This is a genomic window from Chitinophaga sp. G7 BAM 1005, assembly GCF_057126945.1.
Genome location: NZ_CP181478.1, coordinates 4,266,881 through 4,382,223 on the forward strand (window position 1 = coordinate 4,266,881; position 115,343 = coordinate 4,382,223).

Consider the following 115,343-nt stretch of genomic DNA (forward strand, 5'->3'; position numbering starts at 1 on the left):
TCCGTAAGGAATCCATCAATGCCATTAATGAAATCAACAAACAGGAATATACCACCTTCGGCGACCCCGAAACCTTATCACGTATTTCACAGTACGAGCTTGCCTATAAAATGCAGATCTCCGTACCCGAAGTAATGAACATCAATAAGGAACCGGATTATATTCATGAAATGTACGGCACACAACCAGGTAAAGAATCATTTGCCAACAACTGCCTGCTGGCCCGCAAGCTGGTAGAGAAAGGCGTACGGTTTGTGCAGCTGTACGACTGGGGCTGGGATAGTCATGGCACAGACGAAAACCTCGCTATCGATTACGGCTTCCGTAATAAATGCCGGGAAATTGACCGTCCTATTACCGCCCTGCTGCAAGACCTGAAACAACGCGGCCTGCTCGATGAAACCCTGGTAGTATGGGGTGGCGAATTTGGCAGAACCCCCATGCAGGAAAACAGGGACGGCAAAGACATGCCTTTCCTGGGTCGTGATCATCACGTAGAAGCCTTCACCATGTGGATGGCCGGCGCTGGTATCAAAAAAGGATTTTCCTACGGAGAAACCGACGAAATAGGCTATGCCGCCGTGAAAGGAAAAGTAGCAATCAACGATATTCACGCCACCATCCTGCAACAACTGGGCTTTGATCATGAAAAACTCACGTACCAGTTCCAGGGCCGGCCATTCCGCCTTACAGACACCGGCGGAAAAGTAATTACACCCATACTAAGCTAAACCGTACATGAACAATAACAGGAGAAATTTTATCAAACAATCGGCCATACTGGGTTCCGCATTATGTATCCCTTCCCTGCCGGCATTTGCCACAGCCACACCCGCTACCGCAAAAGACGGATACCGCCTTATTGTACTGGCCACCAACTGGGGCTACACCGGCAGCATCAACGAATTTTGCGCACAGGCCAAAAAGGCCGGATACGACGGACTCGAAATCTGGTGGCCCAATGAAACCGCCGCTCAGCAGGAATTATTTGCCGCACTGGAACAACACGGACTGGAAGTGGGCTATTTATGCGCAGGTTACGACAGCGACTATACGAAACATGCGCAGCAATTTGAAACCATGCTGAAAGCAGCCACCGGCAACAATAAGATCAAACCGCTGTATATTAACTGCCACTCCGGAAGGGACTACTTTTCCTTTGAACAAAACAGTGCGTTAATAGATATGACCAACCGGATCTCCAAACAAACAGGCATACCGGTATATCATGAAACCCATCGTTCGCGGATGTTGTTTGCCGCACACATCGCCGGCAAATTCATCGACGCAAAACCCGACCTCCGGCTTACGCTCGACATTTCGCACTGGTGCAACGTACACGAAACCTTACTGCAGGATCAGCAGGCCACTGTAGCCAAAGCATTGGCACGGGCAGGCCATATACACGCCCGCATCGGGCACCCGGAAGGACCGCAGGTGAATGATCCCCGCGCGCCGGAATGGGCCGCTGCCGTGAAAGCGCATTTTAGCTGGTGGGATCAGGTTGTGCAACGGCACCAGGCCGCCGGCAAACCGCTCACGTTCCTTACGGAGTTCGGTCCGGCCGACTACCTCCCTACCCTGCCTTATACCCGGCTGCCGGTGGCCGATCAATGGGATATCAACGTATTTATGATGAACCAGCTAAAACAACGTTACAGCAAACCATGAGATTACTGATCAGTAGCGGCAGCTGGAGTATGTTTATAGGACGTTCACATCCTTTACTGGTACACCTGCCTATCGGCATTTTAATTATCGCATTTATATTAACACTCCTGGCGCGCAGGGAAAAGTGGCGGCATGTACAAACAGCGCTGCCGGCGGTATTACTGGCGGCTGCCGTATCGGCTATACTCAGCTGCATCACCGGCTACCTCCTTTCACTTGATGGAGGTTATGAAGAAAAATTACTGCAAACGCATAAATATCTCGGTATAGGCGTGGCCGTTATCAGCACGGCGTTATACCTGCTGGAAAGAAACAAACACCGCTTTCCCCGCCTGCAACTACCCGCCGCACTGCTGATGGTATTATTGCTGGGCGCCGCAGGGCATTACGGCGGTAGTCTTACCCACGGCGACGACTACCTCACGCAGGCAATGCCCGCTCCTTTACAGCGGATCACCGGCATGAACAAAGCGGTGGCTAACGCTGCCACCTATACGAATATTGGCGACGCCCGGTTGTATGAAGACCTGGTGCGCCCGGTACTCACTAACCGCTGCTATGGCTGCCACAATGAACAGAAGCTGAAAGGCGGCCTGCGGCTGGAATCCATTGCTCTTATCCGTAAAGGCGGAGAGCACGGACCGGTGCTGAAGGACAGCCTGCCAGAAGAAAGCGAATTATTCAAACGGCTGATACTCCCCGAAGAAGACGAACACCGGATGCCGCCCAAAGGCAAGCCATCCGTAACACCGCAGGAACTGGAGCTGTTGCACTGGTGGATAGCAGCAGGCGCACCTGCGAACAAAACAGTAAAAGAGCTGGAAAAAACGCCACGGATTATGGCGGTGCTGGAAGGAATGCAACCCGCTACCCCGCTTGATAAGCAGGAATTTGTTCCGGAAGAAAGTACCGGCGCGCCCAGCGAACAGAAGATGGCCGCACTGGAAGCCCTGAAAGTAAAAGTAATGCCGGTGGGCACAGGAAGCAATTACCTCACGGTAAACGCTATCAACGCCGCCGGCTTCAGCGACCGTGATATGCAATTGTTACTGGGATTAAAAGAGCAGCTGATCTGGCTGGATCTTTCCGGTACGGCCATTACCGACAGCGCGTTTGTTGTATTGGGGCAGCTGAAGAAGCTCACCCGTCTTGATCTGAGGAATACCGCGGTCAAGGGCAATAGCATAAAAGCGCTGGGCAACTGCAGGGAACTGCGCTACCTCAATCTCGCCGGAACGGCGGTAAATGCCGAAGGACTATTATCGCTGCAGCAAAATAAAAAGCTGCAACAGCTATATGTATACCAGGCTGGCTTTACACCGGCAGCGCTCCGGCAGTTACAACAATCTTTGCCAAAACTGAAACTGGATACCGGCGGTTACCGTTTACAACAGCTGGCTTCCGATACGGTGATCTATCATAAAGTAAACGGGTAACAAATACGTGCAGGCGTACCCGTTATTCGTACTCCTGCGCCGCCTGTGCCAGCCGCAATGCAATTTTTTTAGCCAGGGATTTGGGGGACAATACTTTCATATGTTCCCCGGATCCCAGGATTTCCCGCTCCAGTTCAAAGTTCAGCACCACGTCGATACTCACAATAGTGGCCTGTTCATCTTCCTTTAATACTTCCTGCGAATGATGCAGTGGCTTTGTCAACACATAAGGGGCATGCTTATGATCAATTTGCAGCACTACTTTACGCACAGGATCTTTTTCTGTTTTGGTAACGCCTATGAGGTTATCATAATACTCGTCAAAAGGGATGCCTTCCCAGGCAATAAACTTTTCTTCAGGTAGTTCCTGCAGGCTGATGATCCTGTCCAGCGCCAGGGTGAGCAGTTGCGGGGTACGTTTGTTCCGGGTGATCAGGAACCAGCGGTTGCGGTATTCTTTCAACAGGTAAGGATAACAGATAAACTCCTGTGCCTTGCTGGCTTTAAAAGATTTATATTCTACCAGGAGGGTTTTTTTGCGCAAGGTAGCCTGGTACGGCCACTATTTCTTTCATTTTATCCACATCCGCGTTATTAATGGGCGCGTTATAACCCAGCTTATCGCTGCGCATCAACTGGATATCCGCCTGGATGGTGCGTTTACTCACGCCACTGCTGACGCCCAGCAATTGCAGCCCGCCCCTGAAGCACATGCCGGTGAAGTGTATAACATGCAATGGGCGCTCAATACCGCCGCCGTGACACAATTGCTCATCGATTAATTTGTTTACCCCTGTAAAAAACAACAGCAGCCGGGCCAACCCGCACTGCTGTTCGTTTTATGATTTAACACACTTTTTGCATACCGCTTCATCAGTTTTCTGAAAATCGTCCTATATTCATTGTATTGTCATACATGGATAGAAAGATTTTACTACTACTGCTACTGGTTGCACCTGCTGTAGGGTATGCCCAGCAGGAAGACCGGGCAGACTCAACAGCCACATTTTCAGCGCCTAAAGGATTTTTTGATAACATTAAGTATTATCTCAAAAATACCAATGTAGAAAAGAAAAAGAAAAAGGTAGACCTCAGCTTCATCGGCGGCCCCGTATACACACCCGAAACCAGCTTCGGCATCGCCGTAATGATGGCCGCACAATACAAAACAGATAAAACAGATTCCCTGCTGCCCGTTTCCAACGCCGCTGTGTACGCCTCCGGCGCCCTCACCGGGTTTTATGGAATCGGCATCAGCAATACTACCATATTCCCGCACGACAGGTTCCGGCTGGCATTGAAAGCCTCTTTCAGCTCCCGCCCCAATAAATACTGGGGCATCGGCTACGAAGCCGGCAGCCGTAAAGATGACTACACCGAATACGTGCAACTCACTGAAAAACTCCAGGCCGACTTCAGCATCAACCTGAACGGGAACCTGTTCATGGGCCTCTGTACACAAATCCAGAATGTACAAGTCCAAAAACTGGACACCGCAGGCGGCAAGCCGCTCATGACGCCGGGAAACGTGCTGGGCATCGGCGCCGGCCCGTTTATTGTATACGATACCCGCGATTTTATCCCCAATGCCTATAAAGGCATGTACATACGACTGGGCTATCGCTTTTTCCCCTCGTTCCTGGGCAATAAAACCGTATTTTCACAACTGGATCTGCAGTTCGACTGGTACAAACAACTCTGGAAAGGCGCCGTACTGGCTACCGACCTCTACGCAGAAGAACGCAGCGGCGATGTGCCCTGGAGCCTGCTCGGAGAAGCCGGCGGCTCCAACCGCCTCCGGGGCTACTACGAAGGCCGCTTCCGCGACAAGAACTATGTGGCCGCCCAGGTGGAACTACGCCAGAAGATCTATAACCGCAGCGGCATAGTCGCCTGGATAGGAGGTGGCAACGTGTTCCCCCGCTTTAATGAGTTTGAATTCCGCCAGTCGCTGGTCAGCTATGGCATCGGCTACCGCTGGGAGTTCAAAAAACGGATCAATATCCGCCTGGATTATGGCAGGGGTAAGGATCAATCGGGTTTTTACTTTGGTATTAACGAGGTTTTTTAGGGAGATCCGCCGGTACAGAACCCCGGCCTTCAATTTGGCTCAAAACCCTTTACAGCAGACCGTTTCCAGATCAAGTCCACATCACCTCCACGTCACCTCCACGTCACCTCCATGAATAGCGCAGGTACTAAGTATGTGCTAAGCATGTCTGAAGCAGGCACTAAGCGGGTTCGCAGCTATTGCTCCACGGATCAGGTGATCAGGTCCGCCCCAAAAACACCTTACTTCTCTCCCCCCTTCGTCCCCTCCATTTGCTTGATAATATTATTCACCTCCGTTTCTGTAGCGCGTAATGTCTGTTGACAAAATTCAATAAGAACAGCCGCCCGTTTTACCTTTTCTGCCAGCAGATCTACCGAAACAGCTTCATTCTCTATTTCTTCCGCAATCAGTTGCAATTCATTATAAGCAGCTTCATATGTCAGTTCCTGGCTCATGTATGATATTTTTTTCAGTAATAGTGGCTTCAAGTGATGCATCCTGCAGCACCACCCTGATATGGCTTCCGGGCTGGAGAGAAGACGCATCGGGAAGAATGTGCCCGTCCTGGTACACAATGGCAAAGCCACGTTTCAGGATACTGGCAGGACTCATCAGTTTGAACAGGGAGTCGTAATGCGCTACCTGCCCCCTTTTGCTTTGAATAAATAACCTGCTGAAAGAACGGAGACGACCCGTTATATTGCTGAGGTCATTCAGCCGGTTGGAAACAATGATCCGGGGTTTTGATAACACGGCGTTGGATACGGTCATCAGCTCCCGGTGCCGGTTCAGCAATATCGATTTCGAGGTATGCAGCACCACGTTGTTGCGGGCATGCAATGCTTCTTTATGATTGGCCAGCAGCGTGCGCGACTGGTTAATAATGGCGCTGTTGAGATAAGACAATGCCTGGAAGTGCCCGGAAAACAGCTGCTGCGAACGGATCACAATATTCTGCTGCATATTGATCACCGCTTCTTCAAACAACCGGTTATGCGCAATAATCAGCTCCGCTGCTTTGGTAGGCGTTTTGGTGGCCGTATGCGCCATCATATCCGTGATGGTTTCATTTTTCTGATGCCCTATTCCGGTGATCACCGGGATCGGGAATTTTGCCACCGCCCTGCCCAGGATAAAAGTATCGAAGATCAGGAAGTCGGTTTGCGCACCGCCCCCGCGGATAATTACCACCGCATCATAAGGTACCCGGCGCTGGTAGATATCTATCAGCCGCTGTTGCACCAGCTCCGCTTTGGTTTCGCCCTGCACTACCGTGAAGTAGTTATCGATTTTAAACGTGTACCCGAAATGATTATGCTCCAGGGTATGCCGGAAGTCCTGGTAGCCGGCGGAGTTCCCGGAAGTGATCACCGCCAGCCGCTGGATCACTGCCGGCAGCGGCAACTGGTTGTTACGGGTTATGTACCGGTCGCCCGACTTACGGATAAAATCCCCGCATTCTGTAGTAAGCCGTAACAAGGTTTGTTGCTTCTGCTGTTCCAGCAATCCCACTGTAAAACTGGTATCTATATCCAGCAGCGTGATCTGCAACCCATGCACCTGGTGGTACCCTACCGATACTTTCACCAATACATGAATATCGTTTTTAAACTGCTGCCCCGTAACAATTTCAAATTCCCTGATCCGGATGGCGCCATTTCCCCACGCAACCGCCGAAACTTTGGCCACAATTCCACCCGCATGTTCCTCTTTTTCCACCAGGTCGAAATAATGATACCCCTTTTGCTGGTAATAAGAATGATTGGTGATATCTGCCACTACCCAATAGGTTTGCTCCGCAAACACCTGTTGAAGCGCCTGCTGGATTTTCCCGGTAAGAACGGATAGTTTTATGGACGGAGAATCGGTCATGGTAGTGGGTAAAGATAAGTAAAACGTTTATTATGAACACGCTCATGGAATACCGGGGGAAATGTATATATTGCCACACATTGAATAATGAAAAGATTGCCAGGTCGACCAAAACCGTAACAAACACTTAATAACAGACTTATTCCGATTTATATATTTTTGTGCCATGAGAGAAAATGAGCAGATAAAGGGGCTTTTTGAAAGGGTCTGCTATGATAACAGTATTCAGGCGTACAATGAATTATACATAGCATTATGTGCCCGGCTGATACATTTTTCTGCATCCATTGTTTCCTCATTTCACCTGGCAGAAGAAATTGTGTCAGATGTATTTCTATCATTGTGGCAAAAACGGAATGATTTATCACATATACAAAACCCGGTGGTATATCTTTATGTAAGCACCAAAAATCTCTCCCTGAACACCCTGCGCCAACAGAAAAGACACCAGCATCATTCGCTGGATACGCTGAATACAGACCTGCTGGCCGTTGCCCCCGATGCAGAAAACGGCATGGTATCCGCCGAAGTATCGCAAAAAATAGAAAGGGCTATCCGCAGCCTGCCCGCCCGCTGCCAGCTCATCTTCCGCTTAATAAAACAAGACCGCCTCAGCTACCGCGAAGTAGCGGAACTCCTCAATATTTCCACAAAAACGGTAGATGCACAACTCACTATCGCCGTTAAAAAAATATCCCGGGCCATCCGCTTCGACCTGTCAGACGAAACCGCTCAAACCTACCTCCGGCTGGACTCATAATTTTTTTTTGATTTCCTTTAGGGAACTTTTACTGTTTAGTTTGTCCTTCTTACAGATGCAGGAGCAAAATGGCGGCTTAAATAAAAACAGGCGTCTTTTTGTTCTTCACTGACACTATGGATCAGGAAAAACTCTATGCGTTGCTGGCCCGCGAAATGGCCGGCGAACTAACTGAAAAAGAAGCCGCAGCATTGGAACAATTGCTGCGGCAACACCCCGATGCCAGCTACATCCGGGAAGTGTTTGCGCAAAACTGGGCCCCGGCGGGTAAAGCATACTCCCTTTCGCAGGTGGAACAACTGCTGGAAAAACACCAGCAGCGTATGCAAAACATACCAGATGCTACGCTTTATGAAGAAGCGCCCCAAAAAGGACGCAGATGGCTGCTGTACAGCGGCATCGCAGCGGGATTCCTCCTGCTCTTCGCCCTCGGCGGATACTGGCGGTATACGCAACCCGCCAAAACAACGCCGGTGTTATCGCAGCTGGTAACCGATAAACGCATGCGCTCACAGGTGCTGCTTCCGGATGGTACCAGGGTATGGCTCAATGCCGGCAGTAAACTGGACTATCCCCAACAATTTGCAGCACATCAGCCCCGGGAAGTAACCCTCGAGGGAGAAGCCTTTTTTGTGGTAACCGCCGACGCTGAACGTCCCTTCCGCGTTCATACCAAAGCCTTTAATGTAAGGGTGCTGGGCACCTCCTTCAATGTAAGGGCTTATCCGCTGGAAGACAGCGCCGTAGCATCTCTTGTGCAGGGATCCGTGGAAGTAGTGCTGAATGATGCTTCCAGCCAGGTAGTATCGCTGAAGCCCAACGAAAAACTAACCGTACCCGTGCATCCGCAAACAGCAGCAACAACAGCAAACACCACAACATTAAATACACCCGTGGTAGTATATAAAACGAAACTCACCACGTTAAGAGATAGTATTATCCCGGAAACGGCCTGGGTACAAAATAAACTGGCCTTTAAACACCTGCAGCTCGACAAAGTAGTAACGATGCTGGAACAATGGTATGGGGTGGAAATCAACTTCAGTGACAATCGTAAAAAACAACTCTACTTTACCGGTGTTTTCGAATCAGAAAGCCTGGAAGAAGTATTGAATGCGCTGGAAACAACCTTATCGTTTTCCTGGCATAAAGATGCAGAAGGCAAAATATGGATTAACTAACATTTCTTTCACCTGAAAAAAATCTAACGGACAGTCTGAACAACAAGTAACTACTGAATTTATTAGCTAAGCTTAAACCGAAAAAAAAACGGGAAATGTTCGCACCATTCCCCGTGTAAATATCGGTTAACAGCATTGTATTGGGTAAACTTTCCATCAACAAATTAATTAACCAACAAAACAAATGTATGAAAAAAAGTACAGTGGACAATTGGCTTCCGCCCGGCCGGAGGTTGTATAAACTGTTAATTTTTATGAAGCTTTCTATGCTGCTTGTCACCCTTGCCTGTTTACACGTAAGCGCAAAGGTACATTCTCAATCCACCATAACAGTGAAGCTCTCGCAGGTGCAATTGGATAAAGCCCTCTCCCTGCTGGAGAAAAACAGCCATTACAGGTTTGTTTATAACGATGATAATCTTCCGTTAAACCATAAAATATCTATCGATGCAAAAGATTGGTCTATCGACAAAGTATTGAACGAAATTCTCAATAATACCTCCCTTCACTTCCGGAAAATGTCCGACAAACTGATCGTGATCGCCCCGGCGGCTGTGGTGAGTAAAGACAACCTGGTAAAAGGCCATGTGGTAAATCCCGCAGGCGAAGTATTGCCAGGGGTAAGCGTAAGGCTCAAAAACACTTCCATAGGCACGGTTACGGATGTTAAAGGCGACTTTGAATTAAAGGTACCCGAAAATGCCATCCTGGTACTTACCTATGTGGGCTTTGATCAGCAGGAGGTTTCACTCAACGGCCGGGAAACCCTGACCATCACCCTCGAACCTTCTAAAAATTCTATGGAAGAAGTGATCGTGGTAGGTTATGGTACACAGAAAAAACTAAACGTAACCGGCGCTATCGACCAGATCTCCGGTAAACAGCTGGCTGCACGCCCCATTGCCAATGTGATGCAGGGCTTACAGGGCCTCAGCCCCGGGCTCAATATCAGCTACCCCGGCGGCCGCCCCGGGCAAACACCCACTATCAACATCAGGGGTGTAGCCAGTATCGCCAGCTCCAACGGCATTGTGTCTCCCCTCATCGTGATTGATGGTATTGCTTCAGTAATGGACGACCTGTTACGCATCAATCCCTTAGATATCGCGTCTATCTCCGTTCTACGCGATGCCGCCTCTGCAGCCATTTACGGCGCACGCGCCGCCTACGGCGTTATTCTCATCACCACCAAACAAGGCGCCAGCGGTGGTAAACAAACCGTAAGCTATAGTAACTACTTTGCCATGTCGCGCCCCACTGTGTTGCCGGACGCGATCACCGATCCCTATATTTACTCGCGCGTATTGGAAACATCTACCGACAATACGCCGTGGGACTATGTAAACTATTCCGACGAGTATTATAAATGGGCAAAGGAAAGATCCGAAAACCCTTCCCTTCCCGATACCCGTATTGATCCAAGCGATCCTACCAAATGGGCGTACATGGGCAGCAACAACTGGAATGATTACTTCTTCAGTAAAAGTAACTTCTCGCAGTACCACGCTATCTCCCTTAGCGGAAGTGCGGAAACAGCCAAGAAATTACCCATCAGCTATCTCCTTTCTGCTGACTATACCAAAGAAAACGGTTTGAATAAACTGGCAAAAGACGACTGGGGACGCTACGGATTACGCGGAAAGATCAGCCTTAAACCCATCAAATGGCTACAGATAGATAATAACATGAACATCTACCAGACAAAGGCCGATGCACCAGCCAATAATATCACGGACGTGTATTACCTGCAACCCACCCAGGTAGCAGTAAATCCGGACGGCACCTGGGCCAACACCGCCGCAGGACGACTGGCAGCCAAACTGGTAGACGGAGGACGCAATACGCAAACCCGCTTTGGATTCCAGGACATCATCCGCGGTGTGGCTTCTTTCCTCAACAACGACCTCACCATCACCGGTGACGCCAGCATCAAAAGAGAACTCTGGAAATACCACATCGACCAGAAAAAATATAAGATAGGCTACGGCCCTGACGATATCCGCCAGGAAGGCGGTAACGGCTCCGTTACGGAAAATAACGGAACGATCAGTCACGATGTAATAGACCTCTTCGCCAATTACCACAAAACCCTCGGTAAAGTACACAACATCACTTTACTCGCCGGCTACAACCAGGAGAGCTACGAATGGCAGCTGATCAATGCTTCCAAACAAAACCTGATCTCTTCTTCCCTCCCCTACATCGCGCTCACCAGCGGCGATCCTGCGGTAGGTACGGAATATTACTCGTATGCTATCCGGAGTTTTTTCGGGAGAATTAATTACACTTTTAAAGACCGCTATATCATAGAAGCTAATGGACGGTACGACGGATCTTCCCGCTTCCCTTCCAGTAGCCGCTGGGGCCTGTTCCCTTCCGTATCTGCCGCCTGGATCGCCAGCGAGGAAAGCTTTATAAGGAATACGGTACCGGTTATTTCCACGCTCAAATTCAGGGGATCTTACGGTAGTTTGGGTAACCAGAGCGTAGCCTATTTTGGCTACCTGCAAACCCTGAAAACCAAAAAATCAGAGTACCTGCCAGGTGGCAACGCCGGCCAGACAATTATCGATGGCGCACCTTCCCTGCAGGTAGATCCCGCCAACTATACCTGGGAAAAAGTAACGACCACCAACGTGGGTACCGACATGGGCTTTGTACAAAATAAATTCCAGGCCAGCTTCGACTACTTTATCCGTAACACTACCGGCATGCTGGCACAAGGCCAGGAATTACCAGCCGTATTGGGTACCAACGCTCCCAACCAAAACGTGGCCGATCTGTCTACCCGCGGATGGGAACTGAGCCTCGGTTACCGCAACGACTTTAACGTAGCCTCCAAACCACTCGGCTTCGGCATAAAAGTTATTTTGTCAGATGACAAAACAAAAATCACCCGCTTCAAAAACGATCAGCAACTGTTTGGCTCCAGCTATTGGGAAGGACAAACCTATGGCGAAATATGGGGACTCACCAACGACGGCTATTTCAAAAATAAAGATGAGATCAACAAACTGGATCAATCTGCCATCATCCCCTGGGGCGCCCTGGAAATTGTAGAAGGATGGCCTAAGTACAAAGACCTGGATGGTAACGGCAAAATTGAACGGGGTATTTCTGCCAAAGATCCCAAAGACCTGAAAGTAATCGGTAATACCAGCCCGCATTACCGCTTTGGCGTAAACCTGGATATGAACTGGAATGGCATCGATCTCTCCGTTTTCCTCCAGGGCATCGGGAAAATGGACTACTACCCGCATCACTATTTATTCTGGGGTCCATACCAACAGCCTTACGCCAGTATTTACCCCTGGAACCTCGACTACTACCGCGCTACAGCCGACAACGAAGCTACCCGCGCGCAGCATAGCGAGTCCTACATCAAAGCCGGACTGGCAGATGCCAATACCAATTCTTATTTCCCGGTATTACAATCCTGGCTCGCAGATAACAACGACAAAAAAGGACTGGATATCCCGCAATCCAAATACATGCTGAATGCGGCTTACCTGCGTATCAAAAATGTAACCCTGGGTTACACCCTGCCCGCATCACTGACCAGGCGCTATCATATCAATCGTTTACGCATCTACGTAACCGGTGAAAATATCTTTGAATTCTCTTCCATCAAAAAGTACCTGGATCCGGAATCCATTATTGATGGCTATGGATGGGCATATCCTTATCAACGCAAATATGCAGTAGGATTAAATCTTGATCTGTAAAACCGGAACGCTAAACATTGCAACATGAAAAAATTTACGAGCTATATAATTATCGGGGTGATGGTGATCAGTGCTTCCTGTAAAAAGGACTTCCTCGATCGCTATCCACAGGACGCTATTTCTCCCGAACTGTTCTTTAAAACCGAGGAAGACCTGGCCCTGTATGTGAATGGTTTACTTAACCTGGCCGGTACCACCGAATACCTCGGGGACCAGAACAGCGACAATGCCGCCACTACTGCCGCAGTGGAAATAAAAAATATCATGATCGGCTCTCCCAGCTCTCAAACCATTAACAATGGCTGGGTATGGGACAGGCTCCGTGACGTGAACTACTTCCTCGACAATTACAACACGGCCGCCGTTACCCAGGACATCAAAGATCATTATGCCGGACTGGCCAGGTATTACCGGGCCGAATTTTACTTTGATAAAATTATCCGCTATTCAGATGTTCCCTGGTATGGCAGGGCATTGAATCCCGGCGACCCCGACCTGTTCAAAGGCCGCGATCCCCGTGCAATGGTGGTAGACAGTATGATGGCCGATCTTGTATTTGCCACCACACACATCCGCGCCAGCGTACCCAGTGGCACACCAGGCTTATGGGCCGCTAAAATGCTCTACGCCCGCATTGCGCTGTTTGAAGGCACCTACCGTAAATATCACCCGGAACTGAACCTCACCGGCACCGCAACACGCTTCCTTGACAGTGCGCGCGTGCAGGCACAGGACATTATCAACTCCGGCAACTTCACCATATACAACACCGGTAAACCCGACCAGGATTATGCTGCCCTGTTCTCCAGCCAGGATCTCCTGCTGAACAAGGAAGTGATCCTCGCCGATCCTTATGATATGAATAAAGGCCGCAGCGGCAGTATCAACGGTAACGTATTCGGGGATTACGAACAATCCGTTTCCCGCGACCTGGTGCAAACCTACCTGATGAAAGATGGTAAACGCTTTACCGATATCGCCGGTTATGACAAGCTGCCTTTTGTGGCAGAATTTCAGAACAGGGATCCACGTATGCGCCAAACCCTGGCAGGACCAGGCTTCACCCGTGCCGGCGACGCCAGGCCGTATATCCAGCGTCTTAACAAAAACTTCACCGGCTACCACCAACTGAAAGGATATATTAACAGCACCGACCAGATCATTGCCAACAGCGTGGACTTCCCCGTATACCGCTATGCAGAAGCCCTGCTTACCTTTGCAGAAGCCAAAGCAGAACTGAATACGCTCACGCAAACCGACCTGGATCAATCCGTAAACCTGCTGCGCACCCGCGCCGGAATCCCTGATCTGAACCTCGCCGCCAGCAATGCCGGCCCTGACCCCGTGCAGGCCGCAAAATACCCGGATGTTACCGGCGCCATGAAAGGCGTGCTGCTGGAAATACGCCGCGAAAGAAGGATCGAATTTGCAATGGAAGGCTACCGCTATAATGACCTCATGAGATGGCATGCAGGCAAACTGCTGGAGAAGATCCCCGAAGGCATGTACTTTCCCGGATTAGGTAAATACGACCTTACCGGCGATGGCGTGGAAGATATTATCCTGATAGATAAAAACACCGATATTCCTGCGGAAGATAAAAAAGAAAAGAACTCCCTCGGTATCACACTGGTTTATTATAAAGCCGGCAGCATCGGGGAAAGCGTAACGGTATACCTGAAAAATGGTACCGCAGGCGGCACACTGGTAACGGAAACAAACCTACGTAAGTTTACAGAACCCAAGTATTACTACCGCCCGGTACCCTACACACAGGTAGCACTGAATCCTGCACTGAAACAGATTTTCGACTGGCAATAAATTCTTTTATGAATAGAAGAGATATCCTAAAACACACAGGGCTCATGGCAGCCGGCACCCTACTGGGGCCGGCCGCCGTGAAAGCCGCTGTAAGCGGCAAACGTACCCCGGTGCTAACCGTGGCGCATATAACGGATGTGCATATACGTGAAGACCTCAACGCACCGGCAAGATTTAAAAAATGCCTGGAGGAAATCAAAACAAAAAAAGTGGACTTCTTCCTCAATGGCGGCGACGCTATCTTCGACGCCTCCTACGATACCGTAAAAAGGGAAAGGGTTACACAGCTCTGGCAGATCTGGGATGAATGCATCAGCAGCCTGAAATCATATGATATCTATAGCTGCATCGGTAATCATGACACGTGGTGGAAGGCGCCCACCAAAGACGACAGCATGTATGGAAAAGACTATGTAGTAAAGCGGCTGAACATTCCGCACCGGTATTACAGCTTCACCCGCAAAGGATGGCACTTCATCATCCTGGATGGCAATAATGAAAAGATCGCACTGGATGAAGAACAATACCAGTGGCTGGAACAGGACCTCCAAAAGCTGCCCGCAGGAACGCCCACCCTGCTGATGTCGCACTACCCGATCCTGGGAATCACCCCCATCCTCGTAGGCGGCGGCCACTCGGATCATCAGCGGTTGAAAGCCCTCTTTTTTAAACACCGCGACAAAGTAAAGGTATGCCTCAGCGGGCATAATCATCTTTCCGATAACGCAGTTTACAACGGCGTACGTTATTGCTGCAATGGCGCTATGAGCGGATTCTGGTGGGGCGCAGGCGACAAGGAATCTGCCGGCGAAGGTTATTACCTGGAAACGCCTCCGGGCTACGCCATCCTGAAATTATATGCAGATGGCGAAGTAGAAAACGAATATATTGCACATACCTGATTAATTTTCCATAAAATTATTTTCTGAGCGCCGGCGTCAGTATTCTCTGGATAGTGGGTGTTTTTAATTCTTTTCCTATAAATACCAGTGTGGAAGATGGCGTAGCACTGCCCCACTCTCCTGCGGGTTGTATGTGCAGGTACTTCCCGGTAGATTGTACCAGCATTCTTTCAGGCGTGTCTTTTACCCGGATATATCCTTTGATGCGGTATAGCTGATCCGGGTAAGCATTGAAATGAAAATCCAGCACAAATACCAGCATGTTCAGATCAAAGGCATCCGGCGATTCAAACAACACCGTATTCACTTTATGCGGATGTTTCACCGGTGCAACGGGTACCCCAACGGCGCCGGGTATCTTTTCCGGGAACTGCAATTCCTTCAGCGGAACGGTTCCATCTTCTGAAGTGGTGATGAATGCCAGCGGGTTCATTTGTTCCAGCTGTTGGGAAAGATAGACCAGTTGCGGTACGGCGAGCTGGTTTATTTTATTGATGATAATCACGTCTGCACAGGAAAGTTGTTTACCTGCTTCCGGCACCTGCTGCAATCTTTCAAAAATATTTTCCGCATCTGCCACACAAATAGTGCTCACCAGTTCGTAATGCCGCTGTACATCGGGCATATGGAACATCCCGATGATGTTGCCTACATCTGCAATACCGGTTGTTTCAATAAACACATGGTCCGGGCGTTCTTCTTTTTGCAGGATGCTTCCTAACACCTCCAGCAGATCATTGTCCAGTGAGCAGCAGATACAGCCGCTGGTGAGTTCATACAGCTGGTCAATTTTTTCGGTGATGAGGCCGGCGTCGATATTTACCTTTCCAAATTCATTTTCGATCACAATATTATTATGTTCCCTGAACTGCCGCAACAGGCTGTTCAGCACAGTGGTTTTACCCGCCCCGAGGAACCCGGTCAGAATATAAACCTTTATACGTTCATCCCTGTTCATATCTCTTCTTATAGAAAATTAAAAAATAAATACCCAATACAATCAACGGGATGCTCAGCAGCTGTCCCATATCCAGCAGGCGCCCGGTTTCAAAAGCCACCTGGTTTTCTTTCACAAATTCAATCCCGAAGCGGGCGCTGAATACGGTTGTCAGCAGCCAGCCAAATAGTTTACCCGGCTCCGGGCGCATCCGGTACAGAAACCACAGCCATCCAAAGATGAGGAGATATGCCAATGCTTCATACAGCTGGGCCGGATGACGCGGTATATCATCTACACTTGTAAATACCACTGCCCAGGGCAGTGTGGCCGGTGTACCGATAATTTCGGAATTAAAGAAATTGCCAATCCTGATAAACGCGCCTGCCAGCGGTACCACCAGCGCCAGGTGATCCAGCAGCCACATAAGCGGCACCCGGAAGCGGTAACTGAAAAGTACGGAAGCCAGTACAATACCAATGGCAGCGCCATGACTCGCCAACCCCTGGTAGCCCGTGAAAGTAAACTGACCACCCGAAAAGGTAAACGGCAGGATCATCTCCCAAAGATGTTCCTTGTAATACGCCCAGTCGTAGAACAAACAATGCCCGAGGCGCGCACCGATCAACGTACCGGCTATAATATACACCAGCAGGCGGTTCAGCATCTCGTGCGACTGCCGCTCCCGCCGGAATACATACAGCAATATCATATACGAGACCACAAAAGCCAGCATAAAGCCCAAGCTGTAGTACCGCAGCGCAAAACCACCGATACGGAAAATTTCAGGGGAAACGCCCCAGTGTAAAAAGAGCATCAGGACCAGGTTCGTTATATCCTGCAAACATAATGAAACAAACATAACAAATAAAATAATTTGCAACATCGTTGCATATCAAAATACCTGTCTCTGCAAATCTCAACTTGAAAATTTACCTTTGTCCACATGTCGCTATTTATTACATCATTGAATTCGGGAAGCAACGGAAACTGTTATTACATTGGCAATGACAGTGAAGCCGTGCTGGTAGACGCAGGGATTTCGTGCAGGGAAACCGAAAAAAGGATGACCCGCCTGGGCCTCACTATGAACAAGGTAAAAGCGATATTTATTTCACATGAGCACATTGATCATATCCGGGGTGTAACCGTGCTGGCAAAAAAATACCGCCTGCCGGTGTATATTACTAATATGACAATGGTACACGGCGGTCTCACCCTGGAAGAACAGCTGGTGATGTCGTTTACCCCCTACGAACCGGTACAGATTGGCGCCCTGTCGGTAACTGCCTTCCCAAAACATCACGATGCATCAGAGCCGCATAGTTTTATTGTGTCCGGCAATGCGGTGACCATCGGGATCTTCACAGATATCGGCACACCCTGTGAGCATGTGATCCGTCATTTTCAGCAATGTCATGCGGCTTTCCTGGAAGCGAACTACGACGAAGAGATGCTGGACAAGGGCAGATACCCTTACTACCTGAAAAAGCGTATCCGGGGCGGAAAAGGACACTTATCCAATAAGCAGGCGCTGGAAATATTTACCACCTACCGTCCGCCGTTTATGAGCCACCTCCTGCTGGCCCATCTTTCCCGTGATAATAACAGCCCCGCGCTGGTACAGGAACTTTTTGACCAGCACGCTAACGGCACACAGATCGTAGTGGCTTCCCGTTTTGAGGAAACAGCGGTATACCAGGTTTCGGTCCGCAATGCCTGCGAAGTTCTGCCACAGAATGATTAAACGCTTCTACACTTCAACCCGTCTTTTAATACCTGCTTATAGCTACGCCCTTGTCAGTGCTACTCCATCCGGTACTGGTATGCTTTATGGTGGATACCCGGTACATCTAAACAAAAATATCATGGAAACTATCACACCAACTGCCACTAACGAAGTATTGAACGACCTGATCGCCATCAACAACGATCGTATTGCAGGTTATGAAAAAGCGCTGAAGGAACTGGAAGCAGGTAATAGCGACCTGAAACCGCTCTTTACCGGTATGATTGCTGAAAGTCACCAGCTCAGAAATGCACTCGGTAATGAGGTACAGGCAAACGGCGGAACAATGGATTCCGGCACCACTGCCACCGGTAAAGTTTATCGCGCCTGGATGGATGTAAAAGCCGTTTTTACCGGCCATGACCGTAAAACCATCCTCTCTAACTGCGAAGCCGGAGAAGACGCTGCACAGAGAGCCTATAAAGATGCCATAGAACATGAAACGCTGCCGGCTTACATCAAAGAATTACTGACCCGGCAAAAAGCAGAGCTGAGGCGCTCACATGACCAGATAAAAGCATTACGGGACCAGGCTAAGTAAAACAAAGCGTATATCATTATGAGCTAAAATATTAGCGTTGTTTCCCGCAGAGATTTAACGCTTACGTAATAATAATTTCCGGTAAGCCAGCCAGCCCAATGCGCCTGCCAGCAGGAAAGGCCATAACCGGATAAAGAAAAGGAGAATATTGCGGAAAATTTCAGCGCCGTTACGCAGGGCCACCAGCAGCTCTGTACCAAAGCCGGCGCGGGTTACGCGGTCGGGGTTGATAATCACCTGTTCATCCGTTACCTGCGGCTGGAACAACTGTACCGTGAAAGTGGAATACGCTACATCGTCGAGGATCTGGAGGTTATTCATCTGCCGGTCGATAGCGATATCTGCTTTCTGATCTTTGTACTCCACCACATCAAGCGTAGTGCCTTTCTTTGCAGGGGTCACCTTACTCAGCTGTGCTTCCTGTTTTTCCTGGTGTTCATTCTTTATAGCATTGGCCAGGTATTTCAGGGTCATGTCCTGATCTTTTACCACGCGATGATCAATAAACACGGCGGTGGCAGTGAGGGAATACACCACTGAATCAAGGTGTTCTACCGGTACTTTCAGGGTGAGGTTCGCGGTGGGTGTGTACAGCTGAACATCCTTCACTGAGTCGGCGGAATAAGGCACGCTGAAGTGTTGTACGGATTCGTTCTGCAGATTACTTTCCACTACAATTCCACCGAGGCGTGTTACCAGCTGCTCCATACGGGAGGTAGCCTGAAACACGTTACTGACGCGGCATCGCACGTCGGCGGATTTTACTCTTTTGCGGGAAGCGGAATTAAGTTTTGTGATGTCGTTGGAGAAAGACGTGGAGTCAGCAGTGGCTGCATAGTCTCTCATTTCTTTGTTCATACCACCCTGGCAGGCACACAGAGCCAGCAGGGGTATACCCAGGTAATAGAGTGAAAGGCGCATAACAGGAGAATTTAGCCTTTATACAGATCACGCAGAAAAGGTAACCTTTCAGAAATGTTAAAGTGGTTTTAACGGGTTACATGATAACACAGGCTGCAGCATGCGGCTGCCTCAGAGGTAGCGTTGCAGGTAGATGGGCTTTAGAAAGTAATAATTATTCAGGGGTTTGTTATCGAACAGGTCGCCGTCATCAAAATAAAAACCGTTGGTAAACTCTGTTTTGGAGTTAAGTTGTATTTTACCGGTGCTGTGTTCTACAATAAAATACACGGGGATGATCACATGATACTTACCACTTTTCCCGGTAAATTTATTCCATTTAATATCCAGTTCCTCCAGCCTGAAGAGGCGTGGTTTCAGGTTACCGGCCAGGTTGGTGGAGCAATCCAGCTTGGTGATTACGCCGTGATCGATTTCTGCCTTTATAGAGAAAGCAAGACTGGTGGCGCCGCCCTTCATGGGAACGAGGGCAGAATCCATAAACCGGCTTAGCTGTTGATAAGTATCGTTGAAAGAAGGGGTTTGGGCTATTGAGCTGATACCGGAAAAAAGAATGCCTATGCTGAGGAAAATGATATAGAAACAGTTAAATCTCATAATATCAGTTTTTCATCTGGAATAACGTTCACGCCTATCCTGTTTTACTGTGTAGTTAAGTTACGATTTCTTCCGGCTAAAAAGATCGCAGGCGTAGAAAAAATTCAATATAATTGAAAGGCATGAGGTTGCATATGGCAGGTAAATATTATTTAAGAGCGGTTGTCTTTCTCCCGGCGGAGTTGAAAGGAGAAAGACAATCGCTGTGTTTACACACCTGCCGGCGGCTGGCATACAGGTTAACAGCAAAAGGGGCGTATCAGCCATTGATACACCCCTGTTTTTTATCAGAACCTAACGGCTTTGCCCGTACGAACAGATTCGCGGGCAGCAGCCAGGATACGCACTACTATTACGTTGTTGGCCGGTGCGTACAACCCATCTGCCGGCATGGTTACTTTGCCATTCAGCACGTCAATCAGGTAGTTGAACGGATCTTCATATACCGGTATATCCGTTGCCGTTATACGGCGTGTAATGGCGGGCGACCGTTCGTTGTTACGCTGAATAAGGGTATTCTTATCGGCGGCAATGAGATAGCCTTTGTCGCCATACACTTCCATATCCTTCCGGCTGAAGCTCCAGTTCCACGAAGCCTGGATAGTACATTGCGTATCGCCGTAATCTACCAGGATGGTGGCATCGTCTTCCACTTTGGGATATACCTGTGGTTTAAAGTGACGGGCTACAGCGGTAACTGATACGGGCAAACGATTTTTCATGAGATGCGTCATGAGATTGGCGCCATAACAGCCAAAGTCCACGAGTGCGCCGCCACCATTCAGCACCGGATCGGTGAGCCAGTTGAGGAATTCCGGGCCGCAGCCAATCTCTTTAGGGCCCTGGTGGCCATCATTCACCGTTACCTTTCTTACTTTCCCGGCGTAGCTGCTGTCTTCCAGCAGCTGGAATGTTTTGGCTACGGAAGGATACCAGCTGGTTTCATAATCGGTAAGCAACTGTACTTTGTACCGGCGGGCCAGCGAGTCCATGTACACGGCATCGGCCACCGTAGTAGCCAGTGGCTTTTCCACCATGATATGAATATGCCGGGGCGCGGCGGCCTCCACTACCTCCCGGTGGGCTTTTATGGAGCCAAATGCCAGCACTGCATTGGGTTTCACCGCATCCAGCATTTTACCGAGATCGGTATAAAAGATATTTTCAGGAAGATGATATTGCCTGGCCCTCAATTTAGCTACTGCCATATCAGGCTCGTAGATGCCAACAATCTGAATGTCCCCTTTGTTTGGGCGACCGAGAATAAAAGCCGCATGACCGTGCGATACACCGGCAATGGCTACACGCAGTGGCTGAGCCATGATGCAACTAAATACATGCATCAGCAGGAAAGTAAAAATAACAGAACGCATCCCTAAATCTAGGGAATATGTTCCGCTTTTAACAGCTAAATCGATGAGTGGTATTTAGCCAGCTTTTACCGTGGTGTTGGCAGTAAATGCGGGGAATAATATATTATAAGTTTACAGCTATTTTAATAACTACCTTTTTTACCGGCATAGGCGTGCTTACCTTGATGTTGGGCATGTGCAGATCGGTAGGGAAGAAAATGGCAAACATACCTTTTTCCAACCGGGAGAAAAACATCGGATGTTCTGCAAACAGCTGGTAGTCGGCTGTTTCATCATATGCTTTGGAAGGCGCCTGTTCCCGCAGAAAGTCGTGACCTATCAATTCAGAGCCAGACACCATATACTGGATATCGATGTACTTCTTATGCGCTTCCATCTGCTCAGTGGAAGTATCTACGGTATCATATTCGTTGACGATAGCGAAGATATTACTTCCGTCTATTTCGTACTTCCCTTTTTCCAGCCCGGCCAGGTCTGTTTGTGCCAGGTACTCAAAAGCCTTGATAAATTTAACTCCCAGGCGGTAGTAAAGATGGGCGTTCTGCAGTGTATCCAGTATCATGTTTTGTAAAAAGGTATTAATAAGGCGGCAAGATACTTTTTTTTCTATTTACTTCTTTAACAGGCGGGGCCGGATAACTTTCTCCCAGATAGCGTATCCCTTCTTATTCATATGCAGCATATCATCGAGAAACAGTTCTTCGCGTGACTTACCCGTTTTACCAAGCATCAGCGAAAAGATATCTACATAAACTATATTTTTCTCTTTGGAGATATAGTCTTTGATCAGTGCATTCGACTGCTTCGCTTTCTCAAAGAATTTCGCCCTGGAAGGACTGGGTTTCATAGAGATATAGACCAGCGGTATTTCCGGCAGCTTGCTTCTTATGGTTGTATACAGCACTTTAAATCTTTGCAGCAGGGTATCTGCGGTGGCTTTGTCCTCCACTAAATCATTTTCCCCTACGTAGATTACTATCTGGCGTGGGTGATAGGGGAAGATAATATCGTTGGCAAAATAGGTGATATCGGTTGTAATAGCGCCGCCTACTCCCCTGTTCAGCACTACATAGCTGCTGAAGTTCCGTTCCAGGTCGTCCCATTTCCTGATAGATGAGCTGCCCACAAACAGGATAGGATGCTCCGGAGGTGCATACATCTTATCAAACGCTTTGATGGTGTTAACATCCTTTGCAAAACGCAGCGGTGATTGCTGAGCAAACAGGGAACCGGTTACGTGGAGTAATGCAAAACCTGCCAGGAATAAATATCTTCTCATAACTATCTAATTTTTCAGCGAGCTTTAAGATAAACGAAAAATATTTAATTTAGAACAAACTATTACATGAATACCCATCCTGTCAACTTAACGGGGGACAGGGCCTGGGTGATGCTGCAAAACAAACCCTGCAACGGGTTTGCGGGCAAGAAAATTATGGGAATAAAGCCTTAGAAATACCAAACGGTTTCAGACGCTACGCTTACATTCACCGCTGCGCCTTTTTTCAAACGGGTATCCGTGGTTTTGATGGTAACTACTTCATCTCCGAGCGCCACTTCGGCTTCAAGGAAACTGCCGTAATAGGCAATATCACGCACCTTGCCGGGCACGGCATCTTTTTTTGCACGAACAATTTTGAAATCTTCCGGGCGGATGAAGATACTTTTGCCATTCAGCGTAATGCCTGGTAATCCTTCCAGCACAGCGGCTTTTCCCGGTGCGAGGAGATTATATTTTCCAAATAACCCGGCTACATATTCATTCACCGGCTGATTATAGATCTGTTGAGGAGATCCCTGCTGTACTATTTCCCCGTCTTTCATCACCAGTATTTCATCTGCCCAGGGCAGGATATCCATCGGATCGTGGGAAATCAGCATGACGGTGATACCCAGCTTATCGCCCATATCACTGATCACTTTTTTCAGGATGCTTTTATGGATCATGTCCAGGTTGGAGTAGGGCTCATCCAGCAAAAACAACCTGGGAGAAGAGATGAGCAGTCTTGCCATAGCAATGCGCTGCTTTTCACCTCCCGACAACTGATCCGTTTTTCTTTTGAGCAGCTGTGAAATCCGGCAGATGTCATAGATCTCTGCTGCTGCTTCATCAGTGAGTTTATTGGCATAGGACAGGATTTCTTCTACCCGGTAGTTATTTCTCAGTTCAAAATGCTGGGAAAGATAGGCGGTGCCGGGATGCCCCGGAATCAATACTTCCAGTGCGCCTTTCACACGATTGCCTTCAAACATAACGGCGCCGGCATCTGCCTGGGCCATACCGCCAACAATTTTCATCAGGGTGCTTTTACCGGAGCCGGTTTCGCCTGCGATCACTATTTTCTGAAATGCTTGTTGTGTAAAGCTGACATTCTTTAAAATATACGCGCCGTGCAGTTCCTTGCTGATGTTTGAGACTTCGAGAAAATTCATTCGTGCAAATTAATAAAAATCGCGGATTAAAGCGAGGGGGATCGCCTTCGGCGATTGTGCGGGTTTTGTCTTGGAGCAGGATTAACCTGATTATACTGATTTTATGGATTGATCTTTTGTGATTTTATAAATGATTAGGGGAGATATAAGCGAATAGATCCGCATATATCTCCCCTAATCATTAAAATCAACACACTATCCAATCCATAAAATCAGTATAATCAGGTTAATCCTGAAAAAGACAACATCCGCGCCTTTTAATCGCGCCACGCGTTCCGCAGGAAACGCAGCCAGTTGCCGTGCATCACATTGTCGATATCTTCAGCGCTGTAGCCTCTTTTAGTAAGGAGGGCCGGCAGTTGCTGCATGTCGGCGATCGTTTCCAGGTCGTAAGGGCATTGCTCTTTGCCGAAGGCTCCGTCGAGGTCGGTGCCAATGCCTACGTGCAGCGAGTTACCGGCGATCTGGCAGATATGATCCATATGGTCGATCATTTTTTCCAGGTTGCAGCCCATGCTTTCCGGTGTGGATTTTCCACGAACCCAGCCGGGTACCATCATCCAGGCGTCAAGTGCGCCACCGATAACGGCGCCTTTCTGGATGAGTGTTTTAATCATATCATCGCTGAACTGGCGGTTATGGTTCACCAGGGCGCGGCAGTTATTATGACTGGCCCATACGGCTCCGTTGAACAGGTCCATCGCATCCCAGAAGGCATCATCGCAGAGATGCGTGGCATCGAGGATCATATTGAGTTGTTCCATTTCCCGGATCAGCTGTTTACCTTGTTCATTGAGGCCGCCGGTGGCATCGGTACCGTTGGCATAACGCCCGGGGCCGTAGTGGGCGGGACCTATGGCGCGCAATCCTTTATTGTACGCGCGTTCGAGGTATTTTAAATTTACGATAGAGTCGGCCCCTTCCAGGCTGAGGATGTAGCCAACCGGCTTTTTATCGTTGGGGGTACCATCGTTCCACAGCAGGAGGTGTTGTTCCAGGCTTTGTTTGTCTTTGATCATCACCATTTCACCGGCGTCTTCCATCGCTTTATACCAGGCCAGCTGTCCCTGGGTTTGCGCCCATGCCTGTTCCGGTGAATGCCATCCGGGCAACGGGTTATCCGGGGCTACATAGCGGCCTATCTGGGTGGCTACTACCAGCCCGATATTGCCTTTCCGTAATTCGGGGAATGCCACCACGCCTTTGGCCCGGTCGGGTTTATCATTCATACCGGCTTCTCTCGCACGGATAGCGGTTACCGGTTGTTGGAGATCCCTGTTCCATTCCAGCGCGTTCATGCTGAGATCCAGGTGCGCATCTATTATAAACATAGTTTTATTCTTATTTAGCGTATAATTCTTCCGGACAAGCCGTTTTTCATCTGTTCTTCTATTTCTTCGCGGCTCACAATGGCCCAGTCGCATAAATATCCCAATATTTAATATAGTTCAAACAACGCCTCTATTTCCACGGGGATGTTATCCGGTAAAGAGCCAAAACCCACGGCACTCCTTACTCCCACGCCATTTTCTTCTCCCCATACAGCGGCAAACAATTCGCTGCAGCCATTGATGACATAGGGATGCCGCTCAAAGTCGGATGTACAGTTCACCATACCCAGCACTTTGATCACCCTTTTCACTTTATTTAAACTACCCACATGTGTTTTAATAGTAGAAAGCATGGTTAATCCTACTTGTCTTGCTGCCAGTTTGCCCTGCTCCATGTCCAGCGCATCACCTATCCGTCCTATGATCAGTGATTTATCATGCTGCACAGGACCATGACCGGAGAGATACAGGTATTTGCCATCGATGAGGAAAGGCTTGTAAACACCCAATGGCGACGGGGCCGGTGGCAGTTCCAGTCCCAGGGCCGCTAATTTCTCTTCTGCATGATTGTTTTCCATAGTTGCTGTTTTAATGTGCTTATAAATGCGATTTGGTTATACAATTTTATAGATGCCCGGTGAAAATGTTGCCACCAGCACTGCAAACAACATCACAATCTGCGCATTGCCGGCAAACAATACCCAGGCTTGGCTTCCTTCATTAAAAAAAATGCGACAGCAAGATAGTTAATATGAGCAGAAAAACGGGTAGGAACGCCGTGATAAAACTATTGCCTTTTCCGGGGAGTGGCATGTTGTTCACGAACTACCCGCCGGCAGCCCGGAACTACAGGCATATAAAGCTAAAAATCTTACGATATTATAAAAGCCGTCTTAAAACAGACGGCTTCTCTTAATCTTCCATTACCTGACACTGGAATCCATTTTCATTTACCAGCATCATTATTTTTCCCGGATGAAAATTTTCGCCTTCCACCCTTAGTACTTTGTCACAATCCTCAAGATCGAAATTGATTTTACTATCCGGAAAATTACGGAGTAACAGCGCTACTATTTCCTTCGCGGCTGCTACCCGTTTTACATTCGTTATGAATACTTCTACCATTGTAATAATTTTGATTACATGTATTTCATCGGCTCGTATTTCAACAGCCGCCTCCACAAGGCAATTTGCCCGATACAATTGGCCTCCCGGTAAATATTAAAAGTCAGCAGATCCCAGAGCGACATTTTCATGCCGGGGAATTCCAATATATGATCCAGTTGTTCATCTGTTACATTTATCAATGCTGTTCTTAACAACGGGGAAATTTCCTGCCAGTCTTTTTTAAAAATTCCGAGAGATGGATACTGCTGTGAGTCTTTTATTCCCTGGAAATCTTTGAAAAGATCATTTGCTGAAGATGTGGCTTCCACTTTCAGCAAACCGGCCAGCTCAAACCGTTGCTGTACCAGGCTGCCGGTGAGCCAGGCGATGTGATTGGCAGGAGTATCCAATCTTTTATGCGCATCTTCATCCGTAATTCCATCCAGTACCTTTGGAAAAAAACCGGTGTGGAGATCAAACAGTGGAAGGATGCCCTGCATCCGTGTGCTTACAGTTTCCATATAATAATATTTTTTTGGTTCTCAAACTAACGGTAAGATACCCTATAATTTTTGTCCGGATGGATGCTGATAGAGTCAATATTAGGGGGTATTTGCGACAAATTCATTATGTTTGAGCAGACAACTAAAAACTGAAAGCCATATGCTACAAATTGGGATCCTGCTTATCCGCCACTACAAGCTTTTAAGCCTGGCTGCCATAACAGATGTGCTGGACACCGTCAATAAGATTTACTATAAGAACAGCCAGCCAACACCCTTCAGGATAACATTGGTACATACTTCTGAAACGGAACGCCTGGCAGCAGCTTTTCCGGATTATGCGGCGCAACATACAGATGCGGCGGGCACTTTTAACCTGGTGCTGGTACCCTCTTTTACTACAGATGATATCCGCCAGTCGATTGCAGAAAACCGGGCTTATCTTCCCTGGCTGCAACAGCAATATAAAAGCGGCGCTGAAATCGCCAGCTTCTGTACAGGCGCTTTTTTACTGGGCGCTTCCGGTTTGCTGGATGGTAAAATAGCCACCACCCATGTAGATGCCTGCAGGGAATTTTCCGTTTCTTTCCCGGCAGTGAACCTGTTATCGGATAAAACGGTTACCCACGATTCCGGCATTTATACGAGTGGTGGCGCCACTTCTACCTTCCACCTGCTGCTTCATCTGCTGGAAGTTCATTGCGGCATTGAAATAGCGATAAGGACCGCTAAAATTTTTGCAGTGGATATGGGCCGCGACAAACAATCCTATTTCAGCACGTTCCAGCCTGCCCGTAATCATCACGACGATCTCGTGGCTTCCGCGCAACAGCGTATTGAAACCAGCTACCAGGACATAGGTACCATCGAAGAAATGATCAGGGACATCCCTTCCAGCAGGAGAAATATTGTGAGAAGATTTAAACAGGTAACCGGCGTAACCCCTATTGAATACCTGCAATTCACCCGGATTGAGGCCGCCAAAAAGCTACTCGAACAAACCGGGCAGCAAATGGCAGAAGTGATCTACAACTCCGGCTATAACGATCCCAAAGCATTCAGAAAGGTATTCCGCAAAACGGTGGGAATGACCCCTTCTGAATACCGGGAAAAGTTTAACGCCGCCAGATCATAAATTCTGATCCCTGTCCCAGAAGGCAGGAGGCTCTATACCAAGCGCGCGGAGATATACATACCCCTGTCCGCGGTGGTGAATTTCATTGTCGAAAATGTAGAACAGGATGCTAACCGATTTACCTTCATACTGTCCAAATGCGGTGATTTCCTTTTGAAATGCTTCCACGGGGATTTTAGGCCACCATTCGTTGAGTTTTTCTGTGATAACATCCCAGAGCTGCAACAGTTCCGCTTTGGTGGAAGGGGTAACTACCGCGCCGGTATCTTTCAGCAATACATCAATTCCCAGCCATTCGTCGGTGATAACGCCATATACGGAAGGGAAAGCCATTCCGCAGAATTCCATCACCAAAGCAGAAAATGGTCGCATACCGCCCACGCTGAAGGTGAACAGCTGATCTTCCGGAAATGCTTCAATCATCCGGCGTGTCAATGCGCGGTGGCCCTGCCAGTGTTTCAGTAACTGACCAGGCGTGATAACAGTGGTAGTAGTTGCGGCAGATAAGGTGTTGTTTTCCATAAAGTCTGTATTTTTTTTGTTTTACAATACAAAGAAAACAAGGGGTTGTGACAACCCTATGTCAGTAGACTCAAAAAAAAGTTGATGTTGCTTCAAAAAAGTAATTTCTTCTGCAAACATCGCCTTTTCCCTGCAGCCAAAATACAGCCTGGGTTAAATCACCAGCCAAAATACGATTTGGCGTTGCCGTAACAGATGTCCTGTATCATTTTTCCTACTGCCTCTATGTCGTCCGGGATTTCGCCGCGCTCTATCTCTTCACCGAAGAGGTCGCAGAGCAGGCGGCGGAAGTATTCATGGCGCGGGTATGAAAGGAAGCTGCGTGAATCCGTGAGCATGCCCACAAACCGGGATATCAGCCTCATGTTGGAGAGCGCATTCATTTGCCGGGTCATACCGTCTTTCTGATCCAGGAACCACCAGGCAGCGCCAAACTGTACTTTACCGGCCACGGAACCATCGTTGAAGTTGCCTGTCATGGTAGCCATGAGTTCATTATCGGCGGGATTCAGGTTATAGATGATTGTTTTTGCCAGTTTATCCTGGCTATCCAGTTTATCAAGAAACCTGGCAAGCGCGCGGGCCTGGGGAAAATCACCGATAGAGTCCCAGCCGGTATCCGGTCCGAGTTGCCGCAGCATGCGGGAATTATTATTCCGCAATGCGCCAAGATGGTACTGCTGCACCCACCCTGCTTTCCAGTCCATGAGCGCCAGTTCCAGCAGCAGCGCCGATTTAAACTGCCGGGTTTCGGCGTACGTAAGCGTCTGACCGCCGCGTATCTTTAAAAAGATCTGCCGGATATCTTTCTCCAGAAAATCATCCGCATATATTTCTTCAATACCATGATCCGATACTTTACAACCGTGGGACGCAAATAGATCATGCCTGCTTTTCAGGGTTTGCAGCAGATCATCATAGGTATTGATGTTGCAGTTGGCGGCCTGTTCCAGTTTTTCCAGGTACCTGTTATATACTTCCGGCACGTCCACATTCATGGCCTGGTCGGGGCGGAAGGCAGGTACTACCCGTATTTCAAAGCCATCCTGCTTCAGCTGCCGGTGATATTGCAGGTTATCGGCCGGATCATCGGTAGTACAGATGAGCGATACATTCCTGCTGCGCAGCAGGTTTTGTACACTGTATTCCGGTGTTTGCAGCAGCTGGTTGCAGCTATCATAAATTTGCTTTGCAGACGCAGGATTCAGTATATCGCTGATGCCAAAATAGCGTTGCAGTTCCAGGTGTGTCCAGTGGTGTAAAGGGTTGCGCAGTGTATACGGCACGGTGGCGGCCCATTTTTCAAACTTCTCCCAATCCGTATTATTACCGGTACAGTAACTTTCCGGTACCCCATTGGTGCGCATGGCGCGCCATTTATAATGATCTCCGTATAGCCATGCCTGTGTGATATTCTCAAACCTTGTATCCGCGGCTATCTGCGCCGGTGGCAGGTGACAATGATAATCGATGATGGGCATATCCTTTGCATAGTCGTGGTAGAGCCTTTCTGCCGCATCACTATTCAGGAGGAAATTTTCATCCATGAATTTTTTTCTCATCCGTAAAATATTAAAGTATTACAATGATACCCCTCTTTTCCAGGGAATAAAATCATCCTGGCCGTTGAGGACAGATTTTGCCGTAATGGCGCCGCTGGCCACCTGTATAACGTAGTCGAGTATACGTTCTCCTGCTTCAGCAATGGTTTCTTCACCGTCTATAATAGTACCGGTATTAATATCGATGATATCATGCATACGCTGGTACAGCTTTGTATTGCTGGAGAGTTTGATCACCGGCGCAATAGGGTTGCCGGTAGGCGTTCCCAGCCCGGTGGTGAACAGCACCACATTGGCGCCACTGCCCACTTCCGCGGTAGTGGATTCCACATCATTACCCGGTGTGCAAAGCAGGTTAAGTCCCGGCTGCTGCACCATTTCGGGGTAATCCAATACAGCGGCTACAGGTGAAGTGCCTCCCTTTTTTGCTGCCCCGGCCGATTTGATAGCGTCGGTGATCAGCCCGTCTTTTATATTTCCGGGAGATGGATTCATATCAAATCCCGACCCTGCTTCTTCTGCACGCTGCTGATAGGTACGCATCAGTTGGATAAACCGGGTGGCATCGTCCACACTGCGGCACCGGTCACTCATTTCCTGCTCAACCCCGCAGAGTTCAGGGAATTCAGCGAGGATAACGGAGCCGCCCAGGGCCGTCAGCAGATCGGAAGTATAGCCAATAGCAGGATTGGCAGAGATGCCGGAGAAACCATCCGAGCCGCCGCATTCCAGCCCGATGCATAATTTACTCAACGGCGCGGGCTGGCGGGTACATTGATTAGCAATCATCAGCCCCGCAAAAGTTTGACGGATAGCATCCGTGATCAACTGACTCTCCGCACCTGTTTGCTGCTGATCCAGTATGTACAGCGGCTTTGAAAACCCGGGGTCGCGTTTATTGATTTCTTCCTGTAACATACTGATCTGCGCATTCTGGCAACCCAGGCTCAGCACCGTAGCACCGGCCACGTTAGCATGGGTAATATATCCTGCCAGCAGGCCGCACAATGTTTGTGCATCCTGGCGGATACCACCGCAACCACCGTCATGCGTGAGGAATTTGATACCGTCCACGTTTTCAAATATGCGGCTGTTTTGTGTTCCGGCTGTCTCTTCTGTATACACTGTTTCGAGGATCTGAAGGGAACCTGCGCCGGCCTGCTGCTTTGCTGCCAGCGAGCGTGTGAAGGCGGCGTACTTACCCGGACGGGCATATCCCAGTTCCGGCAGCAGCGCTTCTTTCAACACTTCCACATTCCTGTTTTCACAAAACACCAGCGGAATCACCAGCCAGTAATTAGCGGTACCTACACTACCGTTGGCACGGTGATAACCCATAAAAGTCTGTTGTTGCCAGCGGGAAACATCCGGTGGCTGCCAGGTGGTTTTCCGCTGTGCAGCCAGCTCATAGCCATTGGCGGCGTGGTGTACATTTTCCACGGCAATCCTGCTGCCGGCACCGATGGTGTGCTGTGCGCGTCCCACCAGCACGCCATACATGTAAATGGCATCTCCTTCTTTCATAGACGCCACCGCAAACTTGTGTTTGGCAGGAATCTTTTCCTGCATCGTATATACGGCGCCGTTATATTCCACCGTTTCTTCCTTTTCCAGGTCCTGCAGCGCTACCAGCACGTTATCGTGCGGATGCACCTTTAATACTTTTTGCTTCATTTATCTATCCTTAAAATTTTACGATACCGTTATTTCAGCTGCTGTTTTTTCGAGATACACAGCTACGCCCTGTTCCATTAACGCCTTCAGCATCGTGGTTACCAACTGTGCGAAGCCGGGAATGGCATTCAGGTTATATCCCCATATGGCCTCATTGCCAAAGGAATTTTTTATGACATCTTCCGGCGTATGCTGCTGCCACTGCGCCGCATACCAGGCGGCATGTTCATCCGTGATGGTGTAGTTACTGCCACCCCGCATAAACAACGCATGCGCCGCAAAGCCCAGCGCCATCAGCGCCGGCACATGCGCTGTACGCCGGTGATATTCCAACAGTACCGGCAATACCCGCATCCTCAACTTCGCCGTATACTGGCTGCAAATGCTTAACCACCTGTGCTCAATAGCGGGATTGCGGAAGCGGTCCAGCACGGCGCCGGCGAAACGGATAGCGGCGTCATTACGTATATGGATGTCTGTTATAGCGGGGATAATTTCATGCATCATCAGTCCTTCCATATAAGCGGCCATTGCATCATCATTCATGGCGGCCTTCACGGTTTCATAACCGGCCAGGAAGGCCAACCCGCAGCTGAGGGTGTGCGTGCCGTTGAGTAAACGAAGCTTCAGCTCACGGAATACATTAATGTCGGGCGACAGCACCACGCCCGCATCTGCTTCGCTGAAGGACAATATCTTCTTTACAGGTTCACTGTTGGTTTCAATGGCCCACAACCGGTATACTTCTGTCATGACCAGGAGTTCATCCTCATAACCTAATGCGATGTTGGCTGCGCCGGGCACAATGCAATCTACCAGTGAGTTACAACAGTAGTTGCTATTGGTGAGCCAGTGTATAAAGCCTTCTTCCAGCTGATTAAACGTGCTCAATTGCAACAGGACTTCCCGGAGCCTGCTGCCGTTATCCGGTATCAGTTCCGCAGGGATGATCACCATTCCTTTGGTAACATCTCCCTTAAAATGCTGATAGCGGCGATACAGGAAGGCCAGCAGTTTACCCGGAAGGGATGCCGGCGGTGTTGCATGAATGCTTTCTTCCACATACACAATACCTACTTCGGTGGTATTGGATATTACTACCTGCATATGCGGACTGGCAGCGCAATCCATGATATTGTTCCATTGGGTAGCGGCTGTCAGTACCCTGCTGATACCAGCGTTAATGATATTTTCCGATACAGGCTTGCCGCCGTCAATACCCCGGATACACTGTGTATAAAGGTTATCCTGTTCATTGAAAGCAGCGGTACTGCCTTTGTCCGTTGATTTTACGACCACTATCCGGCCATTAAACAATCCCTGTTTATTGGCTTTGTCTATGAAAAAGCCGGGCAGTCCTCTCAGCAATACGCCTGTTCCAAATTGCAGTACTTTTTCCGGCAGCGTAAAGCACGCTTCTGCCGGAACCTGCAGCGTATCATTTTCGTGCAGCCGTGCCAGTAATTCTTTTGAAAGTTTCATATCCGCATTATTTAGTCATTATTTCCAATTTCCATTTCATTAGCGGCCAATATGCCGCCATGCGCGTGGTATACCGCGGAGTTTTGTATCACCACATTTTCTGTGGGCTTGCCTTTTTTACGTCCCTGTTCATTCCGTCCGGATTTGATGCAAATGCCATCGTCGCCTACATCAAAGGTACAGTCGAGTATCTGGGGCCCGCTGCATGACCCGAGGTCTACCCAACTGCTGAAACCCAACATCAGTAAGCAAATGAAGTAAATCCTTTTCATACAAGTCTACAGAACTATTTGTTACTGGTGAAGTTTATTTACGCAATCGTTCCCGGAAAAATCAGTACTTTCACTATAACAAGAATACCGGAAAACATAGTCCGGAAGCCGTTATGAGGTATAGAGCAGCAACCATCAAAGATATTGCGCAGGCGCTTGGCCTGTCCACTTCCACCGTGTCGCGCGCGTTACGTGACAGCCACGAAATCAGTGCCGCTACCAAGCAGCTGGTGCTGGAACATGCAGCAAGTCTGAACTATCATCCCAACCCGATTGCATTGAGTTTAAAAGAAAAGAAAAGCAGATCGATTGGTGTGATTGTATCAGAAATTGCCAACAGTTTTTTTTCACAAACGATCAATGGTATTGAATCGGTAGCTAACGAGAAGGGCTATACGGTAATTATTTCGCAGAGTCATGAGTCCTTTGAGAAAGAAGTAAGAACCTTGCAATACCTGGCTTCCCGGTCGATAGATGGGTTGCTGATTTCCGTATCCAGCGCCACGAAAGACCTCACCCATCTCAAATCGCTGCATCAGTATGGATTCCCGATCGTGTTTTTCGACAGGATTATAGAAGACATCGCCACGCATAAAGTGATGGTGGATAATTTCCAGGGCGCTTATAACGCTACCATGCACCTGCTTCAGCAGGGATACCGGCGTATTGCCTGTATTACCAATTCCGCGCATCTTTCCATTACGCGGGAACGGGTGGCAGGATATATAGCTGCGCTGGAGAAACATGGTATTCAGCCACTACCGGCGTTGATTAAGTATTGTTTTCACGGCGGCATGTTACTTCCTGAAGTAACCGATGCGGTGAACCAGCTGATTAAATTAAAGACTAAGCCGGATGCTATTTTTGCCACATCAGACAAGCTCACCACAGGTTGCATGCGTGCCCTGAAAAAGGCGCAGGTGGCTATTCCTGAAGGAATGGCTCTCACGGGTTTTTCCAATTCAGACCTGATAGCGTTGCTGCATGCGCCTATCACCGTAGTACGGCAACCCGCTTTTGAAATGGGCCAGGTAGCCACCGAATTATTGCTGCAACTGATAGAGAGCAAACGGCCCGTGAAAGAATTTGAAACAAGGATACTGCATTCCGAGTTGTTGATACCGCCAAAGTAACCGGGGCTTATTCTACCCTGAAAAATATTGCCGCAGAACGTCCTTTTGATCCAACTTTAAAAGAAGGCATTATACATTACTACGATATAGCAGCCATGATCACTGCTTCGCTATAAAGGCTTATGAGAAGACCAGCTTTAGCAAACACATGCTGAAAATGCGGCTCCCCATTTGAGTTCCGGGGATTTCCTGGAAAAATGGCACAATTTTCGACAGGAGGCGGGGGTAAAGAACTTAAAAATCATGAAACAGATACTCGTAGCCTTAGCAGCAGCAGTCGTTTTCTTTTCCTGCAAAAGTAACGCTGACAATGCCGCCGCTATTGAAAGTGCAAAGAAAGCCACCATTGATTCAATGAATAATGTGAGTGCCATCAAACAGCAGGTAGTGGATTCCATGAATGCGTTGAAAAGCAACCGTTCACACAGTCGTGAAAACGTAGCCGGTACCCAATATAACAATGAAACTGCTCCGGCAGTAGCCAATACAGAAGCTCCGGCGCCCGCTCCTGCAAAGAAAAAGGGCTGGAAATCGTGGAGCCATACTGCTAAAGGCGCTGTAGTAGGCGCCGGGGCAGGTGCTGTAACCGGTGCTATCGTAAACAAAGACCGCCTGAAAGGCGCTGCAATCGGTACCCTGATTGGTGCTGGTGTGGGCGCCGGTACCGGTGCTATTGTTGATCATAAGAAGAAACAATCCGCACAATAGTAACAGATAATGATGAAGAAACGGCGTATCCTCACGGGTACGCCGTTTTTTTTAAGATGCTGCCAGCTTCTTTCCCTTTTCTGTGAGATAGGGATAAAATAAATCCTCCAGGAGGCGGACATAATAATTAACTGCCTTTTTCCCTTTCAATCCCGTAGTTAGTTCGTTCGCCGGGATCCGGAAATTACCATAGAAGATAACGGTAACGCCACTACGCTATCGCTGTAGCCGGTTGTCGCGGTGCTGATGCCCCCACTCGTTCAGCTGATCCCATACAGGAATGAGACGTGCAGCAATTTCCGTGAGCCGGTACTCCACTTTCGGTGGTACTTCGGCGTATACGGTCCGGGTAACGAGTCCATCGGCTTCCAGCTCCTGCAGGTGCAGGGTAAGCATACGATCGGTGATATTGGGAATATGTTCTTTTAATTCACTGAAGCGCAGCGTTCTGTTCACCAGCTTATACAGGATATATAATTTCCACCTCCCTGCAAGAATATCAATGGCATAGGCCACTCCGCACACATCTGAGATCTGTTCGCGGTTCAAATGATTGGTAGATGTTTCCTTGCGCTTTGCCATTACTTACATTTTTGTGTGTTGCATACAATAGGCTACAAAAATACAAATGTAACGTTCGTGGAATAATTTTGTCGGCAGTTATTTAAAAAACAACTTTTATGAAGATATTAATAGTTTATGCGCATCCGGAACCAAAGAGTATGAACGGGGCTATGTTCAACGCCGCAGTAACTACATTACTGGAAGCAGGCCATGAAGTGCAAACCTCCGACCTGTATGCCATGCAGTTTAACCCAACTTCCGACCGCACCAATTTCACCAGTGTGTACAACGATGCTTTTTTTAAACAACAACTGGAAGAACAGCACGCCTCCCGCGTACATGGCTTTGCAGCCGATGTTGCAGCCGAACAGGAAAAAATAGCGTGGTGCGATGTAATGATCTGGCAGTTTCCTTTGTGGTGGTTCAGCATCCCCGCTATCCTCAAAGGTTGGGTAGACCGCGTATTTGCAATGGGTACCTCTTATGGGAATGGCCACATTTACGAAACCGGTATTTACACCGGCAAGAAAGCGATGCTTTCGCTCACCATCGGCGGACCGGAAGATGCGTATATTAGCGGCGGACTTCACGGCGACCTGGAAAACATACTGAAACCTATCCACCGCGGCATCTTCCAATTCACGGGCTTTTCCGTGCTGGAGCCACAGGTAATACACGGCCCCGCAAGAATATCACCGGAAGAACGCGCACTGGCATTAGAAGAATGGACCACCAGGTTAACACAGATAGCGGAAGAAGCCGCCATTGAGTTAACCGCTTATTAATATTAATAATGATGGCGGCCCTTTCAGCTCACCTCCATGACCCTATTTTCTAATGATAAATTAATGACAACGGATATATAACGGCATCATGTTTGAGGCAAGGCGCGCATGTGGAATCAACTTATAGAAAATGCGGACCACCTGCCTAATTTCCTATGGAACCTTATACTGGCGGGCATTGCAATCATCACCGGATGGCTGATCAAATACTTGTTATCGATCTTCTTACGCCAATCTGTACGAACACAGCAGGACTTCTCTCTAATACACACCATCCTTTTCCGCCTGGGAAAAGCGTTTAATTACTTCCTGCCGTTGTTGCTGCTCAATATGGCCATCCCATTGATGCGGGTACACGAGCGGTATGTGCCAATGCTGAGTAAAGTGGCGGAAATAGCGCTGACGCTCTCTTTTGCGGCGTTAGTGATCGGCGCTATCAAGGTGCTGGAAGACTATGTATATCATACCTACGACCTGAAGAAGACCAATAACCTGAGGGAGCGTAAAATACGTACCCAGCTGCAGTTTATCCGCAAGGTGTCTATTGCGCTGATATTGATCATCACGGTCTGTATTATTTTACTGAGCTTCGACAACATGCGCAAACTCGGTGCAGGGCTCCTCACCGGTGTGGGTGTGGGCGGCATCATCATCGGTTTTGCCGCACAAAAATCATTGGGCAACCTGCTGGCCGGCTTCCAGCTGGCATTTACACAGCCTATCCGGATAGATGATGTATTGGTAGTGGAAGGTGAATGGGGACGTGTGGAAGAAATTACCCTTACCTATGTGGTGTTGAACATCTGGGATCAGCGTAAGCTGATTTTGCCGATTAATTATTTTATAGAGAAGCCTTTCCAGAACTGGACCCGCACCGGCTCGGAAATACTGGGCACCGCCTTCTTTTACCTGGACTATACCGTGCCGGTGGACCAGGTGAGGGCCGAGTTTGAAAGACTCCTGGATACATCGCCGCTGTGGGACAAACGCGCGAAAGCCCTGCAGGTAACCAATACCAGCGAACGCACCATTGAAGTAAGGGCGCTGATGAGTTCCTCCAGTTCAGGCGATGCGTTTGACCTCCGGTGTTATATCCGAGAAAACCTCGTTAAATATATCAGGGAGCATCACCCGGACAGTTTGCCTAAAACCAGGGCCTATATTGAAAATAAGGGCGACCAGCCTTTATCAGCATAGCGACTTTTCCAGCACAATCATATGCCGGCATTGAATACCATTTTCATAAATGGGTTCGGGGTAGTGCGTGGTAAAATAGTTTTTCCTGATGGCTGTTATTTCAAAACCCTGCCGCTGGTACAGGTACAACTGGGCAATGCTGGAGTTGCCCGTACCAATACAAAGCTTTTTAGATCCGCCTGCCCTGGCGCGTTGTGCGGCATCCTGCAGCAGCATCTTTCCCAGGCCCTTTCCCTGGTAAGCGGGGTTTACGGCGATGTTCTTAATTTCCAGTTCATCATTATCTTTCAAAAGTACATAGGCAGCAATTACCTGTTTCCTTTTTTCCAGCACATATACGTCGCTGAAAGGGAGGTAACTGTTGATCATCGTTACAGATGGATCGGCCAGCAGCAACAGATCATAGGGCATCTTCTCATTGGTGGCTAATTTCCGGATAGTTGTTTCTTCCTGCAGGGAGGTCATCGATGAATAGTTTTGTTGCTATAAATTGGAATAAATAGGTATTTGCTTACAAACCGGGTCCCGGGCAACAGCTACAAACAGGTTCAGGGAACAGATTAACAAAATGAATATACAAAAAAAACAGGCATCTGTGTAAACAGATGCCTGCAATATGTTTGATTATTGAATAGCGATGTACTGCCGCTTTACATTATTACCATAAATTTCTATCAGCGCATCCTTGCTGGTGGCGGTAGCGCCACCGCTGATGCTGATTATTTTCTGTTCGCCGGGTAATACAGAAATATAATTATCGCTGTAAAATACCGGTAAGATCCTTTTCTTGTTCTGTGCATTTACCAGCGACACGCGGTTGAAAAATGCCACAGGGCCTCCTGCCGGGTTGCTGATGGTAACATGGATACTGTCGGCTCCCGCTTTCACTGCCGCTACCTTCACTCCTGCTGCCGGCATTTGTGCCAGCCCGGAATAATTTCCTTTGGCATCCGGCAACCAGTACAGGTTTTCATCTACCACCTGCTGATTAGCATTCAGCAAGCGTAAAGAGAAGAACAGCCCCTGCTGCGCTTTTAGTTTATCCAGGAGCGATTTCATATTCATAAACTTTTGCACGGTGGTGGGCCCTACCTCTACAAACACTTGTGTGAGCAGGCTATCATGGCCCTGCATGTCGTATGTTTTTAGTTCCAGCATCAGGTCGCGGGCGTATTGAAAGGTGTTGTTCACGGCCATCACCATTCCATCTTCCGGATCATACATCACATGTAGCGGGGTGGCTCCTTTGCGGGTACCATACAAGCACGCGTTGGGATCGAGGTAGTAATCATACATCTGTCCGCGCAGGGCAGTCCAGGGGTTTTGCGTTTTCCAGATGATTACGCCGGTGTACCAATCCCACATGTGCGAGCTGAAGCCTTCCATTAAAGCGCGGTACTGGTCGTAGTTCACCAGCTGTGCTTTGTTGGCCCATTCTCTCAGGTCATTTGTTTTCCCATAGGGATCCACGGCTTTGTTATAAGCGATGTACTTATGGTAGTCCCATACCGCATCGGTTTTGCCGGTTTGCTGATCGGGTGGTACCAGGTTTTCTGCAGGTAAAAACCTTTCCAGCGATTCATAGTCGCCTGTACCTACCGAACCCACTTCGGAGTTAAACGGAAAGGTGCGGGTGCTCCAGAAGGTAGACAGCGGCTGAATACCGTAAGGACCGTCGCCATTGCCGCCAAGCGTGTTGTGCGACATACTGTCGGAGTTGGAGTAGTCGAAGAAATACCGGGTACCGTCCAGTGCCGGAATAATAGAATCCTTCATGGCGGCGAACAAATCCGCCGGAGACGTAATTTCATTTCCTCCGCACCAGAAGGCCAGCGAGGCATGGTTGCGTAACATTTTCACCTGGTCGGCTACACTTTCGAGGAACAGGGAGTGGTTGTCGGGGTATTTACGACGGGTCCACTGGTCTTCTTTCTTCATGGGGTCCTGCCATCTGCCGTTACAGTCGCCCGACATCCAGAAGTCCTGGAACACCAGCAGGCCGTACTTATCGCAGGCTTCGTAGAACTCCGGTCTTTCCGTAAGGCTGCCGCCCCATATCCGGATGAGGTTCAGGTTCATATCGCGGTGGAAGCGTACTTCAGCGTCGTATCTTTCTTTTGTGAAGCGGAACAGGGCATCGGAGGTGATCCAGTTGCCGCCTTTAATAAATATCTTCTGGCCGTTTACGGCAATTTCCCTGCTGCCGGTGTGTGCATTCCAGTAGGTTTGAATTTCCCTAACACCAAATTCCACGTCTTCCTTGTCATCGGTTTTACCGTTGTTTACAAACTGCAGCTGCAGCTGATACAGCGACTGCGGGCCATAACCGGCGGGCCACCATAACAGCGGTTGTTTCAGCAGGAGGTCCGGCAGTTGCACAGTGGTAGTGGTATGTGGCGGCAGCGATACTTTTTTTGTGATGTGGTTACCGGCGAGGGTATATTGCAAAGTGCCGGTGATATTGCCGGCTGTAGCGTTTTCCAGCTCTGCTCCTACCTGCAGGATGGCGGGCGCCTGCGGGCCTTGTGGCTGGCGGGCGCCGGGTACACGGGTAATGATGTGCGGGTCTTTGATCCGTACTGCACCTGTTTTTTCAATGGTCACTTTATCCCATATGCCGGTGTTACGGTCGCGCATGGGTTGGATCCAGTCCCACCCTGCGGTATACTGCGGACCGTTATTTTTTGCGATGGCGCCATCGCCTCCCTGTCCGCCGTTGGGATTGCCCGGAAACTGAGGCGGGTACACGATTACCGCAAGACGGTTTTTACCGTTTTTCGCCAGGAAGGGAGTGATGTTATATGTTTGGCGGAGATAGGCGCCGTAGTGGGTAGTTTTATTGACGCGGTGGCCGTTCAGGTAAATATCGCAGCCATCATTTACAGCCCGGAAATGCAGCCATGCCTGGGCGTTGCCGGTGGCTGGCTGTTCTGTAAAGTCTTTTACAAACCAGTAGGTGTAATGATCGCGGCCGATGTGGTAGATATCCGGTATCTTTTCATTGTTCATGCCATACATCGGATCGGGTACCTGCTTATTATCCAGGAGGGTGGTAAGCACCGTGCCTGGTACAGTGGCCGGCGTCCAGCCGGAGAGGGTATATCCCGGATCTGAAAGTTGCTGACCGGTAACTTTTACGCCGGCGATATTACTGCATTGCCATCCGCTGTTGAGTTCATATTTTTCCTGTGCTGATAATCTTAAAAAAGATAAGATCAGCAGGCAGGAGATCGTTGATTTCCGAAACATAGTGCATTTTATTTTACGGCCTGTAGTTACCTGTTACAATAACCGCAAAGATAGCACAACCGTATTCCGGATCAAAGCATGTATTTTCCGCGCAGGATTGTTTCTCCCGGAAATAATAAACAGCCCCTTCGCCGGCTGCTGTATGGCCGGCGAAGGGGGAATGTTACTACTGTTCTGATAATTCCTTTACTTTATCCAGCGCTACGGGCCAGGTTTTAGTGAAGTAATCTTTAAAATCATCCGCCAGGTCCATTTCCACGAGCAGCTCCGTTTTGCCGTTGACGTTAGTGAGCGTATAATTTTCATAAGCGCCGGCCCAGGCTTTTACTTTGTCGCTGGTGAGGTCTTCCACACCGTTATCAATTTCGCCGAGGTGTTGGAACGACATAAATTCATTGGGCACTTTGTCCGCGATCCTGGCCACCATGCCCCGGTTACTGCCATCGTGGAATATTACTTTGCTTCCTTTCTCCCAGTTGGTATCTGCTTTAGAACCTTCAGCAAAAGGTGCTGTCCATTGCGGGTAGGAAGTTTCGCCCCAAAGTACGTCCCATACTTTTTCACGTGGCGCATTGATGGTTGTTTTAAATATTGATTTTTCCATAACTATTCATTTACAGGGTTCATGATTTGTTTGTTGTATTTGTTCCGGTATTCCAGCGGGGTGAGCCCGGTTACCTTTTTGAACATTGTCCGGAATGTTTTTGTGTCGATATATCCCACGTCATAGATTACCTCGTTGACGTTTTTGGTGCTGGTTTCAAAGTCGCGCTTGGCTGCTTCTATTTTTATCCGTTGAATATATTCTATCACCGTGTTACCGGTCGATTTTTTGAATCTTCTTTCAAAGGATCTTCTTCCTATAGCCGACATATCAGACAGCTGTTCTACCGTGATCTTGTCCTGGTAGCTGGATTCAATAAACTCCTGTGCTTTGCGGATTGGTTCGTCGTTATGTGCTTTTTGTCCTTCGAAAATGATGAAAGGCGACTGGCTCTGGCGGTCTATATCAATGGCATATGCTTTAGCGGTGAGGATCGCAATATCTCTGCCAGCATATTTCTCCACCAGGTAAAGGATGAGGTTGAGATAAGAATAGGCGCCGCCGCTGGTATAGATACGTTCTTCTTCCGTGATGATCCGGTTGTCCGTCAGGTTTACATCGGGGTACATGGTTCTGAATTCCTGCGCCATTTTCCAGTGGGTAGCGCATTGTTTACCTTTCAGGAGGCCGGTAGCTGCCAGGAAAAAAGCGCCCAGGCATAAACTGGCTACGGAGGCGCCCTGTTGGTACTGCTGCCTGATCCAGGGAATAAAATCCTGGTTCATAGCGGCAGCGCGCGACTGATCCCCGTGCAGGGAAGGAATGATGATCAGGTCTGTTTTCTTCACCTCCTTTATCAGCACCTCCGGAGAGATAGTAAATAAGCGGTTACGTTGGCTTACCTCGGCCGTTAATCCTACCAGCTGCACCTGGAACATTGGCTCCCGGCCTTTTTCAGCGAGGAAGTTGTTGATGTCCGATAAAATCTGGTAGCTGCCCTCGATGTTAACTAAACTGGTATGCCCCAGGGGAACCAGGATGGAAATATGTATCATATGCTGCAATTGTAATAGTTTATGCCGCAATTACCCTGAGAATTGTCGCTTTACACCCCTGTTACTTCCCGCAACCCTTACGATTTTTGCAGTATAGTTTTCACACAAAAATCCGGTGCTACGATGACCATGATTCATACCTACCTTACTTTTAACGGTAACTGCCGGGAAGCAATGACTTTCTACAAAGAATGCCTGGGTGGAGAGCTGATGCTTCAAACCATCGGGGAATCGCCTGTTTCGGCAGAAATACCCGCTTTTATGAAACCGTTCATTTTACATTCCAGTCTTACCAAAGGCAGCCTGGTACTCACTGCGTCCGACATGGCGCCTGAAGCGGGGCTTACCGCCGGCAATACCGTTTCTTTATTACTGAACTGCAACAGTGAAGAAGAGGCCCGTACTTTTTATGCCCGTCTTTCTGCGGACGGTTTTCCTACGCATCCGCTGGAAAGTACTTTCTGGGGGGCGTTATTCGGTGGGCTTACCGATAAGTTTGGTCTTCACTGGCTCATTAATTTTGAAGGTAACAGCCGGCAATAATGATCTATTTTCCGTTAAATGCTTTTTCCAGTGCTGCGATATCCAGTTTCACCATTTTCATCATGGCCTGCATGGCTCTGCCCGACTTTTCTTTATCAGGATCGCTCAGAAATTTAGACATGATGGTGGGCGTAATCTGCCAGGATAAACCAAATTTATCTTTCAGCCAGCCGCATTGTACTTCCTTTCCACCGTCTGCGGTAAGCTTCGACCAGTAGTCATCTACTTCTTCCTGGGTTTCACAATATACCGTAAAAGAAATGGCTTCTGTGAACGGGAACTGTGGGCCTGCATTGATAGCCAGGAACTCTTGTCCTTCCAGGTGAAAGGTAGCCGCGAGCAGTGTACCGGCAGGCATGGGAGATCCTTCCCCGTAATATGACTTGTCTGTTACTTTTGAATTTTTGAAGATAGATGAGTAGAAGCTGATAGCCTCTTCCGCATTCATATTAAACCATAATGACGGGGTGATCTTTTGCATAACGATAGATTGAAGTTTTACAGATTTTTCATTTCGTTACAAAGATACCTGCCGTCTTTTTCATATTGAAGGTGCAAAAGCGACATTCTTTGGGGGCACTTGCGACAAAGCGGAGGTTGTCCTGGAACAGGATTAAACTGATTTTGCTGATTTGCCTGATTTTACTTTTTTGATTTTATAAAGGATTGGGGAAACATAAGCGGGTTTTATCTTTTACGCTGATTATGGGGGATTTTACTTTTTTCTTTGTGAGATATTTAAAGATGACTTGAACAGTAGATAGGCGATACCTTGCACATGCTTTGCACATACTTTACACATGCCTTTGATGTGGAGATGACATGGAGGTGATGTGGAGGTGACGTGGACTTGATCGGTAACATATTGTGTATCAATGCGCTATAGGTGGTTCCGGGAGATTCTTTAGAGGGGTTGCATCAGAGAAACAAACTGGATATCAATACTTTAGGTACATTATAAAGATAAACGTAATCTGGCAAAAAAACAAAATTTTGGATTTATGGTAGTGTCTCAGTTTGAAGTTTTATCCCTGAGCTACTAAGTACAGGTAAATTAAATAATCCTGCAGCAACGGCCCTCATTTGTTCCAGAATGCTGTTCTACTTTTTCAATGATCCTGAAGGTCCGAATCTTTTAATAGTTGTGGGATTGGCGATGGCTGTATATTTTTTTTTATGCGATATATGTATTCAGCCCGTCCAAAATCAGTTTAATCCTGCTCCAAGACAATTTTCCATCGCCGGAGACGATTGCTTTTCGCGGGCCGCCAGCAGTTCTTTTAGTCCCATCATGAGTAGGGAGCCGGTACCGAAGAGCAGCATCACCCAGGGAGCGTTGTGGATACCCTGTGTGGTAATGATCCAGCCGCTAACGGCCGTTCCCAGGGTAACGCCCATATTGCCGAAAGAAATGGATAAGCTGGTGGCAAACCCCGGCGCTTCCGGCGCAGCAGCTACCATGTATGCCTGTGCGGTGATAAAGCAGGGCGTGTGCAGGAAACCCCATACAATAATGAGCGGCACCGACAACAGCGGGAGATAGTAAATCCCGATAGACACCAGGGTGATAGCAATGAGGGAAGCAGCCATTGTAGCGGTTACGCTTTTGCCCAGCAGTTTACCCGCCAGGAAGTTGCCGGGTACGCCGGCGGCGCCAAACAGCAGCAACATTACGCCCACCTCGCCGGTGGACATATGATTTACTTTTCCGAGGTAGTCCGCAAAATAACTGTAGGTGGAAAACATGGCCGACACCATAAATACGTTCATGATACTACTGGCCAGGAACGCAGGTTTGGTGAGTATTTTCAGCTGCGCGCCATAGGATGGTTTTTCCCCTGCCGGCATTGATGGCAGAAATGCAAGAATGGCAACCAGGGCCAGCGCGCTCACAATAGTTTGCACTACAAACGATAATTGCCAGCTGTTATAGATCCCTGCCAGCCAGGTGGCAAACGGTATAGTCGTAACCGTTGCAATAGCGATGCCACTCATTACAATCGCCATCATTTTATGGGTGTGCTTTTTATCGGCCGCACCTGTGGCCGCAGCGATAGCCGTAGAAATGTATACCGGCTGCAGGAATGCCGGCAACATCCGCACCAGCAGCAGCAACCAGAAAGGAGGCGATAAAGACGATACCACTCCTGTTATGAGAAAAATAGAGATGCTGACAGCCATCAGCGTTTTACGGTTATATCCCGATAACCAGAGTGTCATCAGGGGACCACCCAGCGCAATTACCAATGCAAAGGCGCTTAACAGGGTACCTGCCTGGTCGATAGAAATGTTGTAATATGCCGCCAGCTGCGGAAGTATACCGATTACACCGAATTCGGTGGTGATGATGCCAAGTAAACCAAGACTTCCAATATATGCGATCCTTTTCATTTGCTTTGTGGTTGAATAATACCGTACTTTTTTGCAGATACAAAAGTGAGGGACTAAATCATATAAAGAAAATAATATGATTTATCAATCATCATAAAAATATTTATACCTTGCAGTATGGTTAACCTGGAGTGGTACAGAACATTTAAAGCCGTATATCAAACCGGCTCACTAACAGCGGCATCAAAGATGCTGTTTATTTCGCAGCCGAATGTAAGTCAGCATTTATCCGCGCTGGAAGCGCATATCGGGAAACAGCTGTTTGAGCGTAAGCCCAAACTGGTACCTACCGATTATGGCAAGTTATTTTATACGCAGGTGGTAGAGCCCCTGGAAAAACTGGAGAATGTAGAAGCTGATTTCCGTTACTTCTGTATTACCAAACAATTACCCAACATTCACATTGGCGCCGTAAAAGAATATTTCCAGGCCGTAGTAGCCAAGCGTATCAGCGGCGTGCCGGCGAATATTATAACGGAGTTTGGTCTTACCAAAGACCTGCTGCGGCGGCTGCAGAAAGGCGATCTTGATTTCCTCATTGCCACGCAGCTGACAGAAGAGAAGAACATCATTTACGAGCCCATACTCCGCGAGCAGTTCCTGATAGTATCCAGCCCCGGTCTTGATATAAAGCCATTCAAAAACTTCCTGAAAAAGAAAACGCCGGATGAGGCAGAGTCGTGGCTCCTGAAACAGCAATGGTTTGCCTACAGCAGCGACCTGCCGGTGATACGGCGTTTCTGGCTGGAAAACTTCCGCAAACGCCCCGCTATCAAACCGCAGTTTATTATCCCGGACATGCAAACCATCCTGCAGGCAATCAGTTGCGGTAACGGTGTTACCATCACCGCCGATTATATGGTGAAAGAAGGCATCAAAAAAGGGGAACTGAAAGAAGTGTGGCGGGGCAATGTGCCTGCCAGCAATACGCTGTACCTGGCTTACGACAATACCCGGATATCCACCGACCGGGTGAAAATTGTGCGGAACCTGCTACAACTTTAAACCGGCTGCTGAAAAGAAAAATAAAGTTTATTTTGTAGTTCAGAACGATCATTTACTATTTATGAAGCTAAGATTCCACCTAAGCACCCTTTGGCTTATTTTAAGCATGTTTGGCAGCACCATGAGCCAGGCCCAACAAACCCCTCCCCGCTTCCGGGTTATCGCCTTTTATACTGCTAAAAACGACCAGGCGCACATCAGCTTTGTACACGAAGCCAATAAATGGTTTCCGGAGATGGCCGCAAAATATCATTTCAGCTACGACTCCACCAACAACTGGCAAAACCTGAACACCGTATTCCTCTCGAAATACCAGGTAGTGATTTTCCTGGACACACGGCCGGAAGATCCTGCACAGCGCGCCGCATTTCAGCAATACATGGAACATGGCGGCGGCTGGATAGGCTTTCACTTCGCAGCTTTTGCACTCACTCCATCTGATGTGCCTCAAAACTGGAACTGGTACCACAATACCTTCCTGGGCTCCGGATCTTACGGCAGCAACACCTGGCGCCCCACTTCCGCGGTGCTGCGTGTAGAAGACCACCGGCATCCGGCCACCAGGAATATGCCGGATACTTTCTCTGCTGCACCCAATGAATGGTACCGCTGGAGTAATGACCTGCGCAAAAACCCGGACATTAAAATACTGCTGTCGGTGGATTCCAGCAGCTTCCCGCTGGGCACTGGTCCCAAGCAACATGAGATCTGGCACAGCGGCTACTACCCTGTGGTATGGACGAACAAAAAGTATAAGATGCTATATCTGAATATGGGGCATAACGATATCGACTATGAGCATCATACCAATAAGGAATTATCTTTCATGTTTGCCAATGAAACGCAGAACAGGCTGATACTGGATGCGCTGGAGTGGATGGGGAAGAAGAAATAAAAAAGCCGCGCACCGGATGTATACCGGTGCGCAGCTGTTGATTATTTAGCCTGTAAGGTGGCAATAGTTTGCTGTTGTGCTGCTACCTGCTTATTTAAGCGTTCTACATTTTTATTCAGCTGTATAATATACAGCGTGAGTTCTTCTACCTTCTTCAGTAACTGCTGATCAAATTCCCCCAGGTCCAATCCTTTTTCAAGTACTTCTTTTTCGGAAGGGATACCTTCCAGGTGTTTTTCGGTTGTTACAAAGTGTTCCACCTGTTGCAGGGATGGCAACTCGTACTCCGGATGAAATACATAATCTGCCCAGGCGCCTTGCTGTACTTTAACACGGCGTGCGCCGAGCGTACCTTCTACGGTGAGTTTATAGTTGGCTGACGGACTAGGACTTCCAATACTCATGTTACCGGTGTTGCCATCGGCCACCATAAAATAGTTAGCCGCACCGGTTCCGTCAGAATTTACATTTGAGAAATACAAATTTGCACCGGAGGCTCCCAGGCCAAATGACCGTGTGGCGCCGGCAAATTCAATAGCGGAGCCATTGTATAATTTCATTGATTTTAGCCAGTTATTGGTAGTCCAGGTAGGCCCACCTGCCACATCCAGCTTTGCTGAGGACCCTTGTGTGCCGATACTGACATTTCCCTGTATACCGATGGCATCAGTTGGCGCAAACGGCAGTACATTTGTTACATTATCATCTTTTACTAAAATCAGTGTCTCTCCACTTGCATAACCTGTAAATGAAAAAAAGTTCATCGATGCACTGTTTACTATTTCTGCGGCCAGATAACTTTTACTATTATAAACAAGCGTCACTAATCTTACCAGTTCATTGTAACTGATAAGGGACCCTTTGGTGGCGTTATACGCCGTAGAAGTATTAACTTCTATAGTCCATTTCCTGTTAAAAGCGACAGTAGCTCCTCTGAGTCCAGTGATTTTCCCCATTACATGCATATCGGGTAATAAAGTCCCCGTATATAATTCATGCAGCAATATATAATTAGGACCTTGTGAATCCTCAGATGCCCCGGTGATTAAACGGTTCACAAAATAATTCCGGTAATTATCCACTACCTGCAATTTACTTACAGGGTTAAGCGTTCCAATTCCTACATTGCCGGTAGTACCAATCACATTGGTTTGAGCCTTTGCAGTGGCAAACGCGAGTACAAAAAGTACAGGGAGTAATTTTTTCATGAGATTTTATTTATCAGATATAAATTTCAGGCAGAACGGAAAGCACGACAAGGCTATATTGCAAGGTATACTTAAGGGTAACGGGTTAACCATTCTGAACACTTTCCGTCCGGGAACAAAGGAAAGGAGAAAGAACAAAAGTATTGATCACACTTTTGTGTTATGCGGAGTTTGTCTTTCTCAGGATTACGCTGATTATATTGATTACCTTGATTTGATCACTTGTGATTTTAAATGATTCGGGGAGATATAAGCGGATTTTGTCTTTCTCAGGATTAGACTGATTATACTGATTACTTTGATTTTCTTTTTTGGATTTTTAAGGATTTAAAAAGATTTTGGGAGATACAGGCGAATATCCGCTTATATCTTCCCGAATCATTTAAAATCACAAGTGATCAAATCAAGGTAATCAATATAATCAGTCTAATCCTGAGAAAGACAAAATCCGCTTTTAATTCATAAACGCTTCTATCTTTTTCTTCTCATCCAGCTTTACAAACTGCCCGTACTTATCCAGGTATTCTTTGGCAACTGTTTTAAACCCGGCCTTATCCTGTTTATTGAGCAGATAGATTGTTCTTGCGCGGAGATAAATTTCTTCTCCCGGCGCGCCGTAAGGCTTTACAGCAGTATAGATAGCGGCCCAATCGGGGTTAGCGCCATTATCCGGTACGGCCGGTGCGATGAGGTCCTGGTAAATGAGGTTCATCATTTTTACGGCCGATTGTCTGGCGCCCATTGCTTTATCGATGGCTTCCATGTTATTGCGGATAATGGAGAAGCCCGTGTCGCGGGTGCTGCCGGTTACCTGCATCACATAACGAAGATCGTCTTCTGAATACGGTTGTTTCATCACCGCGAAATAGTCGGCTCCTGCGAGGGCGGCGCCATCTTTATCGCCTGCCTGCACGGCCAGCATTGCCAGCTTTCTTAAAAACGCCGGATCTTTTTTTCCATCGATATACTCCTGCAACATGGCGCTGTAAATGGCAGTGGGTTCTGTGAGATCGGCATCCTGTGCGGCGACTGTGGGAATGGCGCCCATGTCTTTATTGAGGGGCGCATGGATTTTTCTTATTTCTGCAAATGGAATTTTCACTACTTCGCGGTCGTAAGTGAGCAGGCCATTTTGTTCTCCTTCCACATCAAAGGGTTGGGTGTAGATGCTGGCGGATAAGCCTTGCCGTTCCAGTAATTGCAGGTGTTGATTCATCACGGCGTATTTCGATTTCAGCGCCCCCGGCTTTTCCTGGATGTATCCCCAGGCGGTATTGGTGTTCCACTGATGATCGGCGATGAATACGCCGATACCGCCGAACTCGCCCAGTACGCGGGCCTTTCCGGGCATTTTAATAGCGTTCATAGGATTGGGGTAGCTGTGTACATCGGTGAGGTCTGCACTGACGTAGGCATTCGGACTGGGGCTGCGGAGTTTTTCATTTACATACAGGTATTCCCCGGAGTGGCCGTTAACGAGGCGGGAAGGGTCGCTGCGTTTGATCCATTCTGTTAGGCGCTGCTGATCAAACTGTCCCCATTTTTCATTGAAGAGCACCCAGGTGGTAACGGAGGGATAGTTGTGCAGTTGCGCCAGCGTTTCTTTGCATTGCTGTTCAAAGGCGGCTTTGGCGCCTTCCGGCAGGCTGTGATTGGGGCTTACCATATCCTGCCATACCAGCATGCCGAGTTTATCAGCCCAGTAGTACCAGCGGTCCGGTTCTACTTTGATATGTTTACGGATGGTATTAAAGCCCATTGCTTTAATGGCTTTGATATCGAATGCCAGTGCTTCATCAGTGGGCGCCGTGTATAAACCATCGGGCCAGAAGCCCTGATCCAGTGTGCCGAGGTTGAAGTATGGTTTGTTGTTAAGGAAGATGCGGTCCACTCCTTTTTCATCTTTCGCGATGGATACTTTGCGCATACCAAAATAACTTTTCACTTCATCAGCCACCGTATTGCCTTTCAGGAGTTTTACGGAAAGGTCGTACAGGAAGGGGTTTCCGGGCGACCATAAGATTGGGTTTTCCAGCTTTAGCTGCAGTGGTGCACCGCTTTTTCCTTTCACTTTACCTGCGGGCTTACCATTGGTAGAGGCGATGGCTTCTACGGTGTAGCCGGCAGGTGCGCTTACCGTGAGGTTGAGTTGTTGTTTATCTATATCCGGTGTGAAATTTAGTCCGGAGATATAATCTGTTGGCACTTTCTCCAGCCAAACGGTTTGCCAGATGCCGGAGCTGGGTGTGTAATAAATATTGGCGGGATTAAGTACCTGCTTGCCGGAAGGGCCGATGCCCCTGTCGGACGGATCGTAGATCTTCAGTACGAGGATGTTTTCGCCATTCTTTACAGCGTTGGTGATATCGATGGTAAACGACGTATAGCCGCCGGTGTGACCACCCACTTCTTTCCCGTTGAGATATATTTTGCTTTGCCAGTCGACCGCGCCAAAATGCAGGAGTGTTCTTTCGCCGGCAGCCTGACTGATCTCAATTTTGCGGCGGTACCAGAGGCGTTGCTCCGGGAGCAGTGTTTTTTTTACGCCCGACAGTGCCGATTCCAGCGGATAGGGTACCAGTATTTGTCCGTCGAAATTATAAGGCGCTGCTTCGTCGGCAGCGGTGATGGCGTATTCCCAGAGACCATTAAGATTTTGCCAGTTGCTCCGTTCCAGCTGTGGACGGGGATATGCGGTGAGTGCGTTTTGCGGACTTACTTCTTTCGCCCATCGGGATTGAATGGCAACGGGCTTCATTTTATAAGTGGTTTGTGCCTGTAGGGGGCAAAGGCCGGATAATAGCAAGGTGGCGGCCAGTAATGGTGTTCTCATCATGGAGTTACTTATTTCTTTGTGGTTAAATTGAGTGGTTGACAGGGTTGTGATCTTCTGTTCATCTTAATGGCTAAAACAGGTACGGCAGCAAAATATACATAATTCCCGATGAATAAACGGACTTAACTTTTAAGGTTTGTTAATCTGTATATTTTGCATTTTCATTAATATTATATTTTACAATAATGCTATATAATCATCTCTATAATTAAAAAAATAAACAGCATCTCTTTGTGATAATTAATATTTTATTCATAAATTATACAAAACAATCTCATCCTATGGCATAATTAAAATATTATTAAAATGAGTACTATAAACCTCAATCGCTATGATCACATCTCCAACACCTGGGATGAAATGTACATTGCCGATAATCACCTCCGGGAGCAATACCACCGGATTATCAGCTACCTGGAGAATGAATCTGCCAACGACCTCAATAAGAAAGAAGAACTGGCGAAACGGTTGTTTATGAGCCAGGGGATCACCTTCACGGTATACGACAGCGGAGAAGGGATTGAAAAGATCTTTCCGTTTGATATTATCCCCCGCATCATTACCTGCGCCGAATGGGCCTTTATTGAAAAAGGTATTAAACAACGTTTGAAAGCCCTTAACCTTTTTCTGAAAGATGTATATAATAACCAGTTTATTATCCGCGATGGCGTAATCCCTGCTTCACTGATCTACTCCTGCCCTCATTTCCTGCGGGAAATGCATCAGCTGAATGTGCCGTACGACATCTATATCCATATTGCCGGGATAGACCTTATCCGGGATTACGACGGCACTTTTTATGTGCTGGAAGATAATCTCCGTACGCCTTCGGGGGTGAGTTATATGCTGGAAAACCGGGAGATCACCAAACGGCTTTTCCCCGACCTGCTGCCGCAGTGCAAAGTGCGCAGCGTAACAGAGTACCCGTCTATTCTTTATAAAAACCTGCTGTCGCTGTCGCCGCGGGCGGTAGCCAATCCCACCATCGTTTTGCTCAGTCCGGGTATGTACAACTCCGCCTACTATGAGCATACTACACTGGCCCGCCTCATGGGGGTGGAACTGGTGGAAGGCCGCGACCTGGTGGTACGGGATCAGAAAGTATACATGAAAACCACCACCGGTTTGCAACAGGTAGATGTGATTTACCGCCGCGTGGATGATGAGTTTATAGATCCGCTGGTATTCAATCCTAAAAGTGTGCTCGGCGTAGCCGGCCTGATGAGCGCCTACCGCAAAGGCAATGTAGCCATCATCAATGCCACCGGCAACGGTGTGGCCGATGATAAAGCCGTATACAGCTACGTGCCCGACATGATCAAATATTATTTGAATGAAACACCGCTGTTAAAAAACGTACCTACTTACAGTTTGGGTAACCCGGAACATAAGGAATATGTCTTTCAGAACATGCATAAAATGGTGATCAAAAAAACCAACGAAAGCGGCGGTTATGGCATGTTAATGGGGCATGCTGCCTCCGAATCAGAAATAGAAAGCTATAAAAAAGAAATACTGAAAGATCCCCGCAATTTCATCGCACAGCCCACTATCAGCCTGTCTACCGCCCCTTGTTACCTCGATGGAATGCTGCAACCCCGCCGGGTAGACCTGAGACCTTATGCCCTCGTAGGACCAGACGGCATCTCTATTGTTCCCGGCGGATTAACCAGGGTAGCCCTGAAAGAAGGCTCCCTTGTAGTAAACAGCTCACAGGGTGGCGGCAGTAAAGACACCTGGGTACTGGCATCATAAACTAAAACACAAGCCTATGTTAAGCAGAGTAGCCTCCAGTTTATATTGGTTGAGCAGGTATGTAGAAAGAAGCGATGGTATTTTAAGAATGCTGAAAATAAACTACGCATCTTCACAGGACACCATCCAGGAATTTACGTGGACACCGGTGATCCGTATTTCTTCCGGCGGAAATGAAGCAGAAATTTCATCTATCAAAAACGATAGCCGGTCGGTGATCGAGTACCTGCTCTTTAACCGCGACAATCCCAACTCCATCATCAACATGATCACACTGGCCCGTGAAAACGCCCGGAGTGTGCAGGAACACATTGCAAAAGACCTCTGGCAATGCCTCAATGAATACTATCATACCGTAAAAGATCCAAAGCTGCTCTGGTATGTACAAAAAGATGACCCCGTAACAGCGCTGGATATCCTTATTAAACAGGTAATGCTGTATTACGGTACTGCAGGCAGTATCATGGAAAGAGGCGAAAGCAGGAGCTTTATGAGCATCGGTAAATACCTGGAGAGAAGTATACAGTCTATCGATATCCTGGATATTAAATTTATTTCTATCTCCAATAATCCTGACCTGCTCACAGATACCTCTTACTGGCAACACCTGCTGCTATCGCTGGGTGGTTATGAGCTGTACCTGAAAACCTACCGCAAAGGCTTTGAGGCGGAAAACGTGCTGGAACTGGTCATGCTCAACAACGATTTCCCGCGGTCGGCAAAATATTCCGTCAATAATATTTACCGGTATTTCGAACGATTGAAAAGCGATAAAAATATTGAACACTATAATAAGCTGTCGTTTAACATCGGGCGGCTGAACAGTACCATCACCTATAGCTCCGTAAACAGTATGAAAGCCGAAGGGCTGCATCCCTATCTTGTTAAGATCAGGAGTGAGCTGTATGGCATCGGAAACCTGCTGAATGAATACTATTTCGCAAACGCTTAACCATTGCATTATATGCCTGTTTTCAAAATAAAACACATCACGCATTACACCTATGAAACACCCGTGCGGGACAGCGCCAATCAAATCATCCTGTATCCCGTAAAAGATGATTACCAGAAAGTGATCAAACATGATCTGAGCATTTCCCGTCACCCGGAAGTGGAAATATTCAAGGATTACTACGGCAATGAAGTGGGTATTTTTACGCAAACGGAGCCGCATCATGAATTGAAAATATTTTCTGCCATCGTTGTAGAAACCATACCACGGCCGCTACCAGCCGATACTCTTCCTCCTGCCACCCAGTGGCAAATGCTGGAAGAGATCCGCTACGACGTAGCTTTTATTGATTATCTTAAACACGAAGTTTTTGAAAGCGTGGCTTCTTTACGGCAAATTTCGCTGGACCTGAAAGAAGATACCGATACGCCTTTCAAAACAGCGGTGCGTTTTTGTGATTATGTGTACACCCATTTCGATTATATCAAAGGAGTAACAACGGTAGACAGTACCCTGGATGAGATCCTGCTGCTACAGGCAGGCGTATGCCAGGATTTCGCGCACCTGTTAACGGCCATGCTGCGGTTTACACAAATTCCGGCGAGGTATGTGAGCGGGTATATCTGCCCCAATAAAAATGGTATGCGCGGCGAGGGCGCCACCCATGCCTGGGCGGAAGTATATATTCCTGAATATGGCTGGCTGGGACTGGACCCCACCAACAACTGCATAGCTGGTGAAAATCATGTAAAACTGGCCGTGGGACGTAATTTCAGCGACTGCTCACCGGTGAAAGGCGTATACAGCGGCGGCGCCGGCCACACGCTGGATGTTACCGTATCGGTGGGTTACGACGACCAGGATCAGTTTGATCCCGAGCCGTTTTTCCCTGCCCAACCCGCCATGAGCAGTACGGTTCCGGCAGCGCCTGCAAAAAATAGTTATCAGCGTCATCTCGAAGAAATGATGATGCAGCAACAGCAGCAACAACAATGAGTACCCGTATTATACCGGCGAACGGTGGAATATCGTCTGCGGAGCCCGCCGTTGGCCGGTTTGGCCCGCCAGGAACCATTTCTTATTTATTTCTTAAAACAATTTGATAATTCACAAATAAAGAAAAATTTATATAGTTTTGCTTTGAACCTTAATGAGAGGACTAACTACAACTGTCACAACTTAAAAGAGTACAATGCAAAGCTTAGCCATAAAAGGCCGCTGGGATGCTATCTGTAATACCATCAGCAAAATCCCGCCGAAATACCTGTATGCTTTATTTTTATTAATGGCGGTAGGCATTTCCTTTCATGCCTGGTATTCCTCGCAGGACATGGAAAGATGGACCCGTTATAATAACTTCCTGATCTTTAAACAGGCATTTTCGCACCTGGTACACAACCAGGATCTCTACGTATTATACGAATCGGAGTATTACGACCTGTATAAGTATAGTCCGTCGTTTGCCCTGTGGATGGGCGCTTTCGCCTGGATGCCGGATGTACCGTCCCTGATTTGCTGGAATATTATGAATGTGGTAGTATTTATTATTGCCATCAGGACCTTACCGGTAAAGAAAGAAAAACAATCGATCCTGTTGTTGTTTTTGGCTATTGAGATGATGATTGCGCTTACCAGTTCCCAGATCAACGTAATGATCGCAGGCTTTTTCATCCTGGCTTGGCATTGCATGGAAAATAAAAAGATCTGGCTGGCCGCGTTGTTGCTGGTGATAACGGTGTATATCAAATTATTTGGCGTAGTGGCCATGTCGTTGTTCCTGTTGTATCCAGAACGCTGGAAAGCCGCGTTGTACACCGTGTTCTGGACTGTGGTAATTGCGGTGATGCCGTTGCTGGTGATTTCCTGGGATCAGTTGCTGTTCCTTTATAAAAGCTGGGGCCACCTGCTGGCCAATGACTACTCCGCCTCCTACGGCGTGTCTGTAATGGGGTGGTGGCATACCTGGTTTGATATGGATATCTCCAAACAATTGTTCATGCTTTCTGCGGCAGCGGTGTTTATGGCGCCGTTCATACCCATACTTTACAACCGGGAATCGAAATTTAACCTGAGCATGCTGGCTTCTGTGCTGATATGGGTGGTGATCTTTAACCACAAGGGCGAATCGCCTACTTATATTATTGCGCTCACTGGCGTAGCCATCTGGTATTTTACGCAGGAGCGGCCATCCACATTCAATACAGTGCTGGTGGTGCTTACGTTGGTATTCACCTCCTTCTCTTCTACCGACCTGATCACTCCTTATTGGATTGCCAGAACTTATGTAGAGCCTTATGCAGTGAAGGCGGTGTTTTGTTCTATTGTATGGCTGAAAATAGTGCTGGAGCCATTTTTTGCGACATCCCCGGAGCCGGGAACAATTACGGCAGAGAAGCTGCAGCGGGCAGTATAAAGAAAACGAAAAGGGAAGGCACGATGCCTTCCCTTTTTTATGCGTTTTGTTTTCTTACGTATTTGGTGAGGATCACGATGAGTTGTCCTTCTATCTTTCCTTCTATTTGTTCTGTATTATCCGGTACAAGGCGGATGTTCTTTACCACGGTACCCATTTTAGCGTTTAAGGTAGAACCTTTTACATCAAGGGATTTGGTAAGAATAACCGTGTCGCCGTTTTGCAGGATGGCGCCATTGCTATCCCTGTGAAGATCTACAGCGCCGTCATTTTCATGATCGCCGGTAGCTTTGGCCCAGGCCAGCGCTTCATCGTTCAGGTAAATCATGTCCAGGTTATCTGCTGCCCAGCTTTCCTGTTTTAAGCGGTTTAGCATACGCCAGGCCACAATCTGCACACCCGGAATTTCGCTCCACATTGCTTCGGATAAGCAATGCCAGTGGGTACTATCCAGCTCTGCTTTTTTCTCGATCTGCGACTGACATTTCTCACAGATGAAGATACAATTATCCTGATCACTGTAGGTTTGAGGAGGTACTTCATACACATTCAGCGGCCCATCAGATTTGCATAGTTCGCACTTATTTTCGCTCCTTGCTAGTAATAGTTCGTTCAGCTTCATAATATCCTTTATAAAAAAATGTGCACGAAGGTAACGTTTTTGTCCCGGAAAATGGCGATTTTCTCATTATCCTGCTGTTACCACCCGGTAAACGGGGGCAATCAGTGCATTGGCTGCCGTATTAACGCTATTTAAGTACTGTTGCCAGCAGGCGGATCCCTTCTTCCAGTTCCGCGGGCGTTAATGATGCATAGCCCAATCGTAATGCGTTCAAAGGTTTCCCGTTGAAGGAGAACCTTTCGGTAGGTATAATGGAAACGCCTTTTTTTAGCAGCTTTGCGGCCAGTGCTTCTGTATTGATATCCCGGTTTATTTTTACCCAATAGGCCAGTCCGCCTTCCGGTTTTTTAAACGAAATTTTTTTATCGAGATGGGCATGAAGATACTCACTCATTGCTTCACGTCTTTCGCGGTAGAACCTGGAGGCCCTTTTTGCATGCCGGTTGATGGCCCCCTGTTCCATCAGTTCCGCAATGGCCTGCTCCATAATCGGATCCCCCTGCCTGTCGACCAACGCCCTCAACCTGGCCAGGGACGCGATAAATGCAGGCGGGCCTGTTACATAACCGATACGTACTGCCGGCGCTACCAGCTTACTGAGGGAGCTGATGTAGATTACATTGGCGGCATGTTCATCACTGGCCAATGGCAGCAGGCTTTTCGCCTCGAAGTGAAATTCATGATCATAGTCATCTTCAATGATAGCAAATCCATACCGGGTGGATAGTTCCATCAATTTCAGGCGGCGCTCCATTTTCATGCTCACCGTTGTAGGAAACTGGTGATGCGGGGTAACATATACCGCTTTCAGTTTCTTAGTACGGCATACCTGTTCCAGTTCTTCTACCATCAATCCTTTATCATCCACACCAATGTTGATCATGTGCGCGCCTGCATGCACAAATGTTTGCCATGCAGGCAAATATCCCGGGCATTCCATAGCTACGCTGTCGCCAGGCCGGATAAGCGTTTGAGCGGTGAGGAACAGCGCCATCTGGCTTCCCCTGGTAATGCAGATATCTGCTTCGCCGGTGTTCATCCCTCTCCTGGAAGACAGCATACCGGTAAGGGCTATACGTAATCTTTCTTCTCCCTGTTCATGTCCGTATCCCAACATGCGCCACCTGGCTTTCTGCTGAAAGATCCGTTTATAGGCCCGGGCCAGTTCGTCTAATGGCGCCAGCCGCACGTCGGGTAAGCCATCGTTGAATACAATAAAGCCGGAATTGGTTTTAGCTGGTATGGGCGCTATCTCTGTTTCATTAAATTCAAAGCTGCTGCGGGACCGGTTGGCTGTTTTTTTCAGTGTTGGTAATTCCGCGGCCACAAACGTTCCTCTTTTATCGGCAGATTCCAGCCAGCCCTCCGCGATTAGTCCTTCGTAGGCCAGTACCACCGTTTTCCTGTTTACGCCGATATCTTCCGCCAGGATACGGCTGCCGGGCAACGGGCTGCCGGGTTTCAGCCGGCCCTTCTTTATTTCCGCAGCAATACCATCTGCAATCTGCTGGTATACCGGCAGCTGATGATTGAAATCTATAGCGAGTATCGTTTTCCAGGGTCTGAGCATCTGGACCATCTATTTTAATGAAAACTGGATCATTATGATCATCCAAAAATAGACAAATTTTGTGGCATCAAAACAAACCAGTATTTCTTCACACTTAAATTTTGAGTATATGAAAAAAGTACCCGATCAATTTTCGTCAAAAGATTTTCACCAGACTTTTGCCCGCCCTGTATTTGTAAAGCCCTCGAAGCTGATACACAAAAATGTAGAAGAGGCCGGGGAGCATAACCAGTTTTCAGCAGAGCGCAAACACCCGGTTTTCTTTGTGGATTTGCCCACGAAAAATGTCAGCATGACCATCGGCGGACTATTACCCGGTCAGCTTACCAACCGGCACCGCCATACGTATGAAACGGTATTATATGTACTGGAAGGGAAAGGCTATACTGAAGTAGAAGACGAGAAAGTATACTGGGAAGCAGGAGATGCCGTATACATTCCCAGCTGGGCATGGCACCGTCATCAGAATGAAAGCGATCATGAGCCTGCCCGGTATATCGCCTGCGAAAATGCGCCGCAGCTGCAAAATCTTGGCGTAGCACTGAGAGAAGAGGAAGGCCGCGATCTGTAACTATCTTTCTTAATTAAAAATTAATACTACATGAACAATCACCCTACATTTGAAGGGATCATCGCCTACCCGATTACCCCTTTCGACCGGGAGGAAAAAGTGGATATCCCTTTATTCAAAACGCTCACAGAAAGACTGGTACAAGCCGGGGCACATGGTATTGCGCCATTGGGGAGTACAGGCGTGCTGCCCTACCTGGATGATGAAGAAAAAGAAGCCGTTACAGAAGCAGCCCTGCAACAAGTAAATGGCCGGGTACCTGTGCTGGTAGGCGTTTCGCACCTTACTACAGAACGCACCGTTTATCATGCACGCTTCGCGGAAAAAGCCGGCGCCACAGCAGTGATGATCATTCCCATGAGCTACTGGAAACTTACGGATGATGAGATATTCCGGCATTATGAACAGGTGGCAAAGCAGTTGTCGATCCCGATTATGGCTTATAACAACCCGGCTACCGGTGGTATTGATATGTCGCCCGCACTGCTGAAAAGATTGCTGGATATCCCGAACGTCACCATGATTAAAGAAAGCACCGGTGATGTACAGCGGATGCATTATCTCAGGAAAGCGCTGGGTGAAAACGTATCATTTTACAACGGCTCCAATCCCTTAGCGCTGGCAGCGTTTGCGGCAGGGGCTACCGGCTGGTGTACGGCCGCCTTTAACCTGATACCTGAGCTGAATAAGCAATTGTATGCCGCCATCTGCAGTAATGAATTGTCGCTGGCCAGGGACATTTTCTACCAGCAGTTTGAATTGCTGCAGTTTATTGTATCCAAGGGGTTGCCGGCGGCGATCCAGGCGGGGCTAAAAATCCAGGGGATAGAGAGCGGCCAGTTAAGAAGTCCTTTACAGCAACTTACCGGTAAGGACTATGCACAACTGCAGGCACTACTGAATGGACTAAACTAACAAGCGCCCGGCTTTCCCACCATGTGCAGGAAGGCCGGGCATTCATGTACCTGTTAAAAATGTTTGCGGATGAAAGCAGCTGTTTCATTAATCGCGGTATTCCCTTCTTCAATCACGCCGCCCATTTGAAAAAAACCGTGTATCATGCCTTCATACAAGGTTTCCTGCACCGGTACGCCGTTCCTGCGGAGTGCTGCGGCATAAGCTATGCCTTCATCTCTTAACGGATCATATTCCGCGGTAATAACCAGTGCAGGCGGCAGTCCTGTTAGATCCTGCGCCAGCAGCGGCGCAGCATCCAGATGTTGCCTGTTTTGCGGACCGGGAATATATAACGACCATGCCAGCTCTGCTCCCGCCAGATCAAGGTTCAATCCTTCTGCAAACTCTTTCCAGGAAGGCGTTTGGAGAGAAGCATCGGTAACCGGGTAAATCAATGCCTGGAACCGCAGGGCCTGACCACTCTCCTTTGCATGCCGGGCAATTACGGTGGCCAGTGCTGCACCGGCGCTGTCACCGGCCACGCCTATACGATTTGCATCTACCTGCAGCTCCTCTGCATGCTCTGCGATCCACTGCACCACGGCGATGCCTTCCTTTAATCCTTTAGGGAACGGATGTTCAGGCGCCAGGGCATAGTCCACCGACACCACTACACAATCCGCGGCGTTGGTTAATGCGCGCAGGGGCGTATCGTGTGTATCGAGGCTGCCCAAATAAAACCATCCGCCATGAAAATAAACGGTTACCGGCAGGCCGGCAGTATCTGAGGGCCTGTAAATGCGTACGTTTACCGGGCCTTCGGTAGTATGCAGTGTAAGGTTTTGCACGTCCTTTACAATGGCCGGTGTACCGGCCATCGGTATAAACCGGTGGTAAAAATTGCGTGCGCCTGCAATGGGGTCTGGTTGTGCAGGGTCAACGGGGATATTGCTGATATAGTCCAAAGCCGCCTGTACGGCGGGTTTAAATGCCGGAACTGTCATCATTTGATATAGTGGTTAATTTTATGACCACAAAGCTGGCATTCCTATGGCTATAAAGAAAATAATATAGTTTATTGCCGGTTATAAGAATATTTATGTGCAAAATTAAGGCGCCACGGTAATAAATAAGTAAGTAGCCAATATCACCAGTGCAACCGGTTTTGTGGGGCGGCCCTGATAGCTGCCAGGCCCTCCGGCAGGAGAATAACGGCCGCAATAATAACGCCCACCAGGCTTTTAGGCGCGCCCAGGTTTACAACAATGGTTTCAATAACGGGCGATGCGATGAGGCGCCTGAAAAAATAAAAGCGCTGACGTTATTCCCGGTAATAATCTTTCAGGCTGCCGTCCGGGGTGAAGCTGATGAAATACTTTTCCCTGCTGCCATTGATGGACTGGGGATACCAGGTAATACTTTTCCCGCCGAAAATGCCGTAAATGTGTGTGAGAGGCTGTGCACCTGTTATATCTTCTGCCTTGCGGGTGTAGTTCCGGTATACAGCGGCAGTGCTTGCAAAGCTGATATCATCAAGACGAATAAGTGATTCGCTGATATTATCTCGTACAGACATCTGTACTGGTTTGGGCTTCTCCCATTTCCCTTTGCTATAGTTGTATTCATCAATATATTCAGGGTTTTGTGGATGCTGAATAGTTACATTTATTCGTCCGTCTTCATAAAAATGAACTGATCTGTAGAGATGGATACTTTTCCCGGCAAAGGCCGGTAATTCACGAAGCGCGTGTTCTGCAGCAGCCAGCTTTTCGGCATTGCCAAGAAAATCATTATCGCCGGATGTTTTGGTGGAATTATGTATGATGGTAGTACCATTGCGTTGCTCCACAACCGTAGTATGGGTTGTGCTGGAACTCGTGCTCAGGTGGGTACTCGTGGTGGAGCTGGCGCCTTCTTCGCCGGACGAAAGATCTTTATAGCTGCTGTCTGTATCGCTGCCATACAAGGTGTCGTGTATGGATTCCCGGAACTGGTTACAGGACATACACATCATCATTGCTATTATAATGCCGGTCATCTTTTGTAAACGCATCTTCATTATATTTTTTAATCGGCTATATCACTGGCAAATACTACCTGTTGAGGATCTTCTTTCAGATAAAAAACCGGGACGGACTCCTGTTTGGTCATACCAATATCCAGGAGCGGCACTATTTTCTTTAACGAGGCGGTATGGGTTTTACCCAAATCATCCTGGTAGCGCAACTCAAAGCGTACCTGGGGTTGCTCATTAATATAAGTGCCTGTTTGCTCGGCAGATACAATTTGTGCATCTGTACGCAAACCGTAATACTTAAGCTGCAACGCATTGTCCGGCGTGCCTATAAAGAGTTTCAGCAGCCAGCCCAACCCGATACGGCTCACCAGCAAAATCAAAGGACATAAAAGAAGCGGATGATAGAAGGCCATAAAGCGCCAGCCCCGTCCGTGGTTCTCTAACATGTAGGAATATACGTAGTAGCCCGCTATTGCGGTTACCACCAGCAACCAGGCAAGGCACATCATGATGATCCGGCCTGTTTTTATTCCTACCGTTACGCCATCCAGTGTTAAATGAGGTACGGCTTTAAGGTTTCCATCGATCAGCAGTTGAACGGTTTTGCCCACCTCATAGCGGTTCAGCTCCGGTTTGGTATCATTCACCATCAACTGTTCCGTGATTTCGGTACCACAGAAATTCTGCAGGGAACAGGTGATTTCCCTGGTCACAACATCCTTTCCTTCAGCGGGTAATTCCTTGCTGGTTAATACACGTGCATTTTTTCTCACTCCTTCTTTTAAGAGACGCAGGATATTGCCTCTCATGATGAAGGGTAGCACGATCCATTTCCTGAACCAGCCCTGGATCAATACTATCCATAGTATTGCAGACACGGCCAGCCAGGTAAGCGCCAGCCAGGGCGCGGTGCCACCATCCTCATCGATCACGCCATACTCCGTATTATAATAGATGAGCATGGGAAAAGGGATCGCAAAGAAAAGCATGTAAATGAACCAGAAGTAATTCCAAAAACCTTTCATTCAGCTAATTTAATTATTAAATTTAAGGGAAACACTGTTACAACCCGGTTAGTCTTTTACAAAGGTTAGCGGTGAAACGCTGTTGGGCTACACAAGACGGGCAGCTATAACAAATGGTGTGCTGTGAAATAACAAAACCTGCGGGCAGCGCAGGTATCAAACTATTTGGGGATACTTCCGGGGCATTTTCTATAAAGAACAACTCCCGTAAAAGCAATAAAAATTTCTATTCTGCCAGATAAAAAAAACGTGATACCTGAATTGATATCACGTTTTTCAGATGCATTTTTATTTTGCAGGAGTAATGACGATGTTTCTGAACTCAATAGGACCATGATCTCCCTGGAAATAGATGGGGCCGGGTTCACCTTCGTTGCTATCCAACGCGCCGCCGGTGATACCGGGAATGGCTGCGTTGCAGATGATGGTTTTGCCGTTAGCCACAACAGTCACTAAGCGACCTACCAGCGTAATATCAAATGTTTGCCATTGACCGGGGCCGAGTACCACCATGTCGTTTGGCACCAGGAATCCGTATATCCCACCAAACAGGTGACTGGATGGCGGATCAGTTTTAGGATTGTCGATGATCTGTGTTTCGTAGCGGCCTCTCAGGTAAACGCCGCTGTTGCTGCCGGCCTGGTACCGGAATTCCACATGCAGCTTAAAATCCGTGAATTTTTGTTCAGAGATCAGGTTAGCGCCGGAATGCGGGCTGGTAAGGATGCCATCCTTAACGATCCATTGGTTCTGACCCAGTGCTTTCCAGCCGGTGAGGTCTTTTCCATTAAACAGTTTCACGGGTTTACCCCAGGCTGGCGCTGCGGTTCTTTTAAGATCCGGTGCTTTTACGCCGGTGAAAGAATAGGACTGCCCGTCGCTGGTATGAATAGTACCGCTTATGCCGGCATCGGTTACGGCGCCTTCCAGCGTAAGGTCGCGCTCTTCCCTTTCCCATTGCGGCGGAATGGAGAAGCTGAACTTCCCGTTATCAAAGTTTACTTTGGAGATGGGCCTGGCGCTTCCGCCGGTGCTTACAAAGCGGCCCACCAGGGTTCTAAAACCGGAAAGCTCCACTTCCAGCCAGGAGGGCTTATCTACGCCGTTTTCGCTGACCTTGATATCCCAGGCGCCAATCAGGGCCCCGCCTTTAACGGCTTCGGTCTTAATAGCTGATACCTGTGCCATTACACCGGAAGGACTCACTAATCCCAGCCCCATGCAGCATATCAGACCTGCGATAATACTTTTTCTATTCATGTTCATGTCCATGTTTATTGAAGAAAGCTATAAAGATAAATATTTGATCCTGCTTCTTATAACACTTTATCAGGTTTATTTAAACCCGGAAGCGGGCCATACCTCCAAACCTATAATTATCGTGACAGGTACCCGGCGTAAGTGCACCAAAACCATCACTACGAAATATCAGTAACTATTAAAAACAGCCAGTTTATACATATTGTTATCCTCCGGGGTTGCAAAATACAACCAGCTTTCCAATGCTACCCTGGCTGTGCAGGGTCCGTAAGTAATGATTTTTATTTTTCTCTTCAGCGACTCCTTTTCCAGGATCGCTAAAACCTCCTGCATAATTTCTCCTTTAAAAGGAGTAAACATAAAAAATACCGTTCCTTCCGAATAGTCTGCCTTCCGCGCATCCACATTTATAAATGTAATATCCCGCAGATGGAGTGCCGCAGCGCAATCCCCTGCATAATCGCAGAAAGCCGGCTCAAACTCTATTCCCCTGGCGGGAATTCCGGTGAGAAGATGTACCAGGATAGCCACTTGTCCGAGGCCGGCGCCGATATCAAAAAAGATATCTTCTTTTATGAAATGTGCTTTCTCTGCCAGTTCAAACACGATCCTGGCCGGGGTTTTCTGATAATACACCATTTCAGGTTCAAGATCCCTGGTTTGCTCCGGCATTGTTTGAAGAGGAGATAATCCATTAATAAAGATATCCAGATTATCATAGCCTACTTCTTCCGGGTGTTCATTACGATAAGAGCTAAGATCCACGTATTCATTCACCAGTTTTTTGAACCCGTTCGTAGTGTATCCGGCTGCTTTGATTGTTTGCTGAAGTTGTTGAAAAAGGTTAACATCAATTTCTTCCAGTTCCACCTTCACCCTTTCAGCGCGGTTCCTGAGTAGAAGCAGCTGATCCGGTTGATCTGTTCCCGACAGGAGTTCTTCAATCCGGCCGATAACCTGGAAATCGATAAAGTCTATCGCCTCCATACGCTTATCAAATTCACGCTCCTGGCAGAGTGCCGGATTTTTCTCTATTTCGGCTATATACAGTTGTAGCTCAAAAATGGTCATCTTTACCGTGGGATCACTATTAGCAATTTACTTTCACAAGTATAGCAAATGTAGATACTTTTGCTGCATAATTAATAACAGCTTTAAAAAATAGCGATATATCCGGTGGACAGCCTATCGTTTCTGTTGTATTCCTGGCAATACCCTGGATCTCCATGTTTTTAAAATCAAAAGAGATGTTTCTGCCGCTAAACAAATAAGGACACTCCGGAGAATAGAAATACCAGCTTCTTTTATGTCTTCAATACAAAGATGATAGATACCGGGCTTTGACTTTGAGGATGCAACGGTTCTTCTATTTTCCGGACTGTTAATCCTGCCTCGCTGAACAGCAACACCCAGGCACCCAATGTTCTGAAATACCATTCATAAGGTTGTTCGAAATCTCTTTTCAAACCTTTCCAACTCCCTTCCTTCCATCCGGAAACATAGGGTTCCTGCTGCGCAATTGCAGCTGGGTGCAATGTTTGAATAAACACCAGTCCCCCGGGGACAATAAGTTTCTTTATATTCTTCAACAGTGCTTCGGAATCTGTTTTATCAAGCAGCGCAAAATTAATGACAGCTGCATCCGGCCTGTTTCCGATGGTATATTTACCTGTGGCCAGGTCATTGAAGCTGGCCACTGCATAGCAATTCCCTCCTTTTTCAATGGCATTTTCTATTAAAGCGCTTATGGCATCTACACCAAAAGCCATTATTCCTTTGCTTTGCAAACAACGGGTGAGCCATCCTTCGCCGCAGCCGACGTCTAATATTGACTGAATATTGTGGGAACAAACTGTGTTTACAATAGCATCGTTCGTTACCAGTGTCCTGGTTTCAATTTCAGCGTTATCAATGGATGCAATCCAGTTATGGGCATTGGCATGCCAGGAAGCGGTAATTTTTGTTGATTGATCCATGATTTATTTTTTGATGGTTTAGTAATCGCTGGTTTTAGCAAACTGACTGAACTTATTTTATTAAGCGCGCCCTGCGCGGGAGGTTCTTTTTGTTTCTTACAAATTACGAAATATAATGTTTCTGCCCCTTTCCGGCCTTCTAACAATTAATAAAGACAAGCTGGTGACAGGCTTTGCAAGGGATGGCAGGTGCTGGACTGCAGACTGTGGCAGATAGTATTTTTATGTAAACAATCCCCGAACCGGGGAATGTAAGGTGCATTCTCCCGTTCCGGGATTCTGCTGATTTTGACAATTATTTTGTATATATTCGTCGTAATCAGAACACAAAATGCTTTATGAAAAGATACGCCTTCATCATTCTTTTATTCATTTCATTTTCCGGGTATGCCCAGAATACAATCAATAATTACAAATATGTGGTGATACCGGAAAGATTCAATTTTTCCCGGGAAGATAACCAGTATGGATTAAACACCGTAGCCAAAGCGCTGCTGGAAGAAAAAGGATTTACCGTTTATTTCGACAATTCAGAAATACCAAAAGAACTGGCCGGCAATCGATGCAATGCCCTGAATGCCGATGTGGTACAGAAGAAAGGACTGTTTGTAACCAATCTTACACTTTTACTAAAGGACTGCAAAGGCAATGTCATCTTTAAAAGTAAAGAAGGTAAAAGCAGGGAGAAAGAATTTGCCGCCTCCTATAACCTTGCTTTAAGAGACGCTTTTACCTCACTGAATGATGTACCATATACTTATGACGGCACTGTTAGTGAAGCGCCTCAGCAGACCGTTGCGCCGGCAGTTGCTCCGGCCCCCACTCCTGTTGCTACTCCACCTGCAGTAGCAGAAACAAAGGAAGCTGCCGGCACTTTATATGCCCAGGCAACAGCTAACGGATATCAGCTGATTGACACCTCTCCGAAAAAAGTACTGACATTATTTAAAACTTCCGTACAGGATTATTTTATTGCCGATAACGAGGCATCTCATGGAATAGTGCTGAAGAAGAACGGAGATTGGTATTTCGAATATTATAAAGACAATAAACTTATTTCTGAAAAACTGCTGATTAAGTTTTAATGACTATCTGCTTTCAGAAAAAAAGCCTTCAAATCGTTAGATCTGAAGGCTTTTTCTTCTCCGGTTCTTCTCTCCTTATTATCTTCATAATACTGAAATTACTTTATCCAGTGCAGATAAATAGATACCGGCATCATTGCCAGTATAAACGGTATTATAATGGAAAATATAATACCGCTATACCTGATGAGCGTATTGTATTTCACATGATTCAGGCCCAATGATTGAAAAGCGCTTTTGAACCCATGCAATAAGTGCCAGAAAAGCGAGAAGCAACCAATGAGATATATCACAACTTCTACCGGATGATGAAATTTCTCCAGCATCATTTCATACAACGGCAGTTCCTCTCCGTGCAGAAACTGATTTGTACGGTTAGGAATCCAGAAATTAGAGGTATGCACCACCAGGAACAACAAAATGATCGTTCCCAGCAACGCCATGCTCCTGCTGTACCAGGTGCTGTTGGCGCCTGGTTTGTTTACACGGTATTTCACAGGCCGGGCGTCCCTGTTTTTCTTCCATAACCATAATCCCTGCACAATGTGCGCGATAAAAGCAAGCACCAATACAATTTCAATTGTCCGGATCACCACGTTGGTGGCCATAAAATGTGCCCAAAGGGTAAAGGTTTTGCCACCGTCGTTATAAAAGATCATCGCATTAACGAAACAATGTACCACGAGGAAACTGATCAGGAACAGCCCGGTTGCTGCCATGAGGAATTTCTTACCGATAGAACTTGAAAAAAAAGTAATAAACCAGTTCATGATATAATAATGTTTTTAACCGGCTAAAGCCGGGACTAAAGAAGAATGTTATGCTGAGGATACAGTTTCGGCGGAAGATCTTTCTCCTCCAGCAGTTCACGCAATTCTATTTCAATATCGCGGCATATGCCGGTGAGCGGCACATCGTTCGCGCTGCCTTCAAAAGGATTTTCGGTGCTTTCGCCAATTTGTTCCAGGGAGGTATACATCCAGGAAATCATGATGCTGAAGGGAACCACAAGCCATACCATATGTCCTTTTACCACCCCTTCCACCAACTCATTGAGCTTATCAAAATCCCTCAGCAATCCAAACGGCAGCAGCAGGCAGAAGATCCTGATAAAAAAACTGTTAACGACGGCGTATTGCCGGGGATAAGGACTATTTTTCACCTGCTCGCTTTTAGCCTGACTGATATAAAACTCTTTGAGTCCCTTCTCCATTTCAAGAAAACTGTGCGATCTGCATCTGTTGCTCATCAAAACTTTTTCGCAGTAATTTGCCCTGGTTCGCCAAAATACGGGCAGCAATATTGCTGGCCGTTAACACCTCTTTTAGTTCTTTGCCGGAAAGATATTTTGCCAGTTCCTTGTCTAACGGTGTTTCCCTTTCTGCCACATGGTAAAACCGCTGGTACTCTGTATTGTGCTTCCGGTCTGCTGTTTCCCATGTGCGTGGTGTCCGCATTTCATAACGAAGTGCCGTTAACCAGGCCATATGACGATAGATCAGCTCCCGTGTTGTGGCTGTGTCAGAGAAGAAGTCCCTGCTGAATATTCCCCATGACCTGCTGAGGCTTATGATAGATGTCCAAACCTGTTGTGCTTCATTTGTGCGGTTGTAGGTCTGCGTATTTTTGAATCCAACGGTAAATGCTGTGGCTGTGCCTAACAGCGCTACTACCGTCCAGGGGATACTGATCCATTCCAGGCCGCATGTTTCATATAGTACTACCGGTACGATGCTCAAAACCAACAGCACATATACCTTTCTTCGTGTCCAGAAAAGGAATTCCCCGAATTTGTATGATTTACCTCCATGCATATTTTTAGTCTTTCAGTTTTGTTAGAACATGCAAGAGTTTGCAATCAACAGGCCAACCAAATAATTCATTAAAAATCAGATGATTATCTTTTAACCTGCAAAAAAATTACACGATATTTAGTCATTTCACTTTCGCACACACGAAATATAGTGTAATTGTTACCTGGAGAGAAGTTAACCAGTGGTTATTATAGTGTAAAAAAAGACCCGTGCGATGCACGGGTTCTTCCCGAATGAAAAACCGCCGCAATTACTTCTGAATGCGGTTCCTTTATATTCTATAATCCCCGGATAGAATCTTTAAAAAGTAGGCGGAGCCGCATTTAAATCAGCATCCAGGAAATCAGTGATCATAGGTATCAGCAAATCAGTCTGCTGCATCATACCTATATGCGTGGTACCTGGTATAAATCCGGGAAATGGGCCGGATCGTTTCCGAGGCTGTCATATTGTTTTTGTATAGGTGAGCCCTTGAACATATCCGCATTGATAGTAGCGTACATGGCTTCTACATCAGGCCACCACCCGTCGTGGGTATGTTGATCCTTCGGACGCGGCTGGCAGGATGTTATTACTGTAGCTATGATGGCAACCAGGGTGATGGCTATAATACGTTTATTCATATCGTGTGTTTTTATTACGATACAAATTTCAGCAACAATACCATACCACTGACAGGGTGTATGCGACAAACATAGAGCTAAATACGACAGCACTACCATGCCGCAATTATTACGGCACTTCCCTGCCGTCTTTGAAGAATCTGCCTGTACAGTTCTGTTTGTTAACACCGCCAGTTGTACAATTGGCTTTGCGCCTTCCGAAACACGCTTACTGCCTTTAAACTGATTGAGATCAGTAGCTGCCCGGGGCTCAGGAAATATTCTCCAGGTAGTTGAGCACTTCTTCCTTTTTCCGGCTGGAAACGGGTACCTGTTCATTGTTCTGCATTTTCAGATAACCTTCCCTGTAATATTTTTCCACGTAGTGGAAATTAACCAGGTAAGACTGATGGCACCTCAAAAATCCGGAGGGCAACAATAAACTCTCATAGTCTTTCAAACCTTTTGATACCAGGATTTCGCGTTTGTTCTTCAGGTAAAAGGTGGTATAACCCTTATCACTCCTGCAATACATAATATCTTCTATAGAAACGATTTCTATATATTCAAGGCTTTTCAATGCAATCCGTTTGGCGACTGTTCCACCCTGGCCCATATAATGTTGCCGGGCTATTTCCAGCTGTTGCTGATCAAAATGTTCGCGTTTCCGCTGATGGAAACATTTGTTCAGCATTTCCGTTAAAGCGGCTTCGTCTATCGGTTTCAGCAGATATCCGAAAGCGCCCATATTGAGCGCCTGTATGGCATACTGATCATAAGCAGTAAGGAAAATAACCTGGAAACCTTCGTTCCCTATCTCATGAAATAGGCGGAAGCTGTCGCCATCCTTCAGCCGGATATCTGCTAAAATAATATCTGGTTTCAACGCGGGTATTTCCCTGGCTGCCTGGGCTACCTCAGGTGAATTTCCTACCACCTGTACAAATGGGATGCTTTGAACAACCTGTAAGAGGTGTTTCAATATGAGCGCTTCATCTTCAAGTATATAAAGCTTCATGTATGGTTATTTTCTGGTTTAATCCCTGATTTCCGGTATTACAATACGTACGGTAACGCCATGCGTTCCGTTATTCTTTTTATTTTCAATTTCAAAATCGGCTTCCTGTCCACCGGACTTAAAAAGGACTTCCAGTCGTTCTTTGAGGATAATTCCGGCAAGGGATCTTTTCTTTTGCTGCCCTTCCTCCTTGCTGGTAATGCCCTTACCGTTGTCATCTACCAGGATGAACAGCTGGTTGTTTTCGACTCTGAATGATACTTTTAAAATGCCTTTGTATTGGATATTTCTGAATCCATGCTCTATGGCGTTTTCAACAAAAGGTTGCACCAACATTGGAGGGATCAGTATATTTTCAGGATAGAGATCATCCTCCACTGTTACCTCGTAATCGAAAATTCCCGCAAAACGCATCTGTTGCAACTGAAGATAATTCTTTAAAGAGGTTACCTCTTCTTCCAGGCTGATAAAATCCCTCCTGCTCTGTTCCAGCACACTGCGTAACAGCCCCGAAAATGCCGACAGGTAACGGACAGATTCTTTTGTATCGCCGGAAGCAACAAGACTTTGCAGGTTGGCAATGGAATTAAATATAAAATGCGGGTTTAGCTGGGCCTGTAGTAATTTTTGCTCAATGTTCAGGCGGCTGTTCTCCGACTGCAGTAATTTGTTTCTTTCCTTCAACCGGTACTGCCGGTGTATAATATAGAAGAATAAAAGTATGCCGATGAATACCAATGATGCTAATCCCAGCGTCCATCTTTGCTGGCGGATCACCTTTTCGTTCAATGCATTCCGGCTGCTCAACTCCGCAATGTTCCGGTCTTTTTTCTCTGTTTCATATTTTGCCTGTATCTCGGCAACTTTAACTGCTTCTATCTGCTTAATATTATCTATTTCTACGGAAAAGGCGTAATCCGCGGCCTTCATGGCTTCTTCGTATGCGCCTTTCTTTTTATAGGCTTCAATAAGTCCCTTGTAATAATCAGGTCCTTCTTTCCCATTTTGGTTCTTTTTGGCAAGCGCAATAGCCTCCTTATAATAGTGGATAGCCGAATCCCACTGGTTATTACGCATAAAACTAACGGCTAAATTATTATACGCATATGCCTGCAGATTATTGGTTTTCCTTAAATAATCAACAAAGATCCTGCTACATTCAAGGGTTTTCTCAAATTGCCCCTGCCGGGCATACACCTGTGATAAGTTATCGTAAGACCGTGCAATTGCCATACTGTCGCCGATACTTTTCGCAAGGTTACGCGCCTTTACATTATACAACATCATCTTGTCGTAGTCATCCGCCCTGGAGGCCAGCATGAAAGAAATATCGTAATACCGCTGCCGGGTTACCGGGTGTGATTTGTAAGGATGATTTTTATAATAGCGCTCGGCATACTCCAATGATTCCTTTCCATTATGGTTCTGGTAATAGGCTTTGGCCATCAGATCATAAAAGCGGTAGGTTAGCCTGCTATGAGAACTTTCCGCCTTTTGCAGGCCGGCAAGTATGCTGTTCATTAATGCTCCTTCCACCATTGCGCCGTTACTGGTGGTATTATCCAGGATGCTGTAAGTCTTCAGCAATTCCACTTCCACATCATCCTTTGTGCCAGCCATCTTTTTGTACTCGGCAATTGCACTGTCCCGTTGTCTTTCCTGGCTGTACCTCCTTCCCCTGAAATAGTGAAAAAACGGGTTAACATTGCTGTCAGGAATATGCCTGAGCAAACTGTCTTCCCTGTAAACAGCTTTCTTTATTCCGGCAGATGATAAAGTATCCAGGGAAATAACCAGGGACAAATAATCTTTCCGGGGTATTGCATTAAGCGTTTGTTCCTGATCTTTCCGGGGCTTTTCTTTATCCTTGCACGAGGCAATAAAAAGCAGGGTCAAAACCGGGAAAGCCGCCAATGCGGTTCTTACGTTCATCAATGAAATAAATTTAGCTGCGCAAAAAATCATAAAGATAAAAACTGTTCTCTTTTATTCTTATCTCCTAAATATATAATTAAAATTCTTCTCGGCCCCACCGGGTAGGGATCCTGTGCTTTTCATCCCATATCCGTAACGTCTCACCCTATATTTGCACCCGTTTCCATTTTCAGATAAGGAATAAAATATTGCAGATATAGACCCGCAGGCAACGAATACCAATCACCGGATTGTATCTCCCGGTATGCTGTCTATACTTGTTGTATGATGGAATATAATCACCCAACTTCGCTAAACAAAAGTAAATCCGGGCAAAAATACCTGCCCCTCATTGCGGTTGTAGTAATAACAGGGGGCTTATCCTGTTACCTGATATCTGACAGTACGCCAGTAAACGACAGCCTGCAGGACAGGACCACCATTCATCAGGCGGGCGCAGACCATCCTCAACAAGACACCTGTTATGGAGATTTTGATGCAGATGGCCAGGAAGATATGGCCATTGCGATAGATAATAATGAAAAGCAGAGCAGCCGCCTGTTGATCATCAGCACTAATATAGTGAGCAGGGAGAAGTATGTGGTTTTCTCTGAAAACTATTCAGACAAAATAAAAATAAGTGCTTTCAGAAAAGGGGATAAGATTATCATGAACAGTGATTCACCCGAAGTATCGGCTGCTGACGGCATTATAGCAACCGGGGAAGATGTAAAACTGGTGGTTGTATATGATGCGCAGCTGCAAAAATTTAAAACCTTTTACCAGGAATAATAACCAGTCTCCTATTCAAACCGCAGCAGTTTCCTCATCTGGTAAAAGAATCTTTCTATGAGCCGCAGGTCCTGCGTAACTATTTCAGCATTTCCTTTGAGTTCTTTATCAAAGGGAAGGATTTTGTGAAAAGATGTTTGAAGCCCATTTGGGAGAATGACATTCACATAGTAATTACCATCTTTATCCGGTGCATTGGCAATATTCTTCACCCGGCCTTCCACCATACCAAACTCCTGGTATGGATAGTTATCCAGCTTAAACAGCACTTTCTGTCCCACTTTCACCTTGCCGGAATTGGTGGCAGGTACCCGTAACCCGCCGATGAGCATATCTTTATCATCCGGCATAACGGACAACAGTATATCCCCCGTTTTCACAAACTGGTTCTTTCCAAGAAACTGCTGAAAGCCCACTACACCAGCCACAGAGGAGGTGAACAGGTAGTTCTGTTCCCAGGCGTTGAGTGATTTTCTCAATTGCTCGAAAAGCTGCCCGGTCTGCGAGGTTAAATTGATCTTGTCTTTCTGTGCATTGATCGTAACCCCGCTCCTGGTTTTTTCTATCCCAAGTATGCCTTCCTGCAGCTGGGATATAGTAATATTGATATTCTCCAGGTTTTGCCCTGCCTGCAAAAATTTCATTTTCTCCTGGTTCAGTTCCGATGCGGAAACGACTCTTTCTTTGAAAAGTTCCTGGTACCTGTCGAACTCTCTTTTGGAAAGTTCATACTTCGTTTGCTCCAGGCCCTTTTGTTCCAGCAGGGTACGTATCCTGCTGCGTGATTCCGTGAGGCTCTTGTCTGCCGCAGCATAGTCCGGGGAATAAGGCTGCAGCCTGGCATAAAGTTGTTCGTCTGTCAATGCCCTCGCAAAGGCATTATAATCTGCCTGGATCTCCCCGAGTTTGAACCTTGCTACTTCACCGAGGGGAAAATACGCCACGGCCTTATTTCCCAGCGAATCAATGATGCTCCTCAACCGGATCACATCCCGGTAATCGGCCGTGGATTGCAATACCATGAGGATCTGGCCCCGGGAAACCGCCTGATGATCGGTCACAAATATTTCCTCTACTTTGGTATTGATCCTGGCTTCCAGCTTCTCCGGCGGATTTTGTGATGAAATGATAACGGTGGAGGGAACAAACTCCGGGTATTTTATCAGGCAACTCATCAATAAAATGAGAAGCAGTATGAGAAATATGGTGGTGTTCCCCCAGCGGACCATCCAATGCGGTGGTTGCGTAAGAATGTCCTGCACGCCTTCCGAATGCAGGTGAATAGTGTCCAATATATCTTTCTTAGTTTCCAAGTTCCAATTGATTTTTTACAAGCCTGTAATACTCTTTCCTGAGTGATACCAGTTCATCATGACTTCCTTCTTCCACAACTTTTCCTTTATCCAGCACAATGATCTTATCTGCATTTTTCACGGTCGACAACCGGTGCGCGATTATCACAGCCGTTTTCCCTTTCAGGAATTGCTCCAGGTTGCCCATGATCGCTTTTTCTGTATTTGCATCCAGCGCACTGGTGGCCTCATCAAAAAATATATACTCCGGCGATTTGTATACTGCCCTGGCAATAAAAAGCCGCTGTTTCTGCCCGCCACTGATACCGATTCCTTCATTGCCGATCTTTGAATTGTAGCTTAATGGCAAGCTTTCAACGAAATCCCTGATACACGCCACATCCACGGCTTTCCTGAGCTGCTGCCGGTTAATATCATCTATTCCTATGGCAATATTTTTAGCGATGGTATCATTGAATACATATCCTTCCTGCATCACCACACCGCATTGATCCCGCCAGTACCGCGCCGAAATATGCTGCAGTTGTACATTCCCTATTTTAATTTCACCTTCACCGGGCTCATAGAATTTCATCAGCAGTTTCAGCAGGGTTGTTTTACCGCTGCCGCTGGCCCCTACGATAGCAGTAGTTTTGCGGTAAGGAATACGCAGGCTCAGCTGCTCAAACACCGGCGCGCCCGCACCCACATAGCGGAATGAAACATTATTCAGCGCGATATCCTGTTCGGGTATATCCACTACCGTTTGTATACCCGCAGGCTCTTCATCTTCCTTATCATGAATCTCTCCCAGCCTTTCCAGCGATATCTTTGCATCCTGCGTTTGTTTAACAAAGTCCATCAGCTGTATCAGCGGGCCATTCAGCTGGCCAATGATATACTGTACCGCCAGCATCATTCCCAGCGTAAGGTTGCCATCGAGTACCAGTTTTGCCGCAAGAAAACTGACAAAGATGTCTTTCATCTGGTTAATAAAATTCGAGCCTACGGTTTGCCACTGTTCCAGCGACAGGGACCTGATCTGGATCTTAAACAGTTTCACCTGCATAAACTCCCATCCCCAGCGCATCTGTTTCTCTGCATTGTGCATCTTGATTTCCTGCATACCATTCACCAGTTCAATCACCTTACTCTGCTCCTGCGATACCTGCGAAAAACGTTTATAGTCCAGCTCCTTTCTCTTCTTAAGAAAAAAAGAAATCCATCCTACCGACAAACATGCGCCCAACAGGTAGATCAGGAATAACCGGTAGTCGTACAGCAGCAGCACCACGCTGAAAATAACCAGGTTCACCAGGGAAAACAGGGTATTCAGGGAAGAATTGGTGAGCAATTGTTCTATCCGCTGGTGATCATTGATACGCTGCATAATGTCGCCGGTCATACGGGTATCAAAATAGCTGATAGGTAATTTCATGAGTTTTATGAAGAAGTCGGACACAATAGAAATATTGATCCGGCTGGAAAGATGCAACAAGATCCAGCTGCGTACAATCTCGATTCCCATTCTGCCTGTAAACAGCATCACCTGTGCCAGTAGCACCAGGTAAATAAAGTTGAGATCATGGTTCTGGATACCTATGTCTACGATGCTTTGCGTAAGAAAAGGAAATATAAGGGAAAGCAGGCTACCTGCAAGCAAGCCGATTGCCAGCTGAGCGATGAGTTTTTTGTACCGGAAGAAATAGCTGAACAGGAAGGAGAAATCCTTCCTGCTGCGCGGGGTTGCTGCATCTGCTTCATAAAATGCGGGACTGGGTTCCAGCAGCAGGGCAATCCCTTCTTCATCCCGTTCCTGCTTTCCTTTTCCCACCCAGCCATCTATAAATTCCTGTTGGGTATATTTTATCAGCCCGTAAGCAGGATCGGAAGCATACACGATTGTATCCGGTCCTGATTTTTTTATTTTGTAAACAACAATGAAATGCTGTTGCCCCCAATGACAAATGCAGGGCAATGGCGCCTCTTCCATCAGGGTAATGAAATCTATCTTTACCGCCAGCGTCTTAAAACCCATCCCTTCAGCAGCAGCAGACAATCCAAGCAAAGAACTTCCCTCCCGCGTGGTTTCCGCCAGCGACCGGATGGTCTGAATATCTGTTAACCTGCCGTAATGTTTGCTGATGATCTTTATACAGGTAGGACCGCAATCCTTCCCGTCCGGCTGCATATAAAAAGGGAATGCTTTCAGTTTCATATTAATTTGTTATCTCTCCCAATCCGTACCCGGCTATGGCAGCATGCTTCAACGGATTCTTCGTCCAGTCTTCCCAGGTACTGTTATACGGATCGTACCCGCATTTAAGCGGTTTGGAATAAATATCCTGCGGGTTTTCCAGGTAAGCCCTGCAATCAGTACATACATGTCTGAACTCACAGTCTTTACAACCCGCAATTTCATCTTTGCGGATTTTCGCATACCGGTGAAACGCTTTATTATCCAACACTTCCTGCAGCGACGTGTCCATTACATGCCCGAAGTTGTCTGGCAGGGAAGGGCAATTCCTGATATACCCGTTCAGGTCTATGCTCAGTTTTCTGTTCAGGCAGGTATTATAATGCTGGCTCTCCGTGAACAACTCCATATTTGAAATGAAATAGCCGGAACGGATTTCGCCACAGGCCAGGCAGGAATTGATACTACCGCTAACAAATATCACCGGTACAGAACCTTCAAATATCTTCTCTGGTTTATCAGCCGGTGAGGAATGTATCAGCAGCGCCTTTACCCGCGGGTATTGCTTCACCAGTTTATCCAGTATCTGCAGGTCCAGCCTATCATCATACGCCAGCACCAGTTTGATGAACTTCAGCGTGGTGCCGTTGAACACTTCCAGTAGTCCACGGATCTTATCCAGCGTGGTTTTACGGTAACACCTGATCTCCAGCCCCTGCACATGCAGGTCGAACAGTTCTCGGAAAAAGGAGCTGGTGTAGCTGATATCTTCATTGTACTCAATAATTACATTGGTGATATCTGAATACCTGTCCCAGCTGAGGTCCAGTGGGGTTAGTTCCGGCAACAGCTGATTATCTGTAAACCCCAGTTCTTTATTGAGTATGAAATCAATGTAGCCCGTAATGGTTTTACGGTTATCTTCTCCGTAGTGGGTCATGCATTCGGCGATGGAATGCTGTTGCAGGAAGATGAGCACATCGGCGGTATCGTTTGGGATATGATAAAACCTGCGCATCTGCAAATCGCAGAGCAGCGACATACAGGCTCCTTTTACGAGCCGGCAGTTTGCGTATAGATTTAAATATTCCATTATCAGAATTTGGAGATCACTTTATAAAAATTGAAAAGCTCGAACCCGTCGGAGTTTATTTTCGGGGCTTTTTCAAATTTGAGGATGGAGCTGGTGTGCTGCTGGTTATTTTTCTCCAGGAAATACAGCGACAGTGGCAATCCCTTTTTCTCTTTCAGCTTACTGGTGAACTTCTTTTTCATGGGAGCTATTTTTATGCAGCAATTGTGCTAACTTTTTTTCCAGGTAATAGTTGCAGGGATAAGACACCATGCCGAACTGGCCTTCCGGGTTAATTTCGAGGAAGTGATAGTTCCCCTGCATGTCTACCATCAGGTCAATGGAACCTGTCCGGAAGCGCAATGATTTCATCAGCTGGTCCAGCTTCCGTTCCAGGTCAGCCGGCAGTTTGTAGGGTACTGTTCTGTTGGGCCGCTGGTTATCGTAGTTCCGGAAGTCATCTTTTGTTTTCCGGTTATCCTGGGAAAAGATAGCCATAGAATGGCACGCTCCATCCAGGTAAAACGTGCGTATCTCAAACTTTTTAATAATTTTTTCCTGTACCAGCGAGGGAAAGAACTTTTCAGGTACCAGATGCAGATTGGCGTTGTTAATGGTTTTGGTGAGCATCTTGTACTGTCCACCCTCCGCATCTTCAAGGAAAATGCATTCGCTGACAGGCTTTACGATTAGTTCTTTGCGCTTATCCAGCAGGTGTATAATTGCCGCTTTGGTGGTCACCACTTCTGTAAAAGGGGTGTTCATCCCGCATTGGCGGGCAAGGCTCAATACGTGTAATTTGTTCAGGTTATCTTCTGAGATGGGGTCATTGAGCCACTTATGGCGGTCAATAGTGTAAAACAAGAGGGAATGAAGGCCGTTGAATTCATCTACCAGGAAACGTTTCAGGATGTACTGGGTATTAAAATCCGTTTGTTTAAGACTGTATTTTACAGGGAAGCTGCTGATCTTTCTGCGGTACCAAACGGCAGCTACTTCGTTGTTGCCTGGCAGATCATCCAGGTTTTGAAAATGGAAGAAGTCCTCCCCATTCACCCGCAGGTAGGGTATCCGCAAATGGTTCATCCACTGGCAAACATGATCAGTGGTGCCTTCCAGGTGCGATTGACTTAATATGAGGATCTGTTTGGACATGGTGTACAGTTGATTACTGGTAGTAAGGACTACCGGTAATACCGGCAGTCCTGTTGTTTCCGGTCATAATAATGGCGGAAGGAGATGTTTAGTACTAGTCACGTTTGTGGTCGCACAAGTAAACATCCGGACCTGAATAATGGGTAGGCGTGTGAATGGTGGTACCTGCACCATCGCCGGAGTCGGCCAATTCGCTCACGAGGGCGAGTTTTCCTCCTTTAATTGTTTCCAGAGATTCTACTTTTTTTGCATTCAGTTTTTTCAACTTTTCCATAGTTTTTAATTTTTAGAGGTTTACGTTTGGGGGGTTACTTGTTAGGATCATTCCGGGTATCAGTTACATAATGCTGACCGTTCCACGATGCGTAGTTTTCCGTGGTTCTTTCCTGGTCGTCGAGAAAGAATTCAAGGGCCAATGCTCTGCCGCCTTTCACAGTCTCCGGTGATGCTACCTTTTTGGTAACCAATTTTTCTAACTGTTTCATGTTATTGGATTTTAAATCTGCCTTAAAATTAGGCGGCGGGGCCAATTTCACGGAAGCCGAAGGCATATTTGGCTGGTTACGATCCATATTCGTAGCGTTTTGAGGAATAATTGCAGCGGGTAAACCGTCAGGGGGGCTGTGGTTTGTTTCACACAGTTATCTATTCTGGTTAAGGATTCGCCAGGCTATACAGATGGCTGCGGATCTGCAAAACAAAGTAGGTGTACAATGACTGGCATCACAAATTCACGACGCCAGTTCCTAAAGACCGGCGGCGTTATCGGGTGGTGCCCTGGTGCTTTCTTCCGGATTGTGACCGGAACAAAGTGCCCTACCCGGCAAACCCTGTCTGCATACCGCTTACGGCTTACACAGTGCGCAGCCTCTAAAAAATTCCTGTGATCCTTTTCTCTAAATTACCCATTCGGTGGGCGCCTTGCCGAATTTCTTCTTAAAAGAATGCGAGAAATGAGAGAGGCTTTCAAATCCTAAGTCCAGGTAAATGGCAGATGGTTTTTTGTTCTTATTTTCCATAAGATGCCGGGCTTCCTCCAGCCGTCTTTCTAATAGCCATTGCCGGGGCGCCATCCCGAATGTTTTCTGGAAATCACGTTTGAACCCGGCAAGACTTCTTCCCGTAAGCCGTGCAAATTTTTCAACGGGAACGTTGTAGTGAAAATTGCTGAGCATGAATTTTTCCAGATCTATCTTATGAGGCTCCGAAAAGTCGAATAAGAATTTACTGAGCCCCGGCATGGTATTCAGGAGAAGGTATACCGCCTCTTTTACTTTAAGCATGCCCACTGCACTGGTTACTTTATCTTCCGGATGACGAATATACGGAAGTACAGATTGAAAGAAGGCATGCAAAAAATCGTTTCCGGGGATAAGAATGCTGGATGGACCAGTGTATTTCTGGTCTGTCTCTATCTGCTCCTCCAGGGCGATCTTCCTGAGCAGGTCTTCTTTCAGGCAAATAACAATGGTTTGATAATCCTCACCGTCCAAAGGCATCTTGGTAATTTCCCCCAATTGATATTTTTGTATCAGCAACATTTCGCCGCGACCCATTGAGATTTTTTGACTGGCAGTTTCCAAGGTAAAACGGCCCGAAACCTGCATTACGAGCATATTATGCTCCAGGAATGCGACCTTCTCCTTTCTCATGGCAGAGAAGTAAGAGTAAAAGAGGACTCCGGGAATTATTTCAGTTGGGTTCGTCATTATGTAAAGATATAAAACAGATGGGGCTTCTGCGCCATTCCGTTATCGCTGCAGGTAGGTTCCTCCAAGTATGGCGCCCGCTGAAAAATGCGTATTAAGCGTATTCAACTCACCGGGAGTGAACGCAATCCCCATCGCGGCTATGTTTTCCGGCAGTCGTGATCTCCGGCTCATGCTTATCAATGGCATGATATGATTTCCCTGCGCATTTACCCAGGCGATTGCCAGTTGTGTTGGTGTGTACCCTTTCTCCTTTGCCATTTGTTTTAATACTTCCACTTTTTCCAGGTTCTTTATCAGGTTTTCTCCCTGAAACCGTGAGAAGTGATGATGGTAGGCATTAGCCGGAAGAGGTGCTTTCATTTCACCGGTGAGTAGTCCTTCGGCGGTGTTGGCAAATGCTACAACGCCTATACCCAGTTCTTTTGCGGCAGGAAGCAGGTCACTTTCTATCTGGCGGTCTGCCAGTGAATAGCCTATTTCCAATGCCGTTACCGGGTGAATACTATTCGCCTTACGTAATTGATCCGCGGTTATTTCAGAAACACCCAGGTAACGCACTTTCCCCTCTTTGATCAGGTCGGCAACAGTACCAATCACGTCTTCCACGGGAACGCTGTTATCGAGCCTGCACGGCTGATAAAGATCGATAGTATCTATGCCTAAACGTACCAGGGAATAGTTGATGAAATTTTTAATGGCTATGGGACGTAAGTCCAATCCAAGCATTTGATTGCCGTAAAAGATGGCGCCAAATTTCACGCTTATAAAGGCATCGTCCCGCCTACCTTTGATGGCTTTAGCCACAAGCAGTTCGTTGTGGCCGCTGCCGTAAAAGTCTCCTGTATTCAGAAAGTTAATACCGCTGTCCAATGCCTGCTGAATGGTAGCAATACTTTCGTTTTCATCATTTGCCGGGCCTCCCCAAACGGGCGACATGCGCATACAGCCTAATCCGAGTTTAGAAACGAGTGGACCATTTTTGCCCAGGGCTATCTTTGTGATTGTTGTCATTGTTGCTATTTTATTGATTAACGGCACAAAGATCAGCTTTCGCAGGCGATAGCCGCTTTCCTTTATGGCTCATTCTACTTGCCTGGATAGCTCACTCCCGGGGTTACATTTCAGGAATAATGGCAACATTATACCCTGATAAGGTGTTTCAGCTCCCCCTGCCAGGTCGCAAATAACCCGTGGTATTGTCGTATACACCCCCTGCCTAAATCTAAATTTATTTCCATCTTTGTTACAAGATAATTAATCAGCATAGAGAACAAGTGGAGCAGCAACCACATTAAAAACGGGCGGAACCGAAAAGCCAGATGAGTAGGGACAAAATATATCTTATGTCAAACAACACTGTTTCACTGCACAGGATGCTTAAAACATCTCCGGAAAAATTATTCCGCGCATTTACTGATGCCCTGGCAATCGCTTCATGGCTGCCTCCTTATGGGTTTTTGTGTACCGTCCACCAGATGAATGTAGAGACAGGTGGTTCTTTTAAGATGTCATTCCAGAATTTCTCGACCGGGAACGGCCATTCATTTGGCGGTGTTTACCTGGAAATCAAACCAAACGAATTTTTGAAGTACACTGATAAATTTGACGATCCAAACCTGCCGGGAGAAATGATCACCAGTGTATGGCTTCGCAAAACGATTGCGGGCACAGAAATAAAAATTACGCAGGAGGGAATTCCGTCTGCCATCCCCGTGGAAATGTGCTATTTGGGCTGGCAGGAATCCCTGGAGAAACTGGCCAAGCTGGTAGAACCTGAAATACCGGATGCATGATCGGGCTCATGGCCGCCAGATAATACCGATGTAAAAGACGAAGCCGTATAAATCGTAAGACCTATGCGGCTTTTGTTTTTGTTTATAATGCCTCATTGCAAAAGGAAGACTGCCTGCATTACTTCTTTTCGTAGAGAATATAATCAGTGGCCAAAGGATCTAGCCCTGTTTGCTTAAACTCAGTTGCAATTTGTTCCCTATGATAAGTGGAATGGTTAATAACGTGAAACAATAATTCACAGATCTTTTTGTTAAAAGTCCTTCCTCCTTTTATGGTTTGCTTTATCAATATCCCTGAACTCATGGATAGTATGATTTTTCCCAAACGCCGAAAGCAGGGGCATACACTCCATAAAACCCTGGTAGAATAAGCTCCCGCAGAGTTCTAATTATGTAACCGCTGTCTTTCTCTTCATTTTTTGGTGGCCCAGACATAGGCTCTTCTGCTTGGGTATTCTATATCTTCATACGGACGTCTCTCTATAGCATCAATTATATTAAAACCAGTTCCATAAAGTAGTTTTATTATGTTGTCTGTTTTAAAGAAGAATAAATCAATATCAATTTCCTTGTCATGAGCTTTGTCAAAATGAACAACTTCATCTCCCACATGAAAGGAAAATAAAAAATCTCCACCTGTTTTTAACACCCTGTTTATTTCTTCGAAACACTTCCTTACCTGGTCATTAGTAAAATGCACTATCGCATAGAATGCAAGCGCACTTCCGAGAGAGCCTGGTGGATAAAAGATATTCAACAAGTCCCCGGTTTCAAATTTGATCTGAGGAGAAAGCCCGCGGGCAGCATTAATCATCTCCGGCGACAAATCAATGCCGATGATATCTTTTATGCCACTGTCGTACAGAAATTTTGTTGTTTGTCCCGGGCCACAGCCAAAGTCGGCACATGATCCTTTGCCTTTATTGACAAATGCAAATTCCTTCAGTAACAACCGGTCAAAATGCTTTTTTGAGAGCTCGTCCCAACGCTCAGCGGCATAGTCGCCGGCTACCTGGTTATAGCAGCTTAATACTTTTTCCTGTGCATTCATTTTCATCTTAGTTTTCCAATATTAACCGAATCCCGCCTTTTCCTGTTCTTACCTTTTCTATCGCTTCATTCATCTCGGAAAATGGCATAACATCCACCGCGCTCTCAATATGATGCTTCGCAGAGAAAAGGTGTAGCTACTACACAAAATTCCCCCTGTGGTTTAAGGGTTTTTAGAAAACCCTCCAGATCATACGGTGCATTTAATGTAGAAATAATAAAATCAAATTTCTTATTAATCGTTGTAAGGTTAGCAGAGTTTGAGGTAAGTATAAATTCAGCGCCCAACTGATTAATCATCTCTTTCTTTTCCGGGGAATGAGAAAATGCATAAACCTCATGTCCCATCTTATTTAAAAACTGGATTGCCATTTTTGATGTCTTTTGCTACCAGATTAAGATCGTTTCCCAGTTGGTGTCTTCCGCTTTCAATTTCACGAAAAGTAGCTCCCGGAATTTTACGCCGGTATGATGTAAAATGGTCAAACGGGATCTCTTCATCGTCCCGGCAATGATAAAAGAAGATACGACTATTTTTTGGAAGGTTTCCGGGGAAATCTTCCTGAAGTTTTAATCCTTGTACCCATTTCTCATTACCGCTCCAAAATGGCGTGGATACCAGGAAAATTCCTACTGCCCTTTCCGGCCGCTCATTTTCTGAGAGGTATTTCAGCAGCAGTGACGCACCTAATGAATGTGCCACCAAAATAACATCGTCTCTGAGGTTAGCAATTTCTTCGCCTATTTGCTTCAGCCAACCAAAATCCGGAGCAGCATCATCCGTTTCCATTTGGGGATAGATTACCTGATAATCCTCTCGAGCAGCAAGGCAACTACTGATTTTGAATATAATTTCATTCGTATAGGTCTTGAATTAATGGTAAAACCAAACAATTATCAGCGTATTCTCACTTTCTATGAGAGTGCAATATTAGAAATTTATGCGCAGTTTTTTACTTTTAAACGGATAAATTCTTATTTCAGTGTACAAGTTAATGTTCCAACCTGGCAATCCTATCACACTTAATGGATACCTGAAATTTCACACCTGTTTAGCGTCCTTTCAGAAATCATTATGTAATTATTACTTTTAGGGTGATAATACTCAAAAACAATGACAAAAATTGACCCAATAATAGCCGTAAAAGACATCGAAGCCAGCTCAATGTGGTACCAACAAGTATTTAATTTTAGAAAAAATACACGGTGGAAATGAGTTTGCTGTTTTAGTATCGGAAAATAATGAAATTGTACTCTGTCTTCACAAATGGTTGAAACAATAGGTGGTGCTATCGAAGAGGATATTCACTTAAATCCAAACTCATTAAGAAAAGAATTTTCGCTCAGAGACCCGGATGGATATTATTTAATAATAACTGAGTTTCACAAATATGAAGGTTAAGGCTAAATATAAATGCTATATACCACCTTAATACCTATCATGCGTGTAAATGACAATATTATTTCAACGATACGATATTATTCCGGATGGCATATAACACCAGACCGGTAACATTACGTGAACCCGTTTTCTGCAGCAGGTTATTCCGGTGCCCATTGACCGTTTTTACGCTAATAAAAAGTTCCTGTGCAATCTCCTCAGCGGTATATTGTCTGCATACCAGCTGCAATATCTCTTCCTCTCTTTTGGTGATGGACAGGTTCTGTGGCTTGCTCCGGACAGTTCTCACCGTTCTGAGTTGCAAGGCCTTCAACGCGCGCTCATTGATATAGGATCCTTTAGTGTGCACGGCGATAATGGCTTCCTGTACTTCCTGTGGCGGCAAAGCCCAGCAATAGGATAAGAGAAAAGAGGTGTTGCTTCATTTTAAGTGTGTTTTATAGGATTTGGTTAATAGCGCATGACAAAGATGCTGTAATGTAGTTACAAAAAATGTAGCTGATGCCCGGGGTTCCTCAAAAACAGGTATAAATACCTGCTTCTTTTCCCAAAACAGACAATAATACCTATCCACTTTCAGAACATACACAACGCCCTGACGGAAAAGGCGAAGTTGAAGTTGAACAACTGGTCAAAGACTTAAACGGTCATATTTTTCTTAATAGTAAAGTGAAGCATGTATATGTTATTGGTGATGGCCTGTTGCAGCAAATGGATATTGAATGAAGCACTGCCAGTAAATTCCCGATGCAGATAATCAAGTATTGAAATTCCCCTTTTTATCATGATTATTCAACATAATAATCTTTGGCCTGATCCGATAATAATTGCGCAAGTAATAGCGCTGATTTTTTATGATAGGAACCAGCTGGCCATGTTATTGTAGCTAGCCGGGTCATCCCCTCACCCGCTATTTTGATAGCTTTTAATTCCGGGTGATTAAATATAGATGACCCCATTAGTATCGTCGCCCAACGACCACTATTCACTAGTTGTAAAAGTGTATTGATATCATTTACTTCCATTTTGATATCTGGCGATAAATTGTGTTTGTGCAATAATATATCAAGGTAATTGCGGATACTGTATCCCCCGGATGGCAACAACAAGGGTAGGTTTCCCAAATGCTTGATGTTGATTTGTTTTCGTGCAGCCATAGGATGCTCTTTGTGCACAATCAGTGCCAGACAAGATGAAAACAGACGTTCAGTTTTATAGCTTCCGTTTTTTTCTCCCTGCAAAAAAGACAACATTAAATCAAGCTGGCCCTGATCGAGCTTTTCTATAAGATCCTGTGTGGTTCCAAAACCGATCTGCAGCTGAATATTGGGATACTTTTGAGAAAAGTCTAGTATGGCCCTGGTCAATAAACCTGTCAGTCCGTAGGTTACACCAATCGTTAGCGTCCCTGCATGCAGATTCATCAGATCCCTCAACATTTCCTTACCATCATCGGCATCCTTTACTGTCCTGAGTGCATAGGGTAAAAAAGCCTTACCGGCATCCGTCAGTCTCACCCTTTTCGCAATCCGATCGAACAAAGGTATGCCTAGCTCTTCCTCCAGTTGTTTGACCTGTTGTGATAATGTACTCTGGGTAATGAACAAAGCACCCGATGCTTCGGTGAAATTTTGCAGTTCGGCGGCTTTGATAAAGTATTTTAGTTGGCGAAGCTCCATTTTATAAAGATAAGTACTTGATCGGTTATATCGATAAAGTATATCGAAAATAAGCATTTAGACGATCAGTAATTTATTTTGACCTTTGACTTATCAAATTCAAAAACACTTTTTATGGAAATCAAGCAAACCTCCGAAAACAGACTTTCACATTCTACCGTCAAAGCCATCATCAATGCTCCAATCGAAAGAGTAAACATCGCCGATTGGCTTTTCAATCTTCCCGATGAAGAATATCAAAGATGCTCCACAGCCCATATCGCTGCTGGTTTTACTCGAACTTTGGATGGAGAACCTATGTCGATAAATGTTGAAACCATTGGTAATGCACTAATCATCCAACATTATGTAGCCACTGAATACAGAGCTGACTATTGCCGTATGTTGTCTGTATCCGACTCCATTACCGCAAACGGTCGCAGTAAAGTTCAGGTATTGTGGGAGCTCAAGGCAAACAAACTGGATGATAATACCTGCGAATACATCAACGAAATTCATGCAACAGCAACACCCGAATTCTTTGAATTCATAAAAGCACATAATATTACATTGGCCCAGGCGGCACATGACCGTCAGGTTGCTTCGGACGCCCATAACAATGAAGAAACACCGCTCTTTGCCAAAAGCATAGAAAAGAAAGCACTTACAGGTAATTATGGTATTTAATTAATTACCGATGACTAGTTTTTACTAAGGCCACGCTGTATTTTCGGTGATTCCCTCCAGCAGCTTAACAGCCGGAGGGTGGCCCAATTTCTTAAAGTAAACCTTTGCAACGGCTATACCATTCACTATTTCTGCCCGTTCTTTTGGGTGAGAATTTTGGGGTAAATAATCCCACGAAGATTTTCTTTAATGCTGTCAGTATTCACACCAGTTAATCTGTTTATCATCTGCGCGGAAAAGCATTGCTTGTAATTCTCTCTGCTCCAGCTGCTTTAAAAAGTGCATAAAGATATAAAGAGCTACCTTTTGTGGAACAAATCAAGGTAGCATGAAAAAATATCGGTTAATTTTTGATCAAGTAGCCCGATCATTTAGCGGATAATATTAACACTTCCTACCCAAGGCTTTATTCAGTTTCTGTATCGTCGTAATTTACTTCCCGTATTTATTACTAAATAAAATCATGAACGCTTTATACACTCCTATTGCAAACAAGAGTAGCGCCGTAAGAAACAAACCAATATATTGTGCCACCCACCCTATCAAAATGGCAACAATATGAATCTTCCCGTTATATGGTTCGAATACCTTGCCCGAATATACATAAACTGCAAATGCCCCGAAAATGCCTATCCAAAGTATTGCATACAGGATATCAAGCGGCTTTTTACTCATTTTGTTAAATTTCAACATAATTTTGGTTTTTAACGGCGCTAATAACTTCATAGGTCAATAATAGCGGTACTTTTCATATTAACATTTTCACATCAAAAATAGATGAGTAATGATACAGTTCATCCCTCCGTTTCATATTCGAAAGTTATAAGCCGATATTCGCCCAAAATTTAGTTATATTCGACGGAATCAAAATGGGGAGACAATTTTTAGAGCAACTCTCCATTAACCTGAAGAATAGGATACTGCAGCATTTCGCCAATCCATCAACCACCTCAAACCTGACATCTGGTTCAATTCCCCTTTATAAGTTAGCATCGATAATGTCCGCTCAATTTTATATGTTTTTCACGGATTTTCACTATTTTAAAACGAAAACAGCCAAATGACGTACCCGAAGTGAATAAACCAGGCTTTTAACCGACTACCGGTATAATACCGTCGTTGTCCGGTTGTCACCATCGTTTCAACTTAAAGATGCAGTCAAACTGACTGTTGAAATATTCCATTTCACCCCCTGATTTATCGAACTGACGGCTGTAGCCGCCTGAGAAAATCAATTTTTCCGTAAGTTTAACGATGAATAAAAATGAGCACCGTATTTGCTGGTACAGTTCCCTGCTGATCGCCCTGATGGTAAACTCACCAAAACTTTTAGCTTTGCGTGAAAATGGACTCATGGCCAGGTACTGGCATTTTAATCCTTATGAGCTTTTATTCCAGTTTACATTTAACCTGATTTTTTGTGTTCTTCTTTTCAGCGTTAACCTCCGCAGGGGAAAATGGCTGTCATCTTACCGGGAAAAGGAAAAGTATTTACTCTACGCTGTTTTCAATTTCCTTGCATTTTGTGTTTTATTGATTATCGGCACGGTATTACAACGGTTGTTTTTCCCGGGTCTCCAATTGACGCGCCTGATGTTCTCAGCTTCATTCTTTCGACTGGGCCTGAGTGCAATATTGACAGCCATCATCATTAAGATCATTTTGCTGATGCAGAATTCCAGGAGCATAACGGCCGAAAATCAGCAATTGAAAAATGCTTATCTGGCCTCGGAGTTACAATTACTAAAAGAGCAGATGAACCCACATTTCCTGTTCAATTCCCTGAGCAGCCTTTCAGCAGTAGTCCGTGAAAATCCGGAACAGGCTCAAAAATACATCCGTGATATGTCTGCTGTTTTTCGTTATGCATTGGTAGGTTCCGATAAGGATCTGGTCCCCCTTACAGATGAACTGACGATGCTCAGATCATTTGCAAAACTTATTTCCATGCGGCTGGAAGATGCGTTTGAGCTCACAATCAATATAGCCGATGTTTACCTGCCGGTTAAAATACCTCATCTATCGTTGCAGCCCCTGCTTGAAAATGCAGTCAAGCATAATGCAGCAACAGCTGAAAGGCCATTACGGGTACAAATTGAAGTAAAGGATGGTCAGCTTATTTTCAGTAACAGCCTTTGGGAAATACCAACACCGGAAGCGAGCAATGGAATGGGCCTTGCCAACCTGAATGAACGTTTCAGGATCATGATTCACCATGAAATTGAAATCAGCCGGTCAGATACACACTTTATCGTAAAACTCCCTTTAAAACAATGACAAATACCCGTATAGTGGTCGTGGAGGATGAAGCAGCGACTGCGCGCAGCCTGATCCAAATCTTAAATGAAGCAGATGAACACATCACTGTTGTTAAAACATTGAGTGCCGTGTCTGGTGCGGTCACATGGTTCAATGACCATCCTGGATTGTATGACCTGATCTTTATGGATATCCGTCTGGCGGACGGCCTTTCGTTTGATATTTTCAAACAGACAACGATATCCCGTCCCGTTATTTTCGTGACAGCCTTCAACGATTACGCGATTACTGCCTTCAAGAACAACGGCATCGACTACATTCTCAAACCATTTGACCCCGATGAGATCAAAAGCGCCCTGGACAAATATAAAAACTTGACTGGTGCTGCTGAAAAACCAGGCGGGCCGATGCTGGCTGAATTATTGGCGCAACTTGGCAACCTGACCAAGTCCTACAAAAAATCCTTCCTGGTACACTACCGGGATAAATTGATCCCACTGGAAACATCAAAAATAGCCTGGTTCTATACAGCAAATGAAATGGTCTATCTCCGCACCATCGATGACAAACAATATATCGTAGAGTCAACCATGGAGCAGTTGGAACAACAGCTGGACCCAACATTATTTCTGAGGGTAAGCCGCCAGTTTATCCTCAATCGTAACGCTGTCACCGAGGCCGAATTTTATTTCAACGGGCGTTTACTGGTCAAGGTAAAACCACAGCCGGACGAACATATTATTATCAGTAAAGCCAGGTCTGCTGAATTTAAAAAATGGATGAACAGCTAGGTCAGTTCACCCCCTGATTTTTCTATTTCACCGGGTTTACCAAGGTCTGAAATCTTCTTTTGAGTCAATTTTGTATCAAGCCATCAGGCCAATACAAACAAAAGACCAGGAAATGAAAAACGACATCGGACCCTACCGGATTTACATATTATTGGTTATAGCAGTACTTATCTCTGCTGAGATCATCTGGAGCTGGAAAAAAGACAAAGGCGCTTACCATGTAAAGGAGACTGTTTCCAATCTGGCTGTTTTTGCAGGGTTTCAGTTCTCTAAATACCTGTTTGCCGGTTACCAGTTGAGCTTACTCGTTTTTTTTGCCGGTCTTGCTCCGTTCAGGCTGCCGCAAAGCGGTTGGGTCTTCCTGCTCACTTTTATCACGGTTGATTTTATTTATTACTGGTTCCACCGGGCATCACACCTTTGGAAACCCTTATGGGCGTTTCATATGGTCCATCACTCAGCGATGCGTATGAACCTGACGGCTGCTTACCGGCTTAACTGGTTCTCAGCACTTGTCAGCCCCATGTTTTTTATTCCGGCAGCATTGCTGGGGATGCCGCCTGATTTTATTGTGGTCTCCTACGCACTCAATCTTGCCTACCAGTTTCTGCTGCATACCGAAGCTGTTGGCAGACTTGGTTCCGTTGAAAAGGTAATGGATACGCCCTCATCACACCGCGTACACCATGGTAGTAATCCCATTTATATCGATAAGAATTTTGGAGGTGTCTTAATTATCTGGGACAGGTTGTTTGGCACCTACCAGCCGGAAACCGAGAAAGTAGTTTACGGCCTTACGACCGGCTTTTTAAGCCACAATCCATTCAGGCTGGTTTTGCAGGGTTTTATCAATTGGTTTAAACCGGCCGGTTCAAAAAGCCCGACAGTCACTTCAACCCCACCATTAGACATTTCACCGGAAAAGTGAAAACCCGGCTGCAAAAAAACCGTCATACTTATAAATATCATCTTAAAATTAAACATTATGAAAAAGATCATTTTAATCATTTGCTTCACCGCCGCTGGTATCGTAAATGCAAAAGCCCAGACGCATGTCATTGTAGGGAAGCCTGTGGGTCGTGTAGTAGTGGCTCCGGCCCGGCCAGTGATTGTATGCCCGGTAAGACGCGTAGTAGTAAGGCCAGTTGTTGTTGTGCGGCCAGCAGTCGCCGTGGTACGGCCGGTAGTACGCGGGCGCGTAGTTGTCGTTCATCGCTGACCATCCAAACTACCATCTCTAATTTACTATGATGGAAAAGCACCTGAAACCTGGCTATCAGTGACAATAATATCAGTATCTAAACATCCAAAAAATAAATTCAACAAATATGAAAAGTAGCAACACCACAAAAGGCATAGCCGCGGCACTGACCCTGTTATCTATGCTGGTCAGCCTGATGGCTATGGCACAGAATCCTTCCCCAGTGCAAGGTAAAACCCCACAGGAAAGGGCAAAGTTCCAGACGGAAATGATAAGGAGTAAGCTGGATTTAGACTCCGCGCAAATTAGTCAGATTGATGCTATCAACCTGAAATATGCCATAAGGAATGAGCCGATCCTGAAAGGCGGCGACAGTAAGTTTTCTAAGTTCAGACAGCTCAAGTCATTGCAAAAAGAAAAAGATACAGAGCTCAAAAAGGTCTTCACCGGGGAGCAGTACAAACAATACCAGGCTATACAGTTGGAGATGAAGGCACAACTGAAAGAAAAAAGAAAGGATCAGTAAATAACAGCATGGGGTTCCTTACATCAGATTTAATGCATCAATAAAAAAGAAAAATGAAAACGATATTATTCAGTTTATGCCTGCTGGCCATGATCTTCTCAGGCTGTTCTAAAAGTACAAATGCGCCCTCAACCGAACCGGTCGATGATGATCTTGCAGGACCAATTTCCCGTCCTTCTACAGGATATGGCGCCGATGGTACATACGCCGTATCAGAGATTGATTTCCCCAACACTGAATACCCAGGGACCAATGTGACCATATTCTATCCATCTGGTATCTCCTCTCCCCGGCCAACTATCTTCTATTCGCATCCTTATAGCGGTGAGAGCAAAGAATATAACAGAGGGCTTTTCGAGTTCATTGCCAAAAAGGGCTATGTGGTTGTATTTGTTCCCTACGCGACCAATGATGTAAGTATTGACCACCGTTACATAACTTTATGGGCCGGCTTCACAAAGGCGGCGGCTGAATACCCCGGTATTATCGATACCAGAAAAGTTGGCTTCATGGGCCATTCCTTCGGTGGGGGCGCATCGATCAGCCTCTCCTATAAAGCTTTCACGGAAAAAGGATGGGGCCAGGACGGGCGTTTCCTGTTTACAATGGCGCCCTGGTACAGTTACCAGATCACTCCCGCCCAGCTCGCCGGCTTTCCGGCCAATACGAAAATGATCACCCAGGTCTATGATGAAGATGTTTATAACGATCATAGAATGGCCATCGACATCTTTAAGAATATCAATATTTCCAATACTGAAAAAGACTACTATTACCTGAAACCTTCTACGGTGGCAGGCTATAAATACGCCACGAATCATATCCTGCCCAGCACCCGTACCGCCTATGATGCATATGACTACTATGGGGTATACCGTTTGCTCGATGCGCTGATTGATTACAGTTTCAATAGCAGCGCAACGGGGAAAAATATAGCGCTTGGAAATGGTTCAGTCCAGCAGGTAACCATGCCTGGATATAAGGGTGAATATATGGCTCCTCTTGAAGTTACTGATGCTCCTGTGCCCAGATACAGCCAGGACAAATATAAATTTAAGTGCAGCAATGTGCTATACAATCCAAGAATAGCCTACTGCGAATAACTGTTTAAAACAAGATGATGAAAAAGATAGTATTACTGCTGATGGCTCTGTTCTCATTTGGCGGCGCCTACGCCCAACAATCATTTTCTCAGGTAGATCAATGGATCGACTCCCATGCCGGTGAAATGGGTGGACGCCTGATGTTGGTTGTGTGTAAAGACGGGAAAATCGTTTATAGCCATTCTGCCAATCAAATGAATGGTAAACAGCAGACACTGATCAGGCTAATGGCCAAAAGACAGGGAAAACAGCCCGATTTTAACGACTATACCGAAACAACCCAACAGCAGATCGCCAGTTGCAGCAAATGGCTGAGTGCTGCCCTCATAATGACCTTTGTTGATGAGCGTAAATTACAACTTACCGACACTGTCGGGAAATTCATGCCCTTGCTTTCAAAACAGGGGAAAGGCAGCATTACGATTGCAGATTGCCTGTCGCATATGACCGGGATCCTTTCCCCAGATTTAAAAGAAGACCTGAAGGCGATGAGGGAAGCCAAAAATATGGACGAGGTTATAGAACAGATTGCTGCCTTCCCCACAGAAGGACTTCCAGGAACAGTTTTTCGTTATAGCAATACCGGTCTGCAAATCGCAGGAGCAGTGCTCGAAAAGATCAGCGGAAAACGTTTTGAGACATTGTTTGCTGATCGCATCGCCGGGCCGCTGGAAATGAAAAACACGAATTTTGGAAATGGCGTAGTAGCCTTACCCGCAGGCGGGGCCAGTAGTACACCAGAAGATTACATCCACTTTTTAACCATGATTTTAAACAAGGGCGTCTTCAATGGGAAAAGGATTTTATCAGAAAAAAGTATAGACCAAATGCAGGCAAACAGAATAACCCCTGATGTCAGAGTAGCCTATGCGCCTGCGGAAGCCACAGGCATAGGGTATGGTTACGGTGAGTGGATCATGGGCAATGGTACGGTCAGCAGTCCGGGCCTTTTTGGCAGTTACCCGTGGGTCGATAACAACAAGGGATATTGCGCATTTTTAATGGCTTTTTATCTGAAGTCTGACGGGAGGCAAGCTCGATATGCGGAGTTGAGAAAACTGGTCGATGCTCAGATAAAGTAGCATTTTAAACACCAGTACTTAAGGGGACCTGATATCTACTCAGGTCTTCTTTATTTGAGACATTGTTGATGCGGAATAACTGGCATTTACTTTTAGAAAGCCCGCGACTAGCGTAAGCTTTGTAATCTTCCAGTGAACCTTATGGTGCAAATGCCGAACCCGTTCTTGCCGGAGATAAAATTGTTAGCTGTCTTAGCAGATGAAGCCAAAACGTTGTCTAAATATATACAAAGCGATCGCTGCAGTAATCAGAATGATGTTTGATTTTGTTAATTTTGCCATATGGCACTTCAAGAAGTATCTGACATCCCGGGATTAAATATAAAAGAGCTACAACTGAAAGGTTTCAAGGTTCACGAACTCTCACCATCAGTTGATATACCGGTCCGGCAGGGCCGGCGTGATTTCTATAAAATGGGGTTGGTCAGTGGCGACATGACGATTGACTATGGTGGTCAGTTGCTGGAAATAAAGGGAACGGTACTTTTCTTTGTAAATCCGAAAGTGCCACATTCCATCGTTCGTCGTACCAAAAGGACGAGTGGTACAGCCGTCACAAAATGTTTTGCCTTTCAGGAATGGGGCTACAAGAATCTGTCATTTGTTTATGGATCTGCTGGAGCGGCAATTTCCCATAGAGCGAAGCAGTGACCCGCTTAAGTTGAGGACAGCACAGGATTTTGCCACAAACCTTTCTGTGCATGCAAACTATTTAAACCGGTCGATCAAAGAAGTAACAGGTAAGCCTACATCAGCCCACATAACTGCCCGCATCATAGCAGAAGCAAAGGCCCTTTTACAGCATACCAACTGGAGCGTGGCTGATATAGCCTATTCGCTGGGCTTTGAATACCCGGCGTATTTCAATAACTACTTTAAACGGATCACCGGAACGACGCCGAATTCCTTTAGAAAGGTTTGAAAATCATAATTATTGGTTTGATTGTTCCGCTCCGGCTGTACATTTTAGGCGGAACTTTGCCTTATCAAATCAATTAGAAAATTTATGAAAATTCTAGTAACAGGTGCAACAGGAAAAGTGGGCAGCAGGTTTGTCCCACGACTGTTGTCCAAAGGACATGAGGTTTCCATCCTTGTACGGGATGCCGCCAAAGCCGCGGAATTAGCCCAACTCGGCGCAAAAGTGATTACCGGCGATTTGTATGATCCGACTACTTTACCACCTGCAGTAACGGGCATGGATGCAGTGGTACATCTAGCTGCTCTTTTCCGGACTTTTACCGATAATGAAGGAATTGTCAAAACCAATCGGGAAGGCACCATCGCACTGGCAGCGGCAGCACTGGCTGCAGGTGTTAAACGGTTCGTCTTTGTGAGTACCAGCAATGTCTATGGATCTGGGTACCGTCGTCCGGCAAGGGAGGATGAAACTGTCGATGTCCATGACCCCAGGGTCGGGATCGAGAATGCATATGGTACACCACCTCGATGTGGCACAGGCATTGCTGCTGCTGCTCAATACCAATGGGCTGGACGGGGAAATATTTAATGTTGCCGACGATGCACCGATCACTCTTTACGAACTGGCAGATTCTGTGGGAAAGGCCGCTGAGACTTTTGATACTGAAGAAGGACCGCTAAGCGATCCCTTTGAAGGCATCCAGGATATTTCCAAACTGAGAAGCAGAACCGGATTCCGGCCGCTGGTGGCCAGCTACTATGTGGCACGCGACCTTGGTATATTATAATACCCGCCAACCTTCGGGCATAGTGAAGCCCGCAACTCTTATAGTGTGCGGGCTTTTATATCTCGTCGTTTTGGTCATTTAAGCTAAAGTGGTCATGCTTCTTTTTGATATAAACTTTTAGCTTTGAAGAAATACATAAAGGGATTTTATCTTCCCATTTTCAAAGTGCGCAATGTCCATCGCTTCCAGCTTATCGTTTAGCTGAAACAGAATGTCCGCCATGATTACTATTTTAAATTTAAAATCATCAACCAGTTGAACTTTTTTGCGGCGCCTGCCGGCGATCTTTGTTGCATGGAAAAAATAAAAAATATTGAAGAAACGATCCTCATTTACACAAGTGCCTGGAACGAAACGGAACGCGAAGCGATCGAAAAGCACATCAGCCGCTGCTGGGCGCCGGAAGCCACCTACACAGACCGCCTGACCAATACAATCACCGGGCAGGATGCCATTACTGATCTGATCATCAGCTCGTATGAGCAGATGGGCCCCCGAACCTTCAAGGTGCTTGGCGAACCGGAAACGCATCATAACAACGGTCGTTTCCGCTGGCTTGGCATTCGTCCGGAAGGTTACCCGGTTATGGGTATGGACTATTTTGAGTTTGACAGCGACAACCGCATTACACGAATTGTTGGCTTTTTTTAATTATTATAAAACAACATTATGAAATTACCTGAATTTGAAGAAGTAGAAGGTCCTGTACTGATGCTCAATATGCTGAAATTTAAAGACCGGGAGCATTATTTCGAAACATATCTCCCGGCGTTTCGTAAGGCTACGGAAAAACTAGGCATTAATGACGTAAAAATCAGATTGGTATGCAATGTGGCAGCCAACATAGTTGCGCCGGAAAACGAAGATTGGGATGCTATTTTACTGGTAGAATACCCCAGCGCCAAGGCATTTAAAACAATTGCGGAAAGCGATGCTTATCGCGACATTGCCGATCCCCATCGCCTGACAGCAACAGCTAACCTGCATTTGTATATGACCACGCCGTTTGAACTATAAATGCTTATCTTGGGCTATGCACCGATTGATCCTGTCAAATTTTGCTATGCACATAGCACTTTCTTCTGATGAACAGGAGAAAGTGCTTGCGTTATTGCAGCAGAAAATGGTGGCTAAACGCACGTTCCTGCTGCAACCCGGAAAAATTGACCGGTATATTTATTTTGTAAACAGAGGCTGCCTGCGCATGTTTAATACCGACAAGGAAGGCATGGAGCACAACATCTGCTTCTATCCCGAAAACTGGTGGGCCTGTGATATCGTGAGTTTCTTTAAAGAGAAGCCGGCAGTTAACACCATACAAGCACTGGAAGACAGCGAGGTATACTATATGTCATTAACCCGACTGGAAGAACTGTTTCTTGAAATACCAAAATTTGAACGCTTCTTCCGTATCCTCACACAAAACGGTTTTGACCTGTACCAGAAGCGCATCACATCCAATCTATCCAAAACGGCGGAGGAACGCTACCTTGAGTTCCGAAAACTTTATCCAGGACTGGAAAGCCGCATCGCACAAAAACACATTGCTACCTACCTGGGCATCACGCCGGCTTATCTGAGCATGATGCGAAAAGAAAAGCAGTTATAACCGGAAACTTCTACTGTCCTCGATGCAATTATCATTTTTTTCTCGTCTAAAAAAACGGTTGCGGTAAATTTTCCCTGCACAAACACTGACGACTGCCTTCTGCAATTCTTCGGGGCTGTCTGTTTTGGAAACACACCCGTATATGCCAAGATCCAGCAGATCACTGATTATCTCCACATCAGTACACATCGACAGAATCAGTATCCTGATACCGGGATACTCTTCGTATATACGTCGGAGAGAGTCCCCTGATATTCTGGTTATGCATAATAACGTCGATAATCAGCACATCTACAGGATAATCCGTAAGCATTTGAAAAAGATCATACAGCTCTGAGGTATCAACAGCAACATTCAGGTTATTCTGTTCCGAAAACTTGCTCCGCAGCAATTTTCTGAATAACAAGGACTCATCCACTATTGCAAGGTTCCAGGGCTTAAACTGCATAGGGTACATTATTGTCGGGTATACAAATGTTTATTTTAACAAACAGATTTGTTATGTTGGCAAAATGTGTCTTAAAACGTGGTAACTACATCATTTTCATCGCAACATTCCAGGTAATACAATAAAAAATCAAATACTGTGAAGATGTACAATGTACTCTTTAAATTAAAAACTAAAAGTGATAATCCAGGTCTGTTATAAACGGGAAGAAATTATTTTGAATATGGGATCACGAAGAAGTTTGAAAAGAATCTATTAAATGTTTTTAAATCATGCGTATTTTTATCTTCATCAGCAATTAAACAAATGCGCCCGTTAGTCTGCACGAAGACTTTTAACAGGGTTAATACTGGCTGTTCTTATGATCTTATAGCTTACTGTAAGCAGCGTTGCCAGTACGGTTCCCACAGCCACCACGATAAAGATCCACCAGCTGATTTCCACCCGGAATGCAAACTGCTGCAACCACCTACTCAACAAATACCAGGCTATTGGCGTTGAAATAACACAAGAGATCAGGACCAGTACTACGAATTCTTTCGACATCAATTGCCATAACGCCCCGATGGAAGCTCCCATTACCTTGCGTACTCCTATTTCTTTGGTGCGTCTTTCCGCAATAAAGGACGCAAGTCCCATAAGCCCGATATAAGAGATAATGATAGCGAAAACAGAGAAGAAAGTGATGAGGTTCCCCACCCGTTCTTCATTAAAGAACTTCCTGGCGTATTCTTCATCATTAAATTTAAAGACAAAAGGAGTATTGGGGTCATACTTCTGAAACACGGCAGCAATCTTATCCAGTGCGCTCTGAACGGGTGCTCCCTGTTTAATGCGCACGGACAGTACGCTGATCCAGCTGTCGCTGTAATTCAGAAAGAAGATGGTTGGTTTTACCGGCTCATAGGGGGATTCCATGATCATATCTTTCACAACCCCCAATATAGGACGTGGTTTTTGGTTCCACAAAATAGTTTGTCCTACAGGATCTTTGAAGCCTAACAACTTTACGGCCGCTTCATTCACAATAAACGCTCCTGTGTCTGATGGAAAATTCCGGGAAAAACCACGTCCCTGTTTTATTTTCCAGTCGATCGTTTTGCCATAATCATGCGTAACGGCAATGGTTCTGAAAATAACATTACTCGTTACATCCTTACCGGTCCACTGAAAATTGGTATTGGTAGTTCCACGGTCCGTTGAAGCGTTTGAGGCTGCGGATGCATCAGCCACTACACCGGTTTGCTGCAAATCATTCCGGATAGCATTATAGTGACTATACATAGCCGGGTTGGTTATTTCGATATTGATCAGCCCTTCCTTGTCATAACCTACCACACGGTTCTTTGCATACCTTACCTGGCTGTAAACAACAATAGTGGCAATGATCAATGTAACAGAAGCAGTAAACTGCACCACCACCAGCATTTTACGCAGCGTAAGCCCGGAATATCCCACATTTACCAATCCTTTCAGCGCTTTGATAGCTTCAAAGCGGGACAAGAAAAATGCAGGATAACTTCCGGCCAGGACGCTGGTGATCAGCAGAAATAACAATAAACCCATCCAGAAATACCCATTGGTCCACGGTATGAAGATATGTTTGCCGGCCATGTTATTAAAGAAGGGAAGCGCCAGCTGCACTGCTAACAGTGATATCAAAAGACTAAAGAAAACAATAAACGCTGTTTCCCACAGAAACTGTGCTATCAGGTGCCTCTTCAGAGAGCCCAACGCTTTCCTGACCCCCACTTCCTTTGCTCTCATCTCGCTCCGGGCCGTGGAAAGGTTAACAAAATTGATGCAAGCCAGCAGCAGCACAAACACGCCTATAATTGCCAGCATTTTCACATATTGAATATAACCGCCGGATATTTTTCCGTTGTTAAATTCTCCATACAGATGCCAGTCATCCATCATATGCAGAAAAAGCTCTTCCTTCCCTTCTGCCAGATGGCCAAGTGGTATGTCTTTAATTTTTGCATTCACCTTTTCACGGTCTACAGCATCGTCCAACTGTACAAACGCCTGAAATGCCTGATTATCCCATTGAGTTTCGGCCGTTTTCACCCAATCATCAACAAGGTAATAATTATCCCACGGCAACAACATTTTAACATCGTGAAGGGTTGTATTATGTGGCCAGTCCTCATACACTCCCACCACACTCATGTTCAGTTTGTCATCTGTTCTGATAATTTTGCCAATAGGGTCCTGGCTATCAAACAGTACCTTAGCCAGCGATTCCGATATAAGCACGGTTTCCGGAGCATCCAGCGCTGCCTTCCCTCTGACCATCTTCAGCGAAAACATTGCTGTGAAGTCCGGCTGCACCCATAACCCTGTCTGAAAAAATTTTCTGGTACCTACATTTACCAAATGCTCCGCAGGCCAGGAAGTGAGTGCAATCTTCTTAAAATTGGCGCCATAGCTGGTCCGAAGCTCCCGTTCCATTGGAATAGATACAACAGGCTCCGTACTCACCCGTCCGTTAAAAGTCTGATTAGTCATCACCCTCGCAATCCGGCTATGATGCTCATGATAATTATTAAAAGAGAGTTCATCCCATATCCATAGCTCTAACAATAACGATACAGCCATACCTAATGCCAACCCTGTTAAATTTACAAGAGAGTATAACCGGGACTTCAGAAAATTACGCCATGCAATTTTTAAATAGGTTATCAGCATAATAACATTTTAAACATAAAAAATCCACTTCTCTCATCTGTGGAGGCAAATGTTCCAAAAAGATGCCAGCCAAACAACATAATAAAAACCAAACAACTCAACATGAAAAATCATAATATATGTCCAATAACGGACATAATATGTCCGCTTATGCGATGATAGTTGCTGCAGTACACAACGATGTTATGAACAAAAGAATTTTACACCTTTAATTTTAAAACTGTATTTTAGTACAGACTCATTATTCTCACAAATATACGTATACTGTTAACCAATTTAAATCCACAATATTCGATGTACCAGATGCATTACAAATTCTCGCAGACACATGGAAAGAGCATCACCCCAACTGGGAATACAGGTTATGGACAGATGAAGACAATGCCCGTTTCGTTGCCGAATATTACCCTGAATTTAAAGCAACATATGATGCATACCCCGCTAATATACAAAAGGTAGATGCCGTACGTTACCTCATTCTGCAAACTTATGGTGGTATTTTTGTTGATCTGGATTTCGCCTGCAGGAAAAATATGGAGGAATTATTACAAGATGCTACCTGTGTTTTCGGTAAAGAGCCTGACGAACATTGTGAAATACACCAGACAGGAAAAAGATTGCAGTCATGAAATCCGGAAAAAGCTATTCATTATTATTCGGGGACCTGGTGGGATAAAGATGCACATCTGCACATCCGGAAAATCAGGGAAAATTTTCATATCATCCAATAGACTTAAACATCATATACAGCTATACCCAGCATCTTTCACAAAAACGGTATCAGGAGCACCGATTTTACAATCAACCAATACACGATAACAAAGCTGAGAAACAATTGGCATAGTTTCAGGGAAGTTCTTTTCCTTGATGCTGACAACATATGCGTCAGCGATCCCACCTCCCTTTTCTCCGTACCGGCATATCTTGAACATGGCGCGATGTTCTGGCCGGACTACTGGCGCACCGATCCCCATAACCCTATCTGGGAAATTATCGGCGCTGAACAAACCATTCCATATGATACAGCAGGAAGTTGGCACCTGCGGATATAGCACGGAGCTTTTTAACCGCTTTGTTACTTATACACATTTCGCTACTTACCGATACATCCGGTCCGAACCCTTTACACTTTAATTCCGTGCCACCGGATAAGTGACTGCCAATTCATATGCTATTTTTGCAGGGGGAAACGAGGGTATTTTTTGTTGTTTGATTGAAATCTTAAAATCAGGAAATCACAAAAGTAACAGGTGATGATTTGTATTCTTAGTATAATCCTCCCTCTTTTCGGTAACGTTCTCGGTGATTTATCTGTCCCACACATGCAAATAACCCAATTCGGGTGTATTTTGGTTAAGGAAAACAATATCAGCCGAAATTGCTTTTAAATGCAGGAATGTGAAACGAAGAAGACGCCTGTTGTCCACGTTGTCATATTCAAACGGGCACTATTCCATTTAATGCGGAAAGGTTAAATAATGCTACACTTCAGAAAATATCCGGAGAATACCCGGTAGGCGGCGCTTTCCGGTTACTGTAGCATTAGGTTTTGCGGAATGAAATACCTGGAGAATAAATAACACAACAATATTTATGAAAAGATATCTACTTCTTCTTTTACTTGTAGTACTCTTTGATAGCAGCCCTGCTTATGGTCAATCTCCAGTTGTGGCTACCTGGGCACTTACCGCTGATCAGCAGGCTGCCACCAGCGGAAGTATTACTGCCGCCGCACAGCTCCTGAATGGCCTCTCGCATTACGATTACATTTCAGGCGGAGAAAGAACCATTCCTCCGGCCGGATCCTGGCTGGCGCAATCTGCTCCCGATAGTAACCGGTCCATGATATACCGGGTAGCGCCGGCCGCCGGTAATAGTCTTACAGTAAAAGAGATCGGGATATCTCTCAGCTTCAATGGCTCCAGTGCCGGGAGGGTAAACCTGGCCTGGTCAACAGATAGTATCCATTTTACGGCGGTAACACCCGACTTTGCACTTGTCTCTTCTTCCGCGCCAACAGCCTATACATTCAGTAATCTGAATATCAACGTGCCCGCCGGCGGCACGTTGATATTCAGGGTTTCTCCCTGGACCAGCAGTGTTATTACCGGTAAATATCTTATAACAAAAAATGTGATCATAAAAGGAATCACCAATCCCGTTCCCGTAGCGACATGGCCACTCACGGCAAACCAGCAGGCAACTGCCAGCGGGAATATTACAGCAGCGCCGCAAACGCTCAGCAACCTTGTCGTGAACAGTTATACCAACGGACAGCAACTGTTACCCGCAGCAGGTACCTGGCCGGCCGCAACAATGCCGGACAATAACAGGTATGCCCAATTCACAATGGCGGCGCTTACAGGCAATGCTTTCACCGTAACAGACATCTCGTTGTCGCTGGCATTTGCCGCATCCGGTGGTAAAGCAAAACTTTCCTGGTCGGTTAACGATGCCGACTATACGGAAATAGATACAACGCTTACGTTAGGTACTACCACTGCCGTATATACGTTGAATAACCTTAACATCACGGCTACGACCGGGCAAACGCTCTACCTGAGATTGCTGCCCTGGAGCACCGGCGCACAGGGAAATATTTCCCTCACCGCTAAAGACATGACGGTATCCGGATATACCTATGTAGTGCCTGCCATCACCTGGCTGCTTACCGCCAGTCCCGATGCTACGGTGACCGGTGATGTAACGGCAACCGCCCAGTCGCTAACGGGCCTGAAAGTGAATAATTATATTTCCGGCAACGGCGGGCAAAGACTACTGCCACCGGATAGCACCTGGCCTGCGGAAACGGCTCCGGCTGCAGGAAGGTATATACAATATACCGCCTCACCCGTAACCGGCAACAGCCTGGTAGTGCAGCAGATAACGGTACCGCTGGCGTTCAATTCATCGGCCTATGGGCATGCACGGATTTGCTGGTCGGCAGATGGCAACACTTTTACCGACCTGGCTACAGACCAGCTACTCACATCCGGTACTAACCCCGTCGCCTATACGTTCAGCAACCTGAACATAAATATACCACAGGGCAAGTCCTTATACCTGAGAGTGTATCCATGGACTGCCAGCATCATTACCAACAAATACCTGGTAACAAAAAATGTGATGATCAGCGGCACTACCTACCCTTTCCGGCAAATTGCCTTTCCGGGTGCAGAAGGCGCCGGCAGGTTCGCCAAAGGCGGCCGTGGAGGAAGTGTTTACTATGTCACCAATCTCAATAACTCCGGCACAGGCAGTTTAAGAGATGCGGTTAGTCAACCTAACCGTACTGTTATGTTCAAAGTCTCCGGCACCATATACCTATTAAGTCCCATTGTGATTTTACAGGACAACATCACCATTGCCGGGCAAACAGCGCCCGGTGATGGTATTTGCCTGGCTAACTACGGCATGGGTATCAGGGCTAATAACATTATCATCAGGTATATCCGCAGCCGCCCGGGAGACATTATCCTCAACCCGGGAGATACCGCAAAAGCAGTGGATGCCATGTACAACAATTTTGGTAACCCGGTTACAAAGCCGTTCTCCAATATTATTGTGGACCATTGTTCCCTGAGCTGGTCAACCGATGAAGCTGGATCTTTTTATGCCATCTCCAATTTCACGCTGCAATGGAGTATGTTGAGCGAAAGCCTCTACAAATCCATCCATGTAAAAGAAACACCACATGGCTATGGCGGCATCTGGGGCGGTCAGCAATCTTCGTTTCACCATAACCTGCTGGCGAGCCACAGCAACCGGAATCCCCGCTTTTCAGGCAGTGCCAATACCGGGCAGCCGGAACTGGAGTATGTTGATTTCAGGAACAACGTGGTGTATAACTGGGTGGGCTCTACCTATGGCGGCGCCGGCGGCCATCAGAATATGGTAAACAACTATTACAAACCCGGCCCTGCTACTACCGGGTCGAGTTCCTGTGCCACCAGCAACAGGCGGCATCGTATCCTCTCGTATACCACCTACAGCGTATCTCTTGGCGGAGATACCATTCCCGGCGGAAAATTTTACATCAAAGGTAACTATGTGCCGGACTATCCCTGCGTAAATGAACCCAACGACTCCTCCGATAATAACTGGATAAATGGTGTGCATCCCGATAACCTCCCCGGTTCCGCTGAAGCATTAGCCGCTGCAAGGGTCAATACGCCTTTCGCCTATGGCCCGGTTACCACGCAAACTGCACCCGATGCGTATATCGCTGTAACCGGCGGCGCCGGCGCTACTTTGCCAAGGCGGGACACGGTAGACCGGCGGATTGTGAGAGAAACACTCACCGGTACTGCAACGTATGAAGATAGCAGTTACCAGGCCCCCGGCATGGGCCATCCTTCCGGGATTATAAACAGCCAAAATACAGTGGGAGGATGGCCTGCATTAACATCCACCCCCTACCCCAACGATACAGATAACGACGGGCTGCCCAACTGGTGGGAGCTGATGACAGGCAGCGATTCCACAAGCACTGCTGCCAATGCAACGGATAGCAACGGCTTTACAATGCTGGAAAACTACCTGAACGGTATCCAATCGCCGGATCAACAGGCAACATTCACACAGGCAGCTGCAAGCCGCACCGGTGGTGATACCGTGAAGATCAGTTTTGATATCGACTGGGCTAAAGATCAGTTCCGTTTTGGTATTTACAGGTCTGCTGATAATGTCTCCTTTACAAAAATCAGCGAACTGGTATCCAACATAAACAAAACGCACTACACAACGGAGGTTGCGAGCGCCCCTCAACAAGCGCTTTACTATAAAATAGGCAGTTACCGGACCGATGGACAGGGATCAATTGTATACAGCAATACTATCAGCATTGATAACCCCTTACAGGCAAGGCAACAGGCAGATACCGCACTGCTTCGCTCTCTATCCCCCGGTAACGGGATAATAGTGAAAGAAATAAAAGGTACAGGGCAACTGAGCATCTTCCCTAATCCCGTAACAGATAAACTGGTTATACGCCATCAGTTGGTAAAAGGAAATGCCGGCATCTCCCTGTATACTATGGCAGGACTAAGGGTAAAAATATGTGCGGTGGCGCCGGGTACTACGGAAACAAGAATAAATACGAACGGACTGGTAACTGGTACCTACTTGCTGGTGATGGATAATGCAGGCGCCAGGAGTGGATTAGTGTTCATAAAACAGTAAGGCAAGGATTTTAATTTTCAAATGATTGTTATGATGGATAAGCAGAATTTCATGCAACCGCGGACCCGTATTTTGCTGGTCTTTGTGATGCTGTGTTTTACGACGGCGCTGTTTGCGCAGTCGCAGGAGATCACTATAACGGGAACGGTTATATCGGCAACAGATAAAGTTCCGCTGCCGGGCGTCACAGTAAAAGTGAAAGGTGGTAAAGTGGCGGCCATCACCGACGAGAAAGGGCATTACCGGCTGAAAGCACCGGCTACGGCCGGGAAACTGGTATTCTCCTATACCGGGCATGCTGCAAAGGAAATGTCCATCAATGGCAGGAGCACCATTGACGTAGTCCTTGAAACAGAGATCAGGAATATCAACGATGTGGTGGTGGTAGGTTATGCAACCGTTAAAAGAAAAGACCTCACAGGCGCCGTATCGTCCGTAAATGCAAAACAGCTGAAGGATATACCTGTTAACTCAGCTGCGGAAGCCCTCACTGGCCGGTTAGCAGGCGTGCAGATCACCTCGTCGGAAGGTAAGCCGGGGTCCGATTTTAATATCAGGGTAAGAGGCGGCGGCTCTGTAACACAGGACAATTCCCCGTTGTACATTATTGACGGCGTGCAGGTGGAAGATGGTTTCTCCGGTATCGCGCCGCAGGACATAGCATCAGTGGATGTCCTGAAAGATGCATCCGCCACCGCCATCTATGGAGCACGGGGCGCCAACGGCGTAGTGATCATTACTACCAAAACCGGCAGGGAAGGAAAAACCGTAGTGAGTTATAACGGCATGATAGGCATGCGCAAACTGCCCAAAGAGTTGGAAGTAATGGACCCCTACAATTTTGTGATGTATCAGTATGAACGAAGCCGGGGGCTGACTGCCGACAGTGCCTCTTTTGATAACATGTATGGTGCCGACCTGGAGAAATACAGGAACATGCCGGAAATAGACTGGCAGGATAACGTATTTGGCAGGACTGCACTCATGCAAACCCATAATGCAGGCATTGCAGGCGGCACCGAAAATACAAGATATAATCTCAGCTATACCAATAACCAGGAAGAAGGAATTATGATCAATTCCGATCTGAAAAGAAACCTGGTCAATTTTAAATTTGACCATACGGCCAATAGCAAACTACGTATAGGATTTAACGTTAGGTACAGCGATGAAACGTCGAGCGGGGCAGGTTCTTCAAACGAAGGCGCCTCTGCTTACAACGGGTTAAGACACACCATCAAGTATCGGCCATTTAACCTGGATGATACCAACGTGGAAGATACGGATGATGTAGACTATTACAACGATACAAATGCCGGGAATGGTTTGGGCATCATTAATCCTGTGTTGCTGAACAATGCACAATACAGGAAAAAATATACTAAAATTCTCAACATCGGCGGGTACCTGAACTACACCATTAACAAGTCATTTTCTTTCAGAACAACACTTGGGTTTGACCGCAACAACCAGGAGCAACAGGCATTTGACGGCTCCGTTACTTCTAATTCGAGGCTTAACGGCGCTAACCTGCCGCTTATCAGCGATATTACTATCAACCGCCACTCATTTAATAATTCAAACGTGCTTACCTACCGGAATAACGGGGCTAAAGATCATCATGTAAACGTACTCCTGGGGAATGAAATATATAATACTTCCAGTAGTATGCTGGATAATGAGCTGCGGTACTTCCCTGCGGGCATAACGCCGGAAAAAGCCTTTGGCCAGTTTAACCTGGGCACTACGGTACCGTTGTTTCCCAAAACAACTATCGCGGAAAGCAGCCTGTTATCTTTCTTCACAAAAATAAATTATGATTATAAAGATAAATACCTGGCAAGTATCAGTGTCAGGGCTGATGGCTCTTCCAAGTTTGCACCGGGTAAGCGCTGGGGATATTTTCCAGCAGCAGCCCTGTCATGGAGGATTTCCCAGGAGAATTTTATGAAAGAGGTGTCATTCATATCCGATCTGAAACTCCGGCTCAGTTACGGGCTCGCAGGAAACAACCGTATTGCGGACTATTTATACCTGAATACTTATTTTGCCAATGCCCAGTATTCCCTTAACGAACAGATTGTGCCGGGGTATGTGGCCAGCAGTCTTGCCAGCAAAGACCTGAAATGGGAAACCACCGTTTCGCGTAATGCCGGTCTGGATGCCGCTTTCTTCGGCGGCCGCCTGCAATTGACTGCGGATGTGTACTATAATAAGGTTAAAGATCTCCTGATACCTATTCGTATCCCTACCAGCTCCGGGTACACAGAGCAATTACAGAATGTAGGCACCACGTCCAACAAGGGTGTGGAATTGCAGTTGAGCAGCACTATCATTCAAAAGAAAAATTTCAGCTGGACATCCACTTTTAATATCGCATTCAACAGGAACAAAGTAGAGGCGCTTTCCAGCTACCTGACACAGTTCTACAGGAATTCCGGGTTTGGCATTTCCGGTCAGCCGGCGGACTATATTGTAAGAAAAGGGGAAGCCGTAGGTTCCATGTATGGATTTGTAAATGATGGATTTTACAAACTGGACGACTTTAACTATGACGCCAGCACGAAGATCTACACATTGAAGGATGGCGTCACCGACGTTTCCGGCGTAATAGGCGTGGCGCAACCAGGATGGATGAAACTGAAAGATATAAACGGCGATGGCATCATCGACGAAAACGATAAAACCATTATCGGGAATGCGAACCCCAAATATACAGGAGGACTGAACCAGCAATTTGTTTATAAGAATTTTGACCTGAGTGTGTTCCTGAATTTTGTGGTAGGCAACAGTATACTAAATGCCAACAAAATAGAATTTACCAATGCCTATTCCCGTAATACCAATATGCTGGGAATTATGGAAGACCGCTGGCGCACTGTTGACGCCAATGGGAAGGTAATGCAGCAGGTAATTACCGTTGGAGGTAAACAGGTGGTAACAGGCGCTTCTCCTGAGCAGCTGGCAGCGCTGAACAGCCAGGCAAAGATATGGATGCCTGTTTCCGGCGCGGGGGCCTTTTATCCCACTTCCTGGGCAGTGGAAGATGGTTCCTTTCTGCGGGTGAACAACGTCACGATCGGCTATACATTCCCGGCAACACAACTCGGCAAAATAAAGATCAGCAGTTTGCGTGTATACGTTACCGGTAATAACCTGGCTATACTGACCGGTTATTCCGGCTATGACCCGGAGGTGAACACCCGCCGGGCCACGCCCATCACACCAGGTGTGGACTACTCCGCATATCCGCGCAGCCGCTCTTTCTTTTTTGGTTTAAACCTTACACTATAAAGATTATGGAGAACATGACAGCAAGGGAAAGATCTTATCACGCAGCCTGGATGGTTCTGCTCATCCCGGTACTAATGGGCACGGCTTCCTGTAAAAAGTATCTCGACAAAGCACCTCAATCGGCATTTGACGAACAATATGTTTTTGGCAGCGTGCCCAATGCCACCAGTGCGGTAATAGGCGCATACGAGCCGTTATCCGGTACACAAGCCTATGGCAGCAGGCTTAGCCTGATGTATCCTTACGATACAGATGAAATGATCGGGGTGACTAATACTACTGCGCCGGACAACAGCTCCAGGGACTTGTCGCGCTACAACCTGCAGGCCACCAACGCACAACTGGCGGGCCCCTTCCAGCAGCTGTATATCGGCGTGGAGCGCGCCAATATCTGTATCAAAAATATCCCAGCCATGGCGCTATATAACAATGGCACCACAACAGAACAATCGCAGCTGCGTCGCTTATACGGGGAATCGCTTACCCTGAGGGCACAGTATTACCTGGAGCTCATCAGGAACTGGGGAGATGTGCCTGCACCGTTTACACCCTCTATAGATCAAACAGACCTGTTTCTCGCAAAAACAGACAGAGACACTATCTACGACCACCTGCTGAGTGACCTGAAAATTGCAGAAGAGCTGGTGCCCTGGCGTGGCGAACCTGGTATAGCAGCAGATGAACGGATCACCAAAGGCGCGGTAAAAGGTCTGCGTGCAAGGATTGCCTTATTCAGGGGCGGCTATTCCCTGCGCCGTACTTCCCGCAAAATGGAACGCAGCAACAACTACCTGGACTTCTACAGGATCGCCAGGGATGAATGCTACGATATCATGCAGCGCCGTGATAAACATACCCTGAACCCCAGCTTCCAGGCGGTGTTTAAAGATGGTCTGGATTCCTACAAGCAGGATCCTTTTGGAGAAGTGATCTTTGAAATAGCTATGGGAATTGGTCTCACCGGCAACCTTGGATATTATGACGGTCCCAGGTTTTATGTAGCCGGTAATGCGGCTCAATTGGGCAATAGTTCCATACGCGTCATTCCTACTTATTTCTATTCCTTTGATTCATTGGATACCCGTCGTGATGTGACTACGGCGCCGTATTACAACAATGCCGACAAGTCTAAAACAGTACAAACACTTGTAAACATGACCAGCGGAAAGTTCCGTGCCGACTGGATTACACCGGCGCCTGGCACCACTTCACAGCAGCTGGGTATCAACTGGCCGGTACTCCGTTTTTCTGATATCCTCCTGATGTTTGCCGAAGCAGAAAATGAGCTGAACAACGGGCCTACCGCGGCTGCTATAAGCGCCTATGAAGAAGTCAGGAAAAGAGGATTCAAAGGCAGCGAGGATAAAATAGGACGTACGCCGGCTTCCAAAGAAGCTTTTTTTAAAGCGCTGGTAAATGAGCGCTCTTTTGAATTCGGGGGAGAAGGAATCAGGAAATATGACCTGCTCCGATGGAACCTGCTTTACCAGAAAATACTGGAAACAAGGGATAACTATACGAAGATGATGAACAAGCAGGCGCCATACAATACCCTGCCGCAGGTGATCTATTATAAAACGGGGTCGCAGACGATCATATGGGGAAATTCTCTCTACCAACCCTCTCCTGCTGCGGCTCCTCCCGGCGGTTATGGAAAGGCCAACTGGGTAAGCTCCATCACTGCCTCATGGATCACCAATGTAGCACAGCTTTTTACGCCGGATCGTAACGAACTGTTACCGATTCCGCAAACATCGATAGAAGCAAATCATATGCTTACGCAGGATTATGGATATTGATAACAATAAGCAGCTGTTTCTCCGGGACAGCTGCTTGCTACTTATTTAAAGAATGGTAATCCCATTGCTTTCAACTCCGCTGCCGCCAGCGCTGCTATTTTAGTGGCCCCCAGCTCATCCAGGTGTGTATCGTCCTGTTTACCGTCGGGCAGTTTCGGGAATACACCAGGCTGGATGTAAACAAACAATTTTTTGGATTCCTCCGGCCCGTAGCTTTCCACCAGTTCTCCTGACCTTTTGTAGAGGTCTACCAGTGGCACCTTCATTTCCGCCGCCAGTTCCCGTACTACCGGAATATAATCTCCCAGTGTATCTTCGAGTTTTCCGTTGTTATTGAATTTACGCCTCACAATAGAAGTGAACAATATAGGGTACGCACCCTTAGCCCTCGTTTCGTTGATGTAGTTGACCAGGTTCTGACGGTAAGTAGTGCGTGGATCCGTATGCCTGGCGGTATCACTTTTCTGATCATTGGGGCCAAACATGATAAAAACATAGTCGCCCTGTTGTACGCTGTCAATCACCTTTTGCCAGTGCCCTTCGCCACGGTAGCTTTTAGAGCTTCTGCCGCTCCTGGCAGCATTATGTATGATCACCGGCCCGGTAAAATACCCACGCGCCATCTGCATCCATCCACGGATAGGATAAAGACTGTTGCCGCCGAATGAGGTCAGGTATTTTTCGTCATAATCGCACATGGTGGAGTCACCGATAGAGAAAATATTGATCTTCTTTTGCTGAGGAATAAAGCTGCAAAGTAACAGGCACAGACCTGACAGCAGCATCCTCTTTTTTATATTGAATTGCATATGGAGGATTTTTCTGGTTATTAAATATAGTTATTGGCCGGTAGGATTTCTTTTTACGGGCAGTAAAACAGCGAGAACGTTACCGGAGATTTATGCGGCTCGAAGATTGTCCCGCGTTTATTTATTGCTTATTTTGGTATATGCAACATCATCATTTTTCCCGCAGAAAATTTTTATATTCCGGCGCGGTTGCTATAGCCGCAACAGCCTTGCCAGCATGGGGGTTGGCAGCGCCAGGTGCAGATCCTGTTAAGATTGGCCTGATAGGCACCGGTAACCGCGGCAGCGGTATCGCCAGGCTCCTGAAAAAAATCCCGGGCATGGAACTCATTGCCTGTTGTGATACCATCCCCGCAAATTTGAAGAACGGTATGGCGCTCGCAGCAAAAGGTGCTAAAGCTTATACAGACTATCGCAAATTACTCGACAATAAAGAAGTGGAAGCCGTGATCATCGCCACACCACTCTACCTGCACTACGCCATGGCAAAAGATACGTTGGATGCCGGCAAGCATGTGTATGTGGAAAAAACCATGACCTATGATATTCCACAGGCGTTGCAACTCGTAGCACAGGTAAGGAAAGCCGGACTGGTTTTGCAGGTAGGCCATCAATACAGGTATTATACCCTCTATCACCGTGTGAAAGAAGTGATCGCGCAAAACTGGCTGGGCACCGTTACCCATTTCGAGTGCCAGTACCATCGCAATTCCGACTGGAGAAATCCGGTGCCTGACCCGTCTATGGAACGCCTTATCAACTGGCGGATGTACCGTGAATACTCCGGCGGCCTGGTGGCAGAACTCTGCGGGCATCAGATCGATATCGTAAACTATATCCTGGACAGCCATCCCCTCCGCGTAGTAGGCATTGGCGGCATCGACTACTGGAAAGACGGACGCGAAACCTGGGACAATGTGCGTACCGTATTCGAATACCCCGGTGGTATAAAATCAAGCGTTTCGTCTATCCTCAGCAATGCGTATAAGGGATACGCCATCCGCGTACTCGGAAACCGCGGCACCCTGGAAATACAACGCGACAAAGCATTTGTTTACAGCGAAGACACAAAAAAGGTACTTGACACCGTAGATGGCGTGACCGGCGCCACTAGAACAGACGGTCCTCCCGGCCAGGGGATGTTGCTATCGTTCGGAAAAACGGACGGGCCCGAACCAGAGCCCACTACCTCTGCACTACTGGATTTCGCTGCATGTATCAGGAATAAGAAAAAGCCGGTATCAGGGGTGGAAAGCGGAAAAGATGCGGCTGTTGCGGTGCATATGGCGAATCATGCAATTGAAACCGGGGAGAGTCAGCGTTGGAAGGCGGAGTATGATGTATAGCTTTTGCAAGGTTTTAATTACGTTAGAGTATTTACTTTTACTCCTGATGGTGCTCCTTATGGTGGAGCACAACATCTGCTTCTATCCCGAAAACTGGTGGGCCTGTGATATCGTGAGTTTCTTTAAGGAGAAGCCGGCAGTTAACACCATACAAGCACTGGAAGACAGCGAGGTATACTATATGTCATTAACCCGACTGGAAGAACTGTTTCTTGAAATACCAAAATTTGAACGCTGCATGATGCTCCCAAATATTCCACCGCTTTCTTCATCATAGCTAACATGCACTTTACGACCAACATGTTCGGAAGGCACCGTATAATAGTGCCCGTTATCAGGTAACTGTATTGAAACCCCAATTTTAAAATCCGAACGGACTGCAACCTTCCAATCCGTTTACCATTCGTTCAAACTCCCGGCTGGCAATCAGCATCTTCAGGTGCTCTGTCACCTCTTCCTGCGGCAGGAAGCCATTATCGGTAATGGATAGGCATTTGAGCGCGCATATATCTCCTTTGCCGTCCCTGAAGGCCGGGCTCCACTCACCTGCTTTCGTAAATGCCCTGCTGCGGGTATACACATCGTCCCATAACAATTCATCTGCCTTCCTGTTGGCAGGTATAAACGTAATATACTGCGCAACACCGTTCTTTAACAGCTGTACATGCATGGTGGAAGGCACTTTAAAGGCAGTGTGTTTCACGCGTTCATATTCCGCCCGTAATATTTCCCCTGAAGGCGGATGCGCTGCGAGTATTCTCCTTCTTACCTCCAGCAAGGCATTTCCCATAATATAGGCATAAAAGGTATGCTCATCAAAACTTTCCATGCCGTAAATTACCGTGCCTCTTTCGGCCCGGTCCTTTCTCCTGGCGTTTTCCAGCCGGCAGGCATTCCTGAACCATTCAAAACTGAAATCCTTCAACAGTCCATACCGCTGCATGACCTTCAGCCGTTTTTTGTCTGTAATGATCAAAGCAAGGGTCTTTTCCCTGATCCATTGGGCAGGCGTTTCCCCTTTAAAGGAGTGCGTCCAGAAATCCGACTGGTCGTAGATGCCATACTGTTTTGTAAAATGATCAAAGCAGGCGGCCCGCATTTCCGTCATCCTCCATTCCAGTTCCGCAGCGGAAACGGCAATGCCGGTATCCTCCTGCGCATAGCTGTTATAGCAGCAGGCCATAAGGATCAATATAAAGAACTGTTTGTGGCGCATCTTATTTCATTACAAAACGGTATACGGTCTTTTCATTGCCGGTCAATACCCGTGCAAGGTACACGCCGGAGGGGCGGTCCTGTAACCGGGCCTGCATGTAGTTGTTGCCTGCGTGCAGGATGATCGTCCTGGCATACACGCTCCTGCCGTTCATGTCCAGTATGTCCAGCAGCCCGCTGCCCGCCTCCGGCGTTCTTACGGTGATGTTCAACTGCGTCCCTTTGCCGGCGGGATTAGGATATACTGCCAGGGTGGTCTTTGTTTT

At 46.7% G+C, this 115,343-nt stretch carries 115 protein-coding genes (2 of these 115 running past the window's edge); 51 read left to right on the top strand and 64 right to left on the bottom strand.

All coding sequences use genetic code 11. The features are described from left to right. The 3 genes in view from ACMXI2_RS16830 to ACMXI2_RS16840 are tightly spaced (at most 7 nt apart) and all read left to right on the top strand, a layout consistent with a single transcriptional unit that may run on beyond the window. On the top strand, positions 1-731 hold the 3' portion of the coding sequence (locus ACMXI2_RS16830) for a DUF1501 domain-containing protein (protein WP_483782401.1). The gene continues 583 nt to the left of window position 1, outside the view; the window shows 731 of its 1,314 coding nt (coding positions 584-1,314); its start codon lies off the left edge, out of view; the stop codon is at positions 729-731. Positions 732-738: 7 nt separating this feature from the next. Next, positions 739-1,671 (top strand): sugar phosphate isomerase/epimerase family protein, encoded by a 933-nt coding sequence (locus tag ACMXI2_RS16835; protein WP_483777254.1) that lies wholly within the window; start codon positions 739-741, stop codon positions 1,669-1,671. Beyond that, entirely contained in the window at positions 1,668-3,107 is a 1,440-nt protein-coding gene (locus tag ACMXI2_RS16840; RefSeq protein WP_483777255.1) for a c-type cytochrome domain-containing protein, read from the top strand. Before ACMXI2_RS16835 ends, ACMXI2_RS16840 begins: the two co-directional genes overlap by 4 nt. A gap of 22 nt (positions 3,108-3,129) precedes the next feature. Here ACMXI2_RS16840 and ACMXI2_RS16845 read toward each other — a convergent pair whose 3' ends face one another. Further along, positions 3,130-3,651: a helix-turn-helix transcriptional regulator gene (locus tag ACMXI2_RS16845; RefSeq protein ID WP_483777256.1), complete on the bottom strand. Its 522-nt coding sequence runs from the start codon at positions 3,649-3,651 to the stop codon at positions 3,130-3,132. On the opposite strand from ACMXI2_RS16845, the gene ACMXI2_RS16850 reads away from it, so the two are divergent. Further along, positions 3,644-3,889, top strand: coding sequence for a hypothetical protein (locus tag ACMXI2_RS16850; protein WP_483777257.1), 246 nt, complete (start codon positions 3,644-3,646; stop codon positions 3,887-3,889). The two genes, ACMXI2_RS16845 and ACMXI2_RS16850, sit on opposite strands and share 8 nt — an antisense overlap. 134 nt (positions 3,890-4,023) lie before the next feature. Then, a complete protein-coding gene (locus ACMXI2_RS16855) occupies positions 4,024-5,178 on the top strand; it encodes a BamA/TamA family outer membrane protein (RefSeq protein WP_483777258.1) in 1,155 nt (384 codons plus the stop codon). Between the two features lie 221 nt (positions 5,179-5,399). Here ACMXI2_RS16855 and xseB read toward each other — a convergent pair whose 3' ends face one another. Next, on the bottom strand, positions 5,400-5,615 hold the full coding sequence (xseB, locus tag ACMXI2_RS16860; RefSeq protein WP_483777259.1) for an exodeoxyribonuclease VII small subunit: 216 nt from the start codon (positions 5,613-5,615) through the stop codon (positions 5,400-5,402). Next, entirely contained in the window at positions 5,593-7,032 is a 1,440-nt protein-coding gene (gene xseA, locus ACMXI2_RS16865) for an exodeoxyribonuclease VII large subunit (protein ID WP_483777260.1), read from the bottom strand. The genes xseB and xseA overlap by 23 nt, the downstream gene beginning before the upstream one ends. Before the next feature lie 166 nt (positions 7,033-7,198). Here xseA and ACMXI2_RS16870 point away from each other — a divergent pair, with 166 nt between their 5' ends. The 5 genes from ACMXI2_RS16870 to ACMXI2_RS16890 all read left to right on the top strand — a co-directional run bounded on the left by ACMXI2_RS16870 (position 7,199) and on the right by ACMXI2_RS16890 (position 15,421). Beyond that, positions 7,199-7,792 carry an RNA polymerase sigma-70 factor gene (locus ACMXI2_RS16870; RefSeq protein ID WP_483777261.1) on the top strand — a complete coding sequence of 198 codons (594 nt, stop codon included), beginning with the start codon at positions 7,199-7,201 and terminating at the stop codon, positions 7,790-7,792. A 116-nt stretch (positions 7,793-7,908) separates the two neighbouring features. Then, positions 7,909-8,973, top strand: a complete 1,065-nt coding sequence (locus ACMXI2_RS16875; protein WP_483777262.1) for a FecR family protein — start codon at positions 7,909-7,911, stop codon at positions 8,971-8,973. A 254-nt stretch (positions 8,974-9,227) separates the two neighbouring features. Beyond that, complete coding sequence (locus ACMXI2_RS16880) at positions 9,228-12,698, top strand: SusC/RagA family TonB-linked outer membrane protein (RefSeq protein ID WP_483777263.1); 3,471 nt, start codon at positions 9,228-9,230, stop codon at positions 12,696-12,698. Positions 12,699-12,722: 24 nt separating this feature from the next. After that, positions 12,723-14,519 (top strand): RagB/SusD family nutrient uptake outer membrane protein, encoded by a 1,797-nt coding sequence (locus ACMXI2_RS16885; protein ID WP_483777264.1) that lies wholly within the window; start codon positions 12,723-12,725, stop codon positions 14,517-14,519. A gap of 8 nt (positions 14,520-14,527) precedes the next feature. Then, positions 14,528-15,421 carry a metallophosphoesterase family protein gene (locus ACMXI2_RS16890; RefSeq protein ID WP_483777265.1) on the top strand — a complete coding sequence of 298 codons (894 nt, stop codon included), beginning with the start codon at positions 14,528-14,530 and terminating at the stop codon, positions 15,419-15,421. Positions 15,422-15,437: 16 nt separating this feature from the next. On the opposite strand, the gene ACMXI2_RS16895 is transcribed toward ACMXI2_RS16890, so the two are convergent. Continuing rightward, positions 15,438-16,379, bottom strand: a complete 942-nt coding sequence (locus ACMXI2_RS16895) for a CobW family GTP-binding protein (protein ID WP_483777266.1) — start codon at positions 16,377-16,379, stop codon at positions 15,438-15,440. Then, a complete protein-coding gene (gene lgt / locus ACMXI2_RS16900; protein WP_483777267.1) occupies positions 16,366-17,220 on the bottom strand; it encodes a prolipoprotein diacylglyceryl transferase in 855 nt (284 codons plus the stop codon). The genes ACMXI2_RS16895 and lgt overlap by 14 nt, the downstream gene beginning before the upstream one ends. A gap of 84 nt (positions 17,221-17,304) precedes the next feature. Here lgt and ACMXI2_RS16905 point away from each other — a divergent pair, with 84 nt between their 5' ends. Continuing rightward, complete coding sequence (locus tag ACMXI2_RS16905) at positions 17,305-18,105, top strand: MBL fold metallo-hydrolase (RefSeq protein ID WP_483777268.1); 801 nt, start codon at positions 17,305-17,307, stop codon at positions 18,103-18,105. Between the two features lie 121 nt (positions 18,106-18,226). Next, positions 18,227-18,688: a ferritin-like domain-containing protein gene (locus tag ACMXI2_RS16910; RefSeq protein ID WP_483777269.1), complete on the top strand. Its 462-nt coding sequence runs from the start codon at positions 18,227-18,229 to the stop codon at positions 18,686-18,688. A 54-nt stretch (positions 18,689-18,742) separates the two neighbouring features. Here ACMXI2_RS16910 and ACMXI2_RS16915 read toward each other — a convergent pair whose 3' ends face one another. The 10 genes from ACMXI2_RS16915 to ACMXI2_RS16960 all read right to left on the bottom strand — a co-directional run bounded on the left by ACMXI2_RS16915 (position 18,743) and on the right by ACMXI2_RS16960 (position 26,971). Then, positions 18,743-19,609: a DUF4349 domain-containing protein gene (locus tag ACMXI2_RS16915; RefSeq protein WP_483777270.1), complete on the bottom strand. Its 867-nt coding sequence runs from the start codon at positions 19,607-19,609 to the stop codon at positions 18,743-18,745. A gap of 111 nt (positions 19,610-19,720) precedes the next feature. Then, entirely contained in the window at positions 19,721-20,206 is a 486-nt protein-coding gene (locus ACMXI2_RS16920; RefSeq protein ID WP_079472719.1) for a hypothetical protein, read from the bottom strand. A gap of 287 nt (positions 20,207-20,493) precedes the next feature. Next, entirely contained in the window at positions 20,494-21,579 is a 1,086-nt protein-coding gene (locus ACMXI2_RS16925; protein ID WP_483777271.1) for a Gfo/Idh/MocA family protein, read from the bottom strand. A gap of 103 nt (positions 21,580-21,682) precedes the next feature. Continuing rightward, positions 21,683-22,141, bottom strand: coding sequence for a NanQ anomerase/TabA/YiaL family protein (locus tag ACMXI2_RS16930; RefSeq protein ID WP_483777272.1), 459 nt, complete (start codon positions 22,139-22,141; stop codon positions 21,683-21,685). 48 nt (positions 22,142-22,189) lie between these two features. After that, entirely contained in the window at positions 22,190-22,858 is a 669-nt protein-coding gene (locus ACMXI2_RS16935; RefSeq protein WP_483777273.1) for a GDSL-type esterase/lipase family protein, read from the bottom strand. A gap of 170 nt (positions 22,859-23,028) precedes the next feature. After that, positions 23,029-24,012, bottom strand: coding sequence for an ABC transporter ATP-binding protein (locus ACMXI2_RS16940; RefSeq protein WP_483777274.1), 984 nt, complete (start codon positions 24,010-24,012; stop codon positions 23,029-23,031). A gap of 257 nt (positions 24,013-24,269) precedes the next feature. Next, positions 24,270-25,343: a dipeptidase gene (locus ACMXI2_RS16945; protein WP_483777275.1), complete on the bottom strand. Its 1,074-nt coding sequence runs from the start codon at positions 25,341-25,343 to the stop codon at positions 24,270-24,272. 107 nt (positions 25,344-25,450) lie between these two features. Further along, on the bottom strand, positions 25,451-25,921 hold the full coding sequence (locus ACMXI2_RS16950) for a RidA family protein (RefSeq protein WP_483777276.1): 471 nt from the start codon (positions 25,919-25,921) through the stop codon (positions 25,451-25,453). A 334-nt stretch (positions 25,922-26,255) separates the two neighbouring features. Further along, positions 26,256-26,468 carry a hypothetical protein gene (locus ACMXI2_RS16955; RefSeq protein ID WP_079472701.1) on the bottom strand — a complete coding sequence of 71 codons (213 nt, stop codon included), beginning with the start codon at positions 26,466-26,468 and terminating at the stop codon, positions 26,256-26,258. Positions 26,469-26,482: 14 nt separating this feature from the next. After that, on the bottom strand, positions 26,483-26,971 hold the full coding sequence (locus tag ACMXI2_RS16960; protein ID WP_483777277.1) for a DinB family protein: 489 nt from the start codon (positions 26,969-26,971) through the stop codon (positions 26,483-26,485). A 142-nt stretch (positions 26,972-27,113) separates the two neighbouring features. Between ACMXI2_RS16960 and ACMXI2_RS16965 the strand changes: the two genes are divergently transcribed. Continuing rightward, a complete protein-coding gene (locus ACMXI2_RS16965; protein WP_483777278.1) occupies positions 27,114-28,088 on the top strand; it encodes a GlxA family transcriptional regulator in 975 nt (324 codons plus the stop codon). On the opposite strand, the gene ACMXI2_RS16970 is transcribed toward ACMXI2_RS16965, so the two are convergent. The 5 genes from ACMXI2_RS16970 to ACMXI2_RS16990 all read right to left on the bottom strand — a co-directional run bounded on the left by ACMXI2_RS16970 (position 28,083) and on the right by ACMXI2_RS16990 (position 33,600). Continuing rightward, positions 28,083-28,610, bottom strand: coding sequence for a DinB family protein (locus ACMXI2_RS16970; protein ID WP_483777279.1), 528 nt, complete (start codon positions 28,608-28,610; stop codon positions 28,083-28,085). The genes ACMXI2_RS16965 and ACMXI2_RS16970 overlap by 6 nt on opposite strands. A gap of 158 nt (positions 28,611-28,768) precedes the next feature. Further along, entirely contained in the window at positions 28,769-30,172 is a 1,404-nt protein-coding gene (gene uxaC / locus ACMXI2_RS16975) for a glucuronate isomerase (protein ID WP_483777280.1), read from the bottom strand. Positions 30,173-30,190: 18 nt separating this feature from the next. After that, complete coding sequence (locus tag ACMXI2_RS16980) at positions 30,191-31,846, bottom strand: UxaA family hydrolase (RefSeq protein ID WP_483777281.1); 1,656 nt, start codon at positions 31,844-31,846, stop codon at positions 30,191-30,193. 18 nt (positions 31,847-31,864) lie between these two features. Continuing rightward, a complete protein-coding gene (locus ACMXI2_RS16985; RefSeq protein ID WP_483777282.1) occupies positions 31,865-33,328 on the bottom strand; it encodes a tagaturonate reductase in 1,464 nt (487 codons plus the stop codon). Between the two features lie 11 nt (positions 33,329-33,339). Further along, complete coding sequence (locus ACMXI2_RS16990; RefSeq protein WP_483777283.1) at positions 33,340-33,600, bottom strand: hypothetical protein; 261 nt, start codon at positions 33,598-33,600, stop codon at positions 33,340-33,342. A gap of 113 nt (positions 33,601-33,713) precedes the next feature. Here ACMXI2_RS16990 and ACMXI2_RS16995 point away from each other — a divergent pair, with 113 nt between their 5' ends. After that, on the top strand, positions 33,714-34,733 hold the full coding sequence (locus ACMXI2_RS16995; RefSeq protein WP_483777284.1) for a LacI family DNA-binding transcriptional regulator: 1,020 nt from the start codon (positions 33,714-33,716) through the stop codon (positions 34,731-34,733). A 243-nt stretch (positions 34,734-34,976) separates the two neighbouring features. Next, complete coding sequence (locus ACMXI2_RS17000; RefSeq protein WP_483777285.1) at positions 34,977-35,441, top strand: YMGG-like glycine zipper-containing protein; 465 nt, start codon at positions 34,977-34,979, stop codon at positions 35,439-35,441. 216 nt (positions 35,442-35,657) lie between these two features. On the opposite strand, the gene ACMXI2_RS17005 is transcribed toward ACMXI2_RS17000, so the two are convergent. Further along, positions 35,658-36,023: a winged helix-turn-helix transcriptional regulator gene (locus ACMXI2_RS17005; RefSeq protein WP_483777286.1), complete on the bottom strand. Its 366-nt coding sequence runs from the start codon at positions 36,021-36,023 to the stop codon at positions 35,658-35,660. A gap of 98 nt (positions 36,024-36,121) precedes the next feature. Between ACMXI2_RS17005 and ACMXI2_RS17010 the strand changes: the two genes are divergently transcribed. Beyond that, complete coding sequence (locus ACMXI2_RS17010; RefSeq protein ID WP_483777287.1) at positions 36,122-36,790, top strand: NAD(P)H-dependent oxidoreductase; 669 nt, start codon at positions 36,122-36,124, stop codon at positions 36,788-36,790. A gap of 108 nt (positions 36,791-36,898) precedes the next feature. Beyond that, positions 36,899-37,987, top strand: a complete 1,089-nt coding sequence (locus ACMXI2_RS17015; protein WP_483777288.1) for a mechanosensitive ion channel family protein — start codon at positions 36,899-36,901, stop codon at positions 37,985-37,987. Here the strand turns inward: ACMXI2_RS17015 and ACMXI2_RS17020 are convergent. The 4 genes from ACMXI2_RS17020 to ACMXI2_RS17035 all read right to left on the bottom strand — a co-directional run bounded on the left by ACMXI2_RS17020 (position 37,979) and on the right by ACMXI2_RS17035 (position 42,835). Next, positions 37,979-38,452 (bottom strand): GNAT family N-acetyltransferase, encoded by a 474-nt coding sequence (locus tag ACMXI2_RS17020; RefSeq protein WP_483777289.1) that lies wholly within the window; start codon positions 38,450-38,452, stop codon positions 37,979-37,981. The two genes, ACMXI2_RS17015 and ACMXI2_RS17020, sit on opposite strands and share 9 nt — an antisense overlap. Before the next feature lie 159 nt (positions 38,453-38,611). After that, on the bottom strand, positions 38,612-41,236 hold the full coding sequence (locus ACMXI2_RS17025; protein WP_483777290.1) for a glycoside hydrolase family 2 protein: 2,625 nt from the start codon (positions 41,234-41,236) through the stop codon (positions 38,612-38,614). 166 nt (positions 41,237-41,402) lie between these two features. Beyond that, positions 41,403-41,840 (bottom strand): SRPBCC family protein, encoded by a 438-nt coding sequence (locus tag ACMXI2_RS17030; RefSeq protein ID WP_483777291.1) that lies wholly within the window; start codon positions 41,838-41,840, stop codon positions 41,403-41,405. Between the two features lie 2 nt (positions 41,841-41,842). Further along, positions 41,843-42,835, bottom strand: a complete 993-nt coding sequence (locus ACMXI2_RS17035) for a GlxA family transcriptional regulator (RefSeq protein WP_483777292.1) — start codon at positions 42,833-42,835, stop codon at positions 41,843-41,845. Positions 42,836-42,958: 123 nt separating this feature from the next. Here ACMXI2_RS17035 and ACMXI2_RS17040 point away from each other — a divergent pair, with 123 nt between their 5' ends. Further along, complete coding sequence (locus ACMXI2_RS17040) at positions 42,959-43,378, top strand: VOC family protein (protein ID WP_483777293.1); 420 nt, start codon at positions 42,959-42,961, stop codon at positions 43,376-43,378. 4 nt (positions 43,379-43,382) lie between these two features. Here the strand turns inward: ACMXI2_RS17040 and ACMXI2_RS17045 are convergent, their stop codons facing one another. Together ACMXI2_RS17045 and ACMXI2_RS17050 are read right to left on the bottom strand one after the other, a co-directional pair. After that, a complete protein-coding gene (locus ACMXI2_RS17045) occupies positions 43,383-43,859 on the bottom strand; it encodes a VOC family protein (protein ID WP_483777294.1) in 477 nt (158 codons plus the stop codon). Between the two features lie 725 nt (positions 43,860-44,584). Continuing rightward, on the bottom strand, positions 44,585-45,769 hold the full coding sequence (locus tag ACMXI2_RS17050; RefSeq protein WP_483777295.1) for an MFS transporter: 1,185 nt from the start codon (positions 45,767-45,769) through the stop codon (positions 44,585-44,587). A gap of 117 nt (positions 45,770-45,886) precedes the next feature. Between ACMXI2_RS17050 and ACMXI2_RS17055 the strand changes: the two genes are divergently transcribed. Both ACMXI2_RS17055 and ACMXI2_RS17060 read left to right on the top strand, forming a co-directional pair. Then, on the top strand, positions 45,887-46,774 hold the full coding sequence (locus ACMXI2_RS17055) for a LysR family transcriptional regulator (RefSeq protein WP_483777296.1): 888 nt from the start codon (positions 45,887-45,889) through the stop codon (positions 46,772-46,774). A gap of 61 nt (positions 46,775-46,835) precedes the next feature. After that, complete coding sequence (locus ACMXI2_RS17060) at positions 46,836-47,669, top strand: ThuA domain-containing protein (protein ID WP_483777297.1); 834 nt, start codon at positions 46,836-46,838, stop codon at positions 47,667-47,669. Positions 47,670-47,710: 41 nt separating this feature from the next. Here ACMXI2_RS17060 and ACMXI2_RS17065 read toward each other — a convergent pair whose 3' ends face one another. Next, entirely contained in the window at positions 47,711-48,877 is a 1,167-nt protein-coding gene (locus ACMXI2_RS17065) for a hypothetical protein (protein WP_483777298.1), read from the bottom strand. A 454-nt stretch (positions 48,878-49,331) separates the two neighbouring features. After that, positions 49,332-51,713 (bottom strand): glycoside hydrolase family 2 protein, encoded by a 2,382-nt coding sequence (locus ACMXI2_RS17070; RefSeq protein WP_483777299.1) that lies wholly within the window; start codon positions 51,711-51,713, stop codon positions 49,332-49,334. Positions 51,714-52,019: 306 nt separating this feature from the next. Here ACMXI2_RS17070 and ACMXI2_RS17075 point away from each other — a divergent pair, with 306 nt between their 5' ends. The 4 genes from ACMXI2_RS17075 to ACMXI2_RS17090 all read left to right on the top strand — a co-directional run bounded on the left by ACMXI2_RS17075 (position 52,020) and on the right by ACMXI2_RS17090 (position 56,833). Then, positions 52,020-53,468 carry a circularly permuted type 2 ATP-grasp protein gene (locus ACMXI2_RS17075; RefSeq protein WP_483777300.1) on the top strand — a complete coding sequence of 483 codons (1,449 nt, stop codon included), beginning with the start codon at positions 52,020-52,022 and terminating at the stop codon, positions 53,466-53,468. 16 nt (positions 53,469-53,484) lie between these two features. Then, positions 53,485-54,420 (top strand): alpha-E domain-containing protein, encoded by a 936-nt coding sequence (locus ACMXI2_RS17080; protein WP_079472668.1) that lies wholly within the window; start codon positions 53,485-53,487, stop codon positions 54,418-54,420. A gap of 12 nt (positions 54,421-54,432) precedes the next feature. After that, positions 54,433-55,416 (top strand): transglutaminase family protein, encoded by a 984-nt coding sequence (locus ACMXI2_RS17085; protein ID WP_483777301.1) that lies wholly within the window; start codon positions 54,433-54,435, stop codon positions 55,414-55,416. Between the two features lie 196 nt (positions 55,417-55,612). Further along, positions 55,613-56,833, top strand: a complete 1,221-nt coding sequence (locus ACMXI2_RS17090; RefSeq protein ID WP_483777302.1) for a glycosyltransferase family 87 protein — start codon at positions 55,613-55,615, stop codon at positions 56,831-56,833. Positions 56,834-56,870: 37 nt separating this feature from the next. Here ACMXI2_RS17090 and ACMXI2_RS17095 read toward each other — a convergent pair whose 3' ends face one another. Then, on the bottom strand, positions 56,871-57,455 hold the full coding sequence (locus tag ACMXI2_RS17095) for a PhnA domain-containing protein (protein ID WP_483777303.1): 585 nt from the start codon (positions 57,453-57,455) through the stop codon (positions 56,871-56,873). Positions 57,456-57,582: 127 nt separating this feature from the next. Continuing rightward, the gene (pdxR, locus tag ACMXI2_RS17100; RefSeq protein WP_483777304.1) at positions 57,583-59,025 is read right to left on the bottom strand and encodes a MocR-like pyridoxine biosynthesis transcription factor PdxR; all 1,443 of its coding nucleotides are present in this window, start codon (positions 59,023-59,025) and stop codon (positions 57,583-57,585) included. Positions 59,026-59,134: 109 nt separating this feature from the next. Here pdxR and ACMXI2_RS17105 point away from each other — a divergent pair, with 109 nt between their 5' ends. Continuing rightward, entirely contained in the window at positions 59,135-59,596 is a 462-nt protein-coding gene (locus ACMXI2_RS17105; protein WP_111579271.1) for a cupin domain-containing protein, read from the top strand. Between the two features lie 30 nt (positions 59,597-59,626). Further along, on the top strand, positions 59,627-60,511 hold the full coding sequence (locus ACMXI2_RS17110) for a dihydrodipicolinate synthase family protein (protein ID WP_483777305.1): 885 nt from the start codon (positions 59,627-59,629) through the stop codon (positions 60,509-60,511). 53 nt (positions 60,512-60,564) lie between these two features. Here the strand turns inward: ACMXI2_RS17110 and ACMXI2_RS17115 are convergent, their stop codons facing one another. The 6 genes from ACMXI2_RS17115 to ACMXI2_RS17140 all read right to left on the bottom strand — a co-directional run bounded on the left by ACMXI2_RS17115 (position 60,565) and on the right by ACMXI2_RS17140 (position 66,771). Continuing rightward, a complete protein-coding gene (locus tag ACMXI2_RS17115) occupies positions 60,565-61,500 on the bottom strand; it encodes an alpha/beta hydrolase (RefSeq protein ID WP_483777306.1) in 936 nt (311 codons plus the stop codon). A 314-nt stretch (positions 61,501-61,814) separates the two neighbouring features. Continuing rightward, positions 61,815-62,546 (bottom strand): hypothetical protein, encoded by a 732-nt coding sequence (locus tag ACMXI2_RS17120; protein WP_483777307.1) that lies wholly within the window; start codon positions 62,544-62,546, stop codon positions 61,815-61,817. 14 nt (positions 62,547-62,560) lie between these two features. Beyond that, a complete protein-coding gene (locus ACMXI2_RS17125) occupies positions 62,561-63,535 on the bottom strand; it encodes a hypothetical protein (protein WP_483777308.1) in 975 nt (324 codons plus the stop codon). Between the two features lie 288 nt (positions 63,536-63,823). Continuing rightward, the gene (locus ACMXI2_RS17130) at positions 63,824-64,795 is read right to left on the bottom strand and encodes a 3-keto-disaccharide hydrolase (RefSeq protein WP_483777309.1); all 972 of its coding nucleotides are present in this window, start codon (positions 64,793-64,795) and stop codon (positions 63,824-63,826) included. Between the two features lie 168 nt (positions 64,796-64,963). After that, positions 64,964-65,866: a class I SAM-dependent methyltransferase gene (locus tag ACMXI2_RS17135; protein ID WP_483777310.1), complete on the bottom strand. Its 903-nt coding sequence runs from the start codon at positions 65,864-65,866 to the stop codon at positions 64,964-64,966. Between the two features lie 233 nt (positions 65,867-66,099). Then, complete coding sequence (locus ACMXI2_RS17140; protein ID WP_483777311.1) at positions 66,100-66,771, bottom strand: class I SAM-dependent methyltransferase; 672 nt, start codon at positions 66,769-66,771, stop codon at positions 66,100-66,102. 338 nt (positions 66,772-67,109) lie between these two features. Here ACMXI2_RS17140 and ACMXI2_RS17145 point away from each other — a divergent pair, with 338 nt between their 5' ends. Continuing rightward, on the top strand, positions 67,110-67,856 hold the full coding sequence (locus ACMXI2_RS17145; RefSeq protein WP_483777312.1) for a hypothetical protein: 747 nt from the start codon (positions 67,110-67,112) through the stop codon (positions 67,854-67,856). 98 nt (positions 67,857-67,954) lie between these two features. Here ACMXI2_RS17145 and ACMXI2_RS17150 read toward each other — a convergent pair whose 3' ends face one another. The 6 genes from ACMXI2_RS17150 to ACMXI2_RS17175 all read right to left on the bottom strand — a co-directional run bounded on the left by ACMXI2_RS17150 (position 67,955) and on the right by ACMXI2_RS17175 (position 73,222). Next, positions 67,955-68,626, bottom strand: coding sequence for a succinate dehydrogenase cytochrome b subunit (locus ACMXI2_RS17150; RefSeq protein WP_483777313.1), 672 nt, complete (start codon positions 68,624-68,626; stop codon positions 67,955-67,957). Between the two features lie 35 nt (positions 68,627-68,661). Next, the gene (locus ACMXI2_RS17155) at positions 68,662-69,069 is read right to left on the bottom strand and encodes a bestrophin family protein (protein ID WP_483777314.1); all 408 of its coding nucleotides are present in this window, start codon (positions 69,067-69,069) and stop codon (positions 68,662-68,664) included. 1 nt (position 69,070) lies between these two features. Then, positions 69,071-69,670 (bottom strand): bestrophin family protein, encoded by a 600-nt coding sequence (locus ACMXI2_RS17160; protein ID WP_483777315.1) that lies wholly within the window; start codon positions 69,668-69,670, stop codon positions 69,071-69,073. Positions 69,671-70,056: 386 nt separating this feature from the next. Further along, the gene (locus ACMXI2_RS17165; protein ID WP_483777316.1) at positions 70,057-70,293 is read right to left on the bottom strand and encodes a hypothetical protein; all 237 of its coding nucleotides are present in this window, start codon (positions 70,291-70,293) and stop codon (positions 70,057-70,059) included. A 250-nt stretch (positions 70,294-70,543) separates the two neighbouring features. Then, positions 70,544-71,290 (bottom strand): LytR/AlgR family response regulator transcription factor, encoded by a 747-nt coding sequence (locus ACMXI2_RS17170; RefSeq protein ID WP_483777317.1) that lies wholly within the window; start codon positions 71,288-71,290, stop codon positions 70,544-70,546. Between the two features lie 18 nt (positions 71,291-71,308). Continuing rightward, positions 71,309-73,222 carry a tetratricopeptide repeat-containing sensor histidine kinase gene (locus ACMXI2_RS17175; protein ID WP_483777318.1) on the bottom strand — a complete coding sequence of 638 codons (1,914 nt, stop codon included), beginning with the start codon at positions 73,220-73,222 and terminating at the stop codon, positions 71,309-71,311. Between the two features lie 267 nt (positions 73,223-73,489). Between ACMXI2_RS17175 and ACMXI2_RS17180 the strand changes: the two genes are divergently transcribed. Beyond that, positions 73,490-73,996 carry a hypothetical protein gene (locus ACMXI2_RS17180; protein ID WP_483777319.1) on the top strand — a complete coding sequence of 169 codons (507 nt, stop codon included), beginning with the start codon at positions 73,490-73,492 and terminating at the stop codon, positions 73,994-73,996. 11 nt (positions 73,997-74,007) lie between these two features. Here the strand turns inward: ACMXI2_RS17180 and ACMXI2_RS17185 are convergent, their stop codons facing one another. The 9 genes from ACMXI2_RS17185 to ACMXI2_RS17225 form a co-directional block, all read right to left on the bottom strand. Next, positions 74,008-75,309 carry an HlyD family secretion protein gene (locus ACMXI2_RS17185; protein ID WP_483777320.1) on the bottom strand — a complete coding sequence of 434 codons (1,302 nt, stop codon included), beginning with the start codon at positions 75,307-75,309 and terminating at the stop codon, positions 74,008-74,010. Next, positions 75,299-77,506, bottom strand: coding sequence for a peptidase domain-containing ABC transporter (locus tag ACMXI2_RS17190; RefSeq protein WP_483777321.1), 2,208 nt, complete (start codon positions 77,504-77,506; stop codon positions 75,299-75,301). The genes ACMXI2_RS17185 and ACMXI2_RS17190 overlap by 11 nt, the downstream gene beginning before the upstream one ends. Before the next feature lies 1 nt (position 77,507). Further along, positions 77,508-78,578 carry a grasp-with-spasm system SPASM domain peptide maturase gene (gwsS, locus tag ACMXI2_RS17195; protein WP_483777322.1) on the bottom strand — a complete coding sequence of 357 codons (1,071 nt, stop codon included), beginning with the start codon at positions 78,576-78,578 and terminating at the stop codon, positions 77,508-77,510. A gap of 2 nt (positions 78,579-78,580) precedes the next feature. After that, on the bottom strand, positions 78,581-78,760 hold the full coding sequence (locus ACMXI2_RS17200) for a hypothetical protein (protein WP_079472628.1): 180 nt from the start codon (positions 78,758-78,760) through the stop codon (positions 78,581-78,583). Then, complete coding sequence (gwsG, locus tag ACMXI2_RS17205) at positions 78,738-79,712, bottom strand: grasp-with-spasm system ATP-grasp peptide maturase (RefSeq protein WP_483777323.1); 975 nt, start codon at positions 79,710-79,712, stop codon at positions 78,738-78,740. The genes ACMXI2_RS17200 and gwsG overlap by 23 nt, the downstream gene beginning before the upstream one ends. A 94-nt stretch (positions 79,713-79,806) precedes the next feature. Continuing rightward, entirely contained in the window at positions 79,807-79,986 is a 180-nt protein-coding gene (locus ACMXI2_RS17210; RefSeq protein ID WP_483777324.1) for a hypothetical protein, read from the bottom strand. Positions 79,987-80,020: 34 nt separating this feature from the next. Further along, on the bottom strand, positions 80,021-80,197 hold the full coding sequence (locus tag ACMXI2_RS17215; protein WP_483777325.1) for a hypothetical protein: 177 nt from the start codon (positions 80,195-80,197) through the stop codon (positions 80,021-80,023). Between the two features lie 411 nt (positions 80,198-80,608). After that, a complete protein-coding gene (locus tag ACMXI2_RS17220; protein WP_483777326.1) occupies positions 80,609-81,421 on the bottom strand; it encodes a helix-turn-helix domain-containing protein in 813 nt (270 codons plus the stop codon). Positions 81,422-81,463: 42 nt separating this feature from the next. Further along, positions 81,464-82,435, bottom strand: a complete 972-nt coding sequence (locus ACMXI2_RS17225) for an aldo/keto reductase (RefSeq protein ID WP_483777327.1) — start codon at positions 82,433-82,435, stop codon at positions 81,464-81,466. Between the two features lie 332 nt (positions 82,436-82,767). Here ACMXI2_RS17225 and ACMXI2_RS17230 point away from each other — a divergent pair, with 332 nt between their 5' ends. Then, positions 82,768-83,217 carry an SRPBCC family protein gene (locus tag ACMXI2_RS17230; RefSeq protein WP_483777328.1) on the top strand — a complete coding sequence of 150 codons (450 nt, stop codon included), beginning with the start codon at positions 82,768-82,770 and terminating at the stop codon, positions 83,215-83,217. A gap of 118 nt (positions 83,218-83,335) precedes the next feature. Here the strand turns inward: ACMXI2_RS17230 and ACMXI2_RS17235 are convergent, their stop codons facing one another. The 6 genes from ACMXI2_RS17235 to ACMXI2_RS17260 form a co-directional block, all read right to left on the bottom strand. Next, positions 83,336-83,521 carry a DinB family protein gene (locus ACMXI2_RS17235; protein ID WP_483777329.1) on the bottom strand — a complete coding sequence of 62 codons (186 nt, stop codon included), beginning with the start codon at positions 83,519-83,521 and terminating at the stop codon, positions 83,336-83,338. 108 nt (positions 83,522-83,629) lie between these two features. Beyond that, on the bottom strand, positions 83,630-84,268 hold the full coding sequence (locus ACMXI2_RS17240) for a class I SAM-dependent methyltransferase (RefSeq protein WP_483777330.1): 639 nt from the start codon (positions 84,266-84,268) through the stop codon (positions 83,630-83,632). Between the two features lie 104 nt (positions 84,269-84,372). Continuing rightward, positions 84,373-84,639 carry a zinc-binding dehydrogenase gene (locus ACMXI2_RS17245; RefSeq protein WP_483777331.1) on the bottom strand — a complete coding sequence of 89 codons (267 nt, stop codon included), beginning with the start codon at positions 84,637-84,639 and terminating at the stop codon, positions 84,373-84,375. Then, a complete protein-coding gene (locus ACMXI2_RS17250; RefSeq protein WP_483777332.1) occupies positions 84,617-85,057 on the bottom strand; it encodes an alpha/beta hydrolase in 441 nt (146 codons plus the stop codon). Before ACMXI2_RS17250 ends, ACMXI2_RS17245 begins: the two co-directional genes overlap by 23 nt. Before the next feature lie 670 nt (positions 85,058-85,727). Beyond that, on the bottom strand, positions 85,728-86,054 hold the full coding sequence (locus ACMXI2_RS17255) for a response regulator transcription factor (RefSeq protein WP_483777333.1): 327 nt from the start codon (positions 86,052-86,054) through the stop codon (positions 85,728-85,730). 403 nt (positions 86,055-86,457) lie between these two features. After that, positions 86,458-87,348: a LysR substrate-binding domain-containing protein gene (locus ACMXI2_RS17260; protein ID WP_483777334.1), complete on the bottom strand. Its 891-nt coding sequence runs from the start codon at positions 87,346-87,348 to the stop codon at positions 86,458-86,460. 114 nt (positions 87,349-87,462) lie between these two features. On the opposite strand from ACMXI2_RS17260, the gene ACMXI2_RS17265 reads away from it, so the two are divergent. Continuing rightward, complete coding sequence (locus ACMXI2_RS17265) at positions 87,463-88,014, top strand: hypothetical protein (protein WP_483777335.1); 552 nt, start codon at positions 87,463-87,465, stop codon at positions 88,012-88,014. A gap of 432 nt (positions 88,015-88,446) precedes the next feature. Here the strand turns inward: ACMXI2_RS17265 and ACMXI2_RS17270 are convergent, their stop codons facing one another. Next, positions 88,447-88,707, bottom strand: a complete 261-nt coding sequence (locus tag ACMXI2_RS17270) for a hypothetical protein (RefSeq protein WP_483777336.1) — start codon at positions 88,705-88,707, stop codon at positions 88,447-88,449. A 561-nt stretch (positions 88,708-89,268) separates the two neighbouring features. On the opposite strand from ACMXI2_RS17270, the gene ACMXI2_RS17275 reads away from it, so the two are divergent. The 14 genes from ACMXI2_RS17275 (at position 89,269) to ACMXI2_RS17340 (ending at position 98,294) form a co-directional block, all read left to right on the top strand. Then, entirely contained in the window at positions 89,269-90,291 is a 1,023-nt protein-coding gene (locus tag ACMXI2_RS17275) for a sensor histidine kinase (protein WP_483777337.1), read from the top strand. Beyond that, complete coding sequence (locus ACMXI2_RS17280) at positions 90,288-91,064, top strand: LytR/AlgR family response regulator transcription factor (protein ID WP_483777338.1); 777 nt, start codon at positions 90,288-90,290, stop codon at positions 91,062-91,064. Before ACMXI2_RS17275 ends, ACMXI2_RS17280 begins: the two co-directional genes overlap by 4 nt. A 112-nt stretch (positions 91,065-91,176) precedes the next feature. After that, positions 91,177-91,992 carry a sterol desaturase family protein gene (locus ACMXI2_RS17285; RefSeq protein WP_483777339.1) on the top strand — a complete coding sequence of 272 codons (816 nt, stop codon included), beginning with the start codon at positions 91,177-91,179 and terminating at the stop codon, positions 91,990-91,992. A 57-nt stretch (positions 91,993-92,049) separates the two neighbouring features. Beyond that, positions 92,050-92,283, top strand: a complete 234-nt coding sequence (locus ACMXI2_RS17290; protein WP_483777340.1) for a hypothetical protein — start codon at positions 92,050-92,052, stop codon at positions 92,281-92,283. Between the two features lie 109 nt (positions 92,284-92,392). After that, a complete protein-coding gene (locus tag ACMXI2_RS17295; protein WP_483777341.1) occupies positions 92,393-92,791 on the top strand; it encodes a hypothetical protein in 399 nt (132 codons plus the stop codon). Positions 92,792-92,844: 53 nt separating this feature from the next. Then, positions 92,845-93,894, top strand: coding sequence for an alpha/beta hydrolase (locus ACMXI2_RS17300; protein WP_483777342.1), 1,050 nt, complete (start codon positions 92,845-92,847; stop codon positions 93,892-93,894). 17 nt (positions 93,895-93,911) lie between these two features. Then, on the top strand, positions 93,912-94,976 hold the full coding sequence (locus ACMXI2_RS17305) for a serine hydrolase domain-containing protein (RefSeq protein ID WP_483777343.1): 1,065 nt from the start codon (positions 93,912-93,914) through the stop codon (positions 94,974-94,976). A gap of 282 nt (positions 94,977-95,258) precedes the next feature. Beyond that, complete coding sequence (locus ACMXI2_RS17310) at positions 95,259-95,627, top strand: hypothetical protein (RefSeq protein WP_483777344.1); 369 nt, start codon at positions 95,259-95,261, stop codon at positions 95,625-95,627. A 46-nt stretch (positions 95,628-95,673) separates the two neighbouring features. After that, entirely contained in the window at positions 95,674-95,898 is a 225-nt protein-coding gene (locus ACMXI2_RS17315) for a helix-turn-helix domain-containing protein (protein WP_483777345.1), read from the top strand. Between the two features lie 84 nt (positions 95,899-95,982). Next, entirely contained in the window at positions 95,983-96,486 is a 504-nt protein-coding gene (locus tag ACMXI2_RS17320) for an NAD-dependent epimerase/dehydratase family protein (RefSeq protein WP_483777346.1), read from the top strand. Then, complete coding sequence (locus ACMXI2_RS17325) at positions 96,380-96,685, top strand: hypothetical protein (protein WP_483782427.1); 306 nt, start codon at positions 96,380-96,382, stop codon at positions 96,683-96,685. Before ACMXI2_RS17320 ends, ACMXI2_RS17325 begins: the two co-directional genes overlap by 107 nt. Before the next feature lie 255 nt (positions 96,686-96,940). Beyond that, the gene (locus tag ACMXI2_RS17330) at positions 96,941-97,336 is read left to right on the top strand and encodes a nuclear transport factor 2 family protein (protein ID WP_483777347.1); all 396 of its coding nucleotides are present in this window, start codon (positions 96,941-96,943) and stop codon (positions 97,334-97,336) included. 18 nt (positions 97,337-97,354) lie between these two features. After that, the gene (locus ACMXI2_RS17335) at positions 97,355-97,702 is read left to right on the top strand and encodes a DUF1330 domain-containing protein (protein WP_483777348.1); all 348 of its coding nucleotides are present in this window, start codon (positions 97,355-97,357) and stop codon (positions 97,700-97,702) included. A 46-nt stretch (positions 97,703-97,748) separates the two neighbouring features. Beyond that, positions 97,749-98,294 carry a Crp/Fnr family transcriptional regulator gene (locus ACMXI2_RS17340; protein WP_483777349.1) on the top strand — a complete coding sequence of 182 codons (546 nt, stop codon included), beginning with the start codon at positions 97,749-97,751 and terminating at the stop codon, positions 98,292-98,294. A 178-nt stretch (positions 98,295-98,472) separates the two neighbouring features. On the opposite strand, the gene ACMXI2_RS17345 is transcribed toward ACMXI2_RS17340, so the two are convergent. Both ACMXI2_RS17345 and ACMXI2_RS17350 read right to left on the bottom strand, forming a co-directional pair. Beyond that, positions 98,473-98,742 (bottom strand): helix-turn-helix domain-containing protein, encoded by a 270-nt coding sequence (locus ACMXI2_RS17345; RefSeq protein ID WP_483777350.1) that lies wholly within the window; start codon positions 98,740-98,742, stop codon positions 98,473-98,475. Between the two features lie 315 nt (positions 98,743-99,057). Further along, the gene (locus tag ACMXI2_RS17350) at positions 99,058-101,433 is read right to left on the bottom strand and encodes an ABC transporter permease (protein ID WP_483777351.1); all 2,376 of its coding nucleotides are present in this window, start codon (positions 101,431-101,433) and stop codon (positions 99,058-99,060) included. A 314-nt stretch (positions 101,434-101,747) separates the two neighbouring features. On the opposite strand from ACMXI2_RS17350, the gene ACMXI2_RS17355 reads away from it, so the two are divergent. From ACMXI2_RS17355 to ACMXI2_RS17375, 5 genes are all read left to right on the top strand, one after another. Then, on the top strand, positions 101,748-102,062 hold the full coding sequence (locus ACMXI2_RS17355; protein WP_483782402.1) for a glycosyltransferase family 32 protein: 315 nt from the start codon (positions 101,748-101,750) through the stop codon (positions 102,060-102,062). A 195-nt stretch (positions 102,063-102,257) separates the two neighbouring features. Next, on the top strand, positions 102,258-102,485 hold the full coding sequence (locus tag ACMXI2_RS17360; protein ID WP_483782403.1) for a hypothetical protein: 228 nt from the start codon (positions 102,258-102,260) through the stop codon (positions 102,483-102,485). Between the two features lie 541 nt (positions 102,486-103,026). Next, positions 103,027-106,614 (top strand): T9SS type A sorting domain-containing protein, encoded by a 3,588-nt coding sequence (locus ACMXI2_RS17365; protein ID WP_483777352.1) that lies wholly within the window; start codon positions 103,027-103,029, stop codon positions 106,612-106,614. 30 nt (positions 106,615-106,644) lie between these two features. Then, the gene (locus tag ACMXI2_RS17370; protein WP_483777353.1) at positions 106,645-109,908 is read left to right on the top strand and encodes a SusC/RagA family TonB-linked outer membrane protein; all 3,264 of its coding nucleotides are present in this window, start codon (positions 106,645-106,647) and stop codon (positions 109,906-109,908) included. Between the two features lie 5 nt (positions 109,909-109,913). Continuing rightward, a complete protein-coding gene (locus ACMXI2_RS17375) occupies positions 109,914-111,707 on the top strand; it encodes a RagB/SusD family nutrient uptake outer membrane protein (protein WP_483777354.1) in 1,794 nt (597 codons plus the stop codon). A gap of 41 nt (positions 111,708-111,748) precedes the next feature. Here the strand turns inward: ACMXI2_RS17375 and ACMXI2_RS17380 are convergent, their stop codons facing one another. Continuing rightward, the gene (locus ACMXI2_RS17380; protein WP_483777355.1) at positions 111,749-112,516 is read right to left on the bottom strand and encodes a rhamnogalacturonan acetylesterase; all 768 of its coding nucleotides are present in this window, start codon (positions 112,514-112,516) and stop codon (positions 111,749-111,751) included. 140 nt (positions 112,517-112,656) lie between these two features. On the opposite strand from ACMXI2_RS17380, the gene ACMXI2_RS17385 reads away from it, so the two are divergent. Next, positions 112,657-113,862 carry a Gfo/Idh/MocA family protein gene (locus ACMXI2_RS17385; RefSeq protein WP_483777356.1) on the top strand — a complete coding sequence of 402 codons (1,206 nt, stop codon included), beginning with the start codon at positions 112,657-112,659 and terminating at the stop codon, positions 113,860-113,862. A 46-nt stretch (positions 113,863-113,908) separates the two neighbouring features. Next, entirely contained in the window at positions 113,909-114,139 is a 231-nt protein-coding gene (locus tag ACMXI2_RS17390) for a hypothetical protein (protein WP_483777357.1), read from the top strand. An 84-nt stretch (positions 114,140-114,223) separates the two neighbouring features. Here the strand turns inward: ACMXI2_RS17390 and ACMXI2_RS17395 are convergent, their stop codons facing one another. After that, positions 114,224-115,078: a hypothetical protein gene (locus ACMXI2_RS17395; RefSeq protein WP_483777358.1), complete on the bottom strand. Its 855-nt coding sequence runs from the start codon at positions 115,076-115,078 to the stop codon at positions 114,224-114,226. Between the two features lies 1 nt (position 115,079). Beyond that, on the bottom strand, positions 115,080-115,343 hold the final stretch of the coding sequence (locus tag ACMXI2_RS17400) for a T9SS type A sorting domain-containing protein (protein WP_483777359.1). 1,998 nt of this gene lie beyond the right edge of the window; the window shows 264 of its 2,262 coding nt (coding positions 1,999-2,262); its start codon lies off the right edge, out of view; the stop codon is at positions 115,080-115,082.

Coding starts and splice junctions, on each gene's coding strand:
- ACMXI2_RS16835 (WP_483777254.1), top strand. CDS start 739: ATGAACAATAACAGGAGAAATTTTATCAAACAATCGGCCATACTGGGT.
- ACMXI2_RS16840 (WP_483777255.1), top strand. CDS start 1,668: ATGAGATTACTGATCAGTAGCGGCAGCTGGAGTATGTTTATAGGACGT.
- ACMXI2_RS16855 (WP_483777258.1), top strand. CDS start 4,024: ATGGATAGAAAGATTTTACTACTACTGCTACTGGTTGCACCTGCTGTA.
- xseB (WP_483777259.1), bottom strand. CDS start 5,615: ATGAGCCAGGAACTGACATATGAAGCTGCTTATAATGAATTGCAACTG.
- xseA (WP_483777260.1), bottom strand. CDS start 7,032: ATGACCGATTCTCCGTCCATAAAACTATCCGTTCTTACCGGGAAAATC.
- ACMXI2_RS16870 (WP_483777261.1), top strand. CDS start 7,199: ATGAGAGAAAATGAGCAGATAAAGGGGCTTTTTGAAAGGGTCTGCTAT.
- ACMXI2_RS16875 (WP_483777262.1), top strand. CDS start 7,909: ATGGATCAGGAAAAACTCTATGCGTTGCTGGCCCGCGAAATGGCCGGC.
- ACMXI2_RS16880 (WP_483777263.1), top strand. CDS start 9,228: ATGAAGCTTTCTATGCTGCTTGTCACCCTTGCCTGTTTACACGTAAGC.
- ACMXI2_RS16885 (WP_483777264.1), top strand. CDS start 12,723: ATGAAAAAATTTACGAGCTATATAATTATCGGGGTGATGGTGATCAGT.
- ACMXI2_RS16890 (WP_483777265.1), top strand. CDS start 14,528: ATGAATAGAAGAGATATCCTAAAACACACAGGGCTCATGGCAGCCGGC.
- ACMXI2_RS16895 (WP_483777266.1), bottom strand. CDS start 16,379: ATGAACAGGGATGAACGTATAAAGGTTTATATTCTGACCGGGTTCCTC.
- lgt (WP_483777267.1), bottom strand. CDS start 17,220: ATGTTTGTTTCATTATGTTTGCAGGATATAACGAACCTGGTCCTGATG.
- ACMXI2_RS16905 (WP_483777268.1), top strand. CDS start 17,305: ATGTCGCTATTTATTACATCATTGAATTCGGGAAGCAACGGAAACTGT.
- ACMXI2_RS16910 (WP_483777269.1), top strand. CDS start 18,227: ATGGAAACTATCACACCAACTGCCACTAACGAAGTATTGAACGACCTG.
- ACMXI2_RS16915 (WP_483777270.1), bottom strand. CDS start 19,609: ATGCGCCTTTCACTCTATTACCTGGGTATACCCCTGCTGGCTCTGTGT.
- ACMXI2_RS16920 (WP_079472719.1), bottom strand. CDS start 20,206: ATGAGATTTAACTGTTTCTATATCATTTTCCTCAGCATAGGCATTCTT.
- ACMXI2_RS16925 (WP_483777271.1), bottom strand. CDS start 21,579: ATGCGTTCTGTTATTTTTACTTTCCTGCTGATGCATGTATTTAGTTGC.
- ACMXI2_RS16930 (WP_483777272.1), bottom strand. CDS start 22,141: ATGATACTGGATACACTGCAGAACGCCCATCTTTACTACCGCCTGGGA.
- ACMXI2_RS16935 (WP_483777273.1), bottom strand. CDS start 22,858: ATGAGAAGATATTTATTCCTGGCAGGTTTTGCATTACTCCACGTAACC.
- ACMXI2_RS16940 (WP_483777274.1), bottom strand. CDS start 24,012: ATGAATTTTCTCGAAGTCTCAAACATCAGCAAGGAACTGCACGGCGCG.
- ACMXI2_RS16945 (WP_483777275.1), bottom strand. CDS start 25,343: ATGTTTATAATAGATGCGCACCTGGATCTCAGCATGAACGCGCTGGAA.
- ACMXI2_RS16950 (WP_483777276.1), bottom strand. CDS start 25,921: ATGGAAAACAATCATGCAGAAGAGAAATTAGCGGCCCTGGGACTGGAA.
- ACMXI2_RS16955 (WP_079472701.1), bottom strand. CDS start 26,468: ATGGTAGAAGTATTCATAACGAATGTAAAACGGGTAGCAGCCGCGAAG.
- ACMXI2_RS16960 (WP_483777277.1), bottom strand. CDS start 26,971: ATGGAAACTGTAAGCACACGGATGCAGGGCATCCTTCCACTGTTTGAT.
- ACMXI2_RS16965 (WP_483777278.1), top strand. CDS start 27,114: ATGCTACAAATTGGGATCCTGCTTATCCGCCACTACAAGCTTTTAAGC.
- ACMXI2_RS16970 (WP_483777279.1), bottom strand. CDS start 28,610: ATGGAAAACAACACCTTATCTGCCGCAACTACTACCACTGTTATCACG.
- uxaC (WP_483777280.1), bottom strand. CDS start 30,172: ATGAGAAAAAAATTCATGGATGAAAATTTCCTCCTGAATAGTGATGCG.
- ACMXI2_RS16980 (WP_483777281.1), bottom strand. CDS start 31,846: ATGAAGCAAAAAGTATTAAAGGTGCATCCGCACGATAACGTGCTGGTA.
- ACMXI2_RS16985 (WP_483777282.1), bottom strand. CDS start 33,328: ATGAAACTTTCAAAAGAATTACTGGCACGGCTGCACGAAAATGATACG.
- ACMXI2_RS16990 (WP_483777283.1), bottom strand. CDS start 33,600: ATGAAAAGGATTTACTTCATTTGCTTACTGATGTTGGGTTTCAGCAGT.
- ACMXI2_RS16995 (WP_483777284.1), top strand. CDS start 33,714: ATGAGGTATAGAGCAGCAACCATCAAAGATATTGCGCAGGCGCTTGGC.
- ACMXI2_RS17000 (WP_483777285.1), top strand. CDS start 34,977: ATGAAACAGATACTCGTAGCCTTAGCAGCAGCAGTCGTTTTCTTTTCC.
- ACMXI2_RS17005 (WP_483777286.1), bottom strand. CDS start 36,023: ATGGCAAAGCGCAAGGAAACATCTACCAATCATTTGAACCGCGAACAG.
- ACMXI2_RS17010 (WP_483777287.1), top strand. CDS start 36,122: ATGAAGATATTAATAGTTTATGCGCATCCGGAACCAAAGAGTATGAAC.
- ACMXI2_RS17015 (WP_483777288.1), top strand. CDS start 36,899: ATGTGGAATCAACTTATAGAAAATGCGGACCACCTGCCTAATTTCCTA.
- ACMXI2_RS17020 (WP_483777289.1), bottom strand. CDS start 38,452: ATGACCTCCCTGCAGGAAGAAACAACTATCCGGAAATTAGCCACCAAT.
- ACMXI2_RS17025 (WP_483777290.1), bottom strand. CDS start 41,236: ATGTTTCGGAAATCAACGATCTCCTGCCTGCTGATCTTATCTTTTTTA.
- ACMXI2_RS17030 (WP_483777291.1), bottom strand. CDS start 41,840: ATGGAAAAATCAATATTTAAAACAACCATCAATGCGCCACGTGAAAAA.
- ACMXI2_RS17035 (WP_483777292.1), bottom strand. CDS start 42,835: ATGATACATATTTCCATCCTGGTTCCCCTGGGGCATACCAGTTTAGTT.
- ACMXI2_RS17040 (WP_483777293.1), top strand. CDS start 42,959: ATGACCATGATTCATACCTACCTTACTTTTAACGGTAACTGCCGGGAA.
- ACMXI2_RS17045 (WP_483777294.1), bottom strand. CDS start 43,859: ATGCAAAAGATCACCCCGTCATTATGGTTTAATATGAATGCGGAAGAG.
- ACMXI2_RS17050 (WP_483777295.1), bottom strand. CDS start 45,769: ATGAAAAGGATCGCATATATTGGAAGTCTTGGTTTACTTGGCATCATC.
- ACMXI2_RS17055 (WP_483777296.1), top strand. CDS start 45,887: ATGGTTAACCTGGAGTGGTACAGAACATTTAAAGCCGTATATCAAACC.
- ACMXI2_RS17060 (WP_483777297.1), top strand. CDS start 46,836: ATGAAGCTAAGATTCCACCTAAGCACCCTTTGGCTTATTTTAAGCATG.
- ACMXI2_RS17065 (WP_483777298.1), bottom strand. CDS start 48,877: ATGAAAAAATTACTCCCTGTACTTTTTGTACTCGCGTTTGCCACTGCA.
- ACMXI2_RS17070 (WP_483777299.1), bottom strand. CDS start 51,713: ATGATGAGAACACCATTACTGGCCGCCACCTTGCTATTATCCGGCCTT.
- ACMXI2_RS17075 (WP_483777300.1), top strand. CDS start 52,020: ATGAGTACTATAAACCTCAATCGCTATGATCACATCTCCAACACCTGG.
- ACMXI2_RS17080 (WP_079472668.1), top strand. CDS start 53,485: ATGTTAAGCAGAGTAGCCTCCAGTTTATATTGGTTGAGCAGGTATGTA.
- ACMXI2_RS17085 (WP_483777301.1), top strand. CDS start 54,433: ATGCCTGTTTTCAAAATAAAACACATCACGCATTACACCTATGAAACA.
- ACMXI2_RS17090 (WP_483777302.1), top strand. CDS start 55,613: ATGCAAAGCTTAGCCATAAAAGGCCGCTGGGATGCTATCTGTAATACC.
- ACMXI2_RS17095 (WP_483777303.1), bottom strand. CDS start 57,455: ATGAAGCTGAACGAACTATTACTAGCAAGGAGCGAAAATAAGTGCGAA.
- pdxR (WP_483777304.1), bottom strand. CDS start 59,025: ATGCTCAGACCCTGGAAAACGATACTCGCTATAGATTTCAATCATCAG.
- ACMXI2_RS17105 (WP_111579271.1), top strand. CDS start 59,135: ATGAAAAAAGTACCCGATCAATTTTCGTCAAAAGATTTTCACCAGACT.
- ACMXI2_RS17110 (WP_483777305.1), top strand. CDS start 59,627: ATGAACAATCACCCTACATTTGAAGGGATCATCGCCTACCCGATTACC.
- ACMXI2_RS17115 (WP_483777306.1), bottom strand. CDS start 61,500: ATGATGACAGTTCCGGCATTTAAACCCGCCGTACAGGCGGCTTTGGAC.
- ACMXI2_RS17120 (WP_483777307.1), bottom strand. CDS start 62,546: ATGCGTTTACAAAAGATGACCGGCATTATAATAGCAATGATGATGTGT.
- ACMXI2_RS17125 (WP_483777308.1), bottom strand. CDS start 63,535: ATGAAAGGTTTTTGGAATTACTTCTGGTTCATTTACATGCTTTTCTTT.
- ACMXI2_RS17130 (WP_483777309.1), bottom strand. CDS start 64,795: ATGAATAGAAAAAGTATTATCGCAGGTCTGATATGCTGCATGGGGCTG.
- ACMXI2_RS17135 (WP_483777310.1), bottom strand. CDS start 65,866: ATGACCATTTTTGAGCTACAACTGTATATAGCCGAAATAGAGAAAAAT.
- ACMXI2_RS17140 (WP_483777311.1), bottom strand. CDS start 66,771: ATGGATCAATCAACAAAAATTACCGCTTCCTGGCATGCCAATGCCCAT.
- ACMXI2_RS17145 (WP_483777312.1), top strand. CDS start 67,110: ATGAAAAGATACGCCTTCATCATTCTTTTATTCATTTCATTTTCCGGG.
- ACMXI2_RS17150 (WP_483777313.1), bottom strand. CDS start 68,626: ATGAACTGGTTTATTACTTTTTTTTCAAGTTCTATCGGTAAGAAATTC.
- ACMXI2_RS17155 (WP_483777314.1), bottom strand. CDS start 69,069: ATGGAGAAGGGACTCAAAGAGTTTTATATCAGTCAGGCTAAAAGCGAG.
- ACMXI2_RS17160 (WP_483777315.1), bottom strand. CDS start 69,670: ATGCATGGAGGTAAATCATACAAATTCGGGGAATTCCTTTTCTGGACA.
- ACMXI2_RS17165 (WP_483777316.1), bottom strand. CDS start 70,293: ATGAATAAACGTATTATAGCCATCACCCTGGTTGCCATCATAGCTACA.
- ACMXI2_RS17170 (WP_483777317.1), bottom strand. CDS start 71,290: ATGAAGCTTTATATACTTGAAGATGAAGCGCTCATATTGAAACACCTC.
- ACMXI2_RS17175 (WP_483777318.1), bottom strand. CDS start 73,222: ATGAACGTAAGAACCGCATTGGCGGCTTTCCCGGTTTTGACCCTGCTT.
- ACMXI2_RS17180 (WP_483777319.1), top strand. CDS start 73,490: ATGATGGAATATAATCACCCAACTTCGCTAAACAAAAGTAAATCCGGG.
- ACMXI2_RS17190 (WP_483777321.1), bottom strand. CDS start 77,506: ATGAAACTGAAAGCATTCCCTTTTTATATGCAGCCGGACGGGAAGGAT.
- gwsS (WP_483777322.1), bottom strand. CDS start 78,578: ATGGAATATTTAAATCTATACGCAAACTGCCGGCTCGTAAAAGGAGCC.
- ACMXI2_RS17200 (WP_079472628.1), bottom strand. CDS start 78,760: ATGAAAAAGAAGTTCACCAGTAAGCTGAAAGAGAAAAAGGGATTGCCA.
- gwsG (WP_483777323.1), bottom strand. CDS start 79,712: ATGTCCAAACAGATCCTCATATTAAGTCAATCGCACCTGGAAGGCACC.
- ACMXI2_RS17210 (WP_483777324.1), bottom strand. CDS start 79,986: ATGGAAAAGTTGAAAAAACTGAATGCAAAAAAAGTAGAATCTCTGGAA.
- ACMXI2_RS17215 (WP_483777325.1), bottom strand. CDS start 80,197: ATGAAACAGTTAGAAAAATTGGTTACCAAAAAGGTAGCATCACCGGAG.
- ACMXI2_RS17220 (WP_483777326.1), bottom strand. CDS start 81,421: ATGACGAACCCAACTGAAATAATTCCCGGAGTCCTCTTTTACTCTTAC.
- ACMXI2_RS17225 (WP_483777327.1), bottom strand. CDS start 82,435: ATGACAACAATCACAAAGATAGCCCTGGGCAAAAATGGTCCACTCGTT.
- ACMXI2_RS17230 (WP_483777328.1), top strand. CDS start 82,768: ATGTCAAACAACACTGTTTCACTGCACAGGATGCTTAAAACATCTCCG.
- ACMXI2_RS17235 (WP_483777329.1), bottom strand. CDS start 83,521: ATGAGTTCAGGGATATTGATAAAGCAAACCATAAAAGGAGGAAGGACT.
- ACMXI2_RS17240 (WP_483777330.1), bottom strand. CDS start 84,268: ATGAATGCACAGGAAAAAGTATTAAGCTGCTATAACCAGGTAGCCGGC.
- ACMXI2_RS17245 (WP_483777331.1), bottom strand. CDS start 84,639: ATGGCAATCCAGTTTTTAAATAAGATGGGACATGAGGTTTATGCATTT.
- ACMXI2_RS17250 (WP_483777332.1), bottom strand. CDS start 85,057: ATGGAAACGGATGATGCTGCTCCGGATTTTGGTTGGCTGAAGCAAATA.
- ACMXI2_RS17260 (WP_483777334.1), bottom strand. CDS start 87,348: ATGGAGCTTCGCCAACTAAAATACTTTATCAAAGCCGCCGAACTGCAA.
- ACMXI2_RS17265 (WP_483777335.1), top strand. CDS start 87,463: ATGGAAATCAAGCAAACCTCCGAAAACAGACTTTCACATTCTACCGTC.
- ACMXI2_RS17270 (WP_483777336.1), bottom strand. CDS start 88,707: ATGTTGAAATTTAACAAAATGAGTAAAAAGCCGCTTGATATCCTGTAT.
- ACMXI2_RS17275 (WP_483777337.1), top strand. CDS start 89,269: ATGAATAAAAATGAGCACCGTATTTGCTGGTACAGTTCCCTGCTGATC.
- ACMXI2_RS17280 (WP_483777338.1), top strand. CDS start 90,288: ATGACAAATACCCGTATAGTGGTCGTGGAGGATGAAGCAGCGACTGCG.
- ACMXI2_RS17285 (WP_483777339.1), top strand. CDS start 91,177: ATGAAAAACGACATCGGACCCTACCGGATTTACATATTATTGGTTATA.
- ACMXI2_RS17290 (WP_483777340.1), top strand. CDS start 92,050: ATGAAAAAGATCATTTTAATCATTTGCTTCACCGCCGCTGGTATCGTA.
- ACMXI2_RS17295 (WP_483777341.1), top strand. CDS start 92,393: ATGAAAAGTAGCAACACCACAAAAGGCATAGCCGCGGCACTGACCCTG.
- ACMXI2_RS17300 (WP_483777342.1), top strand. CDS start 92,845: ATGAAAACGATATTATTCAGTTTATGCCTGCTGGCCATGATCTTCTCA.
- ACMXI2_RS17305 (WP_483777343.1), top strand. CDS start 93,912: ATGAAAAAGATAGTATTACTGCTGATGGCTCTGTTCTCATTTGGCGGC.
- ACMXI2_RS17310 (WP_483777344.1), top strand. CDS start 95,259: ATGGCACTTCAAGAAGTATCTGACATCCCGGGATTAAATATAAAAGAG.
- ACMXI2_RS17320 (WP_483777346.1), top strand. CDS start 95,983: ATGAAAATTCTAGTAACAGGTGCAACAGGAAAAGTGGGCAGCAGGTTT.
- ACMXI2_RS17325 (WP_483782427.1), top strand. CDS start 96,380: ATGACCCCAGGGTCGGGATCGAGAATGCATATGGTACACCACCTCGAT.
- ACMXI2_RS17335 (WP_483777348.1), top strand. CDS start 97,355: ATGAAATTACCTGAATTTGAAGAAGTAGAAGGTCCTGTACTGATGCTC.
- ACMXI2_RS17340 (WP_483777349.1), top strand. CDS start 97,749: ATGCACATAGCACTTTCTTCTGATGAACAGGAGAAAGTGCTTGCGTTA.
- ACMXI2_RS17345 (WP_483777350.1), bottom strand. CDS start 98,742: ATGCAGTTTAAGCCCTGGAACCTTGCAATAGTGGATGAGTCCTTGTTA.
- ACMXI2_RS17350 (WP_483777351.1), bottom strand. CDS start 101,433: ATGCTGATAACCTATTTAAAAATTGCATGGCGTAATTTTCTGAAGTCC.
- ACMXI2_RS17365 (WP_483777352.1), top strand. CDS start 103,027: ATGAAAAGATATCTACTTCTTCTTTTACTTGTAGTACTCTTTGATAGC.
- ACMXI2_RS17370 (WP_483777353.1), top strand. CDS start 106,645: ATGATGGATAAGCAGAATTTCATGCAACCGCGGACCCGTATTTTGCTG.
- ACMXI2_RS17375 (WP_483777354.1), top strand. CDS start 109,914: ATGGAGAACATGACAGCAAGGGAAAGATCTTATCACGCAGCCTGGATG.
- ACMXI2_RS17380 (WP_483777355.1), bottom strand. CDS start 112,516: ATGCAATTCAATATAAAAAAGAGGATGCTGCTGTCAGGTCTGTGCCTG.
- ACMXI2_RS17385 (WP_483777356.1), top strand. CDS start 112,657: ATGCAACATCATCATTTTTCCCGCAGAAAATTTTTATATTCCGGCGCG.
- ACMXI2_RS17390 (WP_483777357.1), top strand. CDS start 113,909: ATGGTGCTCCTTATGGTGGAGCACAACATCTGCTTCTATCCCGAAAAC.
- ACMXI2_RS17395 (WP_483777358.1), bottom strand. CDS start 115,078: ATGCGCCACAAACAGTTCTTTATATTGATCCTTATGGCCTGCTGCTAT.